At 67.2% G+C, this 112,560-nt stretch carries 106 protein-coding genes, 2 tRNA genes and 1 pseudogene (2 of these 109 cut by a window edge); 82 read left to right on the forward strand and 27 right to left on the reverse strand.

Annotation, left to right across the window (positions count from 1 at the left end; translation table 11 throughout):
• From CAL24_RS07625 to CAL24_RS07655, 7 genes and pseudogenes are all read right to left on the reverse strand, one after another.
• On the reverse strand, positions 1 to 346 hold the beginning of the coding sequence (locus tag CAL24_RS07625; RefSeq protein WP_212591728.1) for an arylamine N-acetyltransferase family protein. Its footprint begins 500 nt before the window's first position; only the first 346 of its 846 coding nucleotides appear in the window; the start codon lies at positions 344 to 346; the stop codon falls past the left edge of the window.
• Between the two features lie 99 nt (positions 347 to 445).
• Positions 446 to 3,058, reverse strand: coding sequence for a TRAP transporter permease (locus tag CAL24_RS07630; RefSeq protein ID WP_094806277.1), 2,613 nt, complete (start codon positions 3,056 to 3,058; stop codon positions 446 to 448).
• A 125-nt stretch (positions 3,059 to 3,183) separates the two neighbouring features.
• A complete protein-coding gene (locus CAL24_RS07635; RefSeq protein WP_094806279.1) occupies positions 3,184 to 4,191 on the reverse strand; it encodes a TAXI family TRAP transporter solute-binding subunit in 1,008 nt (335 codons plus the stop codon).
• Between the two features lie 148 nt (positions 4,192 to 4,339).
• On the reverse strand, positions 4,340 to 5,680 hold the full coding sequence (locus tag CAL24_RS07640) for an aspartate aminotransferase family protein (RefSeq protein WP_094806281.1): 1,341 nt from the start codon (positions 5,678 to 5,680) through the stop codon (positions 4,340 to 4,342).
• 37 nt (positions 5,681 to 5,717) lie between these two features.
• The gene (locus CAL24_RS07645; RefSeq protein WP_094806283.1) at positions 5,718 to 7,187 is read right to left on the reverse strand and encodes a M81 family metallopeptidase; all 1,470 of its coding nucleotides are present in this window, start codon (positions 7,185 to 7,187) and stop codon (positions 5,718 to 5,720) included.
• An 8-nt stretch (positions 7,188 to 7,195) separates the two neighbouring features.
• Complete coding sequence (locus tag CAL24_RS07650; protein WP_094806285.1) at positions 7,196 to 8,161, reverse strand: Bug family tripartite tricarboxylate transporter substrate binding protein; 966 nt, start codon at positions 8,159 to 8,161, stop codon at positions 7,196 to 7,198.
• 46 nt (positions 8,162 to 8,207) lie between these two features.
• Positions 8,208 to 9,214: pseudogene (locus CAL24_RS07655) on the reverse strand (MurR/RpiR family transcriptional regulator).
• 242 nt (positions 9,215 to 9,456) lie between these two features.
• Between CAL24_RS07655 and CAL24_RS07660 the strand changes: the two are divergent.
• The 10 genes from CAL24_RS07660 (at position 9,457) to CAL24_RS07705 (ending at position 18,687) form a co-directional block, all read left to right on the forward strand.
• A complete protein-coding gene (locus tag CAL24_RS07660) occupies positions 9,457 to 10,002 on the forward strand; it encodes a MarR family winged helix-turn-helix transcriptional regulator (RefSeq protein WP_028353560.1) in 546 nt (181 codons plus the stop codon).
• Positions 9,999 to 10,565 carry a diaminobutyrate acetyltransferase gene (gene ectA / locus CAL24_RS07665; RefSeq protein ID WP_038853189.1) on the forward strand — a complete coding sequence of 189 codons (567 nt, stop codon included), beginning with the start codon at positions 9,999 to 10,001 and terminating at the stop codon, positions 10,563 to 10,565. The genes CAL24_RS07660 and ectA overlap by 4 nt, the downstream gene beginning before the upstream one ends.
• Positions 10,566 to 10,684: 119 nt before the next feature.
• Positions 10,685 to 11,992, forward strand: coding sequence for a diaminobutyrate--2-oxoglutarate transaminase (gene ectB, locus CAL24_RS07670; protein WP_028353558.1), 1,308 nt, complete (start codon positions 10,685 to 10,687; stop codon positions 11,990 to 11,992).
• Entirely contained in the window at positions 11,989 to 12,390 is a 402-nt protein-coding gene (locus tag CAL24_RS07675; RefSeq protein WP_028353557.1) for an ectoine synthase, read from the forward strand. Before ectB ends, CAL24_RS07675 begins: the two co-directional genes overlap by 4 nt.
• Positions 12,391 to 12,407: 17 nt before the next feature.
• Positions 12,408 to 13,331 (forward strand): ectoine hydroxylase, encoded by a 924-nt coding sequence (gene thpD / locus CAL24_RS07680; RefSeq protein WP_028353556.1) that lies wholly within the window; start codon positions 12,408 to 12,410, stop codon positions 13,329 to 13,331.
• A gap of 204 nt (positions 13,332 to 13,535) precedes the next feature.
• On the forward strand, positions 13,536 to 14,561 hold the full coding sequence (locus CAL24_RS07685; RefSeq protein WP_094806287.1) for a 2-keto-3-deoxygluconate permease: 1,026 nt from the start codon (positions 13,536 to 13,538) through the stop codon (positions 14,559 to 14,561).
• A 2-nt stretch (positions 14,562 to 14,563) separates the two neighbouring features.
• The gene (gene dtnK / locus CAL24_RS07690) at positions 14,564 to 15,778 is read left to right on the forward strand and encodes a D-threonate kinase (protein ID WP_094806289.1); all 1,215 of its coding nucleotides are present in this window, start codon (positions 14,564 to 14,566) and stop codon (positions 15,776 to 15,778) included.
• Positions 15,775 to 16,830, forward strand: coding sequence for a 4-hydroxythreonine-4-phosphate dehydrogenase PdxA (gene pdxA, locus CAL24_RS07695; protein WP_094806291.1), 1,056 nt, complete (start codon positions 15,775 to 15,777; stop codon positions 16,828 to 16,830). The genes dtnK and pdxA overlap by 4 nt, the downstream gene beginning before the upstream one ends.
• Positions 16,831 to 16,835: 5 nt before the next feature.
• The gene (locus tag CAL24_RS07700) at positions 16,836 to 17,723 is read left to right on the forward strand and encodes a GntR family transcriptional regulator (protein WP_094806292.1); all 888 of its coding nucleotides are present in this window, start codon (positions 16,836 to 16,838) and stop codon (positions 17,721 to 17,723) included.
• A 91-nt stretch (positions 17,724 to 17,814) separates the two neighbouring features.
• Positions 17,815 to 18,687 (forward strand): MOSC domain-containing protein, encoded by an 873-nt coding sequence (locus CAL24_RS07705; RefSeq protein ID WP_094806293.1) that lies wholly within the window; start codon positions 17,815 to 17,817, stop codon positions 18,685 to 18,687.
• A gap of 29 nt (positions 18,688 to 18,716) precedes the next feature.
• Here CAL24_RS07705 and sugE read toward each other — a convergent pair whose 3' ends face one another.
• Positions 18,717 to 19,031: a quaternary ammonium compound efflux SMR transporter SugE gene (gene sugE / locus CAL24_RS07710; RefSeq protein WP_094806294.1), complete on the reverse strand. Its 315-nt coding sequence runs from the start codon at positions 19,029 to 19,031 to the stop codon at positions 18,717 to 18,719.
• A 208-nt stretch (positions 19,032 to 19,239) separates the two neighbouring features.
• Here sugE and CAL24_RS07715 point away from each other — a divergent pair, with 208 nt between their 5' ends.
• The 21 genes from CAL24_RS07715 (at position 19,240) to CAL24_RS07815 (ending at position 41,275) form a co-directional block, all read left to right on the forward strand.
• Entirely contained in the window at positions 19,240 to 20,286 is a 1,047-nt protein-coding gene (locus CAL24_RS07715) for a CDP-6-deoxy-delta-3,4-glucoseen reductase (RefSeq protein WP_094806295.1), read from the forward strand.
• A gap of 184 nt (positions 20,287 to 20,470) precedes the next feature.
• Entirely contained in the window at positions 20,471 to 21,727 is a 1,257-nt protein-coding gene (locus tag CAL24_RS07720; RefSeq protein WP_094806296.1) for a D-amino acid dehydrogenase, read from the forward strand.
• 4 nt (positions 21,728 to 21,731) lie between these two features.
• On the forward strand, positions 21,732 to 23,063 hold the full coding sequence (locus tag CAL24_RS07725) for an extracellular solute-binding protein (protein ID WP_094806297.1): 1,332 nt from the start codon (positions 21,732 to 21,734) through the stop codon (positions 23,061 to 23,063).
• A gap of 257 nt (positions 23,064 to 23,320) precedes the next feature.
• Positions 23,321 to 24,112, forward strand: coding sequence for a TcpQ domain-containing protein (locus CAL24_RS07730; protein WP_094806298.1), 792 nt, complete (start codon positions 23,321 to 23,323; stop codon positions 24,110 to 24,112).
• Positions 24,109 to 25,698 (forward strand): hypothetical protein, encoded by a 1,590-nt coding sequence (locus CAL24_RS07735; RefSeq protein WP_094806299.1) that lies wholly within the window; start codon positions 24,109 to 24,111, stop codon positions 25,696 to 25,698. Before CAL24_RS07730 ends, CAL24_RS07735 begins: the two co-directional genes overlap by 4 nt.
• Positions 25,699 to 26,994, forward strand: a complete 1,296-nt coding sequence (locus CAL24_RS07740; protein ID WP_094806300.1) for a type 4b pilus protein PilO2 — start codon at positions 25,699 to 25,701, stop codon at positions 26,992 to 26,994.
• Positions 26,981 to 27,508 carry a hypothetical protein gene (locus CAL24_RS07745; protein ID WP_249278487.1) on the forward strand — a complete coding sequence of 176 codons (528 nt, stop codon included), beginning with the start codon at positions 26,981 to 26,983 and terminating at the stop codon, positions 27,506 to 27,508. Before CAL24_RS07740 ends, CAL24_RS07745 begins: the two co-directional genes overlap by 14 nt.
• Positions 27,501 to 29,225 (forward strand): GspE/PulE family protein, encoded by a 1,725-nt coding sequence (locus tag CAL24_RS07750; protein ID WP_094806301.1) that lies wholly within the window; start codon positions 27,501 to 27,503, stop codon positions 29,223 to 29,225. Before CAL24_RS07745 ends, CAL24_RS07750 begins: the two co-directional genes overlap by 8 nt.
• Positions 29,218 to 30,357: a general secretion pathway protein gene (locus CAL24_RS07755; protein ID WP_249278488.1), complete on the forward strand. Its 1,140-nt coding sequence runs from the start codon at positions 29,218 to 29,220 to the stop codon at positions 30,355 to 30,357. The genes CAL24_RS07750 and CAL24_RS07755 overlap by 8 nt, the downstream gene beginning before the upstream one ends.
• Positions 30,358 to 30,397: 40 nt before the next feature.
• The gene (locus CAL24_RS07760; protein ID WP_028353541.1) at positions 30,398 to 31,012 is read left to right on the forward strand and encodes a type 4 pilus major pilin; all 615 of its coding nucleotides are present in this window, start codon (positions 30,398 to 30,400) and stop codon (positions 31,010 to 31,012) included.
• A gap of 11 nt (positions 31,013 to 31,023) precedes the next feature.
• Positions 31,024 to 32,091, forward strand: a complete 1,068-nt coding sequence (locus CAL24_RS07765) for a hypothetical protein (RefSeq protein ID WP_094806303.1) — start codon at positions 31,024 to 31,026, stop codon at positions 32,089 to 32,091.
• A 74-nt stretch (positions 32,092 to 32,165) separates the two neighbouring features.
• Complete coding sequence (alaS, locus tag CAL24_RS07770; protein WP_094806304.1) at positions 32,166 to 34,787, forward strand: alanine--tRNA ligase; 2,622 nt, start codon at positions 32,166 to 32,168, stop codon at positions 34,785 to 34,787.
• Positions 34,774 to 35,031, forward strand: coding sequence for a sulfurtransferase TusA family protein (locus tag CAL24_RS07775; protein ID WP_028353538.1), 258 nt, complete (start codon positions 34,774 to 34,776; stop codon positions 35,029 to 35,031). Before alaS ends, CAL24_RS07775 begins: the two co-directional genes overlap by 14 nt.
• Positions 35,032 to 35,165: 134 nt before the next feature.
• Complete coding sequence (gene rpsP, locus CAL24_RS07780) at positions 35,166 to 35,426, forward strand: 30S ribosomal protein S16 (protein WP_094806305.1); 261 nt, start codon at positions 35,166 to 35,168, stop codon at positions 35,424 to 35,426.
• Between the two features lie 48 nt (positions 35,427 to 35,474).
• Positions 35,475 to 36,098, forward strand: coding sequence for a ribosome maturation factor RimM (gene rimM / locus CAL24_RS07785; protein ID WP_028353536.1), 624 nt, complete (start codon positions 35,475 to 35,477; stop codon positions 36,096 to 36,098).
• On the forward strand, positions 36,098 to 36,883 hold the full coding sequence (gene trmD / locus CAL24_RS07790) for a tRNA (guanosine(37)-N1)-methyltransferase TrmD (protein WP_094806306.1): 786 nt from the start codon (positions 36,098 to 36,100) through the stop codon (positions 36,881 to 36,883). Before rimM ends, trmD begins: the two co-directional genes overlap by 1 nt.
• 111 nt (positions 36,884 to 36,994) lie before the next feature.
• Entirely contained in the window at positions 36,995 to 37,663 is a 669-nt protein-coding gene (locus CAL24_RS07795; protein ID WP_249278489.1) for a helix-turn-helix domain-containing protein, read from the forward strand.
• A gap of 108 nt (positions 37,664 to 37,771) precedes the next feature.
• Positions 37,772 to 38,521 (forward strand): ABC transporter substrate-binding protein, encoded by a 750-nt coding sequence (locus CAL24_RS07800; protein ID WP_094806307.1) that lies wholly within the window; start codon positions 37,772 to 37,774, stop codon positions 38,519 to 38,521.
• 73 nt (positions 38,522 to 38,594) lie between these two features.
• Positions 38,595 to 39,248: an amino acid ABC transporter permease gene (locus tag CAL24_RS07805; RefSeq protein ID WP_028353532.1), complete on the forward strand. Its 654-nt coding sequence runs from the start codon at positions 38,595 to 38,597 to the stop codon at positions 39,246 to 39,248.
• Complete coding sequence (locus CAL24_RS07810) at positions 39,245 to 39,976, forward strand: amino acid ABC transporter ATP-binding protein (RefSeq protein ID WP_094806308.1); 732 nt, start codon at positions 39,245 to 39,247, stop codon at positions 39,974 to 39,976. Before CAL24_RS07805 ends, CAL24_RS07810 begins: the two co-directional genes overlap by 4 nt.
• Before the next feature lie 9 nt (positions 39,977 to 39,985).
• Positions 39,986 to 41,275 (forward strand): NAD(P)/FAD-dependent oxidoreductase, encoded by a 1,290-nt coding sequence (locus CAL24_RS07815; RefSeq protein ID WP_094806309.1) that lies wholly within the window; start codon positions 39,986 to 39,988, stop codon positions 41,273 to 41,275.
• Positions 41,276 to 41,283: 8 nt separating this feature from the next.
• Here the strand turns inward: CAL24_RS07815 and CAL24_RS07820 are convergent, their stop codons facing one another.
• Positions 41,284 to 42,630, reverse strand: coding sequence for an ATP-binding protein (locus CAL24_RS07820; RefSeq protein WP_028353529.1), 1,347 nt, complete (start codon positions 42,628 to 42,630; stop codon positions 41,284 to 41,286).
• A complete protein-coding gene (locus CAL24_RS07825; RefSeq protein WP_028353528.1) occupies positions 42,618 to 43,295 on the reverse strand; it encodes a response regulator in 678 nt (225 codons plus the stop codon). The genes CAL24_RS07820 and CAL24_RS07825 overlap by 13 nt, the downstream gene beginning before the upstream one ends.
• Positions 43,296 to 43,431: 136 nt before the next feature.
• Between CAL24_RS07825 and CAL24_RS07830 the strand changes: the two genes are divergently transcribed.
• Complete coding sequence (locus CAL24_RS07830) at positions 43,432 to 44,190, forward strand: MipA/OmpV family protein (RefSeq protein ID WP_028353527.1); 759 nt, start codon at positions 43,432 to 43,434, stop codon at positions 44,188 to 44,190.
• 23 nt (positions 44,191 to 44,213) lie between these two features.
• Here CAL24_RS07830 and CAL24_RS07835 read toward each other — a convergent pair whose 3' ends face one another.
• Positions 44,214 to 47,099 (reverse strand): valine--tRNA ligase, encoded by a 2,886-nt coding sequence (locus tag CAL24_RS07835; protein ID WP_028353526.1) that lies wholly within the window; start codon positions 47,097 to 47,099, stop codon positions 44,214 to 44,216.
• Between the two features lie 310 nt (positions 47,100 to 47,409).
• On the opposite strand from CAL24_RS07835, the gene ndk reads away from it, so the two are divergent.
• The 20 genes from ndk (at position 47,410) to CAL24_RS07935 (ending at position 68,974) form a co-directional block, all read left to right on the forward strand.
• Entirely contained in the window at positions 47,410 to 47,835 is a 426-nt protein-coding gene (ndk, locus tag CAL24_RS07840; protein ID WP_028353525.1) for a nucleoside-diphosphate kinase, read from the forward strand.
• Between the two features lie 26 nt (positions 47,836 to 47,861).
• Positions 47,862 to 49,007 (forward strand): 23S rRNA (adenine(2503)-C(2))-methyltransferase RlmN, encoded by a 1,146-nt coding sequence (rlmN, locus tag CAL24_RS07845; protein ID WP_094806310.1) that lies wholly within the window; start codon positions 47,862 to 47,864, stop codon positions 49,005 to 49,007.
• The gene (locus CAL24_RS07850) at positions 49,004 to 49,489 is read left to right on the forward strand and encodes a helix-turn-helix domain-containing protein (RefSeq protein ID WP_094806311.1); all 486 of its coding nucleotides are present in this window, start codon (positions 49,004 to 49,006) and stop codon (positions 49,487 to 49,489) included. Before rlmN ends, CAL24_RS07850 begins: the two co-directional genes overlap by 4 nt.
• A gap of 13 nt (positions 49,490 to 49,502) precedes the next feature.
• Positions 49,503 to 50,789 carry a flavodoxin-dependent (E)-4-hydroxy-3-methylbut-2-enyl-diphosphate synthase gene (ispG, locus tag CAL24_RS07855; RefSeq protein ID WP_038853180.1) on the forward strand — a complete coding sequence of 429 codons (1,287 nt, stop codon included), beginning with the start codon at positions 49,503 to 49,505 and terminating at the stop codon, positions 50,787 to 50,789.
• A gap of 57 nt (positions 50,790 to 50,846) precedes the next feature.
• Entirely contained in the window at positions 50,847 to 52,133 is a 1,287-nt protein-coding gene (gene hisS, locus CAL24_RS07860; RefSeq protein ID WP_094806522.1) for a histidine--tRNA ligase, read from the forward strand.
• A 1-nt stretch (position 52,134) separates the two neighbouring features.
• Entirely contained in the window at positions 52,135 to 52,773 is a 639-nt protein-coding gene (locus CAL24_RS07865) for a YfgM family protein (protein WP_094806312.1), read from the forward strand.
• Between the two features lie 4 nt (positions 52,774 to 52,777).
• Positions 52,778 to 53,935, forward strand: coding sequence for an outer membrane protein assembly factor BamB (gene bamB, locus CAL24_RS07870; RefSeq protein WP_094806313.1), 1,158 nt, complete (start codon positions 52,778 to 52,780; stop codon positions 53,933 to 53,935).
• Positions 53,936 to 53,957: 22 nt separating this feature from the next.
• Positions 53,958 to 55,316, forward strand: coding sequence for a ribosome biogenesis GTPase Der (gene der / locus CAL24_RS07875; RefSeq protein WP_028353518.1), 1,359 nt, complete (start codon positions 53,958 to 53,960; stop codon positions 55,314 to 55,316).
• A 3-nt stretch (positions 55,317 to 55,319) separates the two neighbouring features.
• On the forward strand, positions 55,320 to 56,390 hold the full coding sequence (gene hisC, locus CAL24_RS07880) for a histidinol-phosphate transaminase (RefSeq protein WP_094806314.1): 1,071 nt from the start codon (positions 55,320 to 55,322) through the stop codon (positions 56,388 to 56,390).
• A gap of 128 nt (positions 56,391 to 56,518) precedes the next feature.
• Positions 56,519 to 56,755 carry an RNA chaperone Hfq gene (gene hfq, locus CAL24_RS07885; RefSeq protein ID WP_012248943.1) on the forward strand — a complete coding sequence of 79 codons (237 nt, stop codon included), beginning with the start codon at positions 56,519 to 56,521 and terminating at the stop codon, positions 56,753 to 56,755.
• Between the two features lie 81 nt (positions 56,756 to 56,836).
• Positions 56,837 to 57,967, forward strand: coding sequence for a GTPase HflX (hflX, locus tag CAL24_RS07890; RefSeq protein ID WP_094806315.1), 1,131 nt, complete (start codon positions 56,837 to 56,839; stop codon positions 57,965 to 57,967).
• On the forward strand, positions 57,909 to 59,195 hold the full coding sequence (hflK, locus tag CAL24_RS07895) for an FtsH protease activity modulator HflK (RefSeq protein ID WP_028353515.1): 1,287 nt from the start codon (positions 57,909 to 57,911) through the stop codon (positions 59,193 to 59,195). The genes hflX and hflK overlap by 59 nt, the downstream gene beginning before the upstream one ends.
• A gap of 18 nt (positions 59,196 to 59,213) precedes the next feature.
• Positions 59,214 to 60,101 carry a protease modulator HflC gene (gene hflC, locus CAL24_RS07900; protein WP_094806316.1) on the forward strand — a complete coding sequence of 296 codons (888 nt, stop codon included), beginning with the start codon at positions 59,214 to 59,216 and terminating at the stop codon, positions 60,099 to 60,101.
• A 186-nt stretch (positions 60,102 to 60,287) separates the two neighbouring features.
• Complete coding sequence (locus tag CAL24_RS07905) at positions 60,288 to 61,445, forward strand: ATP phosphoribosyltransferase regulatory subunit (RefSeq protein WP_094806317.1); 1,158 nt, start codon at positions 60,288 to 60,290, stop codon at positions 61,443 to 61,445.
• 78 nt (positions 61,446 to 61,523) lie between these two features.
• Complete coding sequence (locus tag CAL24_RS07910) at positions 61,524 to 62,819, forward strand: adenylosuccinate synthase (protein ID WP_028353512.1); 1,296 nt, start codon at positions 61,524 to 61,526, stop codon at positions 62,817 to 62,819.
• A 105-nt stretch (positions 62,820 to 62,924) separates the two neighbouring features.
• Positions 62,925 to 63,476, forward strand: a complete 552-nt coding sequence (locus tag CAL24_RS07915) for a phosphoribosyltransferase (RefSeq protein WP_028353511.1) — start codon at positions 62,925 to 62,927, stop codon at positions 63,474 to 63,476.
• A 262-nt stretch (positions 63,477 to 63,738) separates the two neighbouring features.
• Complete coding sequence (gene rpsU, locus CAL24_RS07920; RefSeq protein ID WP_006218592.1) at positions 63,739 to 63,951, forward strand: 30S ribosomal protein S21; 213 nt, start codon at positions 63,739 to 63,741, stop codon at positions 63,949 to 63,951.
• Between the two features lie 21 nt (positions 63,952 to 63,972).
• Positions 63,973 to 66,039 (forward strand): DNA primase, encoded by a 2,067-nt coding sequence (gene dnaG / locus CAL24_RS07925; RefSeq protein ID WP_094806318.1) that lies wholly within the window; start codon positions 63,973 to 63,975, stop codon positions 66,037 to 66,039.
• 590 nt (positions 66,040 to 66,629) lie between these two features.
• Positions 66,630 to 68,888, forward strand: a complete 2,259-nt coding sequence (gene rpoD / locus CAL24_RS07930; RefSeq protein ID WP_028353509.1) for an RNA polymerase sigma factor RpoD — start codon at positions 66,630 to 66,632, stop codon at positions 68,886 to 68,888.
• Positions 68,889 to 68,895: 7 nt separating this feature from the next.
• Positions 68,896 to 68,974, forward strand: a tRNA-Ile gene (locus CAL24_RS07935).
• A 200-nt stretch (positions 68,975 to 69,174) separates the two neighbouring features.
• On the opposite strand, the gene CAL24_RS23965 is transcribed toward CAL24_RS07935, so the two are convergent.
• Positions 69,175 to 69,357: a hypothetical protein gene (locus tag CAL24_RS23965; protein ID WP_141218052.1), complete on the reverse strand. Its 183-nt coding sequence runs from the start codon at positions 69,355 to 69,357 to the stop codon at positions 69,175 to 69,177.
• A 1,130-nt stretch (positions 69,358 to 70,487) separates the two neighbouring features.
• Here CAL24_RS23965 and CAL24_RS07940 point away from each other — a divergent pair.
• Positions 70,488 to 70,682, forward strand: a complete 195-nt coding sequence (locus CAL24_RS07940) for a YqaE/Pmp3 family membrane protein (protein ID WP_094806319.1) — start codon at positions 70,488 to 70,490, stop codon at positions 70,680 to 70,682.
• Here CAL24_RS07940 and CAL24_RS07945 read toward each other — a convergent pair.
• Genes CAL24_RS07945 through CAL24_RS07960 form a run of 4 tightly spaced genes read right to left on the reverse strand, consistent with a single transcriptional unit; the run spans position 70,670 to position 73,690 of the window.
• The gene (locus CAL24_RS07945) at positions 70,670 to 71,515 is read right to left on the reverse strand and encodes a DUF2243 domain-containing protein (RefSeq protein ID WP_094806320.1); all 846 of its coding nucleotides are present in this window, start codon (positions 71,513 to 71,515) and stop codon (positions 70,670 to 70,672) included. The genes CAL24_RS07940 and CAL24_RS07945 overlap by 13 nt on opposite strands.
• Positions 71,512 to 72,234, reverse strand: coding sequence for a DUF892 family protein (locus CAL24_RS07950; RefSeq protein ID WP_094806321.1), 723 nt, complete (start codon positions 72,232 to 72,234; stop codon positions 71,512 to 71,514). Before CAL24_RS07950 ends, CAL24_RS07945 begins: the two co-directional genes overlap by 4 nt.
• Positions 72,235 to 72,245: 11 nt before the next feature.
• Entirely contained in the window at positions 72,246 to 73,424 is a 1,179-nt protein-coding gene (locus CAL24_RS07955; protein ID WP_094806322.1) for a hypothetical protein, read from the reverse strand.
• Between the two features lie 56 nt (positions 73,425 to 73,480).
• Positions 73,481 to 73,690: a hypothetical protein gene (locus tag CAL24_RS07960; protein WP_051439335.1), complete on the reverse strand. Its 210-nt coding sequence runs from the start codon at positions 73,688 to 73,690 to the stop codon at positions 73,481 to 73,483.
• A gap of 251 nt (positions 73,691 to 73,941) precedes the next feature.
• Between CAL24_RS07960 and CAL24_RS07965 the strand changes: the two genes are divergently transcribed.
• Positions 73,942 to 75,009, forward strand: a complete 1,068-nt coding sequence (locus tag CAL24_RS07965) for a right-handed parallel beta-helix repeat-containing protein (RefSeq protein ID WP_170947039.1) — start codon at positions 73,942 to 73,944, stop codon at positions 75,007 to 75,009.
• Between the two features lie 187 nt (positions 75,010 to 75,196).
• On the opposite strand, the gene CAL24_RS07970 is transcribed toward CAL24_RS07965, so the two are convergent.
• Positions 75,197 to 75,961: an IclR family transcriptional regulator gene (locus CAL24_RS07970; protein WP_094806324.1), complete on the reverse strand. Its 765-nt coding sequence runs from the start codon at positions 75,959 to 75,961 to the stop codon at positions 75,197 to 75,199.
• Between the two features lie 170 nt (positions 75,962 to 76,131).
• Here CAL24_RS07970 and CAL24_RS07975 point away from each other — a divergent pair, with 170 nt between their 5' ends.
• The 6 genes from CAL24_RS07975 to CAL24_RS08000 all read left to right on the forward strand — a co-directional run bounded on the left by CAL24_RS07975 (position 76,132) and on the right by CAL24_RS08000 (position 83,087).
• Positions 76,132 to 77,409: an NAD(P)/FAD-dependent oxidoreductase gene (locus tag CAL24_RS07975; RefSeq protein ID WP_094806325.1), complete on the forward strand. Its 1,278-nt coding sequence runs from the start codon at positions 76,132 to 76,134 to the stop codon at positions 77,407 to 77,409.
• Positions 77,410 to 77,458: 49 nt separating this feature from the next.
• Entirely contained in the window at positions 77,459 to 78,478 is a 1,020-nt protein-coding gene (locus CAL24_RS07980; RefSeq protein WP_094806326.1) for a dipeptidase, read from the forward strand.
• A gap of 87 nt (positions 78,479 to 78,565) precedes the next feature.
• On the forward strand, positions 78,566 to 79,459 hold the full coding sequence (locus CAL24_RS07985; protein ID WP_249278491.1) for a tripartite tricarboxylate transporter substrate binding protein: 894 nt from the start codon (positions 78,566 to 78,568) through the stop codon (positions 79,457 to 79,459).
• Between the two features lie 46 nt (positions 79,460 to 79,505).
• The gene (locus CAL24_RS07990; RefSeq protein ID WP_094806327.1) at positions 79,506 to 80,525 is read left to right on the forward strand and encodes a Bug family tripartite tricarboxylate transporter substrate binding protein; all 1,020 of its coding nucleotides are present in this window, start codon (positions 79,506 to 79,508) and stop codon (positions 80,523 to 80,525) included.
• A gap of 16 nt (positions 80,526 to 80,541) precedes the next feature.
• A complete protein-coding gene (locus CAL24_RS07995) occupies positions 80,542 to 82,299 on the forward strand; it encodes a gamma-glutamyltransferase family protein (RefSeq protein ID WP_094806328.1) in 1,758 nt (585 codons plus the stop codon).
• Between the two features lie 194 nt (positions 82,300 to 82,493).
• Positions 82,494 to 83,087, forward strand: coding sequence for a BPSL1445 family SYLF domain-containing lipoprotein (locus CAL24_RS08000; protein ID WP_028353498.1), 594 nt, complete (start codon positions 82,494 to 82,496; stop codon positions 83,085 to 83,087).
• A gap of 76 nt (positions 83,088 to 83,163) precedes the next feature.
• Here the strand turns inward: CAL24_RS08000 and CAL24_RS08005 are convergent, their stop codons facing one another.
• Positions 83,164 to 83,490 carry a hypothetical protein gene (locus CAL24_RS08005; protein ID WP_038853175.1) on the reverse strand — a complete coding sequence of 109 codons (327 nt, stop codon included), beginning with the start codon at positions 83,488 to 83,490 and terminating at the stop codon, positions 83,164 to 83,166.
• 80 nt (positions 83,491 to 83,570) lie between these two features.
• Positions 83,571 to 84,029 (reverse strand): Lrp/AsnC family transcriptional regulator, encoded by a 459-nt coding sequence (locus CAL24_RS08010; RefSeq protein WP_094806329.1) that lies wholly within the window; start codon positions 84,027 to 84,029, stop codon positions 83,571 to 83,573.
• Positions 84,030 to 84,173: 144 nt separating this feature from the next.
• Between CAL24_RS08010 and CAL24_RS08015 the strand changes: the two genes are divergently transcribed.
• Positions 84,174 to 84,419: a hypothetical protein gene (locus tag CAL24_RS08015; protein WP_038853173.1), complete on the forward strand. Its 246-nt coding sequence runs from the start codon at positions 84,174 to 84,176 to the stop codon at positions 84,417 to 84,419.
• A 118-nt stretch (positions 84,420 to 84,537) separates the two neighbouring features.
• On the opposite strand, the gene CAL24_RS08020 is transcribed toward CAL24_RS08015, so the two are convergent.
• Positions 84,538 to 85,971: a PLP-dependent aminotransferase family protein gene (locus tag CAL24_RS08020; RefSeq protein ID WP_094806330.1), complete on the reverse strand. Its 1,434-nt coding sequence runs from the start codon at positions 85,969 to 85,971 to the stop codon at positions 84,538 to 84,540.
• Between the two features lie 514 nt (positions 85,972 to 86,485).
• Between CAL24_RS08020 and CAL24_RS08025 the strand changes: the two genes are divergently transcribed.
• Positions 86,486 to 86,562 (forward strand) — tRNA-Met (locus CAL24_RS08025).
• Positions 86,563 to 86,630: 68 nt separating this feature from the next.
• On the opposite strand, the gene CAL24_RS08030 is transcribed toward CAL24_RS08025, so the two are convergent.
• Positions 86,631 to 86,996 carry a hypothetical protein gene (locus CAL24_RS08030; protein WP_028353494.1) on the reverse strand — a complete coding sequence of 122 codons (366 nt, stop codon included), beginning with the start codon at positions 86,994 to 86,996 and terminating at the stop codon, positions 86,631 to 86,633.
• 166 nt (positions 86,997 to 87,162) lie between these two features.
• Here CAL24_RS08030 and CAL24_RS08035 point away from each other — a divergent pair, with 166 nt between their 5' ends.
• From CAL24_RS08035 to CAL24_RS08050, 4 genes are all read left to right on the forward strand, one after another.
• Positions 87,163 to 87,291, forward strand: coding sequence for an entericidin A/B family lipoprotein (locus tag CAL24_RS08035; protein WP_028353493.1), 129 nt, complete (start codon positions 87,163 to 87,165; stop codon positions 87,289 to 87,291).
• A gap of 94 nt (positions 87,292 to 87,385) precedes the next feature.
• Positions 87,386 to 87,817 (forward strand): BPTD_2524 family lipoprotein, encoded by a 432-nt coding sequence (locus CAL24_RS08040; RefSeq protein ID WP_028353492.1) that lies wholly within the window; start codon positions 87,386 to 87,388, stop codon positions 87,815 to 87,817.
• Between the two features lie 17 nt (positions 87,818 to 87,834).
• Complete coding sequence (locus CAL24_RS08045; protein WP_094806523.1) at positions 87,835 to 88,224, forward strand: hypothetical protein; 390 nt, start codon at positions 87,835 to 87,837, stop codon at positions 88,222 to 88,224.
• Positions 88,225 to 88,298: 74 nt separating this feature from the next.
• Entirely contained in the window at positions 88,299 to 89,591 is a 1,293-nt protein-coding gene (locus CAL24_RS08050; RefSeq protein ID WP_028353491.1) for an aspartate carbamoyltransferase, read from the forward strand.
• Between the two features lie 42 nt (positions 89,592 to 89,633).
• On the opposite strand, the gene CAL24_RS08055 is transcribed toward CAL24_RS08050, so the two are convergent.
• Positions 89,634 to 90,533 (reverse strand): recombination-associated protein RdgC, encoded by a 900-nt coding sequence (locus CAL24_RS08055; RefSeq protein ID WP_094806524.1) that lies wholly within the window; start codon positions 90,531 to 90,533, stop codon positions 89,634 to 89,636.
• A gap of 150 nt (positions 90,534 to 90,683) precedes the next feature.
• On the opposite strand from CAL24_RS08055, the gene CAL24_RS08060 reads away from it, so the two are divergent.
• Complete coding sequence (locus CAL24_RS08060; RefSeq protein WP_028353489.1) at positions 90,684 to 90,902, forward strand: hypothetical protein; 219 nt, start codon at positions 90,684 to 90,686, stop codon at positions 90,900 to 90,902.
• Between the two features lie 343 nt (positions 90,903 to 91,245).
• On the opposite strand, the gene CAL24_RS08065 is transcribed toward CAL24_RS08060, so the two are convergent.
• The 3 genes from CAL24_RS08065 to CAL24_RS08075 all read right to left on the reverse strand — a co-directional run bounded on the left by CAL24_RS08065 (position 91,246) and on the right by CAL24_RS08075 (position 95,291).
• Positions 91,246 to 92,922, reverse strand: coding sequence for an MFS transporter (locus CAL24_RS08065; RefSeq protein ID WP_028353488.1), 1,677 nt, complete (start codon positions 92,920 to 92,922; stop codon positions 91,246 to 91,248).
• A 187-nt stretch (positions 92,923 to 93,109) separates the two neighbouring features.
• Positions 93,110 to 94,624, reverse strand: coding sequence for a sensor histidine kinase (locus tag CAL24_RS08070; protein ID WP_170947040.1), 1,515 nt, complete (start codon positions 94,622 to 94,624; stop codon positions 93,110 to 93,112).
• Complete coding sequence (locus tag CAL24_RS08075) at positions 94,602 to 95,291, reverse strand: response regulator transcription factor (protein ID WP_028353486.1); 690 nt, start codon at positions 95,289 to 95,291, stop codon at positions 94,602 to 94,604. The genes CAL24_RS08070 and CAL24_RS08075 overlap by 23 nt, the downstream gene beginning before the upstream one ends.
• A 273-nt stretch (positions 95,292 to 95,564) precedes the next feature.
• Here CAL24_RS08075 and recA point away from each other — a divergent pair, with 273 nt between their 5' ends.
• Positions 95,565 to 96,632, forward strand: coding sequence for a recombinase RecA (gene recA, locus CAL24_RS08080; RefSeq protein ID WP_028353485.1), 1,068 nt, complete (start codon positions 95,565 to 95,567; stop codon positions 96,630 to 96,632).
• On the forward strand, positions 96,629 to 97,159 hold the full coding sequence (recX, locus tag CAL24_RS08085; protein ID WP_028353484.1) for a recombination regulator RecX: 531 nt from the start codon (positions 96,629 to 96,631) through the stop codon (positions 97,157 to 97,159). The genes recA and recX overlap by 4 nt, the downstream gene beginning before the upstream one ends.
• Before the next feature lie 14 nt (positions 97,160 to 97,173).
• On the opposite strand, the gene CAL24_RS08090 is transcribed toward recX, so the two are convergent.
• Positions 97,174 to 98,094: a LysR family transcriptional regulator gene (locus CAL24_RS08090; RefSeq protein ID WP_028353483.1), complete on the reverse strand. Its 921-nt coding sequence runs from the start codon at positions 98,092 to 98,094 to the stop codon at positions 97,174 to 97,176.
• Between the two features lie 140 nt (positions 98,095 to 98,234).
• On the opposite strand from CAL24_RS08090, the gene metE reads away from it, so the two are divergent.
• The 13 genes from metE (at position 98,235) to CAL24_RS08155 (ending at position 111,405) form a co-directional block, all read left to right on the forward strand.
• A complete protein-coding gene (gene metE, locus CAL24_RS08095; RefSeq protein WP_094806331.1) occupies positions 98,235 to 100,529 on the forward strand; it encodes a 5-methyltetrahydropteroyltriglutamate--homocysteine S-methyltransferase in 2,295 nt (764 codons plus the stop codon).
• A gap of 138 nt (positions 100,530 to 100,667) precedes the next feature.
• A complete protein-coding gene (locus tag CAL24_RS08100; protein WP_094806332.1) occupies positions 100,668 to 101,270 on the forward strand; it encodes a DUF2889 domain-containing protein in 603 nt (200 codons plus the stop codon).
• 10 nt (positions 101,271 to 101,280) lie between these two features.
• Complete coding sequence (gene sucC / locus CAL24_RS08105; RefSeq protein ID WP_028353480.1) at positions 101,281 to 102,441, forward strand: ADP-forming succinate--CoA ligase subunit beta; 1,161 nt, start codon at positions 101,281 to 101,283, stop codon at positions 102,439 to 102,441.
• A gap of 17 nt (positions 102,442 to 102,458) precedes the next feature.
• The gene (gene sucD, locus CAL24_RS08110; protein ID WP_012248978.1) at positions 102,459 to 103,340 is read left to right on the forward strand and encodes a succinate--CoA ligase subunit alpha; all 882 of its coding nucleotides are present in this window, start codon (positions 102,459 to 102,461) and stop codon (positions 103,338 to 103,340) included.
• Positions 103,341 to 103,580: 240 nt separating this feature from the next.
• On the forward strand, positions 103,581 to 104,288 hold the full coding sequence (locus tag CAL24_RS08115) for a TerC family protein (RefSeq protein WP_094806333.1): 708 nt from the start codon (positions 103,581 to 103,583) through the stop codon (positions 104,286 to 104,288).
• 112 nt (positions 104,289 to 104,400) lie between these two features.
• Positions 104,401 to 105,120, forward strand: coding sequence for a TerC family protein (locus tag CAL24_RS08120; RefSeq protein ID WP_028353478.1), 720 nt, complete (start codon positions 104,401 to 104,403; stop codon positions 105,118 to 105,120).
• Between the two features lie 108 nt (positions 105,121 to 105,228).
• On the forward strand, positions 105,229 to 106,173 hold the full coding sequence (gene hemC, locus CAL24_RS08125; protein WP_094806526.1) for a hydroxymethylbilane synthase: 945 nt from the start codon (positions 105,229 to 105,231) through the stop codon (positions 106,171 to 106,173).
• Positions 106,174 to 106,223: 50 nt separating this feature from the next.
• Positions 106,224 to 107,012: a uroporphyrinogen-III synthase gene (locus CAL24_RS08130; protein WP_094806334.1), complete on the forward strand. Its 789-nt coding sequence runs from the start codon at positions 106,224 to 106,226 to the stop codon at positions 107,010 to 107,012.
• A 37-nt stretch (positions 107,013 to 107,049) separates the two neighbouring features.
• On the forward strand, positions 107,050 to 108,234 hold the full coding sequence (locus tag CAL24_RS08135) for a uroporphyrinogen-III C-methyltransferase (protein ID WP_094806527.1): 1,185 nt from the start codon (positions 107,050 to 107,052) through the stop codon (positions 108,232 to 108,234).
• A 3-nt stretch (positions 108,235 to 108,237) separates the two neighbouring features.
• On the forward strand, positions 108,238 to 109,851 hold the full coding sequence (locus CAL24_RS08140; protein ID WP_094806335.1) for a heme biosynthesis HemY N-terminal domain-containing protein: 1,614 nt from the start codon (positions 108,238 to 108,240) through the stop codon (positions 109,849 to 109,851).
• A 3-nt stretch (positions 109,852 to 109,854) separates the two neighbouring features.
• Positions 109,855 to 110,388, forward strand: coding sequence for an inorganic diphosphatase (gene ppa / locus CAL24_RS08145; RefSeq protein ID WP_028353472.1), 534 nt, complete (start codon positions 109,855 to 109,857; stop codon positions 110,386 to 110,388).
• A gap of 154 nt (positions 110,389 to 110,542) precedes the next feature.
• Positions 110,543 to 111,238 carry a fumarylacetoacetate hydrolase family protein gene (locus CAL24_RS08150; protein ID WP_028353471.1) on the forward strand — a complete coding sequence of 232 codons (696 nt, stop codon included), beginning with the start codon at positions 110,543 to 110,545 and terminating at the stop codon, positions 111,236 to 111,238.
• A 35-nt stretch (positions 111,239 to 111,273) separates the two neighbouring features.
• The gene (locus CAL24_RS08155) at positions 111,274 to 111,405 is read left to right on the forward strand and encodes an entericidin A/B family lipoprotein (RefSeq protein WP_028353470.1); all 132 of its coding nucleotides are present in this window, start codon (positions 111,274 to 111,276) and stop codon (positions 111,403 to 111,405) included.
• 312 nt (positions 111,406 to 111,717) lie between these two features.
• Here the strand turns inward: CAL24_RS08155 and CAL24_RS08160 are convergent, their stop codons facing one another.
• Positions 111,718 to 112,560, reverse strand: the 3' portion of a protein-coding gene (locus CAL24_RS08160; RefSeq protein WP_094806336.1) for a tyrosine-type recombinase/integrase. The gene runs 126 nt beyond the window's last position; only the last 843 of its 969 coding nucleotides appear in the window; the start codon falls outside the window, past its right edge — the gene reads right to left on this strand; the stop codon is at positions 111,718 to 111,720.

The raw sequence follows: 112,560 nt of genomic DNA on the forward strand, positions 1-112,560 counted from the left end.
TGGCGTCGTCCGGCCGGTTCCACAGCACCCGCGCCGACAGGTCGTCGACCGTGTAGCCGAGCGCGCGCAGGACGGCGCCGAACAGCAGGTTGTGTTCATAGCAGTAGCCGCCGCGGCGTTCGCGCACCAGCTTGCGCTCGATGTCCCGCAACCCCAGGCTGACGGGCAGGCCGGCGAACGGATTCAGGTTCTCGAACGGGATCGCCTGCGCATGGTGCAACACCAGCCGCTGCAGCGTGTCGAGCGACGGGCCGCCGGAGATATCCGGCTGGCCGATGCGGGACAGGTAGGCGGGCAGGTCGGGCTGAAAAGCCATGGCGGCGTGGGTGGCGACGGTGTTGGCCAAGCCTTAGTGTATCGCCGGGGCGGCTGGCCGCCCCGCCTGGCAGGCGCCCCGGGACCGCCGCCCCGGGGCGCCTGTGAGTCCGCGCGCCATACGCGGCCGTCAGGCCGGCACCAGGCCCTTCTGCCGCTTCTCGCGGCGGCCCTGCATGCCCCACACCAGGGCCAGCAAGGCCAGCGCCGGCACGTAGATCCAGAACTCGGACGGGCGGTTGGGGTTCGGCACCTTCACGTCGACCACGTCCCAGCCCTGTTCCCAGCCCGCGCGGCGGGCCCGGCTGCCGAACTGCACGGCGCCGATCTGCACCTGGTCTCCCAGGGCGGTGACCATCAGGCCGGCTTCGCTCAGGCGCTTGCGCCCAGCCGCCACGCCGGTGCTGGTGTCGCCCTCGGGCAGCGCGGGCAGGGCCACCGCCACCGTCTTGGTGAGTTCGTCGCCTTCGATGTTCATGCCGTGCAGCACCGCCACCAGCCGGCCGCCGTCAGGCAGCGAGCCGGCCGTGGCGACCAGTTCGGACGCCGGGCGGCTTTCGTACTTGTCGGCCAGGTGGTTCATGAACCAGTCCGGGCGGAACAGCATGAAGGTCACCAGCAGCAGCACGCCGATTTCGAGCATGGAGCAGCGCACCCGCATCCAGCCCAGCGTAGCCGCGGCGAAGGTCAGCGACGCGAGGGTCGCGCCGCCCACCACCAGCAGCAGTTCCCACCAGCCGTGCACGTCGATCAGCAGCAGCAGCGGGTTGAACACGAACATGAACGGCAGCACGGCGGTGCGCAAGGCGTAGGTGGTGCCCTGGATGCCGGTCTTGATCGGGTCTTCGCCCGAGATGGCCGCCGCGGCGAAGGTCGCCAGGCCCACCGGCGGCGTGATGTCCGCCATGATGCCGTAATAGAACACGAACATGTGCACCGCGATCAGGGGAATCACCAGCCCGTTCTGGGCGCCCAGCTCCACCACCACCGGCGCCATCAGCGTGGCCATCAGGATGTAGTTGGCCGTGGTGGGCATGCCCAGCCCGAGGATCAGGCACACGATGGCGGTGAAGACCAGCATCAGCAGCACGCTGCCCATCGAGATCAGCTCGACGAAGGCCGTCATGCGCAAGCCCAGGCCGGTCAGCGTGATGGCGCCCACGATCAGGCCGGCCGTGCCGCAGGCGATGGCGATGCCGATCATGTTGCGGGCGCCGTCCTCCAGCCCGCCGATGGCTTCGCGCCAGCCGCGGCCCAGCGCGGGCGCCACCGGCTGGTTGCGGAACCAGGCCGTCAGCGGCCGCTGGGTGATCATCTGCACCAGCATGGCCAGCGCCGCCCAGAAGGCCGACAGGCCGGCCGACAATTGCTCGATGCTCAGGCACCACACCAGGATGCCGATGGGGATCAGGAAATGCAGGCCCGCCCGCACGGTGGGCCAGGGTTCCGGACGCACCGGGTTGGTGACGCTGATTTCCTCGGGCAGGTCGGGATGGCGGGCCGCCATGCGCAACAGCCAGACGTTGAGCACGACCAGCAGCGCCAGCAGTATCCATACCGCGGCGGCGCCGGCGACGGCCTTGACGCCCATGCCGATCCAGTAGATGAGCCCCATCACGATCAGCGTGCCGCAGATGCCCATGCCCCAGCCGGCCAGTTTCTGCAGCGGCGTGCGCGGCTGGCCGGCCGACATCATGGGCTGGATGCCTAGCTTGAGGGCTTCCAGGTGCACGATGTAGAACAGCGCGATGTAAGAGATCGACGCGGGCAGGATCGCGTGGCGGATGATGTCCGTGTACGGGATGCCCACGTACTCGATCATCAGGAACGCGGCCGCGCCCATCACCGGCGGCATGATCTGGCCGTTCACCGATGAGGCGGTCTCGATGGCGCCGGCGCGGATGCCGCCATAGCCGGCCTTCTTCATCAGCGGAATGGTGAAGATGCCGCCCGTGACCACGTTGGCCACCGACGAGGCCGACACCAGGCCGTTGACCGCCGACGAGACCACCGCCACCTTGGCGGGGCCGCCGCGCAGGTGGCCCAGCAGGGCGAACGAGACCTGCATCATGTAGTTGCCGGCGCCGCACTTGTCCAGCAGCGAGCCCAGCAGCACGAAGATGAAGATGTACGACACCGACACGCCGAGCGCCACGCCGTAGACGCCTTCGGTGGTCAGCCACATGTGCGAGGCCAGGCGCTCGAGCGAGGCGCCGCGGTGCGCCAGCACGTCAGGCAGCCAGGGGCCGGCCAGCACGTACAGCACGAAGACGGCGCCCAGCACGGTCATGGGCAGGCCCAGCGAGCGGCGCGTCACTTCCAGCAGCAACAGCAGGCCGATGACGGCGGTGGCGACGTCCAGGCTGGTGGGCTGGCCCGGCCGGGCGGCCAGCTCTTTATAGAACAGGAACAGATAGGCGCCGCAGAAGGCGGCGACGATGGCCAGTACCCAGTCGTGCCAGGGCATGCGATCGCGCGGCGAGCTCTTGCGCGCGGGGTAGGCCAGGTAGCCCAGGAACATGGCGATGCCCAGGTGCAGCGCGCGGGCCTCGGTGTCGTTGAAAATGCCCCAGTTCAAGGCGAAGGGCAGCGGCGAGGCATACCAGAGCTGGAACAGCGACCACAGCAGCGCGCCCAGCGCGAGCGTGGCGCCAGCGATGCCGCCGGCCTGGCGCCCGCCGCGGTCGACATCGGCAACCAGTTGTTCCAGATCGGCAGTCGTGGTGGACGGCTCGGTCTTCATTGAATTTCCCCAGCGTGTTCGGGTGGCCGGCAGGCGGGGCCGCGCCTGGCGCGGCCCGGTCCGGCATCATGGTGAAACAGGGGCCGGCCGCGGCGCCAGGGCGCGCGGCCGGCCGGCGCGGGCGCTTAGAGCATGCCCTTTTCTTTGAAGTACTTCTCGGCGCCCGGGTGCAGGGGCGCGGACAGGCCGTTCTTGACCATGTCCTCGGCCTTCAGGTGCGCGAAGGCGGGGTGCAGCTTCTTGAAGTCGTCCAGGTTGTCGAACACGGCCTTGACCACGGTATACACCGACTCTTCGGGCACGTCCGCCGACGTGACGAAGGTCGCGGTCACGCCGTAGGTCTTGACGTCTTCCGGGTTGCTCGGATACAGGCCGCCGGGAATGGTGGCATGCGCGTAGTACGGATACTTGTCGACCAGCTTGTCCACCGCCGGGCCGGTCAGCGACACCAACTGGGCGCCGCAGGTGGTGGTCGGGTCCTGGATGTTGGCCGACGGGTGGCTCACGCCGTAGAAGAAGCCGTCGATCTTGCCGTCGCACAGCGCCGAGCCGTGCTCGTCGGGGCGCAGTTCCGAAGCCAGCGAGAAGTCCTTCAGGGTCCAGCCCATGGTGGCCAGCAGTTCTTCCATGGAGGCGCGGGTGCCCGAGCCCGGGTTGCCGACGTTGAAGCGCTTGCCCTTGAAGTCCTCGAACGACTTGATGTTGGCTTCCTTGCGGGCCACCACCGTGAACGGCTCGGGGTGGATGGAGAACACCGAGCGCAGCTTCTTGAACTCGCCGCTGTCCTTGAACTGGCCCTGGCCGTTGTAGGCGTTGAAGCCCACGTCGGACTGCACCACGCCCAGGTCCAGCTCGCCGGCCTTGATGGTGTTCACGTTGAACACCGAGCCGCCGGTGGATTCGACCGAGCAGCGCAGCCCATGGGAGGAGCGGTCCTTGTTGACCAGCCGGCAGATGGCGCCGCCGGCGGCGTAGTACACACCCGTGACCCCGCCGGTGCCGATGCTGACGAACTTCTGCTGCGCCGCGGCGGGAAGCGGGGCGGCGAACGCCAGGGCGACGGCCGCGCACGCGGCGGCCAGCCCCAGGGTGGTTTTCTTCTTGCCCAAGGTGTGTTTGACAGACTTGCTCATACAAACTCCTTTTGAGGATTTTCCCCGTGAGTATGCCGGTCGTTCCGGCGATCGATGCGCCCGAGCCGGGGCGCGTTGCTTGTGGCGCCGGGATTGTGCCCCGACGCAGAGAATAACGCTAGGGGCTGTTCCGCCAAAGTCAGCGCTCCTAGCCGCGCGCTTGCGCGATGGCCGCGTCGATGGCGCCGGCCAGGCGCTCGGTGAGCTGGTCCAGTTCGTCGTCCGACACGATGAACGGCGGGGCCAGCAGGACATGGTCGCCGAGCTGGCCGTCGATGGTGCCGCCCATGGGGTATACCATCAGGCCGCGCGCCATGGCCTCGCGCTTGATCCGGGCGTGCAGCGTGTGCCGCGGGTCGAAGGGTTGCTTGCTGGCGCGGTCGGCCACCAGCTCGACGCCCATGAACAGCCCGCGTCCGCGGATGTCGCCCACGTGCGGGTGATCGCCCAGCGCCGCGACCAGGCGCTGGCGCAGGCCCGCGCCCTGCTCGCGCACGCGCGCGAGCAGGCCGTCGCGGCGGATCACTTCCTGTACCGCCAGCGAGGCGGCGCACGCGGTGGCGTGCCCCAGGTAGGTATGGCCGTGCTGGAAGAAGCCGCTGCCGGCGCTCATGGCGGCCACGATCTTCTCCTGCGCCATGACCGCGCCGATCGGCTGGTAGCCGCCGCCCAAGCCCTTGGCGATGGTGATGAGATCCGGCACGACGTCCTCCTGTTCCACTGCGTACAGCGTGCCGGTGCGTCCCATGCCGCACATGACTTCGTCGGCGATCAGCAGCACGCCGTAGCGGTCGCACACCTCGCGGATGCGGCGGAAGTAGCCCGGCACCGCCGTCAGCGCGCCGGCCGTGGCGCCGACCACCGGTTCGGCCACGAACGCGATGACGCTGTCGCCGCCCAGGCGCACGATGGTGTCTTCCAGTTCCTGGGCCAGGCGCGCGCCGTAGGCCTCGGGCGACTCGTCGGCGCCGCGGTCGCGATACTCATAGCAGGGAGCCACGTGCGTGACGTCGATCAGCAGCGGCTTGAACTGCGCGCGCCGCCATTCGTTGCCCCCCACCGCCAGCGCGCCCAGGGTGTTGCCGTGGTAGCTCTGGCGGCGCGCGATGATGTGGCGCCGCTGCGGCTGGCCGATCTCGACGAAATACTGGCGCGCCATTTTCAGCGCCGCCTCGACGGCTTCGGAACCGCCCGACACAAAGTAGGCATGGCTGGTGCCGGCGGGCGCGTCGGCTACCAGCCGGTCCGCCAGCCGCTCGGCGACTTCGGTGGTGAAGAAGCCGGTATGCGCGTAGGCAAGCTTGTCGATCTGCGCGTGCATGGCGGCCTGCACATCGGGATGGCTGTGCCCCAGGCAGGAAACGGCGGCGCCGCCCGAGCCGTCGAGATAGGCGTTGCCGGCACTGTCGTACAGCCAGGCGCCCTGGCCGCGAACCGCCACCGGAGGGGTGGCGCGCAAGGATCGGTGTAGTACGTGGGTGGTGCTCATGTCGGTCGATGTCGTGAAGGATTGACGCGCGAGGCGTTCAGGAAGGGGTGTTGCAAAACGGGTAGGCCGAGCGGTCGGCGTGGCGATACGGCAGCGTGGTCAGGTCGGCGGGGCCATAGTCGGGCGTGTCGACGATCAGGATCTCCTGGGCCAGCGGCTCGTAGTGATGGCGGAAGTGCGTCTTCGAGCGCAGCACGATCATGTCGAAGTCGGTGGATTTCAGGCCATAGATGCGGAACGGGTCCTCGTCGACGCCGAACACATAGTTGGACGTGACGCTGACCGATATGCCGCCGACCTGCAGCAGGGCGCTCGGCCCGAGGTCGACGGGCATGCCGTGGTTCATCCGGCCCGACACCCGGAACTGCATGGGCCCGGCCTGCAGCACCCGGGCCTCGACCCGCAGGCGTGGCCCGGCCCGTTCCGACGACCAGCCGCCCAGCTCGATCGCGCCGGTATTGCCGGCGCCGATCTCGGCCGCGCGGCGCGCCGCTTGCGGATCCATCAGGAAAGGCACGGCGGCGCCGCCGACCCCGCGCGCCAGCAACTCCGCCAGCACGTAAGTGGAGTCATTCATGCGGTCGGCGTGTTCCAGCAGCACGTACGGCTTGGCGGCGGGATGGGCCAGCACATAATCGACCGCCTGGCGCACCCCCATGACCGGCAGCGCGTGATACAGGTCGTGGCGCCGGGCGCGGATGCGGTCGCCGAGGCGCTCGGCCAACTCGCGGGCGCGGTCGGGGGCCGCGTCGGTCACGCACAACACCGAAAACCCGGTATTGGGGGCGTCCGCATAGGAAAAGCCGGCCATCACGGAGATGTCCAGGTAGCCGGGCTCGGCGCTCTCCAGTTCGCGTGCCTCGGCCAGGATCCCGGCCAGGCAGGGCAGCGCCGTGGCGCTGAAGATGCTGGGGACCAGCACGCCCGGCTTGGCGATCGCCATGGCGGGGCGCAGTTCGCCGCGCAGCGTGCGCACCAGGCAGCGCGCGGCTCGGCGGCCCGTCTCGCCCATGTCGGTATGGGGCGACTGCTGGTACGCAAAGGCGGCGTCCAGGTTGCGCAGCGTGCCGGCATCCAGGTTGCCGTGATAGTCGAACGCCACCATCAGCGGCATGCCGGGGCCGATCGCGGCGCGGACCGTGTCGATGATGTAGCGTTCCGGGTCCAGGTAGGACGGCGCCCAGGACGCGCCGTGCAGGTGCAGTAGCACGCCGTCGAGCTCGTCGCGCCGGGTCCGCAGCGCGGCGGCGATTTCCTGCGCATAGCGCTCGACCGCCTCGTCCGAGGCCGGCCCGAGCGCGCCGCGATACGCGTTGACGATGGGCTCCATCTCGGCGCCTTCCTGTTCGCAGATGTCGATGAAGCCGCCGATGACGGTATTCGTGCCGCGCAGCGCCGCGATGATGTCGGCGCCGCGCTGGCAGCCTTGTTCGAAATCGGCATAGGTGGAGACCACCGGCAGAAAACTGACCGACTCGATATGGAAACCGGCGATGGCGATGCGCATGGCTTGCCTCATTGCACGGGCAGTTTGGCCTGCTTGACCACTTCGGCCCACTTGTGGGCTTCCTGTGCGGCATAGTCCGCCAACGCCTGGGGCGAGCCGCCGACGATCTCCACCCCCATCTCCTGCAGCCGCTCGCGGATGGCGGGCGCCTGCAGCGCCTTGTTGAGGGCGGCATTGAGTTTCTGCACGACATCGGCCGGCGTGCCGGGCGGAGCCACCAGGCCGCCCCAGGCGACGCTTTCGAAACCGGGCTGCAGCGTTTCGGCGACCGTGGGCACATCGGGAAACAGCGGCGAGCGCTGCAGGCTGGTGATGGCCAGCGGCCGCAGCTTGCCGGACTGGAGATGCGGTCCGATGCTGGGCGTGTTGTCGATCAGGGCCTGCACGGTGCCGCCGATCACGTCGGTGGTGGCGGCGGGGCTGCCGCGATAGGGAACGTGCATCATGCGCAGGCCGGCGGTTTGCGCCAACAGTTCGCCGCTCAGGTGGCCAGAGGTGCCCTGGCCGGGCGAGGCGTAGGTCACCTGGTCCGGATGCTGTTTCACGTAGTCGGCGAATTCGCGCGCCGTCCGGGCCGGGACCTGCGGGTTGACGGCCAGCACATTGGCCACCTTGACCAGCAGCGCGATCGGCGCAAGACGGTCCGGGTCGTAGGGCAGCTCCTTGAAGGTGCTGCGGTTGATCGCCAGCGTGACGTTGTTGGCGTAGCCGATGGTATAGCCGTCCGGCCGCGCGCGATAGACCTCGCTGATGCCGGCGATGCCGGACGAGCCCGGCTTGTTTTCCACCACCAGCGTCTGGCCGAGTTCCTGGCCGACCTGTTGCGCCAGCAGGCGGATGATGATGTCGGGCGAGCCGCCAGCGGCGGACGGCACGACCACCTTGATTGCCCGTTGCGGATAATCCTGCGCGGCCGCGGCCGCGGGCGCCGCCAGCACGGCGCACAGCAGGGCGCCATACAACCGGGATTTCATGCTGCCGCCATGCGTGTGAGACACGGTATTTTCCCCTTGTATCGATTCAGTGGTTGGATTGCCCTACGTAGGCCGACCAGAACACCTTGTCGGCCTGCATGCGTTCTTCGATTTCGCTCAGCCGGTTCAGCACCGCCTCGCCGCCGCGCGCGGTCAGCCGGGCGATCAGGTGTTCGGCCAGGCCCAGCAGGCCGGCGGTGGTATGGAAGAAAGAACCCGGCCCGCGCTGCGCCGGCCGCTCGCGCACGCCGTCGCGGTCGGGGCGCTGGAACAGCAATACATGGCGCGAATGCACGGCCAGCGGCGCCAGCGTGTCGTCGGTCAGCGCGATCACGGCAACGCCTTGCTGCGCCGCCTGGCGCGCCAGGCGCACGGTGGCGGTCGGGTAGGGCGCCTGGGAAATGGCGACCAGCGCATCGCCTTCGCGCAGATTGTCGATGGCCTCGGCCTGCAGCCCGCCCAGGCCGTCGATGAGCGTGCTGTTGCGGCGCACGAGCTGGTAGGCATAGTGCATCTGGAAGGCAATGCCGAAGGCCGAGCGCGAACCCAGGAACCCCACCTGGCGCGCTTCCAGCAGGGTCTTGACCGCCGCGTCGAAGGCCGCTGAGCTGTTGAGCGAGCAGACCGACTGGATCGCCTCGGCCTGCAGGCTGGTCAGCGCATCGTGGCCCGGCTTGCCGGCGCTGCCCTCGGCGGCCTGCAGTTCGGCGGCCCGCTCGCGCAGGGAGGCCGGGCGCTCGCCGGCCAGGGCCTGCTGGAACGGCCCCCCGGAACGCCTCGTAGCTGTCATAGCCGGCCGCCCGCGCGAGCCGCAGCATGGTGGCCGGCGCCACCCCCACGGCCTGCGCCTGGCGGCGCATCGACCACAGGCCCACTTCGGCCGGATGGTCGGCCACCCAGTGCGCCGCCCGCTGCAGTTCGGGCGACAACTGTTCCAGCAGGCTTTGCAGGCGCTGCAATACCGGCAGGGGCGGAAAGGGCGGCGGCACGGCGGGGAAGCGGGGCGGCTAGAAGAAAAAACACATGATAAATAACAGGTCGATCAAAAAACATATGTTTTTTCGCGACTCAGGGTAATCCTGATGGGCGCCGTGTCGTGCCGCGTCCAGCCGGGATTCCTCCCGGGATTGTTTCAAGCGCCCCTGAAAAGTTGATATTTTTCATCATCTTCTTGAAACATGAATTTATTTATTCACAATTTGTGGTCATTGCGGGTTGACCTGGGCTCGGCGGCGGCATATTATCTGGGTAGAATCATTTGAGTAGAAATCAATCCTACTGAACTATTTTCAGTCATGAACAACGTTTCTTCGCCCGATCCGTCACAGCAGTACGACTTGCGCATCCTGCGTGCCCTGCGCCGCATCACGCGCTCGATCGCGCTGCATTCGCGCCAGCTGGCGGCGGTCAGCCACATCACCGCCCCCCAGCTCATGTGCCTGCGCACCGTGATCGCCAACGGGCCGCTGACGGCCACCGCCATCAGCCGTGAAATCCACGTCAGCCCCAGCACGGTCGTGGGCATTCTCGACCGCCTGGAAGACAAGGGCCTGGTGCGCCGCGAGCGCGGCCGGGAAGACCGCCGCATCGTGTTCGTATCGGCCACCGACGCCGGCCGCGAGCTGGCCGCCCAGGCGCCGTCGCCGCTGCAGAAACACCTGGCCGACGCGCTCAATGCGCTGCCCGAACTCGAGCAGGCCACCATCACCCTGGCGCTCGAGCGCATCGTCACCCTGATGGAACAGGAAGGGCATGCGGTCGAGGCGCACGGCGATGTCTCGTCGCCCATTCTCGAAGTGCCTACCGGCGGGGCGCCGCCTGAATCGGGGCTGGTCGTATGAGGGGGCAAGCTCTGCACACCCCCCAGTCTTCATCGGCCGTCCAGCCGGCCGCTTCCCCGCGCCTGCAATTGCGGGCGCCGCGCCGCACCGACGGGGCCGCGCTGCACCGCCTGGTGTCCGAGTGCCCGCCGCTCGACGTCAATTCCCTGTATGCCTATCTGCTGCTGTGCGAGCACTTCAGCGCCACCTGCGTGGTGGCCGAAAGCGCCGGCGGCCGCATCGATGGGTTCATTTCCGCATATTTGCCGCCAGCCCGGCCCGACGTGATCTTCGTCTGGCAGGTTGCCGTGCATTCCCGCGCACGCGGCCAACGGTTGGGCCGCGCCATGCTTCGCGAGCTCTTGCAGCGCAAGGAGCTGGAGCATGTTCGTCATCTTGAAACCACGGTGGGGCCTGATAACCAGGCATCGCGCCGCACCTTCGCCGGCCTGGCCGGCGAGCTGGGCGCGCACGTTTCCGAGCAGCCGTTCTTCGACCGGCAATTGTTCGGCGGCGCCGACCATGACGACGAGATGTTGTTGAGGATAGGTCCGTTCACGCTGCCGTCCCGCCAGGGTTCGTGACCCGCGGCGGGGCGCCGGCCGGCGGCCCTATCGGAACCGGGACGCAGTCTTGCCCGAATGCCCATGTGGGCGTCGGTGGCGGCTGTGTCTGTCAATTCACGAGTTGAAGGGAGGATTCTATGGACTTGAAAATCTTTGACCGGATGGAGTCGGAAGTGCGAGGCTACATCCGGTCGTTTCCGGTGATATTCAATCAGGCGCGGGGCTCCGTCCTGATCGATGAGGAAGGTGGCGAGTACATCGACTTCTTCAGCGGCGCGGGCACCTTGAATTACGGCCACAACAATCCTGTCTTCAAGGAAAAACTGCTCGAGTACCTGGAATCCGACGGCGTCGTGCATGGCCTGGACATGGCCACCAGCGCCAAGAAGCAATTCCTGGAAGCCGTCGACCGCGTGCTGCTCAAGCCGCGCAACTGGCAATACACCCTGCAGTTCACCGGGCCGACCGGCACCAACGCGGTCGAGGCGGCGCTGAAGATCGCGCGCCAGGTCAAGGGCCGTTCCAACATCATTTCCTTCACCCACGGATTCCACGGCGTCAGTGGCGGCTCGCTGGCCGCGACGGCCAACATGAAGTTCCGCGACGCGGCCGGGTATGCCCTGGGCAACACGACCTTCATGCCGTACGACGGCTACTTCGGTCCCGACGTCGACACCATCGCCTATCTCGAGCGCATGCTGGAAGACCCCAGCAGCGGCCTGGACAAGCCGGCCGGCGTGATCGTCGAGACGGTGCAAGGCGAGGGCGGCGTCAACGTGGCCACGCTGCGCTGGCTCAAGGAGCTGGAAAAGCTGTGCCGCCGCCACGACATGCTGCTGATCGTCGACGACATCCAGGTGGGCTGCGGCCGCACCGGCAGCTTCTTCAGTTTCGAATCGGCCGGCATCCGCCCCGACATCATCACCCTGTCGAAATCCCTCTCGGGTTTCGGCCTGCCGATGTCGCTGGTGCTGATGAAGCCCGAGCTGGACATCTGGAAGCCGGGTGCGCACAGCGGCACGTTCCGCGGCAACAACCTGGCCTTCGTCACCGCCACCCAGGCGCTGGACACCTACTGGGCCAGCGATGCGTTCTCGACCGAAGTGCAGCGCAAGGAGCGGCTGGTGCGCGACTGGCTGGAGAACCTGGCCCACAGCTATCCCAACGCCGGCCTGGCCGTGCGCGGCCGCGGCCTGATCCAGGGCCTGGTGACCACCGCCGATCCGGCGCTGGCCAATCGCATCGCGCACCAGGCATTCAAGCGCGGCGTCGTCATCGAGACCTCGGGCGCGCAAGACGAAGTGCTGAAGCTGCTGCCGGCGCTGACCATCGAGGACGATCTGCTGGCCCGCGGCCTGGAAACCATCGAGGCCGCCGTCGCCGAGGCGCTGGGTGAAAGCGGGCAGTCCGCCCGCGTTCTGAAATTTGGAGGAAAACGCCGATGATCGTACGCAATGTGAAAGATGTGATCGGGACCAAGGACGAGGTCCGTACCGAAACCTGGGTCAGCCGCCGCGTGCTGCTGAAGAAGGACGGCATGGGATTCTCGTTCCACGAGACCACCATTTTTCCCGGCGGACGCACGCACATCCACTACAAGAACCATCTTGAAGCGGTCTGGTGCATCGAAGGCGACGGTTCCATCGAGACGGTCGCCGACGGCAAGAAATACGAGCTGGGACCGGGCGTGGTGTATGCCCTGAACGAAAACGACGAGCACTGGCTGTGCGGCGGCAAGGAGCCGCTGCGCGTCATCTGCGTGTTCAACCCGCCGCTGACCGGCCAGGAAGTGCACGACGCCGATGGCGTCTATGCGCTGCCAGTCGAAGAGCAAGCGGCCTGAGAACAAGGAGTCTGAATATGATCTCACCTGCCCAGGATCCGTACGCCTCGCGTACGGATCGCAGTTCCGCCATCATCGCCCGCCAGGATCCCGTGGTCTACGGCGAGGGCAAGTACGCCGATGCCCTGTCCGCAGACCAGGTCCAGTCGTACGACCGCGACGGTTTCCTGCTGCTGGAAAACGTGTTCACCGAGGCCGAGGTGCAGGCCCTGGTCGCCGAGGTCGAGCGCATGACGCGCGACCCGGCCATCGTGCGCCGCGAAGAGGCCATCACCGAGCCGGGCAGCAATGCCGTGCGCTCGATCTTCATGGTGCACGTGCTCAATCCCATGCTGGCCCGCCTGACCCGCGACCCGCGCCTGGCCAATGTGGCGCGCCAGTTGCTCGGCTCGGAGGTGTACATCCACCAGTCGCGCGCCAACATGAAGCCCGGCTTCAAGGGCAAAGAGTTCTACTGGCACTCGGACTTCGAGACCTGGCACGTGGAAGACGGCATGCCCGCGATGCGCGCGCTGAGCTGCTCGGTGCTGCTGAGCGACAACAACGAGTGCAATGGCCCGCTGATGCTGGTGCCGGGCTCGCATCGGCAGTTCATCTCGTGCGTGGGCGAAACCCCGCGCGACCACTACAAGCAGTCGCTGAAGAAGCAGGAATACGGCGTGCCCGACCCGGTCAGCCTGCAACTGCTGGTGGAGCAGGGCGGCATCCGCACCATGATGGCCAAGGCCGGTTCAGTGGTGTTCTTCGACTGCAACACCATGCACGGCTCCAACAGCAATATCTCGCCGTGGCCGCGCGCCAATGTCTTCATGGTCTACAACAGCATGGAGAACACGCTCAATGCGCCGAAGTACGGGCTCGACCCGCGTCCGGAGCACATCGCCACGCGCAAGGCCTTCAAGGCGGTCACGCCGCTGGACAAGCTGAAGCTGGTCGAATAGCGCGCCCCCTGGCGCCATGCACGGCCCGCCCAGCGGGCTGCGAGACCCCGGGAGATCCTCCCGGGGTTTTTTTATCCCCAGTTCTGTACGTACAGGTTGTACGTATCGTTGTACACTGCGGGTTTTCGACCATCCGGATCGTCCGGAACCACCCACGCGGCCTGGCGGCCCTTTATCTTTCAATAAAAGCTCCTGGAGACACCCATGAACTCCGACGTTTCCCGCTTCCCCATGTATTCGGCCATGATGAAAGTGCCGGGCGGCCTGATGCTGTTGCCGCTCATCCTCGGTTCGGTCATCGGCACCTTCGCTCCCGACGCGCTGGCCATCGGCGGGTTCACCACGGCGCTGTTCAAGAACAGCGCGCTGCCGCTGATCGCGCTGCTGATCTTCGCCACCGGCACCCAGGTGAACATGCGCACGGGCGGCCCGATCCTGGCCACCGCGGGCACCATCCTGCTGATGAAGACGCTCGTGCCCGCCACGCTGATCGTGCTGTTGGGCAGCTTCGTCGGCCTGGATGGCGTGCTCGGCGTGTCGATCCTGGCGATGCTGGCGGCCTTCGACAACAGCAACGGCGGCCTGTGGCTGGCCTATACCGGCCAGTACGGCGACGGCCGCGACCGCGGCGCCTACGTGGCCAGCGCCGTGAACGACGGGCCGTTCTTCAGCCTGCTGTTCCTGGGCGCTTCCGGCCTGGCCGACATTCCCGTGACGGCGCTGGTCGCCGCGCTGGTGCCGTTCCTGCTGGGCGTGCTGGTGGGCAACCTGGACGTGCAGTGGCGCAACGTGCTCAAGCCCGTGCCCAACATCGTCATCCCGTTCTTCGCTTTCGCGCTGGGCACCGGCATCAACCTGGGCGCCGTGGTCTCGGGCGGTGTCACCGGGCTGATCCTGGGGCTGCTCATCAGCCCCATCACCGGCGCCCTGGTGTACCTGGGCTACCGCTACATCCTGCGCCGCGGCGGCAAGAGCGGCATCGGTTTCGCCGCCGGCACCACGGCGGGCAATGCCATCGCCACGCCCGCGGTAGTGGCCGCCGCCGATCCGACCTTCCAACAGTACGTCAGCACCGCCACCGCGCAGGTGGCCGCGTGCGTGCTGATCAGCTCGATCCTGGCGCCGGTGCTGGCCTCGTACTTCCTGAAGCGGGCCGGCGAGCTCAAGCCGGCCGACGACGTGGCCGTGCCGCTCGAGGGCGGCGAGCAGCCCGCCGAGGCGAGGGTCTGAGCGTGGCCCCGTTCATCGCCATCGTCGCCGACGACCTGACCGGTTCGGGCGACACCGCCGTGCAGTTCGTGCGCGCCGGCTGGCCGACGCAATTGTCGGTGGGCCGGGCCGGACAGGCCCTGGCCGATCCGGCCTCCCGCCGCGCCGAAGTCATCGCCGTCACGACCCACAGCCGGCCCTTGCCGGCGCCCGAGGCGGCCGCCGTGGTGCGCGACGACGTGGCGGCCCTGCGCGCCGCCGGGGTGCGCCGGCTGTACAAGAAAGTGGACTCGACGCTGCGCGGCGCCTTCAAGGCCGAGATCGACGCGGCGCGCCAGGCCTGGCGCGCCGACGCGATCGCCGTGGTATGCCCGGCCTTTCCCGCCACCGGGCGCACCGTGCGCGGCGGCGTCCTGTACGTGGATGGCCGGCCGGTCACCGAGACGTCGGCGGCCACCGACCCGGTCACTCCGGTCACCGAGAGCCATATCCCGACCCTGCTGGGCGGCGCGCAGCTCGCGGCGATCGACGGCGAAACCGCCGAGGCGCTGGCGGCGCGCATCCAGCAGGCCGGAGCCGTGGTGGTGGTCGATGCCGTCACGCCGGCGGATATCGAGCGCCTGGCCTGCGCCATCGCGCTGATCGGCGAGCGGGCATTGCCGGTGGGCTCCGGCGGCCTGGCCGCGCCGCTGGCGCGCCTGTGGGCCGGCGCCGAGTCGCGCGGCCCGGTGGTCGTGGTGGTGACGTCGCAGCACAGCGCGGCACGCCGCCAGGCCGCCGCGTTGCAGGCGGCCGGCGCGCAAGTCTGGTCGCCCACGCTGGCGCAATTGGCTGACGACGCGGCCTGGCACGCCTGGTGTAGCGCCGTGCGCGGCAGCGCGCCCGGCGCCGATACGGCCGCCACGCTCTTGCTGCTGGCGCCGGAAGGCCGGTTGGCCGGGCTGGACTCGGACACGGTCGCCGCGCGCCTGGGCGGCCTGGCCGGGCAATTGATCGAGGCCGGCGGCTGCGCCGGCGTGGTGGCCACCGGCGGCGATGGCGCCAGCGCGGTGCTGGCCGCCGTGCAGGCCGGCGGCATTGCGCTGGTGGACGAGGTCACCGGGGGCGTGCCGCTCGGCACGCTGACCGGCGGCCCGGCCGCCGGACTGCCCATCGTGACCAAGGCCGGCGGCTTCGGCGCCGACGACGTATTGATCCGGGCCGCGCGTGCGGTCCGCGAACGGAGATTCACATCATGACGCAAGACCCCGCATCCCCCCGTATTCCCACTCTGGCCGTGACGCTGGGCGATGTCGCCGGCATCGGGCCGGAGATCACGGCCAAGATGCTGCTGGGCCATGACGACCTGCGCCAGCGCGCGCGCCTGGTCGTGGTCGGCGATGCCGCCGCGCTGCGCAAGGCCGTGCAGGCCCTCGGCGCCGACGCGGCGCAAGTGCGCGTGGTCGAGGGCCCCGAACAGGTCCGCAACGCGCCTGGCACCATCGAAGTCATCCAGGCCGGGCCCTCGCTCGAGCACGTGCCCCTGGGCGAGCTCAACGCCGATGCCGGCGACGGCTCGGTGCGCTTTGTCACCACGGCCTGCGCGCTGGCCCGCGAGGGCCGCATCGACGGCATCGTGACCGCGCCGCTGAACAAGGCCGCCATGCACATGGCGGGCCACAAATGGCCCGGGCACACCGAACTGCTGGCGCACGAGTTCGGCGTGAAGACCTTCTCGCTGGTGCTGTCGGCGGGCGAGCTGTACATCTTCCATGCCACCACGCACGTGTCGCTGCGCCAGGCCATCGAGGACGTGACGCCGCAGCGCATGCGCGCCGTGTTGCGCCTGGCCGGCTCGTTCGCCCGCGCGCTGGGCCGCGGCGACGAGCCGGTGGCGGTCGCCGGCCTCAATCCGCATGCCGGCGAGAACGGCATTTTCGGCAGCGAGGATGCCGACATCCTGGCTCCCGCGGTAGCCGAGGCCAACGCGGCCGGCATCCGCGCCGCCGGGCCGATCCCCGCCGACGCGCTGTTCCCGCAGGCGGTACGGGGCAAGTGGCAGTTCGTCATCGCCTGCTACCACGACCAGGGCCATGCGCCGTTCAAGTCGGTCTACGGCGACGATGGCGTCAACATCACCGTGGGCTTGCCGGTGGTGCGGGTGTCGGTCGACCACGGCACCGCCTTCGACATTGCCGGACAGGGCGTGGCGCGCGAGGAAAGCCTGGTCCTGGCGGCCGAACGCGCCGCCCACCTGGCCCCCGGCTGGTCGCATGTATGGGAAACTGCGCGCTCCACCACCGGAGGCTGATTTCCATGGCGTCGTCCGCCAGTACCGTCGCATCGCTGGATCGCTCCAGCGCCCATCCCCTGCATGCGCAGGTCGCCCAGGCCCTGCGCCGCGAGATCGGCGGACGACGCCTGGCGCCCGGCACCGCGCTGCCCAGCGAGGCGGCGCTGTGCCGTCAGTTCGGCGTGGCGCGCAGCGTCGTGCGGCAGGCCCTGGCGGCGCTGGTGGCCGAAGGGGCCATCCGGCGCGAGCCGGGCCGCGCGCCGACCGTGGCGCCTCCGCTCGAGCATCATCGGATGGTGCAGCGCTCCACTGGCCTGTTCGAGCAGTTCGCCAGCATCGGCACGGCGCTGCGCACCCGGGTCCTGCGCTGCGAGCCCGCGACGGCGCCGCCCGACGTCGCCGCGTTCTTCGGCACAGCCGATGCCTTGCTGCTGGAGCGCCTGCGCAGCGTCGACGACGAAACGCTGGCCTTCGTGCGCACATGGCTGCCGCGCGCGCGCCTGCCGGGCCTGGCGGCCGAACATCTGCACGATGCCTCGCTACATCGCACGCTGGCGCAGCGTTTCGGCCTGCACCCCGGGCGCGGACGCAACCGCATCCGCGCCGTGGGGGCGGACGCCACCCTGGCGCGCGCGCTCGGCGTGCCATCCGGCAGCCCGCTGCTGATGCTGGAAGGGCAGGGCTTCGATCAGGACGGCCGCCCGCTCGAGTGGTTCACCACCTGGCATCGCGCCGAAAAACTGGTGTTCGACGTGGATGTCAGTCCGGCCGGCGAACAGATACAGCCGGCCTTGCCGGATGCGCCAGCCGGCGCGCCGGCCGGCTTCCAGCCAGACGCCTCGCTGGAGGCCGTCGAGCAGGCGCTGTGCGCGGCGCTCGACCAGGTGCGCCGCCTGCGCGGCAAGGCTTAGCCAGCGCCGGCAACGGAGCCTGCCAGCCCGCGCCGGCGCCTTCGATAGCGGATGCTATGCTTGGGCGCCTCCCTCCGATTGCATTGCCGCCATGACCGCCCGCATCGTCAGCCTGCACATCTATCCAATCAAATCCTGCGCCGGCATCGACCTGGCCGAGTCCCCCATCGACCGCGCCGGGCTGGCCGGCGACCGCCGCTGGATGATTCTCACCGCCCAGGGCCAGTTCATGACCCAGCGCCAGTGGCCGGCCATGGCACTGATCCGTCCCGCCATCACGGCCGATGCCCTGGAGCTGCATGCGCCCGGCGTGCCGGCCTTGCGCGTGCCGCTCGACGGTTCGCAATTGGGCGCCACTGTCCGCGAAGTCACCGTATGGAAGGACAGCGTGCCCGCGCGCGAGGAGAGCGCCGAGGCCGCGGCCTGGCTCAGCCGCGTGCTGGGGCTCGACTGCGTGCTGGTCAAGCTGGACGCGCAAGCCCGCCGACCCGCCAAGCCGGAATGGGTGGACCGCTGGCGCGGCAATCATGCCGAGCTGGCCGGGCATTTCGCGGGCGACCACGTGTTCGGCTTCGCCGACGGGTTCCCGCTGCTGGTGACCAACCAGGCCTCGCTCGACGACCTCAACGCACGCCTGGCGGCGCGCGGCGAGCCGGCCGTGCCCATGAACCGCTTTCGCCCCAACATCGTCATCGAGGGCGACTGGGAGGCGTACGAGGAAGACCACACCGCCATGGTGTCGGCGGGCGAGGTGCGCCTGGCCTTCGTCAAGCCCTGTACGCGCTGCCCCATGCCCAACATCGACCAGCGCACGGGCGAGCGCCATGAAGAGCCGGGCCGCACGCTGGCGGGCTACCGCCAGCTGGAGATCGGCGTGGTGTTCGGCCAGAACGCCATCGTCGACGCGCCGCCCGGCGCGCGCCTGCGCGCCGGCGACGCGGTCGACATCGAACTGGATTTCTGACGCCGGCCGGCCCTCACGGGCCGGCGCGGTCAGGAGGACAGCTTCAGGCCGACCAGGCCCGCGGCGATCAGCAGCACGCTGATCACCCGCATGGCGCTCATGCTTTCGCCGAACAGCACGATGCCGGCCACGAAGGCGCCCAGCGCGCCGATGCCCACCCACACGGCATAAGCCGTGCCGAGCGGCAGGCTTTTCATGGCCAGCGACAACAGCCAGAAGCTGATGATCATGCCGGCCAGGGTGATCAGCGAGGGAACCAGGCGGGTGAAGCCATGGGTGTATTTCAGGCCGACGGCCCACACCACTTCGAACAACCCCGCCAATACAAGAATGATCCAGGTCATGGAATGCCCCATTTCAGGAAAGGCCGGCGCGTTGGCCGGCTTGTATGGGGCCGTCCCCGGGAAGTACAGCCGCCGGCACGGGCCGGCGCATGGCGCCAGGCCGTCCCGGCGCGCCAAAGATTATAGAATAGGAGATTGACTGCCGGGTACGGCCGCTTGTCCGTCGGCCGCCGCACCGGCCACGCGCATTTTTCACAAGGTCGTACTCATGAGTTTCCAGGTCACCGTACAACCCAGCCAGCATCAGTTCCCGGTCGAGACCGGCCAGACGGTGCTCGACGCCGCCCTGGCGGCCGGCATCGTGCTGCCCTACAGCTGCCGCAACGGCGCTTGCTCCACCTGCAAGGGCAAGGTCGTTTCCGGCACGGTCGACGCCGGCGAATACCCGGCGCAGATCCTCTCGCCCGAAGAGCTCGCGCAGGGCTACACGCTGTTCTGCCAGGCGCAGCCGCAGTCCGACCTGGTCATCGAGTCGACCGAGGTCCGGCTGGCCAGCGACATCCAGATCCGCAAGCTGCCGGCGCGCGTGCAGGCGCTCGACCTGGCGGCGCCCGACGTCACCGTGCTGCGCCTGCAACTGCCGGCGGCCGAGCCGTTCCGCTACTATGCGGGCCAGTACATCGAAGTCATCCTCAAGGACGGCAAGCGCCGCAGCTATTCCATGGCCGGCGCGCCGCATACCGGCAGCCCGCTCGAGCTGCACATCCGCCACATGCCGGGCGGGGTATTCACCGACCACGTCTTCGGGGCCGGCGACACGCAGATGAAAGTGCGCGAAATCCTGCGCCTGGAAGGGCCGTTCGGTTCGTTCTTCCTGCGCGAAGACAGCGACAAGCCCATCGTGCTGCTGGCCAGCGGCACCGGGTTCGCGCCCGTCAAGGCCATCGTCGAGCACATGGCCCATCACGGCATCCGCCGGCCGGTCGCCCTGTACTGGGGCGGGCGGCGGCCGCGCGATCTCTACATGCACGAACTGGCGCAGTCCTGGGCGCAGTCGCTGCCCGACTTCCGCTATGTGCCGGTCGTCTCGGATGGCCTGCCCGAAGACGGCTGGACCGGCCGCACCGGCTTCGTGCACGAGGCGGTGCTGCAGGACCTCCCCGACCTGTCGGGCCACCAGGTGTACGCCTGCGGCGCTCCTCCCATGGTCGATGCCGCGCGCCGCGAATTCTCCGCCCAGTGCGGCCTGCCGCCGGAAGAGTTCTACGCGGACGCGTTCACCTCCGAGGCCGACCTGGCCCGGGCGGGCGCCTGAGGCCGCGCGAGTCGGCCCAGCCGGCGGGAAACCTTCGGGTGCAAATGGAAACCCCCCCTTTGTTTATGTCATAGGCGAGGGCCGGGCGGCGCAGTAAACTGCCGCACCGACATCTCGATCGGATCGAGCCGCGACAGCAGGGGGGCCGCCCGCTGCAGCCGGCGGCGCAAGGAGCAAGGCGCGCATGAAAGTAGCGGTATTGGGTAGCGGCATCATCGGCATTTCCAGCGCCTGGTGGCTACGCCAGGCCGGCCACGATGTCGTGGTGGTCGACCGCCGCCCCGGCCCGGCCCAGGAAACCAGCCTGGCCAACGGCGGCCAGATTTCCGTCTCGTACGCCGAGCCGTGGGCCAATCCCCAGGCGCCGCTCAAGCTGCTCAAATGGATGTTCCAGGACGACGCCCCGCTGTTGTTCCGTCCCCAGCTGGACTGGCGGCAATGGGCATGGGGGCTGGCGTTCCTGCGCGAATGCCTGCCCGGCCGCCTGGCGCCCAACATCCGCGCCATGGTGCGCCTGGCCGAATACAGCCGCGCCACGCTGCAGGCCCTGCGCGCCGAGCTGGGCATCCCCTACGACCACCTCGAGCGTGGCATCCTGAATTTCTATCGTGATCCGCACGAATTCGAAACCTCGCAGAAGGCCGCCGGCCTGATGCGCGATTTCGGCGTCGAGCGCCGCGTGATCGGCACCGACGAGGTCATCGCCATCGAGCCCGCCCTGGCGCCGCATCGCGCCACCATCGTCGGCGGCGACTACACGCCCGAAGACGAAAGCGGCGACGTCCACCTGTTCGCCGCCGGGCTGGCCAGCCGCTGCGAGGCGGCCGGCGTCGAATTCCGCTACGAAACCACCGCCACCCGCCTGGTCAGCCAGGGCGGGCAGGTGCAGGCCCTGGAAGTCATCCAGCCCGACGGGCGCTTCGGCCGCATCTCGGCCGACGCCTACGTGGTCGCGCTGGGCAGCTTCAGCCCCCGCCTGGTGCGGCCGCTGGGCGTGCCCTGCAACGTCTATCCGGCCAAGGGCTATTCGGCCACCTTCGCGGTGCGCGATCCGGCGCGCGCGCCTTCGGTGAGCCTCACCGACAGCAGCCACAAGGTGGTGTTCTCGCGGCTCGGCGACCGCCTGCGCATGGCGGGCACCGCCGAACTCTCCGGCTACTCGCGCGCGCTGAACGCCGGCCGCTGCGAATCCCTGACGCGCCTGGCGCGCGAACTGTTTCCCGACGCGCTCGATTTCGAGAGCGTCAGCTATTGGTCGGGGTTGCGCCCGTCCACCCCTTCGAACGTGCCCCTCATCGGTCGTACCCGCATTTCCAACCTGTACCTGAATACAGGCCACGGTACGCTGGGCTGGACCATGGGAGCAGGTTCGGGCCGGGCCCTGGCCGATCTGCTCAGCGGACGCAAGCCGGAGCCCGATTTTCCTTTTCTTGGTCTGTGAACCTATGAAGACACTGCAATTGGCGGGATTGACCCGCGCACTGAGCGCCAGCCGGCGCACGTGGATTTTCGGGGCGGCCATGGCGGTCGCCGGGGCCGCGCATGGCGCGCCTGTCGAAATCCAGGTCTGGCACACGTTGAGCGGCCCCAACAAGGCCGAATTCGAAAAGCTCACCAAGAAATACAACAAGGAACAGAAAGACGTCGTCGTCGAACTGCGCGACTTCGACAGCACGCAGAAGCTGCGTGACGAGGCCGCCGTGGCCATCAAGCAGAAAAAGGGCCCCAACCTGGTCCAGCTGCCCGACAACCGCTCCCCTGAAGTGGTGTCCCAGCACCAGGCCATCCTGCCGCTCTACCAGTTGCTGGCCAAGTACCCCATCAAGGACCTGAACTGGTTCCTGCCGGCCACCTCCAGCTTCACCCGCGACGCCAAGGGCCGCCTGCTGGCGTTCCCCTGGATGGCCGAAGTGCCCCTCATGTACTACAACCTGGCCTACTACAAGAAGGCCGGGCTCGACCCCGCCAAACCGGCCCGCACCTGGGCCGACCTGCAAGGCGAGCTGCTCAAGCTGCGCGACGTGGCCAACATCGAATGCCCGTACGCCTCGAGCGACCAGGTCCAGGTCCACCTCGAGAACCTCGCGCCGGTCAACAAGCAGCTGTACACCAGCAACGACAACGGCCTGTCGGCCAGCAAGTCGACGCCGGCGTTCCAGTTCAATACGCTGTACATGCGCCACATTTCCCTGATGGTCAGCTGGAAGCGCTCGCTGCTCTTCACGGCGCACTCCGACGACAACCAGAGCGATGCGTTGTTCGCCAAGGGACAATGCGCCGTCTTGACCTCGGGCTCGGGATCGGCCGGCACGTTCATGAACACGCGTTCCCTGTCGTTCGGCGTGGCGCCGCTGCCGTACTACACCCAGGCTACCCAGGAGGCGGGCAGCCCGTTCGTCAGCGGTTCCGCGCTGTGGGCGATCGACGGCCATCCGCAAGCGCAGGAAAAAGCCACCGCGCAGTTCCTCTCCTGGCTGGCCAAGCCGGTCAATGCCGCGGAATGGCACCAGCGCACCGGCTACCTGCCGCTCACCGATGCCGCGTTCCGCGCTGCCGATGTGTCGTTCTACGACAAGATCCCCGGCGCGCACGCCATCATCCAGTCGATGCAGGGCAAGGCGCCGAACACCAGCCGCGGCTTCCGCATGGCCAATTACGAACGTGTCGAAGCGGTGCTCAACGACGAGCTGAACCAGGCGTTCGAGGGCAAGACGCCTCCCGTCGCGGCGCTCAACCGCGCCGCCGAGCAGGCGCGGCGTCTCGCGCAGCAGCGCTAGCGCAAGGGCCATGGCGGCGCGCCGCCATGGCAGCATTCCCGAGCCGGCCGTTGGCCGGCTTTTTTTTGCCGCGTTATCCGCGCGGGCCGGCGGACGCGTCGCCGCGCGGCTTGGCGCTGCTGTCCCGCGCAAGTGCGCGACCCGCGGAATGAACGAAAAGCTCCGTTCGTATAAGTCGGTCTAGGCGGGTTGCCCGCGGCGGTTCACCATGCTGGCCATGCGCTCCGTTCCGGGGCGCTCCTCGATTCGGGACGAGCATGGTTCGATTCTTCCTCCTGGCGCTGGCGCCACTCTGGCTATCCGGTTGCGCGCAGTGGTCCGGCGCCGCAGCCGGCTGGCAGGACGACGGCTTGCCGGCCGGCCAGTACGACTTCAACTGGCGCCTGTCGGGCGACCCTGCCGTCGCGCCGCTGCAGGTGTTCAGCGGGGCCGGGCGCACCTGGCTGCAGTTCGCGCCCGGCCGCACGCCGCCCGCGTTGTTCGCACAGACGCCGGCAGGGTTGCAGCCCCTGCGCTACAAGCGGCACGATCCCTATGTCGTGGTCGACGGCCTGTGGCCCGCGCTGGTGTTGCGCGGCGGGCATCGCATCGCGCGGGCCGATCGCCACGACGCCGGTCCTGCCGGCGCACTGGGCGCCGAAGCCGCCGCGCCGGCCATGGCGCCCGAGCTCGCGGCGGCGCAGCTGCTACCCGCCGCGCCGGCGTCGGTGCCGCCGGCAGGGCCGGCCGCCGGTCCGGCGGCATCGGGCGGGCCGTCCCGTTATCGCGCCGGCCCGCCCGATGCCAGCCTGCGCGCCGTGCTGGCGCGCTGGGCCACGGACGCCGGCTGGACCTTCGAACCCCAGCATTGGGCCGTCGATGCCGATATCCCGTTGGCCGGCAGCGCCGACTTCACGGGTGATTTCAAGCAGGCGGTGCGCGAGCTGCTGGGCGCCACCGAAATGTCCGACCGTCCCGTGCAGCCGTGCTTCTACCTCAACAAGGTGCTGCGCGTGGTGCCGCTGGCGCAGGCCTGCGACCGCTCGGTCGCCGCCGGAGCCCGCACATGACGGCCCGCATGGTCGCCGCAGGGGCGGTGCTGCTGTACCTGGGCGGGTGCACGGCGCAGCATTCCTTGCACAGCCTGCGCGAAGCCATCGCCGGCGTGCGCGATCAAGTGGCCGCGGATCAGCGCCGGTTCGCCGTCGCCGTGTCCGACCGGGCGGCGCGAATCGCCGCACAGGACGTCGCCAAACCCTGGCTGGCGGGCCGCGCGCAGCCCTTGGCCCGCGACGTGGTGCTGCCGCCCGCCCTGCGCGGCGATATCGACACCACCTTGCTGTTCGCCGGCCGGCTCGATCTCTCCTCGCTGGCCGAGCGCCTGGCTCGCGCGACCGGCATCGCGGTCCGGGTGGCGCCCGATGCCTTGCTGCCACAGGCGCTGTTCCTGCCCCGGCTGGCGCAGGCCGCGCCGTCCGACCTGGCCGCGCCCAGCCGTGTGCCGGTCATGGCCGGGCCGCGTCCGTTGCCCGATGCGCTCGATGCACTAGCCGCCAGTTTCGGCGTGTACTGGCGCTACCATCGCCACGCCATCGAGTTCTATCGCATGCAGACGCGCGTCTTCGACGTGCGCGCGCTGACCCTGTCCAGTCGCGCCGACGCGCGGCTCGGGCGCTCCGCCACCAACGAAGAGGGCGGCTTCGACAACACATCGAACACGGCCCTTTCTTCCGGCGAGCACCATGCCTTGCGGGCCGTGCGCGACCGCATCATGCCGTTCCTGACGCAAGCCGGCTCCGTGGCCGATATCGACAGCGGCGGCACCTCCCTGGTGGTCACCGACACGCCCGAGGTGCTCGACCAGGTCGCCCGGTTCATCGAACGCGAAAACCAGGCATTGACGCGCCGCGTGCGCCTGCTGTTCGAAGAGATCACCGTCTCGACGAAGGCGGCGGACGAAGGCGGCATCGACTGGGCGGCCGTCTACGACAGCGCACGCCTGGCCGTCACGGCCGCCATCCCGGCCATCGCGGGCAACAGCGCCGGCTCGCTGGGCGTCACTGTCGGGCAGGGGCCGCTGCAGGGGTCGCGCGCCATCGTCTCGGCGCTCAGCCAGACCGGCGCCGTGCTGCGGCACAGCAGCGTGCCGGTCCTGACGCTGAACCGTCGTCCCGTCACGCATGCCGTGCGCACCACGTTCTCGTACATCGACCAGGTGCAGAGCACCGCGGTGCCCGGGGTGGACGCCTCGCTCGGCAGCGCCGCGCTGCCTTCGGTTTCCATCAGCCAGAAGCAGGAAACCGTGGGCACCTTTCTCACGCTGGTGCCCGACGCCCAGCCCGATGGCCGCATCCTGCTGTCGATCGCGTACGACAACACGGTGGCCCAGCCCATCAAGAGCATCACCTTCGGCGAGGACGGCAACCAGGTCCAGGTGCAGCAGATCACCATCGACGGCAACGGCACGGTACAGCAGGTGGCGCTCAGCCCCGGCCAGCCCGTGATCCTGTCGGGGTTCGATCGTCGCCAGGACGAATACGACCGGCGCCGCCTGTCCGCCGATGCGCCGCTGCTGGCAGGCGGCCAGGACCGCGCATCCACCGATCGCATGACCACGATCGTGCTGGTCACCGCGCAAGTTGAAGAGGGCATCTGAATGCCGCGCTCCGCTGCCGCCAGCCCTGTGTTGCTGGTCGAGGGTCCCGGCCCGGGGCAGGTATTCGCCTTCGGCGTGTCGTGGTTTGCGCTGGTCGGCAGCCATCCGCAGGCCATGGCGCGCGCCCGGGCGCGGCGCCAGCGGGCTACGCATTACGTGGTCGGCGGCCAGGGGGCCGTGGCCGGCGGCTGCGCCAGTCTCGCCGCCGGCTTGCGCCGCCGCCCCGTTCATGCCGCGGCGCAGGCCTTCGCCGGCCTGCATCCCGATGGCACGGCCGCCTGTATCGCGCAACTGCCTGACGGACGCTGGTGGCTGGTCGCCACCCAGGACGGCGCGGTGCTGGCGCGCGCCGACCGCCTGTATGGCGATGCCGGCCAGGCCGCCGAGGCCCTGCAAGCGCTGAGCGCCCAGCACCCGTCCATGCGGCAATGCGACGGGGCGGCGGCATTGGCCGCCTTGCTGTCGGGGGCGGACAACGCTTCCTTGATGACGCCGGTACGCTCGCGCTGGGCCCTGCTGCCATTGCCGGTGCGAGCCTTCGCCATCGTATTGGCCGCCGCGCTGGTCGCGCCGCCGGCCTGGCAAGCCTGGCGCCAGCCATCGCGACAGCCCGTGGCCGAGCCGGATATGTCGGCAGAAGCCGCCTGGGCGCAGGCGGTCGAGCAGTTCCGGCGCGGTCGTCCGGTGCACTCGGTGGGCGAACTGTCACGCGTGCTGGCCTCGCTGCATCGCCTGCCGCTCGACGTGCGCGGCTGGCTGCTGCGCGAGGCGCACTGCCGGCCCGGCCAGGCCTGGACCTGCCGGGCAACGTACGCCCGGCAAGGCAGCGGGGCCGCCAACGACGATTTCGCGGCCGCCGTCCCCGCCGGCTGGGGCGTGCATTTCCGTCCGCTCGACACGGCTGAAGTCTCATGGACGGTCGCGGGCGATGGCGCCTCGCTGGCGACCGTCATGCCGCCGGGCGCGGTACGCGTGGAACGCGATCTGGCCAGCGTCCTGCAACGGGCGCGGCCGGCGTTCAACCGCATCACGCTGGGGCCGGCGGTGGCAGTCGAGATCCCGCCGCCGCGCGATGCAAGCGGGCGCATCCTGTCCGCACCGCCCATGCCGCCGGCGATGCGCCAACGCCTGCTGGCGCTCGAAGGGCCATTGCGTTCCCTCGCATTGCTGGCCGACCAGCCGCTGGTCGTCGCGTGGTCGTCCCTGTCCCTGCGTCTCGCCGCCGGCCGCTCGCCGGGCTTGGCCGTCAGCGCACTGACGGCTGAACTCCAAGGAGTCCTCTATGAGCAAGATTGAGTCCCTTTCTCCCGCGTGCCGGCATGCGCGGCTCCGGCTGCGCCTGGCGGTCGTCGCGCTTGCGTGGGGGGCGTTGCCGGGCGCCGCTTGGCCGGCCGATCCCACTGGCGCGCCCGTCATCGAGCAAGCCGGTTGGGCCGAGGGCGACACCGTGCGCGATCTGCTGCGCGCCGATGCACAGGCGGCCCAGGCCGCGCGCCACCCGCAACAAGCCGCCGACTGGCTCGGGCCGCCGCAAGCTGGCAGCCTGCGGCCATCCCTGCAGGCCGGGCAGGCGGATCAGGTCGACGTGCTGGCCATCTATGGCGTGGGCAAGTCGCTGCATGCGGAGGTGTCCGTCAACGGCCGCGTCGCGCGCTACCGGGCCGGCCGCGCCTGGCCCCTGGAAAGCCAGTTGTCCGCGGAGGGCGAACGCTATGCGCTGTTGTCCATCGATACACCCTGCGTGCGCCTGCGCAAGGCAGGGGCGCCCCTCACCGCATGTCTGCTGAACCAGGATGCCATCCATGACTGATGCGCACGCTCCCGCAGCCGGCAACCGCGCTGCTGCCGCCGAGGCGCCGTGGCTGCACACCGCCGACGACCTGGCGCGCATCGATCCAGCCTTCGTGCGCACCCTGGGCGACGAGTTCGACCTGGCATCGCTGGCCGGGCGCCTGTGTCCGGTATTGCTCGAAAATGGCGCCGCCGCCGTGTTCGCCTTGCACGACTACCTGCACGGCGACCAGATCGTCGAACTCGAGCGCATGATGCGCCTGCGCGGCTATCGTGCCGCCGCGGTGCCGCGCTACATATTGCCGGCCGCCTTGCTGCTGGGCGTGGCGCGCAGCCAGGTAACCGCCGCCACATTGCGCGATCGTCGCGGCGCGGCTCCCGCCTCGCGGCGGTCCGCGCTCGCGTCGGTCTTCCTGGACTTGGTCCGCTGGGGCGTCGAGCATCGGGCCAGCGACGTACACATCAATGTCGGCCAGCCGCAGGGCAGGTCCGAGGTACGCTACACCATCGATGGCGCCTACGTCGCGCCCGGCTGCTTCGGCAACCTGTCGGGCGCCACGCTGCTCGAAGTCCTGTCGGTCGCCTGGATGGATGTGCGCGGCGGCAACGGCGCGGTGTTCGATCCCTTGGCGGAACAGCAGGGACGCATCGCGCTCGAACTCGACGGCCGGCCGGTGACGGTGCGCTGGGCCTCGCTGGCCACTGACGCGGGGCCGTCGGTGTGCCTGCGTCTGTTGCGCCTGGATGCCGCGGAGGGCGGCGCCACGCTGGCCCAGCTGGGATACCTGCCGTCGCATATCGCCGCCCTGGAGCGCGCCCGGGACCGCGCCGGCGGGGCCATCGTGATGGCGGGCATGGTGGGCTCGGGAAAATCCACGTCCATGGCCACGCTGATGCGCGGCATCGCGCCCACGCGCAAGGTCATCACGCTCGAGGATCCGGTCGAGTATCGCATCGCCAACGCGCTGCAGAATACGGTGGGGCGCACGCTCGATGCCTGTGTGTCATCCATGTTCGACGCCAAGCTCAAGACCATCAAGCGCTCGGCCATGGACGACCTGCTGATCGGCGAGGTGCGCGACCGCGATACCGGCAGGGCCTTCATGGACCTCGCCGGGTCGGGCTCCAATGTGTACACCACCACGCACACGGGCTCGGCCTCCATGATCCCCGAGCGCCTGGCCTCTGATTTCATCGGCGTGTCGCGCGACTTCCTGGCCACGCCCGGCGTGCTCAAGCTGCTGGTCTACCAGGCCTTGTTGCCGCGCCTGTGTCCGCAGTGCGCCTTGCCGTTCGAGCGCCTGCCGGCGCAAGGGGCCCAGCCCGTATCCTGGCACCGCTGGGCACAGGCCTTCGCCGCCGCCCATCGGGTCGATCCCGCCAGCCTGCGCGCCCGCAATCCCGCCGGCTGCCCGGCGTGCCGGCGCCCGCAGCTGCCCCAGCTGCATGGCCTGGCGGGGCGTACCGTCGTCGCGGAAATGCTCGAACCCGACGACCGTTTCCTGCATCTGGTCCGGCGCCGCGACAATCTCGGCTTGCGGCGCCATGTCGCGGCGCTGTCCCGCAGCGCCGCGGACGACGCCGACATGACCGGCAAGCGCGCGGTCGACTGCGCCCTGTACAAGGCGGCATGCGGGCAGGTCGATCCGCGCGTGATCGCCACCCGCTTCGACATGCCCGCGGCCTTGCAGTCGGCCGCCCCGCTGCGGCTTGTCGCGGGAGGCCAGCATGCCTGAGGGCCTCGCCATGCTGCCGGCTGTCTTGCGGCAAGGCGCCGACCGGCTGGCGCTGGCGCGCGACGCCTTGCTTTTCCGGCGCCAGCGGGCCGCCTACTACGACTACCTGGCCGACCTGCTCGACAGCCTGCAGGGCCACAAGACGCTGCGCGGCATGTTCGACGACGACGCGCGGCGCTATGGCCAGCGTACCGTGCGCGGCAGGCTGGCGCGGCACTGGAGCCGGGCCTACCAGGAGTCGGGCGGCGACCTGGCCGCCGCCTGGCGCGGCGCCATGCCGGAGGACGAGCTGCAGTTGATCGCCACGGCGCAGCGGGCGGGCGGCGAGGCGCTCGCCGCGGCCCTGCGCGATCTCGCCCGGGCGGTGCGGCTGGTCGGCCAGGCGCGCGGCACGCTCGTGGCGGCCTGCGCGGCCGGGGTGTTGGCGCTGGCGGTCGCCCTCGGGCTGCTGTGCGCGGTGCCGTACTTCACCGTGCCGCGCCTGCAGCATGTCTTCCAGGGCCTGCCGTCCGACTACCACGGCACGCTCACGCGAGGCCTGTATGCGCTCGCCGAGGCAGTGCGCCGCTGGCTGGCGTTCTGGGTGGTCCTGCTGGCGGGCGGCGCCGGCCTGTTCGCCTGGGCGCTGCCCGGGTGGTGCGGCCCGTGGCGGTCCCGGCTCGACCGCCGTTTCCCGTGGCGGCTCTACCGCGATTTCCACGCCATCCGCTTCCTCGCGATGCTGGCCGTGCTGGTGCGGCAGCGCGGCAACGTGGACACCCGCTTGCGGCAGGCCCTGGCGGCGCAAGCGTGGCATGCCCGCGCCTGGCTGGCCTGGCACATCGACGAGATGCTGGCGCGCGTCGATCGCGGCCTGGTCGGCGCCGAGACCTTCGATACCGGGCTGTTCGACCGCGAGACGGCCTGGTTCATGGCCGACATGATCGCCGCCCGCGGCGTCGAGGCCGGCATCGCGCAGGCGCGCTTGCACGTCGAGTCCCGCACGCTGGCCGGCGTACGCCGCCGGGCGCTGGCATTGCGGTGGGCGCTGCTGCTGGGGTCGGTGGGCACGGTGCTGGCCCTGGCGCTGTGGCATTACGCGGTGATCGACGAACTGCGCCGCGCCCTCATGAATTTCTACGCCAGTCGCTGAGCGCGCCTGGTTCCGCCACTTCCTCATCCAGGAGCGCTTCATGCCCTATCACCGTCCCATCGCCATGCCCGGCCGGCAAGGCGGCTTTTCCCTCATCGAGGTCTCCATCGTCACGGCCATCGTGCTGCTGGTGGCCATCATCGGCATCCCGGCCATCGGCTCCTATGTCATCGAGAACAAGGTGCCGAAAGTGGGCGAGGAGCTGCAGCGATTCGTGGCCCGCATCAAGGCCAATGCGCAGGGCGCCGGGCCGACGCCCTACGCCGACATCGACACCGGCGCGCTGGCCAATGCGCTGCGCGACTCCAGCGTCGTGTCGGTCAACGGCTCGGGCGCCAGCGCCGTGGTGGCGCACGGCCTGGGGGGCAACGGCTCCGCGGGCAACGGCGCCATCACCGTCGCGCCGGTATCGGTAGCCATGGGTGGGGCCGGATCGGGTTTCGCCGTCACGCTGGGCCAGGTCAATCATGCGGCCTGCCCGGCCCTCGCGTCCATCATGCAGCGCGTGTCCGATGTGATCACCGTGGCGGGCCAGGGCGGCCCGGTCAAGGTCAAGGACGACACGATCACGCCCCGGCTGGCCTATAGCGCGACAGCGGCGGAGGCCCAGTGCACGCAGGGAGACAACAACACCTTCGTCTTCACGGTGCGCTAGGAGCCGTTCGCATGGTTACCTCGTTTTTCGCCCGCAAGCGCGCCAGCGCCGCTGGCCGATTGCGGCACGCACAGCGCGGTTTCGCGCTGGCCGAGCTGGCGCTGGCCGTCGCGCTGACCAGCATGATCCTCGTCTGGGCGGCCAGCCGCATCGTCAATGAGGTCGACGATGCCGCCGCCCGGGCTACCGGCGTCTGGCTGCTCGAACTCAAGCGCGGGCTGGACAACATGCTGCGGCAGCATTTCGCCGATCTGGCCGAAGGGGTGGCGCCCGTCGGCCAGAACGGCCTGCCGCTGTACGCCGACCCGCTGGCCCCGCGCCTGGCCGAGCTCAAGGCCCAGGGGCACCTGCCGTCCGGCTTCCCGGAATCGGGCGCCATCGGCGGCGGCGCGGCCATCCGCATCCTGCGCGATGCCCGTTGCCCCGAAGCCGGCTGCCGGCTCGACGCGCTGGCGCACCTGGCCGAGCCGCTCCTGGCCGGCGACGCCGCGCCCGACCTGATGCGCATCGCCGCGGCCGTCGGGGCGACCGGCGGCTATGGCGGCGCCGCCACCGCCACCCGCGTGCGCGGCGCCAATTTCGATTTCCCCAATCCGCCGGCGCCCGGCATGGCCCCGCTGGCGGCCGGCACGCTGGCGGCCTGGGCCGCCCTGGGGACCGCCGAATACGACCTGTTCGTGCGCATGCGCGACACGCGTGACCCCAGTCTTGGCGGGCCGCTGTCGGTCGCAGGAGACATATCTACCGGCGGACGCCTGCGCACGGACGAGTACCTTGCGCTGGGCGGCATAGGCGTCGCTGGCCAGCCGTGTCCGGCGGCCAGCGCGGGATTGTTCTCGCGCGGAGCCGGGGGCGGCCTGCTGGAGTGCAGGGGAGGGGCCTGGAGGACGGTCGGAGGCGCGTTCGGCGGCCTCTACACCACCAACTCGCTGTACGGTTGCCGGCGGCCCGCCGGCTTCAACCCCCTGACCGGCAAATGCTCCTGCCCGGCCGGCTATGCACCCATGTTGGTCTCGAGAGACCTCTGGGACGAGGACGGTAGCAACACGTCGGCGTACATCTGCGTCGGTAGCGGGTAGGCCGGGGCTGCTGGCGCCGGGCTGCCGAGGCTCTATATAATCGAAAATTCGCCTCATTCCCGGTTCGTCCCAGCATGAAATCCTCAGAGATTCGCCAGAAGTTCCTGCAATTCTTCCAGTCGAAAGGGCATACCATCGTTCCCTCGGCCTCGCTCGTGCCGGGCAACGACCCGACGCTGCTCTTCACCAATTCTGGCATGGTGCAATTCAAGGACGTCTTCACGGGCAAGGAGACGCGCGCCTACACCCGGGCCACTTCGTCGCAGCGCAGCGTGCGCGCCGGCGGCAAGCACAACGACCTGGAGAACGTCGGCTACACGGCGCGGCACCATACGTTCTTCGAAATGCTGGGGAACTTCAGCTTCGGCGATTATTTCAAGCGCGACGCCATCCAATATGCCTGGGAGCTGCTGACCACGGTCTACAAGCTGCCGGCCGAAAAACTGTGGGTCACGGTCTACCAGGAAGACGACGAAGCCTACGATATCTGGGCCAATGAAGTCGGGGTGCCGCGCGAGCGCATCATCCGCATCGGCGACAACAAGGGCGCCCGCTACGCGTCCGACAACTTCTGGCAAATGGCCGACACCGGCCCGTGCGGGCCGTGTTCCGAGATCTTCTACGACCACGGCCCCGAAATCTGGGGCGGCCCCCCGGGGTCGCCCGAAGAAGACGGCGATCGCTACATCGAGATCTGGAACCTGGTGTTCATGCAGTTCGAGCGCGATGCGGCCGGCAACATGGAGCGCCTGCCCAAGCCCTGTGTCGACACCGGCATGGGCCTGGAACGCATCGCGGCGGTGCTGCAAGGCGTGCATTCCAACTATGAAATCGACCTGTTCCGCCATCTGATCCAGGCCGCGGCGCGCGAGACCGGCGTCAAGAACCTCGAGGACAACTCCTTGAAGGTCATCGCCGACCACATCCGCGCCTGCGCGTTCCTCATCGTCGACGGCGTCATCCCCAGCAACGAGGGGCGTGGCTATGTGCTGCGGCGCATTGTGCGCCGCGCCTTGCGCCATGGCTACAAGCTGGGCCAGACCAAGCCGTTCTTCTACAAGCTGGTGCCCGACCTGGTCGCCGAGATGGGCCAGGCCTATCCCGAGCTGGCCCAGGCGGCCGAGCGGGTGGCGCAAGTGCTCAAGCAGGAAGAGGAGCGCTTCGGCGAAACCCTCGAGCACGGCATGAAGATCCTCGACGGCGCGCTGGCCGGCGTGCCGGCCAGCGGCCAGCTCGACGGCACCACGCTGTTCACGCTGTACGACACCTACGGCTTCCCGGTCGACCTCACCGCCGATATCTGCCGCGAGCGCAACGTCGAGGTCGACATGGCCGGCTTTGAGGCCGCCATGGCGCGCCAGCGCGAGCAGGCGCGCGCCGCCGGCAAGTTCAAGATGGCCGAAGGCCTCAGCTACGAAGGGGCCGACACGCGGTTCGAAGGCTACGACACGCTCGAGCTCGACGGCGTTAAGGTCGCCGCGCTGTACGTCGACGGCACCCAGGTCGACCGGCTGCAGGCGGGGCAGAATGCCGTGGTGGTGCTCGATGCCACGCCGTTCTACGCCGAATCGGGCGGCCAGGTGGGCGACACCGGCCTGCTCGAGGGCGGCGGCGCGCGGTTCGCGGTGGCCGACACCCAGAAAATCCAGGCCGGCGTATTCGGCCACCACGGCCTGCTCGAGGCCGGCACGCTGGCGGTGGGCGATACGCTGCTGGCGCGCGTGGACGCCGTGCGCCGGGCGCGCACCGTGCGCAATCACTCGGCCACCCACCTCATGCACAAGGCCCTGCGCCAGGTGCTGGGCGCCCATGTGCAGCAGCGCGGCTCGCTGGTCGACCCCGACAAGACCCGTTTCGACTTCGCCCACGACGCGCCGCTGTCGGCCGAGCAGATCGCCCAGGTCGAGGCCATCGTCAACGCCGAGGTCCTGGCCAACCAGCCGACCCAGGCGCAGGTCATGGCCTACGACGACGCCGTCAAGGGCGGCGCCATGGCGCTGTTCGGCGAAAAATACGGCGATACCGTGCGCGTGCTCGATATCGGCTTCTCGCGCGAGCTGTGCGGCGGCACCCACGTGGCGCGCACCGGCGACATCGGCCTGTTCAAGATCGTGGCCGAAGGCGGCGTGGCGGCCGGCGTGCGCCGCGTCGAAGCCATCACCGGCGACAACGCCCTGGCCTGGGTGCAGAACCAGAACGCGCTGCTGCTGCGCGCCGCCGGCATGCTGCGCAGCACGCCGGCCGACCTGCCCGAGCGCATCGCGCAGGTACAGGAACAGGTCCGGGCGCTGGAAAAAGAGCTCGAACAGGCGCGCGGCAAGCTGGCCGCCAGCGCCGGCAACGACCTCGCGGCCAAGGCCGCCGAAATCAAGGGCATCAAGGTGCTGGCCGCCAGCATCGGCGACGTCGATCCCAAGGCCCTGCGCGGCATGGTCGACAACCTGAAGGACAAGCTGAAGCCGGCCGTGGTGCTGCTGGCCAGCGCCGACGGCGCCGGCAAGATCAGCCTGGTCGGCGGCGTCACCGGCGACCTGACGGCGCGGGTCAAGGCCGGCGATCTGGTCGGCTTCGTGGCCGCCCAGGTGGGCGGCAAGGGCGGCGGCCGCCCCGACATGGCCATGGGCGGGGGCAGCGATGTCCAGGCCCTGCCGGCCGCCATTGCCAGCGTGCAGGGGTGGGTCGATGAGCGCCTCTGAGCTGCCGGGCGACCTGCCGGCGTTCCAGCACGATGTCGATGCCAGCGGGCTGACCTGCCCGCTGCCCATCCTGCGGGCCAAGAAAGCCCTGGCCCAGATGGAGAGCGGCCAGGTCCTGCGAGTGGCCACCACCGACCCGAAGGCCGTGCGCGACTTCCAGGCGTTCGCCAAGCAAAGCGGCAACGTCCTGGTGGCGCAGCACGACAGCGGCGACTCGGCGCTGCATTTCCTGCGGCGGCGCTAGGCGCGGGCGTGGCGGCCGGGGTCGGCCCGGGTGTATGCTGGGTCCAGTTGTGCGCAAATCAGGCCTGTATTGCCAGGCCTTGCGTTTCAATGCTAGAATCTTCCGTTTTTCACAACTAATTCAAGGGATTACCTATGGTGGTGATTCGCATGGCCCGTGGCGGGTCGAAGAAGCGTCCGTTCTACAACCTCGTGGCCACCGATTCGCGCAACCGCCGCGACGGTCGTTTCATCGAGCGCGTGGGTTTCTACAATCCCGTCGCGAGCGAAGGCTCGGAAAAGCTGCGCATTTCGCTCGACCGCGTGCAGCACTGGACCAGCAACGGCGCGCAACTGTCCCCCGCCGTCGAGCGCCTGGTCAAAGACTACTCGGCCAAGGTTTCGGCCGCGGCCTGACGGCGCGCGTCCGGCGTAATAACCGCGCGTCGATCCGTCGCCCGGCTCATGCCTGACGCCGCCCATTCCGCCGCGGTCCCCGCCGACCTGGTCGAACTGGGTCGCATTGCCGCGGCCTACGGTGTCAAAGGCTGGGTCAAGGTGCATCCGCACTCGACCCAATCCGAAGCGTTGCGCCAGGTTTCCTCCTGGTGGCTGACTCGCCCCGCCCCTGAATTGGCGCGGGGCGTTGTCGCGTCCGTACCTCAAGCCTACAAGGTGCTGCAGGCGCGCTCGCAGGGCGCGACCATCGTGGCGCAACTGGCCGGCGTCGCCGACCGCGACCAGGCGGAAGCCTTGCGCGGCTACGCGGTCCAGGTGTCGCGCAGCGAATTCCCGGCCGCCGACGAAGACGAGTACTACTGGGTCGACCTCATCGGCTGCGCGTTCTATACCGACGCCGATGGCGAGCAGGCCCGCGTGGGGGTGGTCGACGGCGTGCTCGACAACGGCGCGCACGCCATCCTGCGCGTCGTCCTGCAGCGCGCACCGGCGCCCGGCGGCGAACCCGAACCGCGGCGCGATGCCAAGGGCCGGCCGCTCGAAATGCTGGTGCCTTTCGTGCGTGCGCACATCCTTGCCGTCGACCTGGCGGCGCGCCGCATCGACAGCAACTGGCCGATGGAATACTGATGCGCTTCGACGTCGTCACGCTCTTTCCGGACATGTTCGGAACCGTGCGCGACCTGGGCATCACCGGACGGGCGCATGCCCAGGGGCTCTGGGCCCTGCACACCTGGAACCCGCGCGACTATACCCATGACGTTCATCGCACGGTCGACGACCGCCCCTACGGCGGCGGGCCCGGCATGGTGATGCTGGCCGCGCCGCTCGAGGCGGCCGTGGCCGCGGCCCAGGCGGCGCGCGCCGCGCAAGGCCTGGCGCCGGCGCCGGTGGCGCTGCTGTCGCCCGCCGGCCGCCGCTACGATCAGCAAGGCGCCCAGTCGCTGGCGGCAGGCGAGGGCATCATTCTCATTTGCGGGCGCTACGAAGGGGTGGACCAGCGTTTCATCGACCGCTGCGTCACCGATGAAATCTCCCTGGGCGACTTCGTCCTGTCCGGCGGCGAGATCGCCGCCCTGGCCGTGATCGATGCCGCCGTGCGGCTGTTGCCCGGCGCGTTGAACGATGGCGATTCCGCCTTGCAGGATTCGTTCAACGAGACGCTGTCCGGCCTGCTCGACAGCCCGCATTACACTCGTCCCGAAGTGCACGACGGCCAGCCGGTGCCGGCTGAACTCCTCAGCGGCCACCACGCCAATATCGCGCGCTGGCGCCGCGAGCAGTCCCTGCGCCTGACCGCGGCGCGGCGCCCCGAACTGCTCGAGAAAGCCCGTGCCAACGGCTGGCTGACGCGGGCCGACGAGCATTTTCTCGCCGCCCTGGGCGCGCCGGACGACCGCAACCCGAAATCCTGAAGCCGCCGGCGGCGCGTGCGACGTCCGTGGGTGTTTCCTAGGGAAGTCCCCATGTTGCCCGCCCGTGGGCGCTGCTAGCATGTGAAAATTATGTAAATATGAAAATTTCACGTGCCTGCCGCTGCCCAGCCCGCCGTCCCGATCACCCAGGATGCCGATAAACCGCGCGGCCCGGCGCGTGCGTCCGCGCCGGCTTCCATCATCGATTTCTGGCTGGGGCAGCAGCTGCGGCTGCTGCGCAAGCAGCGGGGCCGCTCGCTGGTCCAGGTGGCCCAGGCTTGCGGCATTTCGCTGGGCCTGCTCAGCCAGATCGAGCGCGGCCTCAGTTCTCCCTCGGTGAAGATCCTCAGCCTGCTGGCCGGCGAATTGGGCGTGTCGGTCGATTCGCTGTTGCGCGGCGCCGGGCAGTGCGATACCGAAGCCGGCGGCCGCCTGGCCCGCGCGGGGTCCCATCGTCGCGTCGATCTCGCCGACAAGGGCATCCACAAGGAAATGTACACGCCGCCGGCGGGACGCACGCTGGATTTGTGCCGCGCCTGTATCGAACCGGGCGGCTCCACGGGCGAGGAGTTGTTCTCCACCAGCATGGGCGAGCAGGTCGGCCTGGTGCTGCGAGGCCAGCTCGAGCTGTGGTTCGAGGATCGCGTCGTCCTGCTGGGCGCGGGCGACAGCTTCTGCTATGACAGCCGCACGCCGCGGCGCTGGCGCAATCCCGGCTCGGATGTGGCGGAAGTCATCTGGGCCATCAGTCGCATCGACCACCGGGAGGGCAGCCCATGAACCAGGCGCCATGCGGGCGGGCCGGCCGGACTGGCTGGCCCGCCCGCATGGCGCCAGATGAGGCGCGCGGCGCGCGCTTCTCCTTTTGACGACCCTAGGGGAATATCCATGAAACTCAAATTCCTGGCCGCCGCGCTGGCGGCTACGCTGGCCTGCGGCGCGGCGCACGCGCAAACCGTGTTGAAAGTCGGCTCCACGCCGACCGGCAGCCCGTTCACCTTTCTGGACACCAAGACCAACACCATCGAAGGCGTGATGGTCGACATCATCAAGGCGGTGGGCAAGGAAGCCGGTTTCGAGGTGCAGATCGAGCCCATGGCGTTCTCGGCGCTGATCGGTTCGCTGCGCTCCAAGCGCATCGACCTGATCTCGGCGGCCATGTTCATCACCGATGCGCGCAAGAAGGTGGTCAGCTTCTCCGACCCGGTGTACCGCTACGGCGAAGGTTTCATGGTTCCCAAGGACGACGACAAACAGTACAAGTCGTTCGCCGACATGAAAGGCATGACGGTCGGCGTGCAGGTTGGCACCGCCTTCGTCGAGCCCATCCAGAAAAGCGGCATGTTCAAGGAGGTCAAGCTCTACGACAATCCGCCCGACATGATGCGCGACGCCAACGCCGGCCGCATCCAGGGCGGCTTCATGGACTACCCGATCGCGGCCAGCATCATTGCCAAGGGCAGCTATCCCAACCTGAAAATGGCCAAGAGCTACGAGCCCACGGTGGTGGGCAGCCTGGGCATCGCCACCCGCCAGGAAGACACCGAGCTGCTGGCGCGCGTCAACAAGGCGCTGGGCAAGCTCAAGGCCGACGGCACCATTGACGCCATCCTCAAGAAATGGGACCTGGCGGATTGAGCGCCGTCGCGGCGCCTGCCGGCGGCCGGGGCCGCCGGCTGTTTCCGTATACCCCGAGAGGATGGACTGAATAATGATGGAGTTCTTCAACGACGCGCGGGAGTTCCTGCCGATATTGCTGCAGGGCGCGACCCTGACCATACTCGTGACCTTCGGGTCGCTGCTGCTGTCGACCTTGCTGGGCCTGGTGTGGGCGCTGATGCGGGTGTCGGGCATCAAGCCGCTGGCGAAATTCAGCGCCGGCATGATCAACGTGCTGCGCGGTATTCCGATTATCGTGCTGCTGTTCTACATCTACTTCGTGATGCCCGACATGGGTATTGCGCTGACGGCGGTGCAGGCGGCCATCATCGGCCTGGGCATCGCCTATTCGGCCTACCAGGCGGAGAATTTCCGCGCCGGCATCGAGGCCATCGACCGCGGGCAGATCGAGGCCGCCATGGCCATGGGCATGAGCTGGAGCATGACCATGCGCCGCGTGGTGCTGCCGCAGGCGGTCAAGATCGTGCTGCCGCCATACGGCAACATCATGATCATGATGCTCAAGGATTCGTCGCAGGCATCCACCATCACCGTGGCCGAACTGGCCCTGCAGGGCAAGCTGATCGCCGTTTCCACCTTCAAGAATGCCACCGTCTTCAGCCTGGTCGCGCTGATGTACCTGGTGATGTGCGTGCCGCTCATCCTGTTCGTGCGGCACCTGGAAAAGCGGAGCGCCGCGAAATGATCCTGCTAAAAGACGTACGCAAGAACTTTGGCAAACTGGAAGTCCTGAAAGGCATCGACGCGGAAGTCCAGAAGGGCGAGGTGGTGTGCGTGATCGGCCCGTCAGGGTCGGGCAAATCCACCATCCTGCGCTGCATCAACGGCCTGGAACGCTACGACGGCGGCCTCATCACCATCGACGGCGAGCGGGTCGATTGCGATGCCTCTTCGATTGTCTCGATACGCACCCAGGTCTCGATGGTGTTCCAGCGCTTCAACCTGTTCCCCCATCGCACCGCGCTCGAGAACGTCATCGAGGGGCCGGTGTTCGTCAAGAAGGAACCTCGCGCCCAGGCCATCGAGCGCGGCCGCGAGCTGCTCGCCAGCGTGGGGCTGGCCGACAAGGCCGATGCGCATCCGCCGCAATTGTCCGGCGGCCAGCAGCAGCGGGTGGCGATTGCGCGCGCGCTGGCCATGCAGCCCAAGGCCATCCTGTTCGACGAGCCCACCTCGGCGCTTGATCCGGAGCTGGTCGGCGATGTGCTGGGCGTCATGCGCAAGCTGGCCGAGGCCGGCATGACCATGGTGGTCGTCACGCACGAAATGAGCTTCGCGCGCGAAGTCGCCGACCGCGTTCTGTTCATCGACGGGGGCGTCGTGGTCGAGCAGGGCGCCGCCCGCGATGTGCTGAATCAACCGCGGCACCCGCGCACGCAGGACTTCCTGCGCCGTGTGCTGCATCCCATGTAAGGAGCCATCATGGCGCAGGCGCCATATCCGCTGTCGCATTCCCTGTGGGCCGCCACGGCCGCCCCGGCGCCCGAGACCCGGCCGCTGCAGGGCTCGGGCCAGGCCGATGTGTTGGTCATCGGCGGCGGCTATGCCGGGTTGAGCACCGCGCTGCACCTGGCCGAGCGCGGCATCGACACCTTGCTGCTCGAGGCGCGCGAGATCGGTTTCGGCGGTTCGGGCCGCAATGGCGGGCAGGTGATCCCGGGCCTGAAATATGATCCGGACGACCTGGTCCGCATGTACGGCGCCGAGCGCGGTGAGCGGCTGGTGCGCTTCGCCGGCGGCACCGCCGACCTGGTGTTCGGCCTGATCGAACGCCATGGCATGGACGTGCCGCGAACCCGGGCCGGCTGGATCCAGGGCGCGCACACCGAAGAGGCGCTGCGGATCGCGCACGGACGCGCCGAACAATGGGCCCGGCATGGGGTCGCGGCGCGCACGCTGGATCGCGCCCAGGTCGCGGAATTCACCGGCACCGACCGCTACCTGGGCGGCTGGGTCGATCCGCGCGCCGGCTCCATCCAGCCGCTCAGTTACGTGCGCGGCCTGGCGCGCGCCGCGCTACGCGCCGGGGCGCGGGTGCATACCGGCACGCCGGTGGCCGCCTTGCGGCGCGACGGCAGCCGCTGGGTCGCCACGACTGCCGCCGGCGGCAAAGTGGTGGCACAGCGCGTCGTCATGTGCACCAATGCCTATGGCGGCGACCTCTGGCCCGGCCTGAAGCGCAGCATCATCGACGCCAACACGTTCCAGGTGGCCACGCGTCCCTTGCCCGATGCGGTGCGCGCCACCATCTTCCCGCAGGGGCATGTCTCTTCGGACACGCGCAACTTGCTGCTGTATTTCCGCCTCGACCACCAGGGCCGGCTGCTGATGGGCGGCCGCGGGCCGTTCCGCGAGCCCAAGGGCCCGCAGGACTGGGCCCACCTCGAACGCGTGCTGGCCAAGCTGTTCCCGCAGGCGGCCGGCATCCCGTTCGAATACCGGTGGTGCGGCCGGGTGGCAGTGACCCGCGACTACCTCCCGCACTTGCACGAGCCCGAACCAGGCCTGCTGATCGATATCGGCTGCCAGGGGCGCGGCGTCGGGCTGCAAACCGCCATGGGCAAGGCGCTGGCGGCCTTCACGGCGGGCGAGGGCGAGGATGCGCTGCCCGTGCCCTTGACGCCGATCAAGGGGTTCCCGCTGTACGGGCTGCGGCGCATCTACGTGAATGCCGTGGTGGCCTGGTATCGCCTCAACGATGGCGGGCTATAGACCGCGTTTCAGCCCAATTGCACCGCCACGCGCAGGCCCCGGCCGTCCAGCCCGCCGGCGCACCACGCCTTGCCGCCATGCAGGCGGGCAATCTGCGCCACCAGGGCCAGGCCGATACCGCTGCCGCGCATGCCGTTGCTGGCGCCGCGGCTGCGGTAGAAGCGCTCGAACAGGCGCGGCCATTCGGCTTGCGGCACGCCGGGGCCGTTGTCGGCCACGCTCAGCAGGGCCCCGCCTTCCGCGGTCGGGGCGCAGCGTACTTCGATCTTGCCGCCCTCGGGGGTGTAGCGCACGGCGTTGTCCATCAGGTTGCTGATCAGAATGCCGATTGCATCGATATCGCCGTTGACGGTGCATGCCTGCGTGTCCAGCATGATGTGCTGGCCCTTGTCGCGGGCGGCCGATTCGTAGTCGCGCACGCCCATGGATACCAGGGCAGCCAGGTCCATCGGGGTGGCGGGGCGTTGCTCGATGGCATCCAGGCGGGCCTGGTCCAGCAGTTGCTCGGATAGCCGCGTAGCGCGGCGCGCCACCGCCAGCAACCGGTCCAGCGCCATTTGGCGCGATGCGTTCTCGCCGGCGGCGCGCGCCAGTTCGGCATGCGTGGTCAGGGCTGCCAGCGGCGTGCGCAATTCGTGCGCCGCGTCGGCGATGAAACGGCGCTCGCGATTCATCGCGGTTTCCAGGCGGGCCAGCAGGCGGTTGACCGAGACGATCAGGGGCTGCAGCTCGGCCGGCATGCCGTCGTGCGGCAGCGGCGCCAGATCGAACGGATCGCGCGACAGCAGGGTCGCGCGCAGTCCGTCCAGGCGCGCCAGGGTCCGGTTCACGACCAGCCTCAATGTCAGCGTCAGCAGCAGGAACAGCAGCGCCGACGCTTTCAGGCCCTGCCACAGCCAGGCGCGGAATTCGGCGCGCCGGTCCGCCAGCGCGATCCCGACCTGGATCTGGATCCGGTTGCTCACATCGTTGGAGGCGTACATGCGCCAGGGCTGGCCGTTGACCATGACGTTGGCATAACCGCTTTCGAAGCGGTCGTTCAAGGGCGCGGCGGGCGCGCCCGGGGAATGCGCCAGTTGGCGGCTGCCGTCGCGCGTCCATATCTGGAAATTGATCTGGGTCTCGAACGACACCTTGTCGCCATCGGCGGGCTCGAAGCCGATCGGCCCCTTCGCCTCGGTCAGCGAGATCGGCAGCGACCGCATCGCGACGTTGGCGACCTCATGCAGTTTCTGGTCCCAGACGCCTGTCTGGGTGCGCCCCTGTTCGTAGGCGTACCAGGCGAACCAGCTCGCCCAGTTGATCAGCAGCGCCAACAGCAGGCCCAGCAGCAGGCGGCGTTTCAGGGAGGGCAATCCGCCACCTCGTTGATCCGGTAGCCATAGCCATGCACCGTGGCGATGACGTTGTCGCCCAGCTTGCGGCGCAACTGATGCACGTACACCGCGACGGTATTGCTTTCGATGGTGCCGTGTCCACCGTAGACGGCATCTTCCAGCTGCTCGCGCGTCACGGTGCGCCCCGCGCGTTCCATCAGCGCCAGCAGCGTGAGGTATTCATGCTGGCTCAGCGTGACCGCGGCGCCGTCGCGGCGCACCTGCCGCGTGGCCGGGTCCAGCGTGACGGCGCCGCACGACAGCAGCGGCGTGACCCGGTTGCGGCTGCGGCGCAGCACCGCCCGCAGGCGCGCCAGCAGTTCGTCGAGCTGGAATGGCTTGACGATGTAGTCGTCGGCGCCGGCATCCAGGCCGCCGATCCGCTCGCTCAACTGGTCGCGCGCGGTCACCAGCAGTACGGGCGTCGCGTCATAGCGCGCCCGCAAGGCCCGCAGCAGCGACAATCCCGACTCCCCCGGCAGGCCGATATCCAGCAGCACGGCGGCATAGCCCGCCCCCGCCAGCGCCAGCCTCGCCTCCGCGGCGTCGCGCGCCCAATCGACCGTCGCCTCGAGCCGCTGCGCCAGGCCGGCCTGCATGGCCTCGCCCAGCATGGGGTCATCTTCCACCAGCAATAAGTGCACGCGAATCCGCCCGTTGGAATAGTGCCGCCCAGTGTGCCGTATCGCCATTAAAAACAATTTAAAACCCTGTCGGCACAATCTGCAGCCTGGGACAGGGTCCGCATGGCGCGGTCCGCCGATATTAAAAGGAATTGCGATGAAATGCGGAGTGCGATGGGCCGCCGGGCTGGCCCTGTTGGGCGCTGCGGCCGGGCAGGGCGCGCAGGCGGAGAATTTTATCGGCGTGGCGGCCGCTTTCTTGCCGGAATATGACGGCGCCAAGGATTACCGCTTTCTGCCGGTGCCGCTGATCAACTATGAAAGCGGCCATTTCTTCATTTCGCCACGGGCTGGGCTGCCGGCCACCGGCCTCAAATGGGATCTGGCGCAAGACGTGTCGGCCGGGGTGTTCCTGGGCATGAGCCTGGGGCGCGACGCCGACGACGCCGACCGGCTCGAGGGCCTGGACGATATCGATTTCCATGGCGTCTACGGCGCCTACATGGAATGGCATCCGGGGCGCTTCTCGCTGGGCGCGGCCTATCGCCAGGCCATGCGCAGCGGCTATGGGGGCACGCTGGAACTGCGCGCCAGCTACCGCGTGCTCCAGACCGCGCGCAACGTCGTCACCGTGGGCGCCAGCACCGAATGGGCCAGCCACAGCGACATGGAGACCTGGTTCGGCATCACTTCCTCGCAGGCCGCCAATAGCGAAGCCGGCCTGAAGCCGTATTCCGCCTCGGCCGGCTTCAAGTCGGCGGCCCTGTTCGCCAACTGGCGCTACAGCCTGGACAAGCACTGGGCGGTGGTCACCACGGTGGGCGTCAACACCTTGCTGGGCGATGCGCGCGACAGCCCGATCGTCGAGCGCGAAACCAGCGCGTTCGGCGCGCTGGGAGTCACGTACTCGTTCTGATGCCGGACGGGCGGCGGCGGGGGTCAGCCCAGCTTGCCGCGCTGCTCGCGCACCTTGGCCAGGGTGGCGTTGAACTGCGCCAGGCGCGCCTTTTCCTGCTCGACCACGGCCGCCGGGGCGCGCTCGACGAAGCTGGCGTTGCCCAGCTTGCCGTTGGCCTTGGCGATCTCGCCTTCCAGGCGGGCGATTTCCTTGTCGAGGCGGGCCTGCTCGGCCGCCACGTCGATCTCGACATGCAGCATCAGGCGGGCGGCGCCCACCACTTGCACGGGGGCGCCGGCGTCGGGCAGCGCGTCCACCACGTCGACCTGGCTCAGCTTGGCCAGCGCGGCCAGGTACGGCCCGTTGCGGGTCAGCGTCGCGGCGTCGCCTTCGGCCACCAGCGGCACGCGTTGCGCCGGCGACAAGCCCATCTCGCCGCGCAGCGCGCGCACCGCCTCCACCTGGGCCTTGAGTCCGGCCACTTCGGCTTCGGCGGCGGCGTCGACCGCCGCCGGGTTGGCCTGCGGATAGGGCTGCACGCTGACGCTGGCGATTTCGCCCGGGCGGCGCTTGCCGGCCGCCACCGAGACTTTCTGCCAGAGCGCCTCGGTAATGAACGGGATGATCGGGTGCGCCAGGCGCAGCACGGCCTCGAGCACGCGGATCAGCGTGCGGCGCGTGCCCAATTGCTGGGCCGGCGTGCCATGCTGGATCTGCACCTTGGCCAGTTCCACGTACCAGTCGCAATATTCGTCCCACACATAGCGGTACAGCGCGTTGGCCACGTTGTCGAAACGGTAGTCGGCGAAGCCGCGGGCCACCTCGGCTTCCAGGGCCTGCAGCTGGCTGACGATCCAGCGGTCGGCGAACGACAGCTCGGCGGGCCGGTCGCCGCCCAGGTCGTGGCCCTCGGTATTCATCAGCACGTAGCGCGTGGCGTTCCACAGCTTGTTGCAGAAGTTGCGGTAGCCTTCGCAGCGCTTGAGGTCGAAGTTGATGTTGCGGCCCAGGGTCGCATAGGCGGCCATGGTGAAGCGCAGCGCGTCGGTGCCGAAGGCCGGGATGCCGTCGGGGTACTGGCGCCGGGTGGCTTTCTCGATGGCGCCGGCCTGCTTGGGATTCATCAGGCCATAGGTGCGCTTGGCCACCAGGCCGTCCAGGTCGATGCCGTCGATCAGGTCGACCGGATCGAGCGTATTGCCCTTGGACTTGCTCATCTTCTGGCCGTCGGCATCGCGGATGAGGCCGTGCACGTAGACGTGCTTGAACGGGATCTGGCCGGTCAGGTGCGTGGTCATCATGACCATGCGCGCCACCCAGAAGAAAATGATGTCGAAGCCGGTGACCAGCACGCTGGAGGGCAGGTAGCGGCGCAGGTCGGGCGTGTCTTCGGGCCAGCCCAGCGTGGTGAAGGGCACCAGCGCGGACGAGAACCAGGTGTCCAGCACGTCCGGGTCGCGCGTCAGCGGGCCGGCCACGCCGGCGGCGCGGGCCTGCTCCTGGGCCTCGGCCTCGGAGTGGGCCACGAACACCTGGCCGTCCTCCGAGTACCAGGCCGGGATCTGGTGGCCCCACCACAGTTGGCGCGAGATGCACCAGTCCTGGATGTTGTTGAGCCACTGGTTGTAGATGGTGGTCCAGTTTTCCGGGTAGAACTTGATCCGGCCGTCGGCCACGACATCGAGCGCCACCTGGGTGATGCTCTTGCCGGGATGCAGCGTGCCGTCGGGGGCCGGCTTGCTCATGGCCACGAACCATTGGTCGGTCAGCATGGGTTCCAGCACCACGCCGGTGCGGTCGCCCTTGGGCTGCATCATCTTGTGCGGCTCGACCCGCACCAGGTAGTTCTGCGCCTCCAGTTCGGCCACCACGGCCTTGCGGGCCTCGTAGCGCTCCATGCCCTGGAACTGCTTGGGGCCGTTCTCGTTGATGTGCGCGTCCAGCGTGAAGATCACGATCATCGGCAGATCGTGGCGCAGCGCGCAGGCATAGTCGTTGAAATCGTGCGCGCCGGTGATCTTGACGCAGCCCGTGCCGAACTCCGGATCGACGAAATCGTCGGCAATGATGGGGATGTTGCGGTCGCACAGCGGCAGCTCGACCATCTTGCCGACCAGGTGCCGGTAGCGCGGATCATCGGGGTGCACGCACAGCGCGCCGTCGGCCAGCATGGTTTCCGGGCGGGTGGTGGCGATGGTCATGCCGCGCAGGGTGACCGTCTGGCCGTCCTTGTCGACGATGGTCTGCGGACCGTCGACGAACGGGTAGAGGATATGCCACATGTGGCCATCGACTTCTTCCGACTGGACTTCCAGGTCGGACACGGCCGTCAGCAGCTTGGGATCCCAGTTCACCAGCCGCTTGCCGCGGTAGATCAGGCCCTGCTGGTACAGCCGGACGAAGGTTTCCACCACGCCGCGCGACATGCGCTCGTCCATGGTGAAATATTCGCGCGGCCAGTCCGCCGAGGCGCCCAGCCGGCGCACCTGGCCGGTGATGGTATTGCCCGACTGCTCTTTCCATTCCCAGACTTTCTCGATGAACTTCTCGCGGCCCAGGTCGTGGCGCGAGACGTTCTCCGCATCGAGGCGGCGCTCCACCACGATCTGGGTGGCGATGCCGGCGTGGTCGGTGCCCGGGACGAACACGGTGTCGTCGCCACGCATGCGGTGGTAGCGGATGAGGCCGTCCATGATCGTCTGGTTGAACGCATGGCCCATGTGCAGGGTGCCCGTCACATTGGGAGGCGGGAACTGGATGACATACGGCTGGGGGTCGGTCCCCGTTTCTACGTGCCGGCCGGCCTGGAAGTAGCCGCGCTTTTCCCATTCGGCATACCAGTGCGCTTCCAGCTCGGCGGGCTCGAAGCTTTTGGGAAGGTCGGCGGTTTCAGTGTCAGGAGGGATCGGTGCGGCGGCTTCAGTCATTACAGGGTTCCGGCAAAACGGGGCCAGGTCGATACTCGGCCAAGCAAACCGTTAATTTTATGATGTATTGGGGCCTTGACGGCGTGCTAGAATGTCGGGTTACTGTAAACCTTGCAGAAGTGCCTGTTTTTATTGAGGAATTGCGAAAACGGGCGGCAGCCGGAGTCCATCCTCCGGAACCTTCCGAAAGGTGCCAGTCTCGAATCCATGTCCCGGAGCGCGGCGCCGGGGCGGGCTCCGCATGCCGGTTCCGCCCGCGCTTTCGCGCCCCGATCAACCGAAAAACAGTCAAACCCAGTCTGGAGTTCTCATGTCCGTCGAACGTACCCTCTCGATCATCAAGCCCGATGCCGTGGCCAAGAACGTCATCGGCCAGATCGTCGCCCGCTTCGAAAGCGCCGGCCTGAAGGTCATCGCTGCCCGCATGCAGCAATTGTCGCGCGCCGATGCCGAGCGCTTCTATGCCGTGCACAAAGAGCGCCCCTTCTTCAAGGACCTGGTCGACTTCATGGTCTCGGGCCCCGTGTTCGTGCAGGTCCTGGAAGGCGAGGGCGCCATCCAGAAGAACCGCGACCTGATGGGCGCCACCGATCCCAAGAAGGCCGCGCCGGGCACCATCCGCGCCGACTTCGCCGACAGCATCGACGCCAATGCCGTGCACGGCTCCGACGCCGCCGAGACCGCCGCCGTCGAAGTGGCGTTCTTCTTCCCCGAAATCAACATCCACAGCCGTTGATCGGGTAACTTTTCCCACAGCACTCCATGGAAACCGCCGAACGCGTCAATCTGCTGGGCCTCGATGGCGCCGCCCTGTCCGACCTGGTCGGGCAATGGGGCGGCAAGCCGTTTCGCGCCCGCCAGCTGCAGCGCTGGATCCACCAGCGCTGCGCCGACTCGTTCGACGCCATGACCGACCTGGCCCGCGACTTCCGCGGCCAGCTTGCGCAACGCTGCCGCGTCGAGGCGCCGCCGGTCAACACCGAGCAGCGCTCCTCCGATGGCACGCGCAAGTGGCTGTTCGACGTGGGCCAGGGCAATGCCATCGAGACCGTCTTCATTCCCGAAGACGACCGCGGCACGCTGTGCGTGTCCAGCCAGGCCGGCTGCGCCGTCAATTGCCGCTTCTGCTCCACGGGCCACCAGGGTTTCAACCGCAATCTCACCACCAGCGAGATCATCGGCCAGCTCTGGTGGGCCAAGCGCGTGCTCGAGGCCGATGCCGGCACGGCGCGGCTGGGCGGCGGGCGCGGCGAAGATACGCGGGTGGTCAGCAACGTGGTCATGATGGGCATGGGCGAGCCGCTGCTCAACTACGACCAGCTCGTGCCGGCCCTGCGCCTCATGCTGGACGACAACGCGTATGGGCTGTCGCGCCGCCGCGTCACGGTGTCCACTTCCGGCGTGGTCCCCATGATGGACCGCCTGGCGCAGGACTGCCCGGTGGCGCTGGCCGTCTCGCTGCATGCGCCTACCGATGGGCTGCGCGACGAACTCGTGCCGCTCAACAAGAAGTACCCGCTGGCCGAACTGCTCGCCGCCTGCGAGCGCTACCTGGCCTTCGCGCCGCGCGACTTCATCACGTTCGAATACTGCATGCTGGACGGCATCAACGATACCGACCAGCACGCCAGGGAACTCATCCAGGTGGCCCGGCAAGTACGCTGCAAGCTCAACCTGATTCCTTTCAACCCGTTTCCGGCCTCGGGCCTGAAGCGTTCGCCGGCCGCCCGCGTCAAGGTCTTCGCCCAGCGCCTGATGGACGCCGGTATCGTCACCACGGTGCGCAAGACCCGCGGCGACGACATCGACGCCGCGTGCGGCCAGCTCGCGGGCGAAGTGCGCGACCGCACCCGCGTCGCCCAGCGCAACGCCGCCCGGACCATTCCCATCGCACAGGTACAGGCATGACGCAGGACCTCGATCCGGCAGTCCCCCGAACCGAATCGCCCGCGGCGGCGCCGTCCGTCGGCCAGGCGCTGCACGCGCTGCGCGTGGCCAAGGGCTGGTCGCTCGACGAAGTCTCCAGCCGCATCAAGTTCTCGGCGCGCCAGATCCAGGCGCTCGAGAGCGAGCAGTGGGCCAAGCTGCCGACCGGCGTTTCGCTGCGCGGCCTGATCCGCAGCTATGCGCGCCTGCTGGACGCCGACGCGCCGGCCATCGTGGCGTCGCTCGAATCGCGGATCGCCGCCGCGCCGGCGGGCGCCCCGGGGCGCCGCCTGGCGCACACCGTGCCGGTGCCGATTTCTTCGTCGGATGACGACCGCTCCTCCATGCCGTGGGGCTGGCTGCTGGTCATCGCGGCACTGCTGGCCGTGCTGGTGGCGTATGCTTTCTGGCAGGGCTGGCTGCCCGCGGACTGGCTGCCCTGGTTTTCGCCGCTGAACTCGTAATCCCGGTATACGCATGCAAGAGCCGTCCCCGCCCTGCCAAGATGCCCCGCCGCCCGAAGTGGGCGCCGCGCCGCGCCGGCCGACGCGCGCGGTCGCCGTGAAGTGGGGCGACCGCGTGGTCACCATCGGCGGTCCGGCGCCGGTCGTGGTGCAATCCATGACCAACACCGATACCGCCGATGCCATTGCCACGGCCATCCAGGTCAAGGAACTGGCCCAGGCCGGTTCCGAGCTCGTGCGCATCACGGTGAACACCCCGGAGGCCGCGCGCGAAGTCATCGCCATACGCGAGCAGCTCGACCGCATGGGGGTGTCGGTGCCGCTGGTCGGCGATTTCCACTACAACGGCCACAAGCTGCTGACTCAGTTTCCCGATTGCGCGCAGGCGCTCTCGAAGTACCGCATCAACCCCGGCAACATGGGCGGCGGCAAGCGCCGCGACGACAATTTCGCCCAGATGATCGAAGTGGCCTGCCGCTACGACAAGCCGGTACGCATCGGCGTCAACTGGGGCAGCCTCGATCACGAACTGATGGCGCGCAAGATGGACGAGAACAGCCGCCGCGCCCAACCCTGGGAAGCCCAGGCGGTGATGCGCGACGCGCTGGTGGTCTCGGCCATCAGCAATGCGCGCCGCGCCGAGGAACTCGGCCTGCGCGGCGATGCCATCATCCTGTCGTGCAAGGTCAGCCACGTGCAGGATCTCATCGCCGTCTATAGCGACCTCTCCGCGCGCTGCGACTACCCGCTGCACCTGGGCCTGACCGAGGCCGGCATGGGCAGCAAGGGCATCGTCGCCTCGACCGCCGCGCTGGCGGTGCTGCTGCAGCAGGGCATCGGCGACACCATTCGCATCTCGCTCACGCCCGAACCCGGCGGGGACCGCGCGCGCGAAGTCATCGTTGCGCAGGAAATCCTCCAGACCATGAACCTGCGCGCCTTTACGCCGATGGTCGTGGCCTGCCCGGGCTGCGGGCGCACCAGCAGCACATTCTTCCAGGAACTGGCCGACAGCATCCAGTCGTACCTGCGGCGCCAGATGCCGGTGTGGCGGACGCGCTACCCCGGGGTCGAGAGCATGAACGTCGCGGTCATGGGCTGTGTGGTCAACGGCCCCGGCGAAAGCCGCCATGCCGATATCGGCATCAGCCTGCCCGGCACCGGCGAGGTGCCGGCCGCGCCCGTGTTCATCGACGGCGAGCGCACGGTCACCCTCAAGGGCGACCGCATTGCCGAAGAGTTCCAGACCATTGTCGAAGACTACGTCGCGCGCCGCTACGGCGCGTCGGCCACTCACTAAAAATAAGGGCTGAGCCGCCAGGCGCGCCGCGTTGCGGGCCATTGCGGCATGATGAAGATGACGCAAGCTTTCCAGAAAGTCGCCGCGATCCGCGGCATGAACGATGTACTCCCGGGTGACGGCGTCCGCTGGGAACGATTCGAACAGATCGTGCGCGACTGGCTGCACAGCTACGGCTACCGCAATGTGCGCACCCCCATTCTCGAGCATACGCGCCTGTTCGCGCGGGGCATCGGCGAGGTCACCGACATCGTCGAAAAAGAGATGTACACCTTCACGGATGCGCTCAATGGCGATTCGCTGACCATGCGGCCCGAAATGACCGCCGGGGTGGTGCGCGCCAGCATCGAGCACAATCTGCTCTACGACCGGCCGCAGCGCGTCTATAGCATCGGCCCGGTGTTCCGCCACGAACGGCCGCAACGCGGGCGCTATCGCCAGTTCCACCAGATCGACGTCGAGGCGCTGGGTTTCGCCGGCCCCGATGTCGACGCCGAGCTCATCGTCATGCTGGCGCGCCTGTGGAAGCTGCTGGGCCTGACCGACGTCCGCCTCGAATTGAATTCGCTGGGCCAGCCGGCCGAGCGCGCGGCCCATCGGGCCGCGCTGATCGAGCACCTCGAGCGCCACCGCGACATTCTCGACGAAGACGGCCTGCGGCGCCTGTACAGCAACCCGCTGCGGGTGCTGGACACCAAGAACCCGGCCATGCAGGCCATGGCCGACAGCGCCCCGCGCCTGTTCGATTTCCTGGGCGACGAATCGCGCGCCCATTTCGACGGCCTGTGCCAGCGCCTGGCGGACGCGGGTATCGAATACCGCCTCAATCCGCGCCTGGTGCGCGGGCTCGACTACTACAACCTGACCGTTTTCGAATGGGTCACCGACCGTCTGGGCGCGCAGGGCACCGTGTGCGGCGGCGGACGCTATGATGGCCTGGTCGAACTGCTGGGCGGCAAGCCGGCCCCAGCGGTGGGGTTCGCCATCGGCATGGAGCGCCTGCTCGATCTCTGGGAACAGAGCGTGCCGTCCACGCCCACGCCCGAATGCGAGGTCTACATCGTGCACCAGGGCGAGGACGCGCAGCGCCTGGCCGCGCGCGTCGGCGAGCAGTTGCGCGATGCCGGCCTGGCCGTCATCGTGCACGCGGGCTCGGCGGGCTTCAAGTCGCAGTTCAAGCGGGCCGATGCCAGCGGGGCGCGGGTTGCGGTTATCCTTGGCGGCGATGAAGTGGCCGCCCAGACCGCCAGCGTCAAGTACCTGCGCGCCGAGCCGGCTGGCGAAGCCGCGCAGCAGCAAGTGCCGCTGGACAGGTTGGCCGACGTTTTGAAATCCAAGGGTTAGCATGGCATACGATCTCGAAGAACAGGAACAACTCGACGCGCTCAAGGCGTGGTGGGCGCGCTACGGCACGCTGGTGCTCACGCTGGCGGCCGCGGTGGCCCTGGCCTGGGGCGGCTGGTGGAGCTGGAAGGCCTACCAGACCCATCGCGCCAATCAGGCCATGGGGTACTTCGAGGCGCTCGAAGACGCCGCCCGCCTGGGTGGGGCCGACGCCGCCGTGCGCATCAAGGCGGCCGCCTCGACGCTGCGCGACGACTATCCTTCCACCGGCTATGCGGCACGCGGCGCCCTGGTGGCGGCGCATGCCCTGAAAGAGCAGGACGATCTCGCCGGCGCGCGTGAACAGCTCGAATGGCTGGCCGCGCAATCCAAGCATCCGGCCCTGCAGCCGGTGGCGCGGGTGCGGCTGGCCGGGCTGCTGCTCGATCAGAAGCAATACGATGCCGCCCTGGCCCAGCTGAACAATCCGCCGGCCGCGTTCGCCGCGCTCTATGCGGACCGCCGCGGCGACATCCTGGCCGCCCAGGGCAAGCATGAAGAGGCCCGCAAGGCCTGGCAGGCCGCGCTCGACAGCCTGGATGCCGCCGACCCTTTGCGGCAAGCCGTGCAACTCAAACTGGATGCCCTGAGCGGAGCCTGAACGTATGCGTATCTTCCGTCATGGCCGCGCCTGGCGCGGCGCCGCCCTGGTCGCCGGACTGCTCGCCCTGTCCGGTTGCTCGATGTTTTCCAGCAACGACGACCGCTACGAACCCACGCCGCTGACCGAATACGCGCCCGGCATGTCGGTGCGCTCGGTCTGGTCCACCTCCATCGGCAGCGGCTCCGGCCTGGGCTTCGTGCCCGCCGTGGTCAATGACGCGGTCTATGCGGCCACGCCCGACGGCTCGGTGGCCAAGGTCGACCTGGCCAGCGGCAAGGTGCTCTGGAAGGCTTCGGCCGACACCAAGCTGTCGGCCGGCGCGGGCAGCGACGGCACCACCACGGTGGTTGCTTCGCCGCTGGGCGACGTGATCGCTTTCGACGACACCGGCAAGGTCAAATGGAAGGCGCGCGCCACCAGCGACGTCTCGATCGCGCCGGTGGTCGGCTATGGCGTGGCGGTGGTGCGTAGCGGCGACTACCGCATCCAGGCGTTCAATATCGAAACCGGCGAGCGGCTCTGGAGCCTGCAACGGCCGGGGCCCGCGCTGGCGCTGCGCAGCAGCGCGCAGATGGTCATGGCCGAGGGCCTGGTCATCACCGGCCTGCCCGGCGGCAAGCTGCTGGCCATCAACGTCGGCAGCGGCAACGTCCAATGGGAAGGCACGGTCGCCACGCCGCGCGGCGCCAGCGACCTGGAGCGGCTGACCGACGTAGTGGGCGCGCCGCGCATCGCCGGCAGCCTGCTGTGCGCCGTGGCATACCAGGGGCGCATCGTCTGCTTCGATGTCACCCAGGGCGGCCGCCCGATCTGGGCCAAGGATTTCTCCAGCTCCAGCGGCATGACGCTGGACGGCCGGTTCGCCTATGCGGCGGACCAGCACGGCGTCGTCAACGCGTTCGCGCTCGACAGCGGCGCCAATGTCTGGAAGCAGTCCGCGCTCAAGAACCGCAAGCTGACCTCGCCGGCGCTGCTGGGCGAAGCCGTCGGGGTGGGCGACCTGGACGGCTATGTCCATTTCCTGTCGCGCAGCGACGGCCGTCTGCTGGCGCGCCTGTCGGTGGGCGGCGACGCCATCGTCTCGCCTCCGCAGACCACGCAGCGGGGCGTGCTGGTGCAGACCGGCAATGGCAACCTCGTGCTGATCGGCACCAACTGAACCTAACTTCGCAAGCCTCACCGTGTCCTTCAAACCCGTCGTCGCTCTGGTCGGCCGCCCCAATGTGGGCAAGTCGACCCTCTTCAACCGCCTGACGCGCTCGCGGGCGGCGCTGGTGGCCGACTATTCCGGCCTGACGCGCGACCGCCACTACGGCGAGGGCAGGGTGGGCGACACGCCCTTCATCGTCATCGATACCGGCGGCTTCGAGCCGGTGGCCAAGTCCGGCATCCTGCGCGAAATGGCGCGCCAGACCCGCCAGGCCATCGCCGAGGCCGATGTGGTGGTGTTCCTGGTCGACGCCCGGGCCGGCGTCAATGCGCACGACCACGAAATCGCCCAGCTGCTGCGCAAATCGGGCCAGCAGCGGGTCGTGCTGGCGGTCAACAAGGCCGAGGGCATGGGCGTGGGCAGCGCCACTGGCGAATTCCACGAGCTGGGCCTGGGCCAGCCATACCCGATCTCGGCGGCGCACGGCGACGGTATCGTCGATCTCATCGGCCTGGCCTTGCAGGGCCTGGTCGAGCCGGAGCCCGAAGCGCCGGCGGAGGCTGGCGAGGACCTCCCCCCCGACCATCGCATCAAGCTGGCCATCGTCGGCCGCCCCAATGTCGGCAAGTCGACCCTCATCAATACCCTGCTCGGCGAAGACCGCGTCATCGCGTTCGACATGCCGGGCACCACGCGCGATGCCATCGAGATCGACTTCGAGCGCGATGGCCGCAAGTACACCCTGATCGACACCGCCGGCCTGCGCCGCCGCGGCAAGGTGTTCGAGGCGGTCGAGAAATTCTCGGTCATCAAGACGCTGCAGGCCATCGAGGCCAGCAATGTCGTGCTGCTGATGCTCGATGCCCAGACCGAAGTGTCGGAACAGGACGCCCACATCGCCGGCTTCGTGCTCGAGACCGGCCGCGCCGTGGTCGTGGCCATCAACAAATGGGACGGCCTGGATACCGACCAGCGCGAGCGCATCGAGCGCGAATTCCATCGCAAGCTGCGGTTCCTGTCGTTCGCGCCCACCCACACCATTTCCGCGCTGAAAGGGCAGGGCATCAAGCCGGTGCTCAAGTCGGTGGTGGCCGCGCATGCCGCCGCGTTCGCCAAGCTGCCCACGCCCAAGCTGACCCGCGCGCTGCAGGCCGCCGTCGAGCAGCAGCCGCCGCCGCGCAAGGGCATCTTCCGGCCGAAGATGCGCTACGCCCACCAGGGCGGGCAGAATCCGCCGTTGATCGTCATCCACGGCAACGCGCTGGACGCCATCCCGGATTCCTACCGCCGCTACCTGGAAACCCGCTTCCGCGATGTCTTCAAGCTGGCCGGTACGCCGCTGCGCATCGAATTCAAGTCGTCGCGCAACCCCTACGCGCAGGAAAACTGATCCATGAGCCGCTACTGGAGTCCCGTGGTCGGGACGCTCAGCCCCTACGTGCCGGGCGAACAGCCGAAGCTGCAGGACCTGGTCAAGCTCAATACCAACGAACATCCGGCCGGCCCGTCGCCCAAGGTGCTGCAGGCCATCCGCAATGCCTGCGACGACAGCCTGAGGCTGTATCCGGACCCGGGCTCCGACCGGCTGCGCCAGGCCATCGCTGCCAATTTCCGCGTGCAGCCGGACCAGGTGTTCGTCGGCAACGGTTCCGACGAGGTCCTGGCGCATGCTTTCCAGGCCCTGCTCAAGCACGACCGGCCGCTGCGTTTCCCTGACATTACCTACAGCTTCTATCCGGTGTACTGCGGGCTGTACCAGATCGCCTACCAGACGGTGCCGCTCACCGAGGAATTCTGTATCGATGTGCAAGACTACCTGCCGGCCGCGGGCGAGGCAGGGGGCATCATTCTGCCCAATCCCAATGCGCCCACCGGCCGCGCGCTGCCGCTGGCCGACATCGAGCGCATCGTCGCCGCCAATCCCGATATCGTCGTGGTGGTCGACGAGGCCTATGTAGATTTCGGGGCCGAATCGGCGGTGGATCTGGTGGCCCGGCATGACAACCTGCTGGTAATCCAGACCCTGTCCAAATCGCGCTCCCTGGCGGGCCTGCGGGTGGGGTTCGCCATCGGCAGCAGGGTGCTCATCGAGGCCCTGGAGCGGGTCAAGAACAGCTTCAATTCCTACCCCATCGACCGCCTCGCCGAGGCCGGAGCGGTGGCGGCGCTGGAAGACACCGCCTATTTCGAGCGCACGCGGCAGGCCGTCATCGCCACGCGCGCGCGGCTGACCGCCGACCTGCAGGCGCTGGGGTTCGAGGTGCTGCCATCCGCCGCCAATTTCGTCTTCGCCCGCCATCCGCACCACGACGGGGCGGCGCTGGCCGCGGCCCTGCGCGAGCGCAGCATCATCGTGCGCCATTTCCGCCAGGCCCGCATCGACCAGTTCCTGCGCATCACCGTAGGCACCGAGGTGCAGTGCGGGCGCTTGGTCGAGGCGTTGAAAAACATCCTCGCCGGCTGACGACGCGCGGTCTGACACCTTATGAAAGAATTTGCCCCTCTAGGCAAGTGGCACGGGCCGGGAAAACCCTGTAGAGTACATATTTCGGCGTCTGCCACCACTCAAAACAAACAATTGGAGCCTGGCCAATGAGCAATAAAGGGCAAACTCTGCAAGATCCGTTTCTGAACACGCTGCGCAAAGAACATGTCCCCGTGTCCATCTATCTGGTGAACGGCATCAAGCTGCAAGGGCAAATAGAATCTTTCGATCAATACGTGGTGCTGCTGCGCAATACCGTCACGCAAATGGTCTACAAGCATGCCATTTCCACGGTCGTTCCGGCGCGCGCCGTCAATTTCCAGGTGGATGTGCCCGCTGAATAATCGTCACGCTCCGGCTGTACCTTTTCCTGCCCGCCGCACGTTCCGTGTCGGCGGGCATTTTCGCTGTGGCGGGGTGCCTGCATGCGCGCACTGATCATCAGCGTCGATCTCGGCAACCCTGATTTCGCCGCGCATGCCGACGAATTCGCCATGCTGGCGCGCGGCGCGGGCGCCGAGATCGTCGGCACCGTCACGGCGCGCCGCGACCGCCCCGACGCCAAGTTCTTCATCGGCTCGGGCAAGGTCCAGGAAGCCGTCGCCATGGCCGGCGCGCTGCTGGCCGACATCGTCCTGTTCGACCAGCCGCTGTCGCCCGCCCAGCAACGCAACCTCGAGCGCGAGTTCAACCTGCGGGTGGTCGACCGGGTCGCGCTCATCCTGGACATCTTCGCGCTGCGCGCCAAGAGCCACGAGGGCAAGCTGCAAGTCGAGCTGGCGCAATTGCAGCACCTGGTCACCCGCCTGACCCGTCTCTGGACTCACCTGGAGCGCCAGCGCGGCGGTATCGGCATGCGCGGGCCGGGCGAATCGCAGCTCGAAATGGACCGCCGCATGATCGGCGCCAAGGTCAAGGTGCTGCGCGAGCGCCTCGATCGCGTCGAGCGCCAGCGGGTCACCCAGCGCCGCGCCCGTGCGCGGGGCGGGGCGTTGTCGGTTTCGCTGGTGGGCTACACCAATGCCGGCAAATCCACGCTGTTCAATGCGCTGACGCGGGCCGGAGCCTACGCGGCCGACCAGCTCTTCGCCACGCTGGACACCACCACGCGCCGCATCTGGATCGAAGGCACCGGGTCGGTGGTGCTGTCGGACACCGTGGGTTTCATCCGGGACCTGCCCCCCAACCTGATCGCCGCTTTCCGCGCCACCCTCGAGGAAACCATCCACGCCGACGTGCTGTTGCACGTGGTGGATGCCGCCAGCCCGCAGCGCGACGAACAGATCGCCGAGGTCCAGAAGGTGCTGGCCGAGATCGGGGCCGGGTCGATTCCCACCATTCTGGTGCACAACAAGATCGACCGGGCGGGCCTGGCCCCGCGGGTCGAGCGTGACGCCCATGGTACGATTGCGCGAGTATTCGTAAGCGCTACCGAGCGCGCCGGTCTGGATGCGTTGCGCGGGGCAATTGCAGAGATCGGCCAGATTGTGGGAAACAATGCCTCGAATCACCAAAATCTTCAATCTGAACGACCCGGGCTGGGGTCGCGGCAATAACAATGGTTCGGAGCCGCCCAAGCGGCCGAAAGGCAATGGCGACGGCCCGCCCGACCTCGACGAAGTCTGGCGCGATTTCAATAATCGCATCGGCTCGCTGTTCGGGCGCAAGGGGGGCGGCGGCAACAACCGGCCCGGCAACCGTGGCGGCATGACTCCGCCGTCGCCGCGCGGCACCCGCATCGGCCTGGGCATCATTGCCCTGGTGCTGGTCCTGCTGTGGCTGGCCAGCGGCTTCTTCATCGTCCAGGAAGGCCAGGTGGCCGTGGTGACGCAGTTCGGCAAGTACAAGAGCACCGCGCAGGCCGGCTTCCAGTGGCGCCTGCCGTATCCCATCCAGAGCCACGAAACCGTCAACATCTCGCAACTGCGTACGTTCGAGGTCGGTTTCCGCGGCAGCTCGCGCAACAAGGTGCTGCCCGAGGCCCTGATGCTGACCACCGACGAGAACATCGTCGACATGCAGTTCGTGGTTCAGTACCGCCTGCGGGCCGACGGCGCGCCCAACTACCTGTTCAACATGCGCGACCCGGACGACTCGGTGCGCCAGGCCGCCGAGACCGCCATGCGCGAGATCGTCGGCAAGAAGCCCATGGACTTCGTCCTGTACGAGGGCCGTACCGAAGTGGCCGTCGAGGTGCAGAACCTGATGCAACAGATCCTCGACCGCTATCAGTCCGGCATCCAGGTCAGCACGGTGGCCATCCAGAACGTGCAGCCGCCCGAGCAGGTCCAGGCCGCGTTCGACGACGCGGTCAAGGCCGGCCAGGACCGCGAGCGCCAGATCAACGAAGGGCAGGCGTACGCCAACCAGGTCATCCCGATGGCCGGCGGCCAGGCCTCGCGCATGGTCGAGCAGGCCCAGGGTTACAAGGCCAAGGTCATCGGCGACGCCACGGGTGACGCCGCGCGCTTCACCAGCATCCTGGCCGAATACCAGAAGGCGCCGGAGATCATGCGCGAGCGCATGTACCTGGAAACCATGCAGCAGATCTTCTCGCGGGCCAGCAAGGTCATGGTCGACACCAAGGGCAGCAACAACATGCTGTACCTGCCGCTCGACAAGATCATGCAGCAGACCGCGCGCGACGCGACGGTCAAGCCGACCGCGCTGCCTGGCGCCAGCCAGCCCACCATTCCGCAGCCCCCTCCGCGCAGCACCGGAGCGAGCTCTTCCGGCAACGACGGCAGCGGCAACACGCTGACCCGCGACCGCATGTCGCGCTAACCCGGAGGAGACCCCATCATGCAACGTTTCATGCCCGTCCTGGTCGGCCTCCTGCTCGTGCTGGCCGCCCTGTCTTCCTGCGTATTCATCGTGCGCGAGCGCGACTACGCCCTGGTGTTCTCGCTGGGCGAGGTGCGCAAGGTCATCAACGAACCCGGCCTGTACTTCAAGGCGCCGCCGCCGTTCCAGAATGTCGTCACCATCGACAAGCGCATTCTCACCATCGAGTCGACCGACGCCGAGCGCATCCAGACGTCCGAGAAGAAAAACCTGCTGATCGACTCCTACGTCAAGTGGCGCATTGCCGATCCGCGGCTGTACTACATCACCTTTGGCGGCAACGAGCGCGCCGCGCAGGAGCGCCTGCAGGCGCAGATCCGCGACTCGCTCAACGCGTCGGTGAACGTGCGCACCGTCAAGGAAGTGGTGTCGGCCGAGCGCGACAAGATCATGAACGAGATCCTCACCACGGTCGCCAAGCGCGCCGAGCCGCTGGGGGTCGAAGTGGTCGACGTGCGGCTGCGCCGCATCGAGTTCGCTCCCGAGATCTCCGAGTCGGTCTACCGCCGCATGGAAGCCGAGCGCACCCGCGTCGCCAATGAGCTGCGCTCCATCGGCGCGGCCGAGAGCGAGAAGATCCGCGCCGAGGCCGACCGCCAGCGCGAGGTCATCCTGGCCGAGGCCTATGCCAAGTCGCAGACCATCATGGGCGAGGGCGATGCCGAGGCCAGCGCCCTGTACGCTGCCGCCTTCGGCAAGGATCCGGCGTTCTACTCGTTCTACAAGAGCCTCGAGGCCTATCGCTCGTCGTTCTCGAATTCGAACGACGTCCTGGTGGTCGATCCCAGCTCCGAATACTTCCAGTTCATGAAGAGCTCCACCGGCCAGGCCGCCCCGGCCAAGTGACAGGCCGCCGGGCGCCGCCGGGGCAGGGCGCAGCCCGGCCGGCGCCCTGCACGAACGCGTAAACCATGTACAATATCGCGTAAGCTAGAAAACATTCCGCAGGCGGCTGAGCGGGCTTACGCCCTCTCAGCCGCTTTCGTTTTGGGCGTTGCCCACGCATTTCAGGTGTCATTCAGGTAAACACTCATGGGTAACTGGCTGCTGCCCGAGAGCCTCGCCGACGTGCTTCCGGCCGAGGCCCGGCGCATCGAGGAACTGCGCCGCGAGCTTCTCGACCTTTACCGTACTTACGGCTTCGAGCTGGTCGCGCCGCCCCTGGTCGAATATATCGATTCGTTGCTGTCGGGCACCGGCAGCGACTTGAATCTGCGCACGTGCAAGCTGGTCGACCAGCTGTCCGGCCGCACCCTGGGGGTGCGGGCCGACATGACCCCGCAGGTCACCCGCATCGACGCGCACCTGCTGAACCGGCCCGGGGTCACCCGGCTGTGCTATTGCGGCACCGTGCTGCATGCCCGGCCTGCCGACCTCCTGTCCAGCCGCGAATTGCTGCAGATCGGCGCCGAAATCTACGGCCATGCCGGTTTCGAGGCCGACCTCGAGATCATTTCGCTGGTGCTTGAAACCGTGGCGGTGGCCGGCCTGCGCCAGCCGCGGCTCGACCTGTGCCATCCCGGCGTGGTGCGGGCCATCCTCGACGCCGACCCGGCCGCCGCGGCCTGGGCCGAGGACATCATCCTGCTGTTGCGCGAAAAGGACGTGCCCGGCCTGGCCGAGCTCGCCGCCCGGGCCGAGGGCATGCGCGCCGACACGCTGCAGGCATTGCAACGCCTGCCCGCCCTGTATGGCGGCCCGGATGTCATCAAGCAGGCCCGCCACGACCTGCCGCTGCTGCCCGGGGTGGCGGCGGCGCTCGACGCCCTGCAGGTCATCGTCGATTCGCTCGCCGATGTCACGCCCGGCGTCGACCTGGCCGACATCGGTGGCTACGGCTATCACTCCGGCGTGACCTTCGCGTTGTACGCCGAGGGCTGGCACGACGCGCTGGTCAGCGGCGGCCGCTACGACGACGTCAGCCGGGCCTTCGGGCGGGCGCGGCCGGCGACCGGCTTCAGCCTCGACCTGCGCAAGCTGGCGCGCGGCCTGCCGCCCGCCGGTCCGGCGCGCGCCGTGCGGGCCCCCTGGGGGCAGGATGCCGCCCTGGTCGAGGCCGTCCGACGGCTGCGCCGCGCGGGCGAAATCGTCGTCCAGGTGCTGCCGGGCCACGAGCAGAGCCTGGATGAATTCATCTGCGACCGCGAATTGGCGCTGCAGGACGGCGCCTGGACGGTCCGGACGCTGTAAAACTGATTCCCTCCCGGCGACGGGAGGGCCGCAGGGAGATTTCCGGATTTCCCGAGAAACTCGATATCGATTCGTACAATGAGCAAGAACGTAGTGGTTATCGGCACCCAATGGGGTGACGAAGGCAAAGGCAAGATCGTCGACTGGCTGGCTGAGTCCGTCCAGGGCGTGGTGCGCTTCCAGGGCGGTCACAACGCCGGCCATACGCTTTGGATCAACGGCAAGAAGACCATCCTGCGATTGATCCCCTCGGGCATCATGCACCCGGGCGTCACCTGCTTCATCGGCAACGGCGTCGTGCTGTCGCCGGAGGCGCTGCTCAAGGAAATCGAAGAACTCGAGGCCGCCGGCCTGGACGTCCGCTCGCGCCTGCAGATCTCCGAAGTCTGCCCGCTGATCCTGCCGTACCACATCGCCGTCGACCAGGCGCGCGAGGCCCGCAAGGGCGATGCCAAGATCGGCACCACCGGCCGCGGCATCGGACCCGCCTACGAAGACAAGATCGCCCGCCGCGCGCTGCGGGTGCAGGACCTCTTCAACCCCTCGCTGTTCGACGAAAAGCTCGCCGAACTGCTCGATTACCACAACTTCGTGCTTACCCAGTACCTGGGCGCCCCGGCCGTGTCGGCCGAGCAGGTGCGCGACCAGGCCATGGCGCTGGCGCCCGCCATCGCGCCCATGGTCAAGGACGTCTCCAGCAACCTGTACGCCATGCAGCAGGCCGGCCAGCAGTTGCTGTTCGAAGGCGCGCAAGGGGCGTTGCTCGACGTCGATCATGGCACCTATCCGTTCGTCACCAGCAGCAATTGCCTGGCGGGCGCCGCCTCCGCGGGCGCCGGCGTGGGGCCGCAGTCGCTCGATTACGTGCTGGGCATCACCAAGGCCTACACCACGCGCGTCGGCTCGGGGCCGTTCCCCACCGAACTGGTCGATGAAATCGGCACCCGCCTGGCCACCATCGGCAAGGAATTCGGCTCGGTCACCGGGCGCCCGCGCCGCTGCGGCTGGTTCGATGGCGCCGCGCTCAAACGATCCGTGCGCCTGAACGGCATCACCGGCCTGTGCATTACCAAGCTCGATGTCCTGGACGGCCTGGAAAGCATCCAGCTCGGCGTGGGCTATCGCGTCAACGGCGAATTCCGCGACGTGCTGCCCTACGGCGCGCACGCCGTGGCCCAGGCCGAAGCGGTGCTCGAGGAACTGCCCGGCTGGAGCGAGTCCACCGTCGGCATCACGGAATACGCCAAGCTGCCGGCGGCCGCGCGGCGCTACCTGGAGCGTGTCGCCGAAGTCTGCGGCGTGCCCATCGACCTGGTGTCCACCGGCCCCGACCGCAACGAGACCATCGTCCTGCGCCACCCGCTCAAGGGCTGAGCCCCATCCGCCGCGTGCGGGCACGCCGCCCGCCGGGTTATCATTTCCAGGCCGCCGCCGGCCATGCCGGTGAGCGGCCTTTTCGTATTCTCAGGAGAACAGCGCATGAGCGTGCCCGCCAACGACGACAGCCACCTGTGGGTGACGTGGGATGAATACAACCGCCTGATCGAACGCCTGACACTGCAGGTCTACCAATCGGGCTGGGAGTTCGATCTGATCCTGTGCCTGGCGCGCGGCGGCGTGCGCGTGGGCGACGTCATGTCGCGCATTTTCGACGTGCCCCTGGGGATCCTGGCCACCAGCAGCTACCGCGAGGCGGCCGGCACCAAGCAGGGCGACCTCGACATTGCGCAGTTCATCACCATCACCCGCGGGGCGCCGGCCGGCCGGGTGTTGCTGGTGGACGACATGGTCGACACCGGCCTGACCTTCAACAAAGTCCAGGTCCATCTGCGGGAGCAATTCCCCGAAATCTCGGAATTGCGCAGCGCCGTGCTCTGGTGGAAAGGGCATTCGCAGGCCACCCCGGACTACTATGTCGCCAAGCTGCCCACCAATCCCTGGATCCACCAGCCGTTCGAAGACTACGACAGCCTGCGCCCGCACCAGCTGGAAGCCTGGATCCGCAAAGGCTCTTCGTCGACCCAAGAATAAGGGACACATTTGGCCGAACGTGGGGGCCTAGCCGGTTTTCCGTTGAGGATCTCGCCAAAGCTGGCTCCGCGTGCTAAACTCGCGGATTACCGCTAAACCTCGTTAGGTACTGCCCCAGGGCGCGCCTTTGGGTTTGGGGCTTGAAATTTGCTGTTTTGGCCGTTTGGAACAACAATCAAGCCAAATGTGCCGATCAGGCTCCAAGCCAAAGCGTCCTGTGTGTCCAACCTTTTTTGTTATTCCAAACCAGGCCTGCCACTTTATGCCTATTGTCCGACTGAAGGAAAACGAACCGTTCGAAGCCGCGCTGCGCCGCTTCAAGCGCACCATCGAAAAGACCGGTCTGCTCACCGAACTGCGCTCGCGCGAGTTCTACGAGAAGCCCACGGCCGAGCGCAAGCGCAAGCATGCTGCCGCCGTCAAGCGCCACTACAAGCGGATTCGTAGCCAACAACTGCCGCCCCGCCTGTATTGATATTTTCGATTCCAGAATCTATTGATTCCAGAATCATTCATTCAGGATTTGCTCGCCCGGGTCGACGTCGCCGACGTCGTCGGGCGATACGTGCAGTTGCGAAAGGGCGGCGCCAACCTGCTTGGCCTGTGCCCTTTCCACAACGAAAAAAGCCCCTCGTTCACCGTCAGTCCCACCAAGCAGTTCTACCACTGCTTCGGTTGCGGCGCGCACGGTAGCGCCATCACGTTCCTGATGGAGCACACGGGGGCAAGTTTCCCCGAGGCCGTGCGCACGCTCGCCGCCTCGGTGGGAATGACAGTCCCCGAAGAAAACCGCAGCCCGCGCCAGCAGGCCGAATCCGCGCGCCGCAAGGCCGAGGAATCGCGCCATACGCAGGTGCTGGACGCCGCGCAGGCGCATTACCTGCGCCAATTGCGCGCCTCTCCGGCCGCCATCCAGTACTTGAAGCAGCGCGGCCTGACCGGCGAGATCGCGGCCCATTTCGGCCTGGGCTGGTCGGGCACCGACCGGCATGGGCTGGCCCAGGTCTTCGACAATTACGATGATCCGACCCTGGTCGAAGCCGGGCTGGTGATCGAATCGGAAGACGGGCGCCGCTATGACCGTTTCCGCGAGCGCGTGATGTTTCCCATCCGCAACGCGCGCGGCAGCCTCATCGGATTCGGCGGGCGCATCATCGGCAAGGGCGAGCCCAAGTACCTGAACTCGCCCGAAACGCCGCTGTTTTCCAAAGGCCAGGAGCTCTACGGGCTCTGGGAGGCGCGCCAGGCGATCCGCAAGGAAGGCCTGGTCATCGTGGTGGAAGGCTACATGGACGTGGTCGGGCTGGCCCAGCAAGGCATTGCCAATGCCGTGGCCACGCTGGGCACCGCCACCACTCCTGATCATGTCAAGAAGCTGCTGCGCGCCAGCGACAAGGTCGTCTTCAGCTTCGACGGCGATGCGGCTGGCCGCCGTGCCGCCTGGCGCGCCCTGCAGGCTTGTCTGCCGGTGCTGCGCGACGATATCTCGATCCGCTTCCTGTTCCTGCCGGCCGAACACGACCCGGACTCCTACGTGCGCGAGCTGGGGGCCGAGGCGTTCCGGGCCTGCCTGACCGAGGCCATGGCCTTGTCGCGCTTCCTGCTGGAAGAACTCGCCTCGCGCCACAATCTCGACGAAGCGGAAGGGCGGGCCAGTTGCCTGCACGAGGCCCGGCCGCTGCTGGCTGCCATTCCGGAATGCGCATTGCGCCTGCAGATCGAGCGGGAAATGGCGCGCCAGGTGCAATTGACGCCAGAAGAAATGGCCCAGATCCTCGCGCAGGCGCCGGCCCGGCCATATGCCCCGGCGCCGGCCGCCTCATCCGGCGCCGGTAAGGCCGCGCCGCAGGCCGCCGCGGGTCCGGTCGATGACTATCCGCATTTCGACGGGCCGCCGCCGGATTTCGACTACGAGCCGCTGGATGCCGGCTATGTCGATGGTCCGCCGCCGGGGGCCGAGTTCGGCGAGCCGGCCCGCGAGAACTGGGGCGGCCGGGGCCAGCGCGGCTGGCAGGGCGGCAAAAAAAGCGACTGGCAGGGCGGCAGGAAGGGCGACTGGCAGCCGGGCAGGGGCAAAGGCAAGGGCGAGTGGCGCGGACGGCGCGAGGGCGACGTGGGCGGCTATGAGGGCCGGCGCGCCATGCCGTCGCTGGCCAAGCGGCTGCTCGCCTTGCTGCTGGCGCATCCCGAGCTCGTGGACAGCATGGGCGACCAGCAGCTTGAAGTCCTGGACAAGGGCCCCCATCTAGGACTGGTAAGGGATCTGATCATGCTGGCCCAGGCCAGCGGTGCCCGTCACGTGGGCGCCTTGCTGGAGGCCGCGGAGCCGGATTCCGACCTCGCCACGGTGTTGAAGGGCATGCGTGCCGACCTGCTGGCCCAGGAAGACCTCCCGAACCCCCAGGCCGAATGGGATGACGCGCTGCGCCGCATCGAATTCGATGCCGTGCGTACGGAAATGGCGGGATTGGCCGCCGCGGGGCTGTCTTCGGACGATGCGCGCGAGCGCTACCAGGAACTGTCCGCGCGTCTGACAGTCTTAAAAGGTGGTGGAATCCGCTGAATGCGGTAGAATCAAAGGTTTTCCAGCGGCTTTGTAGTTGTTTTTTACGCTGGCACGATTTTGAAACGGGTTTTCCGCGTGGGGGCTAGCCTTCGGCGGAAAGCCATGCAGAGACGATAACAAACCGGGTTGGGCTGGTCAGCACGCCATCATGGCACCAGAGCCGGCACGAAACAGGCTGAATGATACTGAAGCCGCCCCTCCGGGTTTGTTACATTATGGTGGCAAGTTGCGCAGTTCGGCGAAGGTTTGGCTGGCAGCGTTGCAGGTACGGAGCTGTGTCTATCGCAAGCAGCTTGGGGCCAGGCCCTTCAAGCTGACAGAGCCTGTCGCAGGCACGACAGCCCCCGCAACGCCCCGAACTCCGTTCGAACGAATTCGCGATACCAGCACGCCCCTGGGCCCGCCGGCCAGAAGGGACGACGGTTGGGCCTGGCAGGGCCCGCGCTGCGGCCAACGCGGCGCACGCGGCTTCGGCGCGCTTGCCTGTTTTACCCGCATCGGCTCGGTTGCGGCGCTTCGGCGCGCGCAACCGGGCCTTGCGGTGCAATGACTCCCAATCACGGGTTGCGACGACCACGGAAGCGACTATGACCAGAACATCAGGCAAAACCTCCCCTGCAAACGATGCGGCCGACACCCCGGTCAAGGCGGCCAAGCGCGCCGTGAGCATGGCGGCGGAAAAGGCGCCTGCCAAGGCGGCCGTGAAGGTCTCCAAGACGGCAACCAAGACTGCCGCCAAGAAGGCGGCCAAGCCGGCCGCGGCTACCGACAAGGCGGCCGCCAAGACGCGCGCCAAGAAAGCCGAAGACAAGCTGGCCGACCTGGTCGGCGGCGCCCGTCCGTCCAGCGGCCGTCGCCCTGGCCGTCCCGCCAAGAACGCCAACAATGACGCCGATACATTCGACGATCCGATGGATGGCGAAGGCGAAGTGCTGCCCGACCTGAAGCCGCCCAAGCGCGGCGGCAAGCGCGGCAAGGCCGACCCCAAGGACCTGATCGCGCGCGGCCCCGTCTCGCCCGAAGAATACGAGGCCCGTCGCAACCGGCTCAAGCAGCTCATCAAGCTGGGCAAGGACCGCGGCTACCTGACCTACGGCGAGATCAACGACCATCTGCCCGACGACCTGGTCGACGCCGAAGCCATCGACGGCATCATCAGCACGTTCAGCGACATGGGCATCTCGGTCTACGACCAGGCGCCCGATGCCGAAACGCTGCTGATGAGCGAGAACGCCCCGGTCGCGTCCAACGACGACGACGTCGAGGACGAAGCCGAGGCCGCGCTCACCACGGTCGACTCCGACTTCGGCCGCACCACCGACCCGGTGCGCATGTACATGCGTGAAATGGGCTCGGTCGAGCTGCTGACGCGCGAGGGCGAAATCGAAATCGCCAAGCGCATCGAAGACGGCCTGAAGCACATGGTGATGGCCATTTCCGCATGTCCCACCACCATCAACGAGATCCTCAGCCACGTCACGCGCGTGCGCGAGGGCCAGGCGCAAATCGACGAAGTGGTCGACGGCCTGGTGGACCCCGAGGACGGCGAAGAGTACGCCGGCGCGGGCGTGACCGCCGACGAGGACGAGAACGACGACGGTCCGGCCGGTGGCATGTCGAGCAAGCAGCTCGAGGACCTGCGCGTCAAGGCGCTGGCCAAGTTCGACGAAGTTGCCAAGCAGTTCGAGAAAATGCGCCTGTCGTACGAGAAAGAAGGCTACAAGTCCGACTCGTACATCAAGGCCCAGGAAGCCATCCTGAATGAACTGATGGGCATCCGCTTCACCGCCAAGATGGTCGAGAAGCTGGCCGACACGCTGCGCGCGCAAGTCGAAGAAGTGCGCCAGCTCGAGCGCGCGGTGCTGCACACCTGCGTCGATCGCGCCGGCATGCCGCGCAGCCACTTCATCAAAGTCTTTCCGGGCAATGAAACCAATCTCGATTGGGTGCTGCAGGAAGTCGCGCTGGGCCAGCCCTACGCCGAGACGCTCGAGCGCCAGGTGCCGGCCGTGCAGGAACTGCAGCAAAAGCTCATCGACCTGCAGACCCGCGTCGTGCTGCCGCTGAAGGACCTGAAGGACGTCAACAAGCGCATGGCCACCGGCGAAGCCAAGGCCCGCAAGGCCAAGCGCGAAATGACCGAGGCCAACCTGCGCCTGGTGATCTCTATCGCCAAGAAGTACACGAACCGCGGCCTGCAGTTCCTGGACCTGATCCAGGAAGGCAACATCGGCCTGATGAAAGCCGTGGACAAGTTCGAGTACCGGCGCGGCTACAAATTCTCCACGTACGCCACGTGGTGGATCCGCCAGGCCATCACGCGCTCCATCGCGGACCAGGCGCGCACCATCCGCATTCCGGTGCACATGATCGAAACGATCAACAAGATGAACCGGATCAGCCGCCAGATCTTGCAGGAAACCGGCGCCGAGCCCGATCCCGCCACCCTGGCGCAGAAGATGGACATGCCCGAGGACAAGATCCGCAAGATCTTGAAGATCGCCAAGGAGCCGATCTCGATGGAAACCCCCATCGGCGACGACGACGACTCGCACCTGGGCGATTTCATCGAGGATACGTCCACCCTGGCGCCCTCGGACGCGGCCCTGCATGGTTCCATGCGCGACGTGGTCAAGGAAGTGCTAGACTCGCTTACCCCGCGCGAAGCCAAGGTCCTGCGCATGCGTTTCGGCATCGAAATGAGCACCGACCAGACCCTGGAAGAAGTGGGCAAGCAATTCGACGTCACGCGCGAGCGCATCCGCCAAATAGAGGCCAAAGCGCTGCGCAAGCTGCGCCACCCCAGCCGGGCAGACAAACTCAAGAGCTTCCTGGAAGGGCAGTAAGTTTCCTGGGCCTCTAGCTCATGCCTGGTTAGAGCAGCGGACTCATAATCCGTTGGTGCTCGGTTCGACTCCGAGGGGGCCTACCAAAAAATACCTGTGAAATCAGGAATTGCCGCCGCCAGCAATGGCGGCTTTTTTTGGCCCTGCTGTGACCAAAATGTGACTGTTTGGCGTGGTTGGTCGGGTGCGGGGGCGGGGCGACGTTGGCATACCTTTGAATCGCGGGAGGCCCGAGCCTCACGGTTCAGTCGCGGCTGGCGGGAAAAGACCAGTTGTGGGTCAGTGCTCAAGCCGGCGCCACGGTATCGTGACGGCGTCGGCAGTGACGAAATGCTTTGAGTGCGTTTCGATTTGGCGCGACCAGAGTCACCGAAGCTTGGCCTTGCGCCAGATAGACCTGATCATCCCATTTCAACGACAGAATCTCGTTCGCGCGCATATCAATAAATGCTGCGAGCAGTGTAGCCATCCGCACCCGATCCATGGCGAAGGATGCGACCAAACTGCTGATGGCAAGCCTGGACTTCAGGCGTACGCGAACGTTTGTAGGTGGGTCGATCGGGAGCGCGCCGTGCTCGTGGTTAAAGAACGTACAGGACATCCGACTAACTGTTTAACGCCTAATATGCGGCGTGCCCAAGCCTGGTGTCGTATCGCGTTTCCTTCGCACAAATTAAGAAATCGGGCAGTTCATGTCCCTGTTCGGCGATAGGGGTATACCGCGCGGCGGGAAGTGCTTCTTCATTTCATCACACTTTGGCTTGCGCAGCCCCAGATACTAATCGGAGCCATGGAACCAACGCACGTCGATCGTTCCGGTACGGGCGCGTACGGCGTAGTCACGAATAGGGGTCACGGCTCACGCCGGCTTGAATGTTTGGAGGTGTACGCCGTGCCCGGCATGGATTCTGCATGGGCTGCCATCGTACGGAGTAGATCACCCGCCTCAAGGAATCGGCGTTCTCCTCCCCGCATATCTGCTTCTTCAGCACAGAACGCCAACCGAGCACGGAGTTCTCCAGGCTCCAGGCGATCAGCGAGGCAAGAGGCGAGCATTACTAGTCCGGTACGCAATGCGAATAGCTTTGCCGAAACCTCGTCTTCTTCTTGGTTAGGGTCGTAAGGGGGCATGCGACACCGTCTTATCGTATATAAACTGGATGTTACGAAAAATTCTTGTTTGCGGCAATCCTCGTGGTTCCTATGTTGGCATCGACGATTTCGGTGTGCCTGCGGATACTTTCGACGCAAGACCTGCCTGGCGTTGAAAGCACCCCAACCCAGTTGGGGATTCGGTTAAGAGGACACATGGAAGCGGTGCTGTTGTCATTGTCGCCTGCCACCGAACCCCCGTTCGGCTACAAGTTTCGAAACGGGAGTCTATTTCGTCGGCGCGATTACTCCTATGGGGAACTTTAGCCACTTATTTTCGGTAGAGTATTCTGCGATGGCGAGCACAGCTTGGAGGGGCATTTTGTCTATCGGCAAGCATGTTGTCCGCTATTGCAATTCGCAATTTCTGAAGAGCATCGTGGCGGGGGGCTGGGGTCGGTTGCTCGGTCATGTAAACTCGTCCAGTTGCTACCATTCTCTCCAATCATGCGCCTCCTGATCGCCCTAATCCTCCCCTGGCTGACCTTCTTCACCATCGGCCGCCCCATAGCCGGCATCATTTGCCTGATCCTGCAAGTGACGCTCATCGGCTGGATTCCCGCCACGATCTGGGCGGTGTACGCGCTCAGCCAGTACAAGACCGACAAGAAAATCGAGAAGGCGCTGGGTCAGAGAGGCTGATCGCTCGAGCGCCCACCTGGGCGCAGCCACGCGGAACATCCCGCAGGGCTGAATGTTCCGCTGACGTACATGGCGCCATGGCGGTATAGCGTCAGGCGGCTGGGAGGATCGGCTGCCGCGATGACCCAGACGGCGCCCTGCGGGTCCACCCATAGTATCCGGGCTGCCGTGCCGTCCAGTGCGGCAAGCAAGTCCGCCGCCGAGGCGCCCGGCCGCAGCACTATGGCGGTCGTATTGGCGCTGGCATTGGCTCTGACGGGATAAGCGTTCAACGCACCGGCTGCGAATGCCTGAGCCACGACCAGCATTGCGATCGCGGTCCCCCCTGGACCAGAGGCCGTTCCACTGCCGCCCCTCCTGCGCAGGCGCAGGCCGATGACCAGCGGCACCACCCCAAACAGGACCAGCCATGCGACGTCCCAAGGCAGGGGATGTGCCACGTCGATGCGGATCCGGTGAATGCCGATCAGCCAATGCGAAAGCAGCGCATCCAGCACGTGCCAGACACCGAAGCCGATCCAGAAGTTGGCGATGAACCGTCGGTTGGCTCCCGGCCTGGCCAGGTGCGAGCGTGCCCGGTACAGCTGCCACAGCCCGACCACCGCGATTGCATACATGCCGGCATGGAACAGTCCGTCCGCCATGACCTGGACACGCAGGTCGGCGAAGGCGCCGGTGCGCAGGCCCGATAGCAAGTGGTGCCATTGCAGGACCTGGTGCAGCAGGATGCCGTCGAAGAAACCGCTCAATGCGAATCCCAGGCTGTACGCCGCCCAGTCGAATCTTTGGCTGAATGGCCGGAATCGGGCGGCATCGGCCGCCGAGATGTTCATGTCGCCTCGCGGGCCACGCATTCCCGCAGCCAGTGCTGGACGATGGCCTGGTGGCGTGCTTCGGCCGCCAGGGCCTCGGTGCAGCGGGCCACCAGATCATCATGGCCGTGCTGCCTAGCCAGATCCGTGAGCAATTCCCACGAGGCATGGTCGGTCAGTTCGGCAGTCAGCAAGGCTTCCAGGCTCTGTGAAAGCGTTGTGCGAGGGTCGGTAATCACCTGTATCAATCCCATTGCGGCTACGGCGCTGACGTCGGCGCCGGGCGTCTGCGCGGTGGGGTCCGCGCCCAGGTCCTGGATGATCTGGGCAAGCATGTGGAAATGGCTTTCTTCTTCGTGGCAGATCTTGACCAGGTCGGCGCGCAGTTCGGTGTCGCGGTCATCGTGCGCGGCGTCCACCTTGACCAGCATGGCCTGGTATAGCCTCACGCCGGAACGCTCGTAGGCCAGTCGCTGCCCCAGCTTGTCGATCAATACTTCCGGATTGCGCCCGGCGAGTTTGCCGGCTGCCGTAGCCAGCCAGCCCTTGCCCGTCGCGGGCACAGGCACCGATCCTAGCCGTTCGGCCGCCTCAATGTAGGTGGCTCGCAGGGCCGCCGCCTCCTGTAAGTCGCCGGGATCAGGGCCATGCTGTTCCGCGAATTTCACCTGCATCGGCCCTTGAATGGGTGACATCTGCATGCCGGTACGGTTCATGCCGGTCTTGACGGTGCGTTCCATGGTCATTTCCTCTACTGCGCGTCGCGGTTGGGGCGGTTGAGTGCGGTGCCGGGCGTCCATTGATAGCCGGCCGACACGATGCTGCTCGGCGAGCCGGACGCGTTGAGCGCTTCGCGCGTGTCGATCGAAGCCTGGCTTTCTTCTTCCTGCGGTACGTAGGCCGAGCCTTTGGCCCGCAGCGGGATCTCACTGGCCAGTACGCTGCGCACGAAGTCCCGCTGGGAGGCGAATTTCAGGGATGCGGGCATCACGGTGCCCAGGACTTCTTCCGGGTCGCGCCGTTCGTGCTCCTTGAACAGGGATTTGACCAGAGCCAGATGGCCCAGCTCGTAGTCCAGGAAGCGTTCCCAGATGGCCTTGATGCGGGGATTGGTTTCCTGTTCGACGCAGCTGTAGTAGGTGTAGACCTCGGTCGCTTCATGGATCAGCAATTTTTCCAACAGCGATTCTCCGGGGTCTTGCAGCGAGCCATACTGTGTGACGTGCTGCTCTTCGATGGAAGCGATTTCGGCATACAGCTGGCGCGCCAATGGGTCGGCGAACAGTGGACCGATGTTCATGTAATAGTCGTGGGTCTGGTATTCCGCGGCAGTGATGAGGGTGGCGTGCAACTTGGTGAGCAACGACGCCTGCTCGCGTTGATACGGGCGTCGCACGTCATCCTCGGGAGCGCGGTGTTCATCACGGGTGGGACGGCCGGGCACGATGTCGGTATAGCCCTGCAGAATGTTGTTGGCGTCCTTGCCTTCCAGACGGTCCAGCATGGCGCTGTAGCGGTACAAATGATCGAAGTCTTCGAGCAGGCCGAAGCGGTAACTTTGGGCTTGGTACGGGTCCGGCTCGGCCTGCGCGACGGCCGCCGTCACTTCGATGGCGACTTGCTCATAAGCGATGGTGGTTTCCAGCGGGGAATGGTCGGCCGACAATAGCCAGTTGATCATGGTCGCCTGGTGATGCTCGACGCGCCGCAGTTGGGCCAGCGGCACGCGCAGTGGCTCGTTGAAGCGGCTGGCGATATGTTTCAGGCGCAGCGCGTCCACTTCCAGTCCATTGAGCAGAACGATGCGGATCCGCGTGAAAGCGTCGTCGTCCAGCTTGCTGATGGGTTTGCCCACCGTGTCGGCCCAGGTGAAACGCTGGCGGTCCAGCGGCACGCCAGCGTTGTCCCACAAATTGTTCATCGTGCCCATGTCGGTCTCCTGGAAAACCGCCGCAGGCAGCAAATGGTGTTCCCGTCGCTACTGGCCTAGCCGCTGCGCGGGCCGGACCGCTTGCGCAGCACCGCTGGCGTATCGTCGCGCGGCTTCAGCACGCCCGACTCATCGTCGCCTTGCGGGTTGGGGTTGCCGTCGAACTGTGTCGCCTTGCCTTCCGGCGAATCCAGGTCCCCGGCCTGGGAAGGGCGCGAACCGTCTCGTCCGTCGTGCTGGTTGGCGTGCCGGATCCCTTTTTGCACTTCGTCGCCGATATCTGACTGGGGAGTGTCCGGGTTTGGTGCCTTGGGGGAGCCGGCGCTGCGTGTTTCGGACGATTTGCTGGAAAGACGTGGGAATACGCGGGGTCTCATAGCTACCTCCTGTTGAGAAACAGTCCTGCAGCAGTTTCTGTGCCTATGTATGGTCGTGCGCGCGGGTTCCCGTGGCGTTTGCCACGCCTGGGTCGAAACCGTCCTAGAATATCTTTGGTCTTCAACCTATTAGGATGACTATGTGGAACCTTCTCGACAGGCTACGCACTCTTTGCCTACTAGCGATACCTCTGGTCGCGATGTCGCCCGTGGTTGCCACTGCGGCGGCGGTGACCCTGTACCTTGATCCCCATGGTTCGGATAAAGCCAACGGCGGCAGGCCTGATCAGGCCCTGCGGTCGTTGCAGAAGGCGTTGAATATTGCTTATTTCCGGGTCAAGCAGGGCGCAGACCAGGTGAGGATTGAGATCGCTCCAGGCCGCTATGTAGGCCAGCAGGTCCGAATCGGCCGGCCTCCGGCAGACGCACATTTTGAAATTGTTGCCCGGCCAAGCGCCTCTTCGCGTCCGATATTTGACGGCGGTGGCAGAAGGGGGACTTGGTTCATTATGAAAGCTGCGGACCAGAACGAAGCACGCTTTACGTTCTCAGGGCTGGAAGTCGCCAATTACCTTACTGCGATGTCTTTTGAAGGAAACCGTGAGCTGGTCAACACCAGTCAGGGCAATAACGTCGTTCAGAACATGGTGTTCCGCAATATCGGTCAAGCTAAATCTGGCGAACAGCCGAGTACGGCGGCTGTGCGATTCGTTAACTCACGCCATAATGTCATTCGTGGCAATCACTTTATCAATATTCGCAACAAACGCAGTTGTGGTTTGCTCCACTCGATTTATCTGGCTCATCACTCAAGCGACAATCGTATTGAGAACAACACATTCAAGAACACTTGTGGCTCACCCATTCGGCTGCGTGACGCATCGAACAACAATATTGCTACTAGAAATGTCTTTCGCGAGGCAGAGTTTCGGGCAGTTTTCGACGAATGGTATTGCAACCCGGAACGCATCGATAAATGCACGAAGAAAATACCAGAGTGTCCGTCATGGGGGAATCGCTATGAGGCCAACACTGTGAGCGATTCCGATCAGCGTGCTATCCGGGAGCCGACCGTGGTGCATATTCCGGAAATCCCCTCCACGTGTGATGTGCAGGCTGGAGCTGCGTCGTCGCCCGCTGCTTCCGGTGCGTCAACGGCCACGTATCGCGCAACCAACGCCAAGCGCGAGCGCATCATCAGGAAGTGACTGACCTCGGTCTGGGTATTTACCAACTCGGCAAAAAAAACGCCCCGCATGGCAGACCATGCGGGGCAACAAGCATTACCAAGATGTGTGTGTCGTACCTGGAGAGAGGAGGTGCATCACACAGGCACTACGATAAGGCAATTGCCTGGCGCGCGGGGCGTTGCGCGCGTGTTTGACTTGCGCCAGATCAAGTTGTGTTCTTGCTGATGGCGCGGGCGGCGCGGATGACGAGGGGGCCGAGCTCGTGGCGGGCGCGCTCGAGGGTCCACCGGGGCTTCGGCACGGAGATGTTGATGGCCGCGATGGGCTGGCTGTCTTCGTTCAGAATGGCGGCGGCCACATTGACGTCGCCCTGGAAGAATTCCTCGTCCGCATAGGCGTAGCGGTTCTCGCGCGCCTCGGCGATCAAACCACGCAATACCTCGACCTCGGTGGTGCTGTGCGGCGTATATTTCTGCAGCGGCGCACTGGCCAGCCGGCGCTCGGCCTCATCCGACGGCAGGTGCGCCAGCACGGCCCGGCCCGAGGAAGAGGCCGGCATGGGGATGCGCGTGCCGGTCGGCATATAAACGGGGATGTGCTGAGAGGTGGGCACGCGCATGACGAACACCATGCTGTTGTGTTCGTCGGGCACCGACAGGTTGACGATCTCTCCCGATTCCTGGTTCAACTGGTGCAGCACCGCGTGGGCGTTCTGGAAGAGCGGTTCGCGGGCCAAGTAGCTGTAGCCCAGGCCCACCGCCTTGACAGTGACGCGGTAGCGCTTGCTGTACGCGTCTTTCTTCAGATAGCCGCACTGCTCCAGGGTGTAGGCCACGCGCTGCGCCGAGCCGCTGGTGATGTCGCAGGCTTGCGCGATTTCGCGCAGGTTCATGGTCTCGCAGTTGCGGAAGGCTTCCAGGACCGCGAGACCTTTTTCCAGAGATTGGATGAATAGCGCCGAATCGGCCATCGATGTTCCCGGCGACAGCCCGGCGCGCCAGGCTATCGCATTGCGTAACGTATTTGACTGGCGATGTTATCACCGCCCTTGCTGCAGCCCAGGGGAGCCAAGGTGGTTGCCATTCGCCATTAATCGATAAATAATAATCGAATATCAAATTATAGTTATCGATATTCGATATGTCATCAGAAAACCGGCCGATACTGCCCGAGGCGGTGGATGTGGCCATCATCGGCGGCGGCATCATCGGGACTTGCACGGCGTACGCGCTGGCCCAGGCCGGCATGCGGGTCTGCGTGCTGGAAAAGGGCGTGCTGGCCGGCGAGCAGTCGTCGCGCAACTGGGGCTGGGTGCGCACGCTGGATCGCGATCCGGCGGAAGTGCCGCTGGCGCTGCGCGCCAATCAGCTGTGGGGCGAGATCCAGGCTCGCGCGGAGGTCGGCTTCCGCCGCACCGGCATTCTTTACCTGCAAGAGGACGGGCACGATGCGCAACGGCACCAGCGCTGGCTGGACCTGGCCCGCTCTTGCGAAACCGGGGCGACCCTGCTGGATCGGGCCGCGGTGCTGCGCCATTTGCCAGAATCGCCCAGGCCCTGGAGCGGGGCGCTCTACAGCCCGACGGACGGAGTCGCGGAACCCGGCCTGGCCACGCAGGCCATCGCCGGGCTGGCCCGCGGGCATGGCGCGGTGGTGCTGGAGCGTTGTGCCGCGCGGGGGCTGGACCTGCAAGCCGGCCGTGTCGCGGGCGTGGTGACTGAACGCGGCCTGATCAAGGCGCAAGCCGTCCTGCTGGCGGGGGGCGCATGGTCGCGCCTGTTCTGCGGCAACAGCGGCGTCGAATTCCCGCAGCTGAAAGTGCGCGGCTCGGTGCTGCGTACCGGACCTTTCGATGCGCCGTTGTCGGCCACGGTGAATGGCAAGACGTTCACCTGCCGCAAGCGGGCCGATGGCGGATATACAGTTTCGCAGTTCGGCGCCTCGATGGCGGACGTGGTGCCGGACAGTTTCCGCCTGATGAGCAAGTTCCTGCGCGCCTGGCTTGCCAATAATGCCTTCGTGAAGGTGCGCTTCGGCAAGCGGTTCTTCGAGGAACTGGCTATTCCGCGCCGCTTTGCGCTGGATGATGTCAGCCCGTTCGAACGCTGCCGCGTGCTTGATCCCGCGCCTTCGGCGGGCGCGATCGCGACGGCATGGCGGCGGCTGACGGCGGCCTTCCCGGTTTTCAACGCGGCGCGTATCGCGCACGCCTGGGGTGGCTATATCGATGTCACGCCGGACGCCTTGCCGGTGATGTCGCAGGTGGACGGCATACCGGGGTTTTATCTGGCCTCGGGGTTTTCCGGCCACGGGTTCGGCATCGGTCCCGCCGCGGGCGAACTGATGGCCGACCTGATCCTGGGCCGCACGCCGCGTGTCGACATCCAACCGTTCCGACTTGCGCGCTTTGCCGGCTGAGGCAGGGCGGATGCCACCCATGCACCACATGACAAAAGGGGATACTCCAATGCGTTCATCATCCTTGTTGCACGAGCAGGCCGTCGTGGTCGACGGCCTGGTGTTTTTCAGCGACGGCAGCACTCGCGATATGCGGGCCGGTGGCGTCAATGCCATCAACCTCACCGTGACCGACATGCGCTCGGACTTCGAGCAGGCGCTCAAGGATGTGATGGCGTGGCGGCAGCGCGCGCTCGACCCCGATTCCGGCTGGCTGCTGGTCGAGCGCGCCGAAGATATCGTGCGCGCCAAGCAGGCCGGCAAGCTGGGGCTGATCATGGGCTGGCAGAACGGCCGCCCGCTGGAGGACCAACTGGACCGGGTGGCGCTGTTCCATACGCTCGGCATGCGGGTCATCCAGTTGACGTACAACGAGGCCAATCTGCTGGGCGACGGCTGCCTGGAGCGCCGCAACGCCGGTCTGTCGGCGCTGGGTATCGAGATGGTGGCCGAGCTCAACCGGGTCGGTATCGCCATCGACTTGAGCCACTGCGCCGCGCAGACCTGCCTGGACGCGGCGCGGCACAGTTCGCGCCCGGTGCTGCTGACGCACGCCAATGCCAATGCTGTGATCCCGCGGCCGCGCAACAAGTCCGACGAGGTGCTCAAGGCGGTGGCGGCGACCGGCGGCGTGATCGGCTGCAGCATTCATGCCTACCTGAACTGGCGCGGCGATCCGAAGCAGCAGCCGACGCTGGACGATTTCGTCGCCAATGTGCGCTACATCGGCGAACTGGTCGGATACGAGCACGTGGGCATCGGCACGGATTTTCCTGCGGTGGACACGTACGAGGCGGTGCGCCATGTGATGGTGATGTCGCGTACCAAGTACGCCGCGTCGGGGGGAGATTTTTCGAACGCGTTCGGCGACGTGATGGAAGCGCGCTACCCCACGGAAACACCCACGCCCGCGCAGTTCCCCGAGCTGACCGCGGCGCTGGCGCGCGGCGGCCTGAGCGAGACGCAGATTCTTGGTGTGCTGGGCGGAAACTTCCAGCGCGCTTTCGCGGCTGCCTGGTCGGCCGCCTGAAGGGGAGGAACACCATGACACTCCGTCACATCCTGCGCGCGATCGGCATGGGGGCCGCGCTGGCCTGCGCCGCCCTGGCAACGGCCCGTGCCGCCTATCCCGAGCGCACCATCCGCATCGTCGTGCCATACCAGCCGGGCGGCTCGACCGACACGGTGGTGCGCAAGTTCGCCGAGCTGGCGGCGCCCGAGCTGGGCCAGTCCATCATCATCGAGAACAAGGGGGGGCGCAGGCGCCACCCTGGGGGCCCGCGCGCTGGCGAACGCCGAGCCGGACGGCTATACGCTGGCGATCCTGCCCAGCCCGGTGTTCCGCATGCCGCATATCCAGGACATGGGCTACGACCCGAACCGCGATTTCACCTACGTGATGATGCTCAGCGGCTATACGCTCGGCGTGGCCGTCCCGGCCAACGCCCCGTACCGTGACTGGGCCGGGTTCATCGACTACGCCCGCAAGCACCCGGGCGACATCGCGTACGGCACGGCGAGCGTGGGCAGTGCCTCCAACGTGATGATGGAGGACATCGCCAGGCGCAATGGCGTGACCTGGCGGCACATTCCCTACAAGGGCGAGTCCGACGTGATCCAGGGCGTGCTGGGCGGGCAGTTGCAGGCCTATGCCGGTTCCACCACGGTCCTGCCAATGGTGCAGGCGGGCAAGATGCGCATGCTGGTGACCTGGGGCGACGCGCGCAGCGCGCAGTTTCCCGACGTGCCGACCCTGCACGAGCTGGACGGCACGCCGGCGGCATATGCCCCGTTCGGCATCGCCGCCCCCAAGGGGCTGCCGCCGGAGATCCTGCAAACCTTGCACGATACGTTCAAGCGCGTTGCCGAATCGGAAGCCTTCCGGTCCATCCTGACCCAGTACGGGCAGGAACTGGTCTACCTGGACAGCGCCGCCTACGCGCGCTATGCCGCCGAGCAATTCGAAGCCGAAAGGAAAATCGTCCAGGACTTGGGCCTGAAGGCGAACTGACGCCATTCTCCGCGACGTACGGGCGGATCGACCAAGGAGCATCTCTATGGTTAACGCTGTATCAGTAGACGAGAAGAACGCCCCGGCGCGCCGCCGTTTCATGGGCCTGTTGGGCGGCGCGACGCTGGCCGGGCTGGGGCCGCTGCGCACGGCGAGGGCAGCGGCGGGCTGGCCCACCCAGCCGATCCGCTTGGTCGTGGGCTACCCGCCGGGCGGCGGCACGGACACGGTGGCCCGCCTGCTGGCCGAGCAGTTTTCACGCAGCCTGGGGCAGCAGGTCGTCGTCGAGAATCGCCCGGGGGCCAGCGGCACCATCGCCACCCAGCAGGTGGTGCGCTCGGCGCCCGACGGCTACACCTTGCTGTTCGCCACGGCGTCGCCGCTGACCGGCGCGCCGCTTACCATGAAGGGGCTGCAGTACGACCCCATGGCCGACCTGGCCCCGATCACGCTGGTGGGCAACGGGCCGTTCATCCTGGTGGCCAACCCGGCGTTTCCGCCGAATACGCTGCCGGAGCTCGTGGAGTATGCGCGGCAGCATCCGGGCGAAGTCAATTATGCGTCGCCCGGCAATAGCACGGCCAACTACTTCTTCTGCGAATTGCTCAACATGGATGCCGGCATCAAGACCGTCAATGTGCCTTACAAGGGCAGTTCGGCGCTGGTGAACGACTTGATCGGCGGCTACGTGCAATACACGCTCGAGACACCCGGCACGACCTTGCCGCTGATCCGCCAGGGCAAGCTCAAGGCGTTGGCGATCCTGCACGACCGGCGGCTGGCCAAGGCGCCGGAGATCCCCACTACCGCCGAGGCAGGCTATCCGCAACTGCTTGGCGGCTCGTGGTATGGCCTGCTGGCGCCGGCCGGCACGCCGCGGCCCATCCTGGACAAAGTCCAGCAGGCTACCGTGGCAGCGCTCGCGACGCCGGCGATGCGCACGGCCCTGGAAGAACGCGATGTCCTGGCCCAGGGCAATACGCCCGAGCAGTTCCGGCAATTCATCGAGGCCGAGTACCGCCGGTGGAAGGACGTGACCGGCCGGCTCGGCATCAAACCCCAATGAAGGTGGAGTCTCCATCATGAATATCGCGGATCCGGACCTGACCCGGGGAAGTGCGCCATTGTCCATGCGGCCCACGCTGGCGGGCATGGACCACATGATCTCGGCCGGCCACTACCTGGCCACCCATGCGGGCGCCCAGATCCTGCAGGCCGGCGGCAATGCCATCGATGCCGGCGTGGCGGCGGGCATTGCGCTCGGGGTGGTGCAGAGCGACATCGTCAACATCGGCGGCGTGGCCCCGTGCCTGGTCTACCACGCGCAGACAGGCAAAGTATGGAGCATTTCCGGGCTGGGCTATTGGCCGCGCGCGGCCAGCCTGGATCTGTTCCTGGACAAGTATGGCGGACGCATTCCCGCTGGTGTGCTGCGCACCGTCATCCCGGCGGCGCCCGATGCGTGGATTACGGCGCTCGAGCGCTTCGGCACCATGTCGTTCGGCGACGTCGCGGCGGCCGCGATCGGCTTTGCGCGCGATGGCTTCGTCATGTACCCGCTGATGGCCGAGGTGCTGGCCGATCACCAGGACAACTACCGGCGCTGGTCCTCCAGCGCCGCGGTGTATTTGCCCGGCGGGCGGCCACCGGCCGCCGGCGAGGTGTTCCGCCAGGCCGACCTGGCGGCGAGCCTGCAGTACATGGCCGACGAAGAGCGCGCGCATACCTCGGCGGGCCGCCTGGCCGGCCTGGCGGCGGCGCGGCGCGCCTTCTACCAGGGCGACATCGCGGCGCGCATGGTCGCCTACCATCGGGAAAACGGCGGGCTGCTGACGCATGAGGACCTGCGCGACTTCTCGGTCGAGGTGGAGCCAGCCTTGAGCACCGACTTCCACGGCACGCGCCTGTACAGTTGCGGCTTCTGGTGCCAGGGGCCTACGCTGCTGCAGATGCTGAACATCCTGGAGTCGCGCGACCTGCGGACGCTGGGACACAACTCGGCGTCCTATATCCACCTGCTGACGGAAGCGATCAAGCTGGCGTTCGCCGATCGTGAAGTGCACTACGGCGACCCGCGCCACAAACCGGTGCCGCAGGACGTGCTGCTGTCCAAGGCTTATGCCCGCGAGCGCCTGGCGCTGATCCTGGCCGACCGCGCCGGTCCGGATATCCCTGCCGCCGGCGATTTGCTCGACGCCGGGCTGAGCAGGCCGCCCCTGCATCGGCCGGAGGACGCGCAGCGCACCGATCCACGCCTGGACACATCCTATGTGGCTGCGGTCGACAAGCACGGCAATGCGTTTTCCGCCACGCCGAGCGATGGCTCATACAACACCCCGGTCATCCCGGGAACGGGGCTGTGCGCGTCGGGCCGCGGCAGCCAATCGTGGGCCGAGCGCGGCCACGCCTGCGCCATCGGGCCCGGCCGCAGGCCGCGCCTGACGCCCAATCCTTCACTGGCGATCCGGCCCGGCGGCTATGTGATGCCCTTCGGTACGCCGGGCGGCGATGTGCAGTGCCAGGCCATGCTGCAAACCTTCCTGAACATGGAGGTGTTCGGCATGGACCCGCAGCAAGCTGTGGAGGCGCCGCGTTTCGCCACGTTCAGCTTTCCTTCGTCGTTCGAGCCGCACAGCGTCCAGCCGGGACGCCTGATGATCGAGGACCTGGTGGCGCGGCCGGTCGGCGAGGCGCTGGCGGCCATGGGGCATTCGGTGCAGTGGTGGCGCGATCGCAACTGGCGCGCCGGCGCGATGTGCGTGGTCAGGCACGACACTCGCACGGATATACGCTGGGGAGCCGCCGACCCGCGCCGGCCGGCGTACGCCATCGGTCGTTGAGACCGTGCCGCCTGAATCCGGCGTGCCGGGTGGTCGCGCGGGTGGCGCTGGTAACGGACGGCTACCGGTTCGGCCGACGCCGTCGCTGATGAAGCGGCTTGTTGCATTTGGCAGGGATGTCTTGCTATCTGGCGCGTGCGCGCGACGTGCAGGCGAGTACAGTGAAAAAGCCTCAAGAACAACAGGAGCATCCCATGTTCGACAAATTTCCCGTTTTGCGTCGCGGCGCCGTGGCCGCCATGTCGGTGGCGGCGGCAGGCCTGGTCTTCACAGGCTGCACCACCACTTCGCCGCAGGCATCCGCGACCGCGGCCGAGCAGCGCCAGGAAATCGACAGCGGCGCCGATGCCGCGCTGGGCAAGCTGTACCAGACTTCGCCGCAGGCGAAGGAACTGGTGCAACGCGCCAAGGGAGTGCTGGTGTTCCCGTCGGTGCTGAGCGCCAGCTTCGTGGTGGGCGCCCAGCACGGCAAGGGGGTGCTGCGCGTGGGCGGCGCCAACGCGGGCTACTACAGCACCTCGGCGGGATCCATCGGCTTTCAGGCGGGCGCGCAGTCGAAGGCCGTGATCCTGCTGTTCATGACCGACCAGGCGCTGGAGCAATTCCGCAACAGCAAGGGCTGGACGGTCGGGGCCGACGCTTCGGTCGCGGTGGCGAATATCGGGGCCAACGGCCGCATCGATTCCAATACCGCGCAGCAGCCGATCGTCGGTTTCGTCATGAATAACGCCGGCCTGATGGCGGGTGTGTCGCTGGAAGGCGCGAAAATCTCGAAGCTGGAACTTTGATCGCGCCGCGGCGCGGCCGCGCTGCTTCGGCAACGGCCCCGGCGCCTGCATGGCGGCGGGGCCTTTTCATGCGGGGCTAGGGCGCCTGGTCGTTGCCGCCCGCTGCGGGCTTGGCGGCAGGCTTGGCCACGCAAGTGAAGTCGATGGTGGCTTCCTTGGGCATCAGGCCGGTGGCGTGGTTGGATGTGACCTTGGGGTGCGACAGGCGCTGCCCGAGGGATTCGCAATGTGCCGCGGCCTTTTCGCGCGCGATGTTCTTCACTTCGACCCAGGTCTGGAACTTGGCGCCGGCATTGTAAGTGACGCGATAGGTGTCTTTGCCCGTGGGGGTGGTCTGGCTGATGCTCGAGCACGCGCACAGCAGGGAGAGCATCAGGGCGCAGGGGAAAAAGCGAAACGGCATGGAACTTCCGGAGTCGGGTGTCAGCGCTATTACATAGCACCAGGCGCCTGTCGCGCAAGCAGGCGGCGCGTGCCCCGGCATCAGCCGGGTGCGATTGCGTTGCGACGGTCCAGCTTGCGGCTCAGCACGATCGAGGTCTGGGTCTGCTTGACGCCCTCGATCAGGCCGATGTGGTCGAGCAGGTCGTCGAGCTGTTCGTGGGTTTCGCAGCGCAGGAACACCAGATAGTCGAACGGCCCGCTTACCGACGAGACTTCTTCGACTTCGGGGATCTTGGCCAGCTCGCGGATGACTGCCGCCGGGGTTTTGGGCAGCACGCTGATGAAGCAGTATGCCCGCACCGCCGCGTCTTCCAGCTTGTGTCCGAGCCGCACGCCGTAGCCCGCGATCGCGCCCTCGCGTTCGAGTCGGGCCAGCCGGCCCACCACCGTACTGCGCGCCAGTTTCAGCTTGCGCGCCAGGATGGCGGCAGGTTCGCGCGCGTTGGCCTGCAGCAGGCTGAGGAGCTGGCGGTCGATGGCGTCGAGTTTGTCGGGCATACGGGAAATGTGACGAGCATAGGCCTGTCCGGAAAGTACAGGCGCGGCACGCGACAAGTCAATGCGCACCGCCGCCCGCGCGCCTCGGGCCGCTGGCGTGGTGCGTGCTAGCATGCCCGTCGAAAACTCTTATTGCGAGGCCTTATGGATATCCAGGAACAAATTGCGGTCATTGTGCATACAATCTCGCACCAGGGTGGGCGTATCGACGCGCTCAATGCCGTCACGTCGTCCATGCTGCACCTGGCCAAGTCGTCGCCCGGCTTGCGCGAAGCAATCGAGGCGCAGCTGGAGCAGAATTACTCCAGCCTGCTGGCCCGCTCGGAAAACCCCCAGTACGTCGCCGGTTTCGAAAGCGTGCGCGATACGGTGCTGGCCGCCCTGAAGTAGGCGGTTTACCCACAGCTTCTGTGGACAAGCCTTGGGATAGGCTGGGAACAGCCAGAAAATTCCCTTGTGTGACAAGTGTTTGCGTATCGCGCTCAATCGCTGATGGAGCGCGCCCGCTTCAGCCTGCGTTGGCGACGATGCTGCCCAGGGTTCGTAGCGCGTCCGCAATCTGCGGTGTGTACGTCTGGCCGCAGCTGAGCCGCAGGAAATGGTTGTAGCGGTCCGAGTTCGAGAACATCGTTCCGGGCGCAATGCGGATGCCCTGCGCCAGGGCCTGCTCGAACACCTGGGCGCTGGATCGCTGGCCGGGCAGCTCGACCCACAACAGCATGCCGCCCTCGGGCATGCTCAGCCGCGTGCCCGGCGGGAAATGCCGGGCAACGGCTTCGGCCACTTGCTCGCGCTGGATCTTCACCTGGCGGCGCAAGCGGCTCAGGTGCCGGTCGTAGGCTTTCGATCCCATGTAGTCGGCCACGGCGACCTGGGCCAGGGGCTCGTTGTGGCGGCTTTGCGCGAATTTCAGCATGGCGACGCGCGACTGCCACCGGCCGGCGGTCATCCAGCCCAGCCGCATGCCGGGAGCCAGTGTCTTGTGCATCGAGGCACAGTGGATCACGTTGCCGGTGTGGTCCCAGGACTTGACGGCGGGACGCAGCCGATCGTCATCGCAAAGCATGCCGTAGGTATCGTCTTCGATCAGGGCGACCTGGTGGCGCTCGCAAAGAGCCGCCAGCCGCGCTTTTTCGGCGTCGGGCATGACACAGCCGAGCGGGTTCTGGAAATTCGGCACGACCACCACGGCGCGCAGGTGCGGGTGGGTCCGCAGAGCCAGTTCCAGCGCATCGACGGACAGGCCCTGCAGGGGGCTGGTAGGGATCTCCAGCGCGCGCATGCCCAGGCTTTCCAGGATCTGCAGCAGCCCGAAATACACCGGCGACTCGACCGCGATGGTGTCGCCGGGCCGGGCTACCGCGCGCAATGCGAGATTCACGGCCTCGATGCAGCCGTGTGTGACCAGGATCTCGTCGGGCGCCAGATTCATGCCCAGCTCCAGCGCGCGGCGCGCCAGCACGCCGCGCAGCTCCGGATGCCCCAGCGGGGGAACCCGGTCGACCAGCATGAGCGGCTTGGCGCGGACCGCCCGGATCATGGCCTGCTTGAGCGCTTCGGCCGGGTAGTGCGCCGGCGAGGCGGCCGCCAGCGCCAGGTTGACGCTGGTGACATGCCGCTCACACTGGGCAATGAAGTCCGATACGCGATCATGGATGCCGACGTAGCGTGCCGGATCGAGCGGCCGGCCCGGGTCCGGCTCGGACGCCGGCAGCATGGCCTTGCGGTGCAACGGGCGCACGAAATACCCGGACCGGGGCCGCGCCTCGATGAGCCCGTCGTCCTCGAGCTGGCGGCATGCTTGCAGCGCCGTGGACAGGCTGACCCGGTGCGTGCGGACCAGGGTCCGCACGGACGGCATGCGTTCGGCCGGGGCCAGCGCGCCGGTGCGAATGGCGCGGCGATAGTGGTCGGCCAGGCGCTGGTATAGGGGCGTATCCATGCGGGAATGGTGCGCGGGCGGGATGCCGCCGTACAGGCACAGTTCACGGGAAAATCCACCATAACAGATGCCGGGACAGCTGTCTGTTGCGGTACAGAAACTGGCGGCGTGTGTCTGTCACGACGGGAGCGGCGCGGGTAGCCTGTGAACCATCCCAAACCTGTGCAGGAGCGCCGTCATGGCAGTTGCCAGCGCCACCATTACCCGTCAAGTCGTGCTGCGGCGCGGCGAAACATTCGTGTTCCGTGCGCCATGCCACAGCGTGGTGGTCTGTTCCGAGGGCAGTGTGCGCCGCACCGAGCGGATCGCGCGCGGAGACGACGAATTGCCCCTGGTTGTCGACGTACTCCTGCGCCGAGGAGAGTCGCATGCGGTGGAAAATGGAGCCGTCGTCACCCTGGCGGCCGAGTCTGACGCGCAACTGTTATGCCTGCTGTCGGTGCGGCCGTGGCGTGTATTCGCGGCGAGACTGCTGCAAGGGGCCGCAGATTATGTTATGATGACAAACATCAGACGCGGGGTGGAGCAGTCTGGCAGCTCGTCGGGCTCATAACCCGAAGGTCGTAGGTTCAAATCCTGCCCCCGCAACCAATTCGATGAAGGCCTGGCGTATTCGCCGGGCCTTTTTCATTGGGTGGCTGCGGCAAGCGCCGCAGGGCTCAGGCGCGCCCCCCGGGGCGGTCGAGCATGGCGACCAGCGCCTGTTTCAGTTGCGGCGAGAAGATCGGCACCGTGTGCGTGACGCCATCCCGGTCGACGCCTTCTTTCAGGGTGACCGACTGGCCGTCGAAGATGTCTGGCGCCGTGCGCAGTTCGACATAGCGCGCCAGCAGCGCATCCACCTGTTCCTGGGCGGCCGCCAGCGGTGCGGGGCCGGCCAGGCGCTGCGCCGAGTGGGCCTGCAGCACGCGGTGCAGGTCATCGATGAACAGCGCCAGCGCGGCCTGGCCCCGGCAATGAGGTTGTTGCCAGCCCCAGTCCTGGTCGGCCGGAGCGGCGGCGGGAGGAAGGCGTTTTTTTGACATAGCGTCATCCTAAACCATTCGGGCGGCCGCGTGCGTTGCGCCGAGCCGGCAATATGGCGCACAGGGTTTGCCGGTTTGACTGGAAACGGTGCATGATTGGCACTGCCGGTTTGCCGGCACCGGGTGCCGCCCGGGCCCTGGTGGTCTTCCGTGCCAAGGAGAAATCATGAAGAACAGAATCCTGCTCGTCGTCCTGCTCGCCGTCTCGGCGGTATCTGCCGGATGCAATACGGTTGCCGGTGCCGGCAGGGACATCGAACGCGGTGGCGAGGAAATCCAGAAGGCCGCCGACTGACCGCGCGCCGCCGCCGCGCCCGTGCGGCCCGGCGGCGGCTGTCAAGGCAGGCCTGAGGCATAATTCATCGTCGAATCATCTGCCAGGAACATCTATGCGCATCTCGGGCTTGTTGGGGCTGATCATGGCGGTCGCATTGAGCGGCTGCGCGAGCAAAGGGTTGTTGTCCGGCGATCCGCCGGGCGCCACGGAAACCTTCCCGGTCAATGCCGATTTCCAGGCCGCTCACCGTCGCGCGGGCGAGTACGTGCGGGTCTGCCATGAAGAACGCGCCCATCCCTACGGCGTCGTCTATCAATCGAACAGCACGCTGGGTGAAAAGGGCGTGCCCAACGAGATACAGGTCTACAAGCAGAAAGAGCCGGCCAAGATCCTGGAGATCATTCGCAGCCAGGCGGACGGCCCGGCCGCCTCGCGGGTCACGGTCATGGTGCTGGGCGACGCCCCCTGGGACGCGGCCGAACTGGCGGCGGCCAAGGCGTCCATCCAGAGCGCCACGCCGACCTGCCGGGCGCTGAAAGATTGAGCCTCATCGAACCGCCCATGGCAGTCCCTCGCCACGGCAACTCATGCGCCACGCTGGCCCCCGCCGCGCGCTGGCTGGGATGGCTCAACGCCATCGCGGTCCTGGGCGAGCTGGGGTTCGCGCTTGGCGTGCTGGGCAGCGAAGTCGCGCCGCCCAACCTGGCCGTGCCGCTGGCGTGCTTCCTGGCAGGGGTGGTGGCCAGCGGGCTGTCCATGGTCTGCTGGAGCTGGGGGGCGGACGAGGCTGGCCGGCGCTGGCTGGCCCCGGCACGGTGGGCCGGCTTGCTGGCGTACCTGCTGGCGCTAGCCGCCTTCGTCGCCGGGTGCTGGCTGTCGGCCGGCCTGGCGTTCGAGGCTGATGCTGGCGACGTGGACGCCGGCTACACAATGCGTATACCTGGCGCTTGAAATTGCTTGCGACGCGGTGAGTGAGGGATTTAATATACGCATTGCGTATATTAAATCCCCCCCCGAGGCCGGCCATGTCCATCTCCCAACAAGCTTTCCTGCGCGACGCGATGCGTCGCCTCAATTTGACGCGCGATGTCTTCGCCACCCGCATCGGCGTGAAGCGTCGCGCGCTGGACACGTGGCTGCTGCCCGAGGGGTCGCAGGAATTCCGCGCCATGCCGGAAGTAGTCGAGCGCTTCGTCGGCGAAATCGTCCAGAACGAGGCGTTGCGCGAGAAATATACGCAGAGCTCGCAGGTGGGGCCGCTGCGCGACCGCATTGCCTATGACGGCAAGCACCAGCTCATTTCGGTGGACCAGTTCTCGCGGGAATCGGTGGAAGATCTGTTCCGGGTCGCCGACCTGATGCAACCCATTGCGCGCCGCCAGAAAGTGTCGCGCGTCCTGGAAGGCGCGGTGCTGGGCAACCTGTTCTTCGAGGCCAGCACCCGCACGCGCGTGAGCTTCGGCGCGGCGTTCTGCCGCCTGGGCGGCTCAGTGTGCGACACCACCGGCTTCACGTTCTCGTCCATGGCCAAGGGCGAGTCGATCTACGATACCAGCCGGGTGATGAGCGGCTATGTGGACGCCATGGTGGTGCGTCACCCGGACCAGGGTTCGGTCGCCGAGTTCGCGCGCGCGACCAACATCCCGGTGGTCAACGGCGGCGACGGGCCGGGCGAGCATCCCAGCCAGGCGCTGCTGGATCTCTACACCATCCTGACCGAGTTCTCGCGGCTGGGCAAGCTGCTGGACGGCGCTCACATCGCCATGGTGGGCGACCTGAAATACGGGCGCACCGTGCATTCGCTGATCAAGCTGCTGGCGTTGTACAAGGGCATCAAGTTCACGCTGATTTCGCCGCCGGGGCTCGAAATGCCCGGCTACATCATCGAGCAGGCCAGCCGCAACGATAACGTCATCGAACAGAAGAGCACCCTGGCCGATGGCCTGGCGGGCGTCGACGTGATCTACGCCACCCGCGTACAGAAAGAGCGCTTCGCCAACGAGGAGACCGAGGGATATACCCCCGATTTCCAGATCAGCCGCGCCACCATCGACGCGCACTGCGGGCCGGATACGATCGTCATGCATCCGTTGCCGCGCGACAGCCGGCCGGGCGCCAATGACCTCAGCACCGACCTCAACGACGACCCGCGCCTGGCGATCTTCCGCCAGACCGACAACGGCATCCCGATCCGCATGGCGATCTTCGCCGTGCTCCTGGGGGTGGAAGGGCTGGTGCAGCACTCGATGCGCGACGTGACCTGGAAACATCCGTCGCACGTCGGGCCCGACGACTCCGCCTTCCACGGGCTCGACTGACGCGGCGGCAAGGCGAGCGCGGGTGGCGCCGCCGCGCGCGCTTCAGATGCGCTTTTCGCCGCCCAGCGCTTCGGTCAATTCGGCCAGCAGCTTGGCCAGCTCGCCCGTCATCAGCGCCATGTCGGAGTCGAATTTCTCGTCGTCGTTCTGCATGACCGTGTCGTTGCCTTCTTTCAGCACGTCCAGCGGCGTCACCCGCTTGATGTCCAGCGCTTCGGTCAGCACGAACGACACGCGGTCGGCCCAGGTCATGGCCAGGCGGGTGCATTGTTTGCCGGCCTGGATGTGGCGGCGCACGTCGTCCACGTCGATGGAGTGCTTGACGTAGCGGATGGCCGCGCGGCTTTCGCCCGAGGCGCGCAATTCCGTGTCCTGGTCGATGCTGAAATTGGGCGGCGCTTCGTCGGCGGCGAGCCAGCCGGTCATCGCCGCCGCCGGCGATTGCGCGACGTACAGGTTCTCGAGCGGCAGCGGGTCGATGGTCTTGACCAGCAGCCCGATGACCTCGTCCGCCTTCGCCGATGCGGCCGCGTCGATCACCAGCCAGTGATTCACCGGGTCGATCCACACCCGGGTATCGCGGTACACGCTGAACGCCTTGGGCAGCAGTTCGTCGGCGACACGTTCCTTGATTTCTTTCATTTGCTTGCGGCCGGGCTTGTAGCCCTGCTGCTCTTCGATCTCCTGGGCGCGCGCACGCGCCACCTGGTTGACCACCGTGGCCGGCAGCAGTTTCTTCTCGGCGCGCACGGACAGCAGGATCTGCTGGTTCACGCTGTGCGACAAGGCGGCGTTTTCGCGCGGGGAAATCCAGCCCAGGCTCTGCATTTCGAGATTGTTGCCGGCCTGATACGCGTGCCGGGCCAGGCTTTCTTCAAGCTGCTCGCCGGTCAGCGTCCACGGCGAGGAAAGACGGTATATCTTGAGATTCTTGAACCACATGGCGTCGGGCAAAAGGGTTGATTCTATACGACCATGACTGCCGTGGCGCCCCATGTGGTTCCCCCATTGACACGACACGTTCTGTCACTGACAGTGGACGGGCGTTCCGGTATCTTCCGGCGCATCTTCACTAGCCAAAAGGACATAACAATGAAACCTGCGACCATTGTGGGCATCGTGCTGATCGCGCTGGGCGCCGCGGCGCTGGTGTACAAGGGCTTCGACTACAAGAGCGAAGAAACCGTCCTGCAGATCGGTTCCGTCAAGGCCACGGCCGAAACCGAAAAATCCGTGGCCATCCCGACCTGGGCCGGCATCGCCGCCATCGTGGTGGGGGTGCTGGTGGTCGGGCTCGGCCGCCGCCGCTGAACCCGCATCGTCACATGCCAGCCCCGCGCCGAGGTGCCGGCGCGGGCAAAAAAAGGCCCGGCTTGAAAAAGCCGGGCCGGCAGGGTCACACAATGCCGCGCCATTAAAGGCTCGCGGGGGACGCGGCATTGGCGTCAGAGTACTGGCCCTGCGATCGTCGGACAGGGGATCAAACGCCCGACAATGCAGTGCAAGACCGTGATCTGAGCTTGCAGTCTAATCCCGCCGGTCTGACAGCGTCCTGAATCGAGCTCCCCTGGAAAACAGCCAAAAAAAAAGCTCCCGAGGGAGCTTTGAAGGGCCAGACAGGCGCAGCAGTCCTGCCTGGCGGGGGAACGCGCGGTCAGGCGTTGATGTCCACGTCCTTCGTCTCGCGCACGAACAGGGTGCCGATGACAAGGGTCATGACCGCGATGACGATCGGGTACCAGAGACCGTCGTAGATATTGCCCGTGGCGGCGACGATGGCGAAGGCCACCGGCGGCAGAAACCCGCCGAACCAGCCGTTGCCGATGTGGTACGGCAGGCTCATCGAGGTGTAGCGGATGCGGGTCGGGAACATTTCCACCAGCATGGCGGCGATCGGGCCGTACACCATGGTCACGTAGATCACCAGGATGGTCAGCAGCACCACGACCATGAACTTGTTCATCTGCGCCGGATCGGCCTTGGCGGGATAGCCGTGGTCGCGGATGGCCGTGGTCAGCGCCGCCTTCAGCTCGGCCGATTTGGCCTTGAACTCGGCCGGAGTCATGTCCTTGCCCTCGAACGAGGTGAACTCGTCGTTGCCGATCTTGACCTTGGCGACCGAGCCCGCCGGCGCTGCCTGGTTCTGGTAATTGACGGAGTTGCCGGCGAGGAACGACTTGACCACGTCGCAGGAACTGGTGAAGGACGAGGTGCCCACCGGATTGAACTGGAACGAGCAGGTTGCCGGGTCGGCGATGACCGTGACCGGGGCGGTCGCCTGGGCCTTTTCGAGCGCCGGGTTGGCGAAGTGGGTCAGGCCCTGGAACAGGGGGAAGTAGGTCACCGCGGCGATCAGGCAGCCCGCCATGATGATGGGCTTGCGGCCGATGCGATCGGACAGCGAGCCGAAGATCAGGAAGAACGGCGTGCCGATCAGGAGCGCCAGGGCGATCATGATGTTGGCGGTGTTGGCGTCGACCTGCAGCGTCTTGGTCAGGAAGAACAGGGCGTAGAACTGCCCGGTGTACCAGACCACGGCCTGGCCGGCGGTCAGGCCGAGCAGGGCGATGATGACGATCTTCAGGTTCTTCCACTGGCCGAACGACTCGGTCAGCGGCGCCTTGGAACCCTTGCCTTCTTCCTTCATGCGCTTGAAGGTGGGCGATTCATTGAGCTGCATCCGGATCCACACCGAAATGCCCAGCAGCACCACCGAGATCAGGAACGGGATGCGCCAGCCCCAGGCGCGGAACGATTCTTCGTCCATCAGGCCGCGCACGCCCATGATCACCAGCAGCGACAGGAACAGGCCCAGCGTGGCGGTGGTCTGGATCCAGGCGGTGTACGCGCCGCGCCGCCCATGCGGCGCGTGCTCGGCCACATAGGTGGCCGCGCCGCCGTATTCGCCGCCCAGGGCCAGGCCCTGCAGCAGGCGCAGGCCGATCAGGATGGCCGGGGCGGCGATGCCGATGCTGGCGTAGCTGGGCAGGATGCCGACCAGGAATGTCGACAGGCCCATGATCACGATGGTGACCAGGAAGGTGTACTTGCGTCCCACGAGGTCGCCCAGGCGGCCGAATACCAGCGCGCCGAACGGCCGCACCGCGAAACCGGCGGCGAAGGCCAGCAACGCGAAAATGAATGCCGCAGTGGGGTTGACGCCGGAGAAGAAGTGGGTGGCGATGATGGCCGCCAGCGAGCCGTACAGGTAGAAGTCGTACCACTCGAAAACGGTGCCTAGCGACGACGCGAAGATCACGCGCCGTTCTTCCTTGGTCATCGGGCGCGGGCCCGTTGATGGGCCGCGATCGGCCAGCGATGCTGTGCTCATGATGTCTCCTCGTTTGATGCCAGTGGTCATCCACCGTGCTTACTTTCCGCCGGCGAATACCGGCATCAAGCTGGTTACAAGGTAGAAAACCAGCCTGACGAGGTTCTGACGCGATACTTACCCGAATCTTAATTTTGAAACTATATGTTTCTTTGCGGGTGGCCGGGCGCCTCGATGAGGGTATTTCCTAGGCTGCCGCGGGCGGCTCGGGTGTGCGCCCGTACAACGAAAAAATCACGCGGATGCAGGTGCCCGGCAGCTGGGAATGCGCCGTGCCTTCGTGGATCTGCACCTCCGCGCGATGCTTCTGGGCGATCTCGCGGACGATGGCCAACCCCAGGCCGCTGCCCTCGGCCTGCGTGCCCAGCACACGGTAGAAGCGGTCGAATACCCGTTCGCGGTCTTCGGGGGCGATTCCGGGGCCGGAGTCCTCGACTTCGAGAATGGCGTGCAGGGCGGTGGCGCGCACCCGCACGGTCACGTGCCCGCCCGCCGGCGTGTAGCGCAAGGCGTTGTCCACCAGGTTGTTCAGCAGTTCGGCCAGCAGGATGTTGTTGCCGGCTATGTACACCGGGCGGTCGGCGGCCTCGAAGCCCAGGTCGGTGCCGAGCGCCAGGGCCTGCGGCACCCATTGCATGGTCTGCTCGGAGCCGATGGCATCGAGGTCGACGCGGGCCAGCCCGGCCGAATGCGGGTTCTCGGCCCGCGCCAGCAACAGCAACTGGTTGACCAGCCGGGTGGCGCGCTCCGAGCCCATGACCAGTTGGCGCAGGCTGGACTGCATCTCGTCGGGGCTGGCATCGCGCAGCGCCAGCTCGGCCTGGGTGCGCAGCCCGGCCAGCGGCGTCTTCAACTGGTGCGCCGCGTCAGCCACGAAGCGGCGCTGCGCCTCGACGTTGGCCGACAGGCGGTCGAGCAGTTCGTTCATGGCGCCCACCAGCGGGGCGATCTCGGACGGCGCGGCGCGCTCGTCAATGGGCGACAGGTCGTCCGGCCGGCGCGCGCGCAGCCGTTGCTGCAGGGCGTTGAGCGGCGCCACGCCGCGCGACAGGCCGAACCACACCAGCAGCACCGCGACGGGCAGCACGACGAATTGCGGGATGATCACGCCTTTGATGATGTCGTTGGCGAGCTGCGTGCGTTTTTCCATGGTCTCGGCTACGGCCAGCAGCACGGGCTGGGTGCGCGGGATGTGCAGGTCGACCCAGGTGTAGGCCAGCCGCACGCCGAAGCCGCGCAGCGTGTCGTCAGCGTACAGGATGGTGCCGGGCTGGGGCGGCCCGAGCTCTGGCGGCAGGGGCAGGGCGCGGTCGCCGCCCAGGTATTCGCCCCGGCTGCCCAGCGCCAGCCAGAAGACGCTTTCGGTTTCGTCGGGGCGCAGCACGTCGCGCACGCCTTCGCTCATGCGCAGGACCGCGCGGCCATCCTGGGCGTGCACGTGGCGCGCCAGCACATGCAGATTGTTGGCCAGCGCGCGGTCGTACGGGACGTTGGCGATGTTCTGCGCCACCACGTAGGTGATCGCCACGCTCATGGGCCACAGCAGGAACAGCGGGGCCAGCATCCAGTCGAGGATTTCGCCCAGCAGGGAGCGCTGCGGCGGCGCGAAGCTGGGGCCCTTGGCCCCGCCGCGCATGGCGTCCAGGGCTTCCTGGTTCAGCTTTTCATGCGTGGCCGGCTCAGTGGGGGAGGTAGCCGGCACCCTGGTCCCGTTCAAGGCAATAGCCCAGGCCGCGCACCGTGATGATCTTGACGCCGCTGGGTTCGAGTTTCTTGCGCAGCCGATGCACATAGACCTCGATGGCGTTGGTGCTGACTTCTTCGCCCCATTCGCAGAGGTGGTCCACCAGTTGCGTCTTGCTGACCATGCGGCCGCTGCGCGTCAGGAGGATCTCGAGCAGGCTGACCTCGCGGGCGGAGAGATCGAGCGTCTGGTCGTCGACCAGGGCCACGCGGCCGGTCTGGTCGAAGACCAGCCTGCCATGGCGCAGGAGCGTGGCGCCGCCGCCGGCGCCGCGCCGGGTCAGCGCGCGCACCCGCGCCTCGAGCTCGGACAGGGCGAAGGGCTTGGCCATGTAGTCGTCGGCGCCGAGATCGAGGCCCTTGACGCGCTGTTCGACGCTGTCGGCGGCGGTGAGGATCAGCACCGGCAGCAGCGAGTTGCGCGCGCGCAGGCGCCGCAGGACCTCGAGGCCGGCCAGCTGGGGCAGGCCGAGATCGAGGATGAGCAGGTCGAACGCCTGGGCGGCCAGGGCGGAATCGGCCGCCACGCCATCGCGGACGGCGTCGACGGCATAGCCGTTGTGCCGCAGCGAGCGGGACAGGCCATCGGCCAGGATGCTGTCGTCTTCGGCGATGAGGATGCGCATGCGGGTAAGCGGAAACAGTGGCCGGACGTGCCGCCCGGATCGGGGGCATTCTGGCACACGGCGGGGCGCTTGCCCAGCCAGGGGATCCCTGGAAAATTATGGCATACTGGATTTTTGTACAGTATAATCCGATGCCATAATCGCCGCTAGCTTTCGAGCCGTATCAAGCAGAGTTCTCCGGCCAGGCCGCCTGGCCGGGTAACAGGTTATCCATGGCCGCTGCCGGCGCATTGCCGCGGCGCCACATACATACATTCATCCACGGGACACCACATGGACGACAAAACCAGCAAGGCAGCCGCGTCGGAAAAGGCCAAGGCGCTGGCCGCCGCGCTTTCGCAAATCGAAAAGCAGTTCGGCAAGGGCTCGATCATGCGCTACGGCGACAACGAGGTCGAACACGACATCCAGGTCGTGTCCACCGGCTCGCTGGGGCTCGACATCGCGCTGGGCGTGGGCGGCCTGCCGCGCGGCCGGGTGATCGAAATCTACGGCCCCGAGTCGTCCGGCAAGACCACGCTCACCCTGCAGGTCATCGCCGAAATGCAGAAAATCGGCGGCACCTGCGCCTTCGTCGACGCCGAGCACGCGCTCGACGTCCAGTATGCCGCCAAGCTTGGCGTCAACCTGACCGACCTGCTCATTTCCCAGCCCGACACTGGCGAACAGGCCCTGGAAATCACCGACGCCCTGGTGCGTTCGGGTTCGGTCGACCTGATCGTCATCGACTCGGTCGCGGCCCTGGTGCCCAAGGCCGAAATCGAAGGCGAAATGGGCGACTCCCTGCCCGGCCTGCAGGCCCGCCTGATGAGCCAGGCGCTGCGCAAGCTGACCGCCACCATCAAGCGCACCAACTGCATGGTGATCTTCATCAACCAGATCCGCATGAAGATCGGCGTCATGTTCGGCAACCCCGAAACCACCACCGGCGGCAATGCGCTGAAGTTCTATTCGTCGGTGCGCCTCGATATCCGCCGCATCGGCTCCATCAAGAAGGGCGAGGAAGTCGTGGGCAACGAAACCCGCGTCAAGGTCGTCAAGAACAAGGTTTCGCCGCCCTTCAAGCAGGCCGAGTTCGACATCATGTACGGCGCCGGCATCTCGCGCGAAGGCGAGATCATCGACCTGGGCGTCCAGGCCGGCGTGGTCGACAAGTCCGGCGCCTGGTACAGCTACAGCGGCACTCGTATCGGCCAGGGCAAGGACAATGTCCGCGAATACCTGAAAGAACACCCCGAGCTCGCCATCGAGATCGAGAACAAGGTGCGCGAGAACCAGGGCATCGTCAGCCGCGCCGCCACCTTCCCGGCCAGTGAGGCCGAGGAGCCCGGCGAAGCATGATCCGCCGGCCCGGACCTCCGTCGCCACGACGCGGCCCGGGCAAGGGCGAGGCCGACGAGACTCTCGCCCAACCTTCGCCTCGCCCGCGCGGGCCTTCCCTGAAGGCCCGCGCGGTGGGCTATCTGTCACGTCGCGAATATGCGCGCAATGAATTGGCGCGCAAGCTCCAGCCCTATGCGGGCGAGGGCGATGACATCGACGCGGTGCTGGACGCCCTGGAAAAAGAAGGCTGGCTGTCCACCGAACGGTTTGCCCACAGCCTGGTGCACCGGCGCGCCGGACGGCAGGGCACGGCGCGCATCGTGCAGGAACTGCGTCAGCATGGCGTGGCCGACGAGCAGGTGGCGCAATTGCGCGACGATCTGCGCGCCACCGAATACCAGCGCGCACTCGAGGTCTGGCGCAAGCGCTTCGCCGGCAAGCCGGCCGACCGCGCCGAATACGCCAAGCAGGCCCGCTTCCTGGCGGGCCGCGGGTTTGCCCACGACATCATCCGCCGCCTGCTGGGCGACGAGCACGACGACTAGGGTCGTGCTCCCGGTCAGCTCTTGGCCGTGCGGATCCCGTCGAGCGTCTTGAAACAGACTTCCCGCGCGATCGCCAGGAAGTCCTTCACATATGAAGCATCCGTGTCCTCGGTACGTACCGCCGCGTACAGCGTGCGCCAGACGCCTTGGGGCCCCAGGTGGCACAGATGCAGCCATCCCTGCTGCAGATACTCGGTGAGCGCCCAGTTGGGCAGTGCCGCCACGCCGCGGTTGCTCGCCACCAGTTGGGCGATGATGGGGGTCAGTTCGGCCTTGCGCACCGCCGCCGGCTCGACGTCGGCCGGGTCCAGGAACGCGGTGAATACATCCAGGCGCTGGCGCTCCACGGGATACGTGATCAGGGTCTGATCCTCGAGTTGTTCCGGTTCGATATGGCGGCTGGCCGCGAACGGATGGGACTGCGCCACCGCCAACACCAGCTCGTACTTGAACAGCGGCAGGTATTCGACTGCCTCCAGGCGCTGCGGATCGGACGTGATGACCAGGTCCAGGTCGCCGCGCACCAGCGCCGGAAGAGGGGCGAACGAGAAGGCCGCCGACAGGTCCAGCGCCACATCGGGCCATTGCGCGCGGAACGCGTCCAGCGCGGGCATCAGCCATTGAAAGCAGGAGTGGCATTCGATGGCCATGTGCAGCCGGCCCGTGCGGCCAGCCGCCAGCCGCTGCAGTTCCCGTTCAGTGGCGCGCAGGCGCGGCAAGACGTCATCGGCCAGGGCCAGCACGCGCAGGCCGGCGGTCGTCAGGCGGGCAGGGCGCGTGCGGCGGTTCAGCAGGGGCGTGCCCAGCCTGGTTTCGAGGTCGCGCAACTGGTGCGACAAGGCCGACTGCGTCAGGTGCAGGCGTTCGGCGGCTTCCTGCAGGCTGCCGCCGTCGCGGATGGCGGACAGCGTTTCGAGGTGGCGGATTTCGAGCATGGTGGGCGACAGTCCTGTCCGGGCCGTATTTGCATGAAAAATATTCAAGCAATGTATGGCGAGATTGATTTTGCTGCAAGTTGAGTTGCTGCCAGAATACGCTACGAATTGAACAAATTTCGCTTATTCTGGATATTTATATGACTATTACTCATAGTTTAGGTTTTCCGCGGATTGGCGCACAGCGCGAGCTGAAGCGCGCCGTGGAGGCGTACTGGGCGGGCAGGCAGGACGCCGAGGCGCTGGAGCAGGTCGGGCGGGACCTGCGCGCCGCACATTGGCGCCAGCAGGCCGCGGCCGGCCTGCAGTTCGTGCCAGTGGGCGACTTTGCCTGGTACGACCACATCCTGGAATGGACCACCTTGCTGGGCGCCGTGCCGGCGCGCTTCGGCCAGCCCGAGGGCCAGCCGGTCGGGCTGGACACCCTGTTCCGCATGGGCCGGGGGCGGGCCCCCACAGGCACGCCGGCCGCCGCTTGCGAAATGACCAAGTGGTTCGATACCAACTACCACTACATCGTGCCGGAGCTCGTGCCCGGACAGACATTCCGGATCGCGCGCGAGTACTTGTTCGATCAGGTGGCGGAGGCCCAGGCGCTGGGCTACCAGCCCAAGCCGGTGATCCCCGGCCCGTTGACCTGGCTGTGGCTGGGCAAGGGCGACGCCTTTGCCAAGGGCGCCGGCGATCCCGCCAAGTTGCAGTTGCTCAACGCGCTGCTGCCGGTCTATACGGAGGTGCTGGCCCGTCTGGCGCGCCAGGGGGTGCAGTGGGTGCAGATCGACGAGCCGATTCTGGTCCTGGACCTGCCGCAGGCCTGGCGCGATGCCTTCCAGGAAACCTACGCCAGGCTGGCCGACTCCCCCGTCAAACTGCTGGCGGCCACTTACTTCGGCGGCCTGAAGGACAACCTTGCTACCGCGCTGGCGCTGCCGGTCGCCGGCCTGCACGTGGACCTGGCGCGCGCTCCCGGGCAACTGCAGGAAGTGGCTGCCGCCCTGCGGCCCGACCAGGTTTTGTCGGCGGGCGTGATCGACGGCCGCAATATCTGGCGCACCGACCTGGATGCCGTGCTGGCGGCGCTGGCGCCCGCCCGCAAGCAACTGGGCGAGCGTCTCTGGCTGGCGCCGTCATGCTCGCTGCTGCATGTGCCGGTCGACCTCGCGGGCGAGACTGATCTGGATGCCGAATTGAAGAGCTGGCTGTCGTTCGCGGCGCAGAAGCTCGACGAACTGAACCTGCTGGGACGTGCGCTGGCAGACGCCGGACAGCCGGCCGTGCGCGACGCCTTGGCCATCCAGCGCGCGGCGCTGCAGGCGCGCCGGCAGTCGCCGCGTATCCATAATCCGGCGGTGGGGCGCCGCATGGCCGAGGCCGCCAGCGTTTCGCGCGAACGTGCGCCCTTTGCCGAACGCATTGCCCAGCAACAGAAGCTGCTGAACCTGCCCGCCTTCCCTACCACGACCATCGGCTCGTTCCCGCAGACCGCCGAAATCCGCGCGCTGCGGCGCGACTGGAAGGCCGGCGCCTTGACCGACGCCGCCTACGAGGCCGCCATCCGCAAGGAAATCGAGGCGGTCATCCGCTTCCAGGAAAAGATCGGCCTGGACGTGCTGGTGCACGGCGAGCCGGAGCGCAACGACATGGTGGAATACTTCGGCGAGCTGCTGGCCGGGTTTGCTTTCACCCGCAACGGCTGGGTGCAAAGCTATGGCTCGCGCTGCGTCAAGCCTCCCATCATCTTCGGCGACGTGGCACGGCCGGCGCCCATGACCGTCGGCTGGTCGTCGTATGCCCAATCGCTGACCGACAAGCCGGTCAAGGGCATGCTGACCGGGCCGGTCACCATTCTGCAGTGGTCCTTCGTGCGCGACGACCAGCCGCGCGAGCAGACCTGCCGGCAACTGGCGCTGGCGCTGCGCGATGAAGTGGTCGACCTGGAGGCGGCGGGGGTGCGGGTCATCCAGATCGACGAGCCCGCCATCCGCGAGGGCCTGCCGCTGCGTCGCGCCGACTGGCAGGCATACCTGGAGTGGGCAGTGGACTGCTTCCGGCTGTCGACCGCCGGGGTGGCCGCCGACACCCAGATTCATACGCACATGTGCTATTCCGAGTTCAACGACATCATCGAGTCCATCGCGGCCATGGACGCCGATGTCATCACCATCGAGACCTCGCGCTCGAACATGGAGCTGCTGGCCGCCTTTGAGGATTTCCGATATCCCAACGATATTGGTCCGGGCGTCTACGATATCCATTCGCCTAACGTGCCGGACGTCGACTGGATGGTGGGCCTGATGCGCAAGGCGGCCGGCCGGCTGCCCAGCGAGCGGCTGTGGGTCAACCCGGACTGCGGCCTGAAGACGCGCGCCTGGCCGGAAACCGAGGCGGCACTGGTGGGCATGGTCGAGGCGGCCCGCGTCCTGCGGGCCGGCTGACCGGTCTTGCCCGGCTGCGGGGCGGGGCGTTCCCCCTGCGCCCGCGGCCGGCGGCCTCCGCACGGGGCAGGGGGGGCTGCGTTATACTTCCCAGGATTTGCTGCTTCGCGTCAAATACCTTGAAGCGCAGGCTACCTCATGCCCTTGCCACCGTCGAAAGCCTCTCGCCGCCCGCTGCACACGCGTTCCATACGCGTGCAGTCCTACGAGCGCGACGACGGGTTGTGGGACCTCGAAGCCGAGCTCATCGACTTCAAGGCCTACGATTTCCCCAGGCAGAATGGCGAGATCTTCAAGGCCGGCCGTCCCGTCCACCACATGCACCTGCGCATCACCATCGATGCCGCGTTTTCCATTGTGGCGGCCGAGGCGGTGTATGACGCGGCGCCGTATGACCGGCAGTGCATGGCCATCGAACCCGCCTACGAGGGGCTGGTGGGCATGAACCTGCTCAAGGGGTTCCGCCGCCAGGTCAAGGAGCGCTTTGGCCACACGGCGGGCTGCACCCACATGACCGAACTGTCGCAGGTGCTGCCTACCGCGGCAGTGCAGACCATGGCCAACCGGCGGCGTCAGAGCAGCAATCCGGACAAGCGCCCGTTCCAGCTGGACGGCTGTCATGCCTTGCGCACCGACGGCCCCGTGGTGCTTGAGCACTATCCCAAGTGGTACACCGGGGATAGCGCTGAAGCGGCGGCGGACGCGATCTCCGACATCCCCTCTTTTTCTCATTCGTCCTGACAGGTAACACATGAAAATCCACGAGTATCAAGGCAAGGAACTGCTGAAGCAATTTGGCGTGCCCGTGCCGCGCGGGATCCCCGCTTTTTCCGTCGACGAGGCCGTGGCTGCCGCTGAAAAGCTCGGCGGGCCGGTATGGGTCGTCAAGGCGCAGATTCACGCCGGCGGGCGCGGCAAGGGCGGCGGCGTCAAGCTGGCCCGTTCGCTCGACGACGTTCGCAAGCTGGCTTCGGAAATCCTGGGCATGCAACTCGTGACGCACCAGACCGGCCCCGAGGGCCAGAAGGTGCGCCGCCTGTACATCGAGGAAGGCGCCGACATCAAGAAGGAATACTACGTGTCGCTGGTGACCGACCGCGCCACGCAGAAGGTCGCCATCATCGCTTCCAGCGAGGGCGGCATGGACATCGAGGAAGTCGCCCACTCGACGCCCGAGAAGATCATCACCGAATACATCGATCCGCTGACCGGCCTGTCGACCGAGCAGGCCAAGCAAGTGGCCGAAGCCGTGGGCCTGAAGGACGGCTCCGCCGACCAGGCCGCCGACGTGTTCCAGAAGCTGTACAAGTGCTACATGGACACCGACGCTTCGCTGGTGGAAATCAACCCGCTGAACTGCGACAGCAAGGGCAACATCATCGCGCTGGACGCCAAGTTCAACTTCGATTCCAACGCGCTGTTCCGTCATCCCGAGATCGTCGCCTACCGCGACCTCGACGAAGAAGACCCGGCTGAAATCGAGGCCAGCAAGTTCGACCTGGCCTACATCCAGCTCGACGGCAACATCGGCTGCTTGGTCAACGGCGCCGGCCTGGCCATGGCCACCATGGACACCATCAAGCTGTTCGGCGGCGAGCCCGCCAACTTCCTGGACGTCGGCGGCGGCGCCACGGCCGAGAAAGTCACCGAAGCCTTCAAGATCATGCTCAAGAACAAGGGCGTGAAGGCCATTCTGGTCAACATTTTTGGCGGCATCATGCGCTGCGACGTCATCGCCGAAGGCGTGATCGCCGCGTGCAAGGCGGTCAACCTGAACGTGCCGCTGGTGGTCCGCATGAAGGGCACCAACGAAGAACTGGGCAAGAAGATGCTGGCCGACTCGGGGCTGCCCATCATCAGCGCCGACACCATGGCCGAAGCGGCCACCCGCGTCGTAGCCGCCGTCAAATAAACGCCAAGGATTTACAAATGTCGATTCTGATCAACAAGGACACCAAAGTCATCACCCAGGGCATCACGGGCAAGACGGGCCAGTTCCACACCCGCATGTGCCGTGAATATGCCAATGGCAAAGCCGCCTTCGTGGCCGGCGTGCATCCCAAGAAAGCCGGCGAGGACTTCGAAGGCGTGCCCATCTTCGGCAGCGTGCAGGACGCCAAGGACAAGACCGGCGCGACCGTGTCGGTGATCTACGTGCCGCCCGCGGGCGCCGCGGCCGCCATCTGGGAAGCCGTCGAGGCCGAGCTGGACCTGGTCATCTGCATCACCGAGGGCATCCCGGTGCGCGACATGCTGGAAGTGAAGAACCGCATGAAGGCCAAGAACAGCAAGACCCTGCTGCTGGGCCCGAACTGCCCCGGCCTGATCACCCCCGACGAAATCAAGATCGGCATCATGCCGGGCCACATCCACCGCAAGGGTCGCATCGGCATCGTCAGCCGCTCCGGCACGCTCACGTACGAAGCCGTGGCGCAAGTCACCGAGCTGGGCCTGGGCCAGTCGAGCGCCGTGGGTATCGGCGGCGACCCCATCAATGGCCTGAAGCACGTGGATGTGCTCAAGCTGTTCAACGACGATCCCGACACCGACGCGGTCATCATGATCGGCGAAATCGGCGGTCCGGATGAAGTCAACGCGGCGCAGTGGGCCAAGGACAACATGAAAAAGCCGGTGGTCGGCTTCATCGCCGGTGTCACGGCGCCTCCGGGCAAGCGCATGGGCCACGCCGGCGCCCTCATCTCGGGCGGCGCCGATACGGCCGATGCCAAGCTCGAAGTGATGGAAGCGTGCGGTATCCGTACCACGCGCAATCCGTCCGAAATGGGCAAGCTGCTGAAGTCCGTGCTGTAATCGGACTGCATCCGCACCAGGAAAGGCCCGCCTCGGCGGGCCTTTTCGCGGCTGCGGCCTTGTCGGGACCGGCAAAATATAATAGCGAACCGGTTTCATACCTACGTGCAAGAAGATCCCGCCCGATGCTGCGTTCCAGCATCGGTCCGGGCCACCCGCCACGCTCGCGCGTTCCAACCAAAAAGGGCTGTACGTTTTTTTGTTTATTCACACCTAGGGGATCATCTAGGAAAGAGAGGAATGGAACTTACATCTGCCGCATTCTGGATTGCGCTGCTCCAGATCATCTGGGTCAATATCCTGCTATCCGGCGACAACGCCGTGGTCATTGCGCTCGCCGCGCGCTCGCTGCCCCCCAAGCAGCAGAAAAATGCCATCGTGGTCGGCTCCGCCGCCGCGATCATCATGCGTATCGTGCTGACCCTCGTGGCCGCCAAGCTGCTCCTGTTGCCGTGGCTCAAGCTGATCGGCGCGCTGCTGCTGGTCTACATTGGCGTTTCGCTGCTCATGCCCGAAGGCGAGGATGAAGGCGAAGGCAAGCAGCACGGCAGCCTGCTGGCCGCCATTCGCACCATCATGATCGCCGACCTGGTCATGAGCCTGGACAATGTCGTGGCGGTGGCCGCCGCGGCCATGGGCGACACGACTTTGCTGGTTGTTGGCCTGGCGATCAGCATTCCCCTGGTCATTTTCGGCAGTACGCTGCTGTTGAAGGTCATCGAGCGTTTCCCGATCATCGTGTGGGTCGGCGCGGCGCTGCTGGGCTTTATCGCGGGCGAACTGCTGGTCGGCGATCCCGCCTTGCAAGAGCCTGTGATGCGCATCGATACCGCGCTGGGCCTGACACAGCACCAATTGGCCCTTATCGCGGGGGCGCTCGGCGCGATCGTGGTGCTGGCGCTGGGGAAAATTTTCCTGGCTCGTCAAAAAGTACTGACGCAAAGCTGAACTACAATAACAGCCTGTACATCGAGCCGCCATCGCGTCTTGCGCGCGGGCGGCTCGCGCCGGTGCGCGGCCGGCGCCGTTTCTTCGTTCAAAAATTCCCTGGGGGTCTAACGTGCTTGAGTTTTTCCAGACGCTGAGTTGGGCAGCGGTGTTCCAGATCATCCTGATCGACATCCTGCTGGGTGGCGACAACGCCGTGGTCATCGCGCTCGCCTGCCGCAACCTGGCTCCCAAGCAACGCATGCAGGGCATTCTGTGGGGCACCGCCGGCGCCATCATCCTGCGCGTGGTGCTCATCGCCTTTGCGCTCACCCTGCTGGCCATCCCGTTCCTGAAGGTGGTCGGCGGCTTGTTGCTGCTGTGGATCGGTGTCAAGCTGCTCATCCCCGAGGACGACGCCCATGGCAACATCAAGGGGGGCACGTCCATCGCCGCGGCGGTCAAGACGATCATCGTGGCCGATTTCGTCATGAGCCTGGACAACGTCATCGCCATCGCCGGGGCCGCCCAAAACGCCCATGAAGGCCACCAGATCGGGCTGGTCGTGTTCGGCCTGGTCGTCAGCGTGCCTATCATCATCTGGGGCAGCACCCTGGTGCTCAAGCTCATCGACCGCTACCCGCTGGTCGTCACCTTCGGCGCCGGCCTGCTGGGCTGGATCGCGGGCGGCATGGTAATCACCGATGTCTTCGTCGTGCGTCAATTCGGCGAACAACCCGCCACGGTTAAAATCGCCGCCGAAGTCATCGGCGCACTGATCGTCATCATCATGGGGCGGTGGCTTGCCAGCCGTAAAACCGCCTCCAAGGAATCTGCTCATGAGTCTGCGTAAAAGCGACAACCCCGAATCCGGCCTCAGCCTGCTGCAGGGCCTGCTGGTGCTGGCCATTCTGGGCGTGATCGCCGCGGTGGTTTTCTCCAGCCTCGCGTGACGCCGTTCGTGTCCGATCCGCAACGCCTCGTCATCGCCACCCGCGCCAGCCGGCTTGCCCTCTGGCAGGCCGAGCATGTGCGCGACCGCCTGCGCGCGCTGTATCCGGGCTGCGCGGTCGAACTGCTGACGCTCACCACCCGCGGCGACCAGATCCTCGATCGCACCCTCTCCAAGGTGGGCGGCAAGGGGCTGTTCGTCAAAGAGCTCGAGACCGCATTGCTCGACGGCCGCGCCGACCTGGCCGTGCATTCCCTGAAGGACGTGCCGGTCGACTTGCAGTCGCCGTTCGACTTGTGCGCGGTGCTCGAGCGCGCGGACCCGCGCGACGCCTTCGTCTCGAACGACTACGCGACGCTGGCCGACCTGCCCGCTGGCGCGGTGGTGGGTACGTCCAGCCTGCGGCGCGAGTCGCAGATCCGCCAGCGCTACCCGCATCTGGCCGTCAAGCCCCTGCGGGGCAACCTGGATACCCGGTTGGGCAAGCTGGACCGCGGCGACTACGCGGCCATCGTCCTGGCCGCGGCGGGTTTGCAGCGCCTGGGCCTGCAGGCCCGCATCCGCTGCCTGCTCGACCCCGACCAGAGCCTGCCGGCGGCCGGGCAAGGCGCGCTGGGCATCGAAATCCGCGACGATCGCGACGATCTGCGCGCGTGGCTGGCGCCACTGGCCAGCGCCGACACCACGGCCTGCGTCGTGGCTGAGCGCGCGGTATCGCGCGCCCTGGGCGGCTCCTGCCAGGTGCCGTTGGCGGCCTATGCGCAAATCGCCGGCGACGCGCTGTCCCTGCGCGCCCTGGTGGCATCGCCCGACGGCGCCCGCATCGTCCGCTGCCAGCGCGACGGGCCGGCGGCCGAGGCGCAGGCCATCGGCGCAGCCGCCGCGCAAGAACTCCTGGCCGGCGGGGCGGCAGCCATCCTGGCCGAACTGCTGCAAGAACCGCCGGCGTCCTGACGGGGCGAAGGCTTGCCGGTCGCCTGCTGGGTTCCGCCCGAGAGGTCGCTATGCCGCCCATTGCCATCCTGACCCGACCCGACGGGCGCAACGCGCCGCTCGAGCGCGGGCTGCAGCACGCCGGTTGGCAGACTCTGGCGCTGCCGGCACTCGAGATCCAGCCATTATCTGTCGACGCCGCGGGGCCGCCGCTGCCGCAGGACTATGACCTGGTGGTATTCGTCAGCGGCAATGCCGCGCGTCTGTACCTGGCCCAGTTGCAAGCCGCCGGGATGCCGCATTGGCCGGCCGGCACGCCCGCGGCAACCGTGGGGCCGGCCAGCGCCCGGGCGTTTCGCGCCTGCCCTGGAGTCGGGCCGGATACAACCGTGTTGTACCCCCCACCCGAGGCCCCCGCGCACGATTCCGAAGCGCTCTGGCAGGTGCTGCGGACCCGCGGCGCATTGCCGCGACGGGTGCTGCTCGTACGCGGCACCAGCGGACGCGATTGGCTGGGCGACCAGCTCGGCGCCGCGGGCGTGCACGTGGCGCGCCACGCGGTGTATCGTCGGCTGCCTGCGCAGTGGCCGGCAGCCGCCGTGCGCCAATTGCATGAATGGGCGGAGCAGGGCAAGTCGGCAACCTGGTTGCTGACTAGCGGCGAGGGCATCGATGCGGTTCGCGCGCAGGTCCAGGCGGCAGGGATCGAGGCCTGGTGGCAGGTGTCGCGCTTCGTGATCACGCATCCTTCGCTGGCGCCGCGCCTGGGGCTGGCGGGCAGTGGCCAGGGGCCCGTCCCGATGGTAAAAATCTGCTTGCCTGCCGACGAAGCGATCCTCGCGGCTTTTGTTGCGGCTTGAATCGAAGTTTTGGCATTTCACCGAATACAATCGCGTCATGACAGACCAGACCTCCGCCACTGATCCGGCCGCCCGCGCGGCCGCCCCGGGCTCAGGCTCGCCTGCCACGCCCAAGGCCCGCAAGCCTTCCAGCGCGGTGGGCACCTTGTCCGCGGCGCTCATCATCGTCGTGCTGCTGGCCGTCGGCCTGAGCTGGGCGCTGTGGATGCAGCGCAAGCAGTTCCTGAATGCCGGGCGCGAGGTCGCCGCCCGCCTGGACGCACTGGAGCAGTCCGCCGCGCTGAGCGGCAAGGCGGCGCGCGAGGCCCTGGCCCTGGCCCAGGCGCAAGCCGGCCGGGTGGCGCAACTGGAGAACCAGGCCGAGGAAGCCAAGAGCCGCTACGACGATCTGCAGCAAGCCTGGCAGACGGTCAGCGGCGGCGCGAGCGACGAGCTGCTGGCCAACGATATCGAGCGCCTGCTGGTCATGGCCCACCAGCAGTTGCGCCTGGCGGGCAACGTCAACAATGCCATCGTGGCGCTGGAGACGGCCCAGTCACGCCTGGCGCGCGCCGACCGCCCGCGTTTCGCCAGCTTGCAGCAAAGCATCAACGGCGACCTCGAGCGTCTGCGCGCCGTCGCCACCATCGATATTCCGGCCCAGTCGGCCCGCATCGACCGCCTGGCCGGACTGATCTCCAAGGCCCCGATGCTGGTGCCCGATGCCGCGGCGCCGGGCACGCCGCCCGTAGACGGCGCCACGCCGCCGCGGCCGGCGCCCGAACCCGCCGCCGACCCGCGCGCCGAGTTGCCGGCCGATGCGGCCTGGTGGCAGCGCTGGCGCGCTGAAATCGCTTCATGGCCGGCCCGCGCCGGCAGCACGCTGGCGCACGAACTGGGAGACCTCATCAGCGTTCAGCGCGTCGACCAGCCCGCCGCCCTGATGCTGTCGGCCGAGCAGGCCGGGCAGGCGCGCGCCGCCTTGCGCCAGCGCCTCATGACGGCGCAGCTTGCCATGTTGATGCGCCAGCCGGAAATCTGGAAGAGCGAGCTCGACAACGTCGTGCAGGCGCTGCGCTCGTACTTCGACGGCCGTGCCGCCGACACCCAGGCGGCGCTGCGGCTGGCGCAGGAATTGGCCCAAACCGATATCGCGGTGCCCCTGCCTGGCGTCAGCGACAGCCTGGCCAATGTCGCGGCCCTGCGCGCCGCCGGCGCCAACGCGCCCGCTACACAGGACTGACGCATGCGTACCTGGTTCTGGACTCTGCTGTTGGCCGTCGTTGCCGTGGCGCTGGCGGTCGTCCTGCGCTCCCACGCGGGCAATGTCATGGTGCTGGTGTGGCCCTGGCGCATCGAGTTGTCGCTCACACTGGCGGTATTGCTGATCCTGGCTGCCTTCGTGGCCCTGTACGTGGGCCTGCGAGTACTGGCGTGGCTGTTGGCCATTCCCGACCGCATGCGCGTCTGGCGCGGCAACCGCGCCCAGGCGCGCGACCACGAATTGCTCGAACGCGGCTGGACCGAGCTGCTGGAAGGGCGTTTCGCCCAGGCGGAAAAGGACCTGACCCGCTTGCTCGAGCAGACGCGCGTCTCCAGTCGCCGTGTGCTGGCGGCATTGTCCGCCGCGCGTGCCGCGCATGGGCTCGGCGAATTCGAGCGCCGCGACCGCCTGCTCGATGCCGCGCGCGAGCACGCCGACGGCAACGTCGGGCTGCAGGAGGCCATCGCCACGGTGTCCGCGGACCAGCTCCTGGACCAGGGGCGGGCCCAGGATGCGCTGGCCGTATTGACACCGTTGCAGGACGGCGGCGCGCGTCATTTGCATACCATGCGCCTGCTGCTGCGCGCCGAGGCCGCGCTGGGCCACCACGACCGGGTATTCACGCTGGCCCGTGGGCTGTCGCGCCGCAATGCACTGTCCAAGTCGGAGGCCGAGCACCTCATCGATACCGCCGGCGCCGCGCGCCTGCGGGCCGCCGCCGCGGCGGGGTCCGATGCCTGGCGCGCCGTCTGGAAGGATCTCAAGAGCGAAGAGCGCGTGCTGCCCAACATCGCCCTGGCGGGCGCCACGGCGTTCGAGGCTGCCGGCGAGCCGGCCGAGGCCGCCCGCGTGCTGGAAGCCGCGATACCCGTGCATTTCACCCCCTCGCTGGTGGCTGCGTACGCCCGCTGTGACGCCGACCAGGTCCCGCGCCGTTTGGCCAAGGCCGAGGCCTGGCTGCAAAAGCGGCCTGCCGATGCCGAGCTGCTTGCGGCCCTGGGTATGCTGTGCCTGAACGGCCAGCTTTGGGGCCAGGCCGAACGCTATCTGCAACGCAGCCTCGGTTTCCGCAACGACTCGCACACCCATGCCTTGCTGGGCAGCCTGTACGACCGGCTCGATCGTCCAGGCGATGCCGTGCGCCATTGGCGCCTGGCCACTGCCGCCAGCATGGCCCTGCCTACCCTGGCCGCCGATCAGGCGCTGCCGGCAGCCGAGACCTCCGCCGATCCGCTGCACCTGGATGCCGAGGGCGAATATTCCGCATATCCGCCCGAGGCCAGCCTGCCGGCCGACACCGCCGCGCCGACGGCGGAAGAGGCCGTGCCCGCCGATTACGTGCTCGATCCCGACGCGCGCACCCTCGGGCGCGAGACGCCCGCCGCCACGCCGGCCGAGCCGCCCGCGGCGGTGCCGGCGCGTTCCGCGGTGGACATCGAAGATTACTTCGACAGCGCGCCCATTCCCGTGGCGGCTTTCGACGTGCCGGTGCCCACCTATGGTGGTTCGCCGCCCGCCGTGTCGTCGGGCAGCGCCGCCGCGCCTGACGATGCCGGCGACGACAAGCCCAAATCCTTTCCAGACAAACAAGGTTGAATCATGAGTCTCGATCGCGTTTCTCCCGGCAAGAAGCTGCCGGAAGACTTCAATGTCGTCATTGAAATCCCCATGAACGCCGACCCCGTCAAATACGAGGTCGACAAGGAAACCGGCGCCGTCTTCGTGGACCGCTTCATGCTGACCGCGATGCACTACCCCTGCAACTACGGCTACATCCCGCAGACCCTGTCCGAAGATGGCGATCCGGCCGACGTGCTGGTGGTGACGCCGTTCCCGATCCAGGTGGGGGCGGTCGTGCGCTGCCGCGCCCTGGGCGTGCTCGAGATGGACGACGAGGCGGGCGGCGATGCCAAGCTGCTGGCCGTGCCCATCGACAAGCTGTACCCCCCGTACCGCAACATCAAGTCGTACGAGGACCTGCCCGCCGAGGATATCGGCCGCATCCAGCACTTCTTCGAGCACTACAAGGATCTCGAAAAAGGCAAGTGGGTCAAGGTCAAGGGCTGGAAGGGCGTCGAGGCCGCGCAGGAAGAAATCGTGCGCAGCGCCGAACGCTACGGCAAGAGCGCCTGAGGCTTTTCCGTCGCGCCAGACAACCAGGCCGCAATGCGTGCAGCATTGCGGCCTGGTTCGCTTGGGGCGTCGGCGGCGCAAAAAAGGGATAAACTCGCGCATTGAATTCCATCCCTGCCGGCACGCCGGCATGTATTGAACAAGGTCACAGAACATGGATTACGTCTTCTCTCCGGCGCCGCCTGTCGCCGTGCCCGTCGCCGGCAGCGACGCCCGGTTCCCCGTGCGCCGCGTGTACTGTGTGGGACGCAATTACGCCGAACATGCCAAGGAAATGGGCTTCACCGGCCGCGAAGACCCGTTCTTCTTCTGCAAGCCCGCCGACGCCATCGTGCCGGTGGCCGATGGCGAGACCGGCTCCATGCCGTATCCGCCGAAGACCTCCAACCTGCACTACGAAATGGAACTGGTGGTCGTGCTGGGCAAGGGCGGCAAGAACATCCCGGTCGACCAGGCCAATGACTGCGTGTGGGGCTATGCCCTGGGCCTGGACATGACGCGCCGCGACCTGCAAGGCGAGGCGAAGAAGCAGGGCCGTCCCTGGGAAGTGGGCAAGGCCTTCGACCAGTCCGCGCCGCTGGGCCCCATCCACCCGCGCAGCGCGGTCGGCACGCTCGAGCGCGGCGCCATCTGGCTCGACGTCAACGGCCAGCGCAAGCAGTCCAGCGATATTTCCCAGATGATCTGGAACATTCCCGAGAGCATCTCCTACCTGTCCGGCCTGTTCGAACTGAAGGCCGGCGACCTGATCTTCACCGGCACCCCCGAGGGCGTGGGCGCAGTCGTCCAAGGCGATTTGATGACCGGCGGCGTGGAAGGCCTGGGCGAACTGCGCGTGCGCGTCGCCTGATACCCGTTTTCTTTGTTCGATCCAGGAGCTAGATCATGCGCGGAAAAGTCATGCTGACGGCGCTTATCGTTTTCGGTGTCGTGCTGCAAGGCTGCAATACCATGGCGGGCATGGGCAAGGACGTATCCCAGGCCGGCAACGCCATCACCTCGGCTGCCGAGAAATAAGCCTCGGCGGCCAGTATCGACGGCCCCTGGCGGGGCCGTTTTTTTTGCCCGCGGCGTGCCGCGTTGACGCATGCGCGCGCGTCCGGGAGCATTTCGCCCACCTCGGCATCCGCGAATAGCCGCCGCGCGGTGGCGCCTCCACACTACAGCCTCTTGTTCACGGAATAGGGGCTAGGCATGATCCGAAGCATTTCCCGCCAGCGCGGCCAGGGGATGACCGAGTACATGACATGCCCGGAAACCCGCGTATTTGCTGGGCCTTGCTGTCCAAGTCTTTAGACTGTCTAAAACCCCGCGTCCAAAACTGGACGTTCATCCAGCCTTTTTCCGGGGCCCGGAGACCAGCTTGGGGGACTTGTCGCGCAGGTAGATTTGCGTGGTTCGGCGGTCGGTGTGGCCGAGCAGGCCTGTCGCGTCGCCGCCCTGGCGATCCACCTCTGTTCCCGCCATGGCCCGGAGGTCGTGCAGGGTGACGTCCCCCACGCCGGCCTTGGAGGCGGCCAGCTTGAACGAGCGCCAGACATTCGAGTGCGCGCGCAACTTGCCGCCGCGGCCGGCCAGCAGATAAGTCATGTTGACTACCGGACCCGTCTCCTGCTCCGCGCGCTTGACGGCGTCGCGCAGTTCCGGCGTCCATGCCACGACAAGCTGTTTCCCCGTCTTCTGCTGCCGGAAGTAGATGCCGTCGTCTCCCAGGTGGGCGCGCTCGATGGCCAGCACGTCGCCGATACGCTGGCCCGTCAGATAGCACAGATCCAGTACGCACTGGAGCCAGGGCGCACATTCCTTGTAGATGGCCAGGTATTCAGCCTCCGAGATCAGCCGATCCCGCGGGCGCTGCTTGAAGCGCTTGACGCTCACGGTCGGGTCCATTTCGACGATCTGTCGATCCAAGGCCCATCTGTAGACCAGGCGCAGGACCGTCAGCATGCGGTTGGCCACCATCTGCCGGTCTTTGAAGCCGTCCATCATCTGCACGATGTCGCCGTGGCGAACCTGCTCGGGGCGAAATTCGGCGAACACCTCTTTCAACAGCCTCGCGCAGTACTGGTACTGCTTGCTGGTCGATTCCTTGACGTCCTCCAGGATCGACGGCAGGGCCTTGTCGATGAGGTCAGGGACCCCATCTTGCGGGGATCCCATGATGCGGGCGTA

Source organism: Bordetella genomosp. 2, from assembly GCF_002261345.1.
GTDB lineage: Bacteria > Pseudomonadota > Gammaproteobacteria > Burkholderiales > Burkholderiaceae_B > Bordetella_A.

Bases quoted from the DNA above. Each gene is read 5' to 3' on its own strand.
- CAL24_RS07995 (WP_094806328.1), top strand. From the start codon at position 80,542: ATGAATATCGCGGATCCGGACCTGACCCGGGGAAGTGCGCCATTGTCC.
- CAL24_RS07760 (WP_028353541.1), top strand. From the start codon at position 30,398: ATGCCCTATCACCGTCCCATCGCCATGCCCGGCCGGCAAGGCGGCTTT.
- CAL24_RS08040 (WP_028353492.1), top strand. From the start codon at position 87,386: ATGCGCATCTCGGGCTTGTTGGGGCTGATCATGGCGGTCGCATTGAGC.
- rlmN (WP_094806310.1), top strand. From the start codon at position 47,862: ATGGAAACCGCCGAACGCGTCAATCTGCTGGGCCTCGATGGCGCCGCC.
- ectA (WP_038853189.1), top strand. From the start codon at position 9,999: ATGAGGGGGCAAGCTCTGCACACCCCCCAGTCTTCATCGGCCGTCCAG.
- CAL24_RS08090 (WP_028353483.1), bottom strand. From the start codon at position 98,094: ATGCTCGAAATCCGCCACCTCGAAACGCTGTCCGCCATCCGCGACGGC.
- hflK (WP_028353515.1), top strand. From the start codon at position 57,909: ATGCCTCGAATCACCAAAATCTTCAATCTGAACGACCCGGGCTGGGGT.
- CAL24_RS07830 (WP_028353527.1), top strand. From the start codon at position 43,432: ATGAAATGCGGAGTGCGATGGGCCGCCGGGCTGGCCCTGTTGGGCGCT.
- CAL24_RS07800 (WP_094806307.1), top strand. From the start codon at position 37,772: ATGAAACTCAAATTCCTGGCCGCCGCGCTGGCGGCTACGCTGGCCTGC.
- CAL24_RS07660 (WP_028353560.1), top strand. From the start codon at position 9,457: ATGAACAACGTTTCTTCGCCCGATCCGTCACAGCAGTACGACTTGCGC.
- CAL24_RS08075 (WP_028353486.1), bottom strand. From the start codon at position 95,291: ATGCGCATCCTCATCGCCGAAGACGACAGCATCCTGGCCGATGGCCTG.
- CAL24_RS08035 (WP_028353493.1), top strand. From the start codon at position 87,163: ATGAAGAACAGAATCCTGCTCGTCGTCCTGCTCGCCGTCTCGGCGGTA.
- rimM (WP_028353536.1), top strand. From the start codon at position 35,475: ATGCCTGACGCCGCCCATTCCGCCGCGGTCCCCGCCGACCTGGTCGAA.
- ispG (WP_038853180.1), top strand. From the start codon at position 49,503: ATGCAAGAGCCGTCCCCGCCCTGCCAAGATGCCCCGCCGCCCGAAGTG.
- rpoD (WP_028353509.1), top strand. From the start codon at position 66,630: ATGACCAGAACATCAGGCAAAACCTCCCCTGCAAACGATGCGGCCGAC.
- CAL24_RS07635 (WP_094806279.1), bottom strand. From the start codon at position 4,191: ATGAGCAAGTCTGTCAAACACACCTTGGGCAAGAAGAAAACCACCCTG.
- ectB (WP_028353558.1), top strand. From the start codon at position 10,685: ATGGACTTGAAAATCTTTGACCGGATGGAGTCGGAAGTGCGAGGCTAC.
- CAL24_RS08150 (WP_028353471.1), top strand. From the start codon at position 110,543: ATGGATTACGTCTTCTCTCCGGCGCCGCCTGTCGCCGTGCCCGTCGCC.
- CAL24_RS07815 (WP_094806309.1), top strand. From the start codon at position 39,986: ATGGCGCAGGCGCCATATCCGCTGTCGCATTCCCTGTGGGCCGCCACG.
- CAL24_RS08015 (WP_038853173.1), top strand. From the start codon at position 84,174: ATGGATATCCAGGAACAAATTGCGGTCATTGTGCATACAATCTCGCAC.
- CAL24_RS07630 (WP_094806277.1), bottom strand. From the start codon at position 3,058: ATGAAGACCGAGCCGTCCACCACGACTGCCGATCTGGAACAACTGGTT.
- CAL24_RS07650 (WP_094806285.1), bottom strand. From the start codon at position 8,161: ATGAAATCCCGGTTGTATGGCGCCCTGCTGTGCGCCGTGCTGGCGGCG.
- hisS (WP_094806522.1), top strand. From the start codon at position 50,847: ATGACGCAAGCTTTCCAGAAAGTCGCCGCGATCCGCGGCATGAACGAT.
- CAL24_RS08000 (WP_028353498.1), top strand. From the start codon at position 82,494: ATGTTCGACAAATTTCCCGTTTTGCGTCGCGGCGCCGTGGCCGCCATG.
- CAL24_RS07735 (WP_094806299.1), top strand. From the start codon at position 24,109: ATGACGGCCCGCATGGTCGCCGCAGGGGCGGTGCTGCTGTACCTGGGC.
- ndk (WP_028353525.1), top strand. From the start codon at position 47,410: ATGTCCGTCGAACGTACCCTCTCGATCATCAAGCCCGATGCCGTGGCC.
- ppa (WP_028353472.1), top strand. From the start codon at position 109,855: ATGAGTCTCGATCGCGTTTCTCCCGGCAAGAAGCTGCCGGAAGACTTC.
- rpsU (WP_006218592.1), top strand. From the start codon at position 63,739: ATGCCTATTGTCCGACTGAAGGAAAACGAACCGTTCGAAGCCGCGCTG.
- hisC (WP_094806314.1), top strand. From the start codon at position 55,320: ATGAGCCGCTACTGGAGTCCCGTGGTCGGGACGCTCAGCCCCTACGTG.
- hfq (WP_012248943.1), top strand. From the start codon at position 56,519: ATGAGCAATAAAGGGCAAACTCTGCAAGATCCGTTTCTGAACACGCTG.
- CAL24_RS07775 (WP_028353538.1), top strand. From the start codon at position 34,774: ATGAGCGCCTCTGAGCTGCCGGGCGACCTGCCGGCGTTCCAGCACGAT.
- rpsP (WP_094806305.1), top strand. From the start codon at position 35,166: ATGGTGGTGATTCGCATGGCCCGTGGCGGGTCGAAGAAGCGTCCGTTC.
- CAL24_RS08065 (WP_028353488.1), bottom strand. From the start codon at position 92,922: ATGAGCACAGCATCGCTGGCCGATCGCGGCCCATCAACGGGCCCGCGC.
- trmD (WP_094806306.1), top strand. From the start codon at position 36,098: ATGCGCTTCGACGTCGTCACGCTCTTTCCGGACATGTTCGGAACCGTG.
- metE (WP_094806331.1), top strand. From the start codon at position 98,235: ATGACTATTACTCATAGTTTAGGTTTTCCGCGGATTGGCGCACAGCGC.
- CAL24_RS07725 (WP_094806297.1), top strand. From the start codon at position 21,732: ATGAAGACACTGCAATTGGCGGGATTGACCCGCGCACTGAGCGCCAGC.
- thpD (WP_028353556.1), top strand. From the start codon at position 12,408: ATGATCTCACCTGCCCAGGATCCGTACGCCTCGCGTACGGATCGCAGT.
- CAL24_RS07640 (WP_094806281.1), bottom strand. From the start codon at position 5,680: ATGAGCACCACCCACGTACTACACCGATCCTTGCGCGCCACCCCTCCG.
- CAL24_RS08030 (WP_028353494.1), bottom strand. From the start codon at position 86,996: ATGTCAAAAAAACGCCTTCCTCCCGCCGCCGCTCCGGCCGACCAGGAC.
- CAL24_RS07720 (WP_094806296.1), top strand. From the start codon at position 20,471: ATGAAAGTAGCGGTATTGGGTAGCGGCATCATCGGCATTTCCAGCGCC.
- alaS (WP_094806304.1), top strand. From the start codon at position 32,166: ATGAAATCCTCAGAGATTCGCCAGAAGTTCCTGCAATTCTTCCAGTCG.
- pdxA (WP_094806291.1), top strand. From the start codon at position 15,775: ATGACGCAAGACCCCGCATCCCCCCGTATTCCCACTCTGGCCGTGACG.
- recA (WP_028353485.1), top strand. From the start codon at position 95,565: ATGGACGACAAAACCAGCAAGGCAGCCGCGTCGGAAAAGGCCAAGGCG.
- CAL24_RS07755 (WP_249278488.1), top strand. From the start codon at position 29,218: ATGCCTGAGGGCCTCGCCATGCTGCCGGCTGTCTTGCGGCAAGGCGCC.
- CAL24_RS08005 (WP_038853175.1), bottom strand. From the start codon at position 83,490: ATGCCGTTTCGCTTTTTCCCCTGCGCCCTGATGCTCTCCCTGCTGTGC.
- CAL24_RS07850 (WP_094806311.1), top strand. From the start codon at position 49,004: ATGACGCAGGACCTCGATCCGGCAGTCCCCCGAACCGAATCGCCCGCG.
- CAL24_RS07965 (WP_170947039.1), top strand. From the start codon at position 73,942: ATGTGGAACCTTCTCGACAGGCTACGCACTCTTTGCCTACTAGCGATA.
- CAL24_RS07645 (WP_094806283.1), bottom strand. From the start codon at position 7,187: ATGCGCATCGCCATCGCCGGTTTCCATATCGAGTCGGTCAGTTTTCTG.
- CAL24_RS07750 (WP_094806301.1), top strand. From the start codon at position 27,501: ATGACTGATGCGCACGCTCCCGCAGCCGGCAACCGCGCTGCTGCCGCC.
- sucC (WP_028353480.1), top strand. From the start codon at position 101,281: ATGAAAATCCACGAGTATCAAGGCAAGGAACTGCTGAAGCAATTTGGC.
- CAL24_RS07715 (WP_094806295.1), top strand. From the start codon at position 19,240: ATGAGTTTCCAGGTCACCGTACAACCCAGCCAGCATCAGTTCCCGGTC.
- CAL24_RS08155 (WP_028353470.1), top strand. From the start codon at position 111,274: ATGCGCGGAAAAGTCATGCTGACGGCGCTTATCGTTTTCGGTGTCGTG.
- CAL24_RS07905 (WP_094806317.1), top strand. From the start codon at position 60,288: ATGGGTAACTGGCTGCTGCCCGAGAGCCTCGCCGACGTGCTTCCGGCC.
- CAL24_RS23965 (WP_141218052.1), bottom strand. From the start codon at position 69,357: ATGGCTACACTGCTCGCAGCATTTATTGATATGCGCGCGAACGAGATT.
- CAL24_RS07915 (WP_028353511.1), top strand. From the start codon at position 62,925: ATGAGCGTGCCCGCCAACGACGACAGCCACCTGTGGGTGACGTGGGAT.
- CAL24_RS07740 (WP_094806300.1), top strand. From the start codon at position 25,699: ATGCCGCGCTCCGCTGCCGCCAGCCCTGTGTTGCTGGTCGAGGGTCCC.
- hflX (WP_094806315.1), top strand. From the start codon at position 56,837: ATGCGCGCACTGATCATCAGCGTCGATCTCGGCAACCCTGATTTCGCC.
- CAL24_RS07705 (WP_094806293.1), top strand. From the start codon at position 17,815: ATGACCGCCCGCATCGTCAGCCTGCACATCTATCCAATCAAATCCTGC.
- CAL24_RS08060 (WP_028353489.1), top strand. From the start codon at position 90,684: ATGAAACCTGCGACCATTGTGGGCATCGTGCTGATCGCGCTGGGCGCC.
- CAL24_RS08115 (WP_094806333.1), top strand. From the start codon at position 103,581: ATGGAACTTACATCTGCCGCATTCTGGATTGCGCTGCTCCAGATCATC.
- CAL24_RS07810 (WP_094806308.1), top strand. From the start codon at position 39,245: ATGATCCTGCTAAAAGACGTACGCAAGAACTTTGGCAAACTGGAAGTC.
- CAL24_RS08130 (WP_094806334.1), top strand. From the start codon at position 106,224: ATGCCGCCCATTGCCATCCTGACCCGACCCGACGGGCGCAACGCGCCG.
- CAL24_RS08100 (WP_094806332.1), top strand. From the start codon at position 100,668: ATGCCCTTGCCACCGTCGAAAGCCTCTCGCCGCCCGCTGCACACGCGT.
- CAL24_RS07675 (WP_028353557.1), top strand. From the start codon at position 11,989: ATGATCGTACGCAATGTGAAAGATGTGATCGGGACCAAGGACGAGGTC.
- hflC (WP_094806316.1), top strand. From the start codon at position 59,214: ATGCAACGTTTCATGCCCGTCCTGGTCGGCCTCCTGCTCGTGCTGGCC.
- CAL24_RS08135 (WP_094806527.1), top strand. From the start codon at position 107,050: ATGACAGACCAGACCTCCGCCACTGATCCGGCCGCCCGCGCGGCCGCC.
- CAL24_RS07745 (WP_249278487.1), top strand. From the start codon at position 26,981: ATGAGCAAGATTGAGTCCCTTTCTCCCGCGTGCCGGCATGCGCGGCTC.
- CAL24_RS07865 (WP_094806312.1), top strand. From the start codon at position 52,135: ATGGCATACGATCTCGAAGAACAGGAACAACTCGACGCGCTCAAGGCG.
- sucD (WP_012248978.1), top strand. From the start codon at position 102,459: ATGTCGATTCTGATCAACAAGGACACCAAAGTCATCACCCAGGGCATC.
- bamB (WP_094806313.1), top strand. From the start codon at position 52,778: ATGCGTATCTTCCGTCATGGCCGCGCCTGGCGCGGCGCCGCCCTGGTC.
- CAL24_RS08055 (WP_094806524.1), bottom strand. From the start codon at position 90,533: ATGTGGTTCAAGAATCTCAAGATATACCGTCTTTCCTCGCCGTGGACG.
- CAL24_RS07945 (WP_094806320.1), bottom strand. From the start codon at position 71,515: ATGAACATCTCGGCGGCCGATGCCGCCCGATTCCGGCCATTCAGCCAA.
- CAL24_RS07835 (WP_028353526.1), bottom strand. From the start codon at position 47,099: ATGACTGAAGCCGCCGCACCGATCCCTCCTGACACTGAAACCGCCGAC.
- CAL24_RS07980 (WP_094806326.1), top strand. From the start codon at position 77,459: ATGCGTTCATCATCCTTGTTGCACGAGCAGGCCGTCGTGGTCGACGGC.
- CAL24_RS08045 (WP_094806523.1), top strand. From the start codon at position 87,835: ATGGCAGTCCCTCGCCACGGCAACTCATGCGCCACGCTGGCCCCCGCC.
- CAL24_RS07950 (WP_094806321.1), bottom strand. From the start codon at position 72,234: ATGGAACGCACCGTCAAGACCGGCATGAACCGTACCGGCATGCAGATG.
- CAL24_RS07685 (WP_094806287.1), top strand. From the start codon at position 13,536: ATGAACTCCGACGTTTCCCGCTTCCCCATGTATTCGGCCATGATGAAA.
- CAL24_RS07765 (WP_094806303.1), top strand. From the start codon at position 31,024: ATGGTTACCTCGTTTTTCGCCCGCAAGCGCGCCAGCGCCGCTGGCCGA.
- sugE (WP_094806294.1), bottom strand. From the start codon at position 19,031: ATGACCTGGATCATTCTTGTATTGGCGGGGTTGTTCGAAGTGGTGTGG.
- CAL24_RS07940 (WP_094806319.1), top strand. From the start codon at position 70,488: ATGCGCCTCCTGATCGCCCTAATCCTCCCCTGGCTGACCTTCTTCACC.
- CAL24_RS07730 (WP_094806298.1), top strand. From the start codon at position 23,321: ATGGTTCGATTCTTCCTCCTGGCGCTGGCGCCACTCTGGCTATCCGGT.
- CAL24_RS08020 (WP_094806330.1), bottom strand. From the start codon at position 85,971: ATGGATACGCCCCTATACCAGCGCCTGGCCGACCACTATCGCCGCGCC.
- CAL24_RS07955 (WP_094806322.1), bottom strand. From the start codon at position 73,424: ATGGGCACGATGAACAATTTGTGGGACAACGCTGGCGTGCCGCTGGAC.
- CAL24_RS07975 (WP_094806325.1), top strand. From the start codon at position 76,132: ATGTCATCAGAAAACCGGCCGATACTGCCCGAGGCGGTGGATGTGGCC.
- CAL24_RS07700 (WP_094806292.1), top strand. From the start codon at position 16,836: ATGGCGTCGTCCGCCAGTACCGTCGCATCGCTGGATCGCTCCAGCGCC.
- CAL24_RS07910 (WP_028353512.1), top strand. From the start codon at position 61,524: ATGAGCAAGAACGTAGTGGTTATCGGCACCCAATGGGGTGACGAAGGC.
- CAL24_RS08010 (WP_094806329.1), bottom strand. From the start codon at position 84,029: ATGCCCGACAAACTCGACGCCATCGACCGCCAGCTCCTCAGCCTGCTG.
- CAL24_RS07805 (WP_028353532.1), top strand. From the start codon at position 38,595: ATGATGGAGTTCTTCAACGACGCGCGGGAGTTCCTGCCGATATTGCTG.
- CAL24_RS08050 (WP_028353491.1), top strand. From the start codon at position 88,299: ATGTCCATCTCCCAACAAGCTTTCCTGCGCGACGCGATGCGTCGCCTC.
- CAL24_RS07970 (WP_094806324.1), bottom strand. From the start codon at position 75,961: ATGGCCGATTCGGCGCTATTCATCCAATCTCTGGAAAAAGGTCTCGCG.
- CAL24_RS07990 (WP_094806327.1), top strand. From the start codon at position 79,506: ATGGTTAACGCTGTATCAGTAGACGAGAAGAACGCCCCGGCGCGCCGC.
- CAL24_RS08140 (WP_094806335.1), top strand. From the start codon at position 108,238: ATGCGTACCTGGTTCTGGACTCTGCTGTTGGCCGTCGTTGCCGTGGCG.
- recX (WP_028353484.1), top strand. From the start codon at position 96,629: ATGATCCGCCGGCCCGGACCTCCGTCGCCACGACGCGGCCCGGGCAAG.